At 56.7% G+C, this 110,742-nt stretch carries 126 protein-coding genes, 1 tRNA gene and 1 pseudogene (1 of these 128 only partly in view); 91 read left to right on the top strand and 37 right to left on the bottom strand.

Annotated features, from left to right (window positions below; genetic code table 11):
- From AC13DE_RS11775 to AC13DE_RS11830, 12 genes are all read left to right on the top strand, one after another.
- Positions 1-141: EF-Tu C-terminal domain-related protein (locus AC13DE_RS11775; protein ID WP_483046671.1), on the top strand; the 141-nt coding region annotated here is incomplete at its 5' end.
- Positions 142-454: 313 nt separating this feature from the next.
- Positions 455-772 (top strand): 30S ribosomal protein S10, encoded by a 318-nt coding sequence (gene rpsJ, locus AC13DE_RS11780; protein WP_005849850.1) that lies wholly within the window; start codon positions 455-457, stop codon positions 770-772.
- Between the two features lie 18 nt (positions 773-790).
- Complete coding sequence (rplC, locus tag AC13DE_RS11785) at positions 791-1,675, top strand: 50S ribosomal protein L3 (RefSeq protein ID WP_483047944.1); 885 nt, start codon at positions 791-793, stop codon at positions 1,673-1,675.
- Positions 1,672-2,289 (top strand): 50S ribosomal protein L4, encoded by a 618-nt coding sequence (rplD, locus tag AC13DE_RS11790; protein WP_413851435.1) that lies wholly within the window; start codon positions 1,672-1,674, stop codon positions 2,287-2,289. Before rplC ends, rplD begins: the two co-directional genes overlap by 4 nt.
- Positions 2,286-2,582 (top strand): 50S ribosomal protein L23, encoded by a 297-nt coding sequence (locus tag AC13DE_RS11795; RefSeq protein WP_446313965.1) that lies wholly within the window; start codon positions 2,286-2,288, stop codon positions 2,580-2,582. The genes rplD and AC13DE_RS11795 overlap by 4 nt, the downstream gene beginning before the upstream one ends.
- Positions 2,583-2,852: 270 nt before the next feature.
- Positions 2,853-3,743 carry a DUF1206 domain-containing protein gene (locus AC13DE_RS11800; RefSeq protein WP_483047945.1) on the top strand — a complete coding sequence of 297 codons (891 nt, stop codon included), beginning with the start codon at positions 2,853-2,855 and terminating at the stop codon, positions 3,741-3,743.
- Positions 3,744-4,077: 334 nt separating this feature from the next.
- Positions 4,078-4,920 (top strand): 50S ribosomal protein L2, encoded by an 843-nt coding sequence (gene rplB, locus AC13DE_RS11805; RefSeq protein WP_446298033.1) that lies wholly within the window; start codon positions 4,078-4,080, stop codon positions 4,918-4,920.
- A 3-nt stretch (positions 4,921-4,923) separates the two neighbouring features.
- Entirely contained in the window at positions 4,924-5,202 is a 279-nt protein-coding gene (gene rpsS / locus AC13DE_RS11810; RefSeq protein ID WP_005849833.1) for a 30S ribosomal protein S19, read from the top strand.
- Positions 5,203-5,205: 3 nt separating this feature from the next.
- Positions 5,206-5,586 carry a 50S ribosomal protein L22 gene (gene rplV, locus AC13DE_RS11815; RefSeq protein WP_446298034.1) on the top strand — a complete coding sequence of 127 codons (381 nt, stop codon included), beginning with the start codon at positions 5,206-5,208 and terminating at the stop codon, positions 5,584-5,586.
- Positions 5,586-6,293 (top strand): 30S ribosomal protein S3, encoded by a 708-nt coding sequence (gene rpsC, locus AC13DE_RS11820; protein ID WP_446298035.1) that lies wholly within the window; start codon positions 5,586-5,588, stop codon positions 6,291-6,293. The genes rplV and rpsC overlap by 1 nt, the downstream gene beginning before the upstream one ends.
- Before the next feature lie 14 nt (positions 6,294-6,307).
- Positions 6,308-6,721 (top strand): 50S ribosomal protein L16, encoded by a 414-nt coding sequence (gene rplP / locus AC13DE_RS11825; RefSeq protein WP_446298036.1) that lies wholly within the window; start codon positions 6,308-6,310, stop codon positions 6,719-6,721.
- A gap of 519 nt (positions 6,722-7,240) precedes the next feature.
- The gene (locus tag AC13DE_RS11830; RefSeq protein WP_446313967.1) at positions 7,241-7,453 is read left to right on the top strand and encodes a hypothetical protein; all 213 of its coding nucleotides are present in this window, start codon (positions 7,241-7,243) and stop codon (positions 7,451-7,453) included.
- Here AC13DE_RS11830 and AC13DE_RS11835 read toward each other — a convergent pair.
- On the bottom strand, positions 7,450-8,070 hold the full coding sequence (locus AC13DE_RS11835) for a 2OG-Fe(II) oxygenase family protein (RefSeq protein WP_483047946.1): 621 nt from the start codon (positions 8,068-8,070) through the stop codon (positions 7,450-7,452). The genes AC13DE_RS11830 and AC13DE_RS11835 overlap by 4 nt on opposite strands.
- Before the next feature lie 161 nt (positions 8,071-8,231).
- Between AC13DE_RS11835 and rpmC the strand changes: the two genes are divergently transcribed.
- From rpmC to AC13DE_RS11970, 27 genes are all read left to right on the top strand, one after another.
- Complete coding sequence (gene rpmC, locus AC13DE_RS11840; protein WP_446298039.1) at positions 8,232-8,438, top strand: 50S ribosomal protein L29; 207 nt, start codon at positions 8,232-8,234, stop codon at positions 8,436-8,438.
- Positions 8,439-8,453: 15 nt separating this feature from the next.
- Positions 8,454-8,693: a 30S ribosomal protein S17 gene (gene rpsQ, locus AC13DE_RS11845; protein WP_008224956.1), complete on the top strand. Its 240-nt coding sequence runs from the start codon at positions 8,454-8,456 to the stop codon at positions 8,691-8,693.
- Between the two features lie 154 nt (positions 8,694-8,847).
- The gene (gene rplN, locus AC13DE_RS11850; protein ID WP_007118848.1) at positions 8,848-9,216 is read left to right on the top strand and encodes a 50S ribosomal protein L14; all 369 of its coding nucleotides are present in this window, start codon (positions 8,848-8,850) and stop codon (positions 9,214-9,216) included.
- On the top strand, positions 9,216-9,527 hold the full coding sequence (rplX, locus tag AC13DE_RS11855) for a 50S ribosomal protein L24 (protein ID WP_446298040.1): 312 nt from the start codon (positions 9,216-9,218) through the stop codon (positions 9,525-9,527). The genes rplN and rplX overlap by 1 nt, the downstream gene beginning before the upstream one ends.
- A complete protein-coding gene (gene rplE, locus AC13DE_RS11860) occupies positions 9,520-10,083 on the top strand; it encodes a 50S ribosomal protein L5 (protein ID WP_446298041.1) in 564 nt (187 codons plus the stop codon). The genes rplX and rplE overlap by 8 nt, the downstream gene beginning before the upstream one ends.
- A 19-nt stretch (positions 10,084-10,102) precedes the next feature.
- Positions 10,103-10,408 carry a 30S ribosomal protein S14 gene (gene rpsN / locus AC13DE_RS11865; protein ID WP_005849808.1) on the top strand — a complete coding sequence of 102 codons (306 nt, stop codon included), beginning with the start codon at positions 10,103-10,105 and terminating at the stop codon, positions 10,406-10,408.
- 12 nt (positions 10,409-10,420) lie between these two features.
- Positions 10,421-10,813, top strand: coding sequence for a 30S ribosomal protein S8 (rpsH, locus tag AC13DE_RS11870; RefSeq protein WP_483047947.1), 393 nt, complete (start codon positions 10,421-10,423; stop codon positions 10,811-10,813).
- Between the two features lie 10 nt (positions 10,814-10,823).
- The gene (gene rplF / locus AC13DE_RS11875) at positions 10,824-11,357 is read left to right on the top strand and encodes a 50S ribosomal protein L6 (RefSeq protein WP_446298043.1); all 534 of its coding nucleotides are present in this window, start codon (positions 10,824-10,826) and stop codon (positions 11,355-11,357) included.
- Positions 11,358-11,368: 11 nt separating this feature from the next.
- On the top strand, positions 11,369-11,728 hold the full coding sequence (gene rplR / locus AC13DE_RS11880; RefSeq protein WP_446298044.1) for a 50S ribosomal protein L18: 360 nt from the start codon (positions 11,369-11,371) through the stop codon (positions 11,726-11,728).
- A gap of 116 nt (positions 11,729-11,844) precedes the next feature.
- The gene (gene rpsE / locus AC13DE_RS11885; RefSeq protein ID WP_446298045.1) at positions 11,845-12,426 is read left to right on the top strand and encodes a 30S ribosomal protein S5; all 582 of its coding nucleotides are present in this window, start codon (positions 11,845-11,847) and stop codon (positions 12,424-12,426) included.
- A 2-nt stretch (positions 12,427-12,428) separates the two neighbouring features.
- Complete coding sequence (gene rpmD / locus AC13DE_RS11890; protein ID WP_446298046.1) at positions 12,429-12,617, top strand: 50S ribosomal protein L30; 189 nt, start codon at positions 12,429-12,431, stop codon at positions 12,615-12,617.
- Between the two features lie 568 nt (positions 12,618-13,185).
- Positions 13,186-13,668, top strand: a complete 483-nt coding sequence (gene rplO / locus AC13DE_RS11895) for a 50S ribosomal protein L15 (protein ID WP_446313969.1) — start codon at positions 13,186-13,188, stop codon at positions 13,666-13,668.
- Between the two features lie 120 nt (positions 13,669-13,788).
- Positions 13,789-15,153, top strand: coding sequence for a preprotein translocase subunit SecY (secY, locus tag AC13DE_RS11900; protein ID WP_446298048.1), 1,365 nt, complete (start codon positions 13,789-13,791; stop codon positions 15,151-15,153).
- Positions 15,150-15,803, top strand: coding sequence for an adenylate kinase (locus AC13DE_RS11905; protein ID WP_446298049.1), 654 nt, complete (start codon positions 15,150-15,152; stop codon positions 15,801-15,803). Before secY ends, AC13DE_RS11905 begins: the two co-directional genes overlap by 4 nt.
- 347 nt (positions 15,804-16,150) lie before the next feature.
- The gene (gene rpsM / locus AC13DE_RS11910) at positions 16,151-16,519 is read left to right on the top strand and encodes a 30S ribosomal protein S13 (protein WP_446298050.1); all 369 of its coding nucleotides are present in this window, start codon (positions 16,151-16,153) and stop codon (positions 16,517-16,519) included.
- A 15-nt stretch (positions 16,520-16,534) separates the two neighbouring features.
- Entirely contained in the window at positions 16,535-16,924 is a 390-nt protein-coding gene (gene rpsK, locus AC13DE_RS11915) for a 30S ribosomal protein S11 (RefSeq protein ID WP_446298051.1), read from the top strand.
- Between the two features lie 116 nt (positions 16,925-17,040).
- Positions 17,041-18,057, top strand: a complete 1,017-nt coding sequence (locus tag AC13DE_RS11920) for a DNA-directed RNA polymerase subunit alpha (RefSeq protein WP_446298052.1) — start codon at positions 17,041-17,043, stop codon at positions 18,055-18,057.
- A gap of 134 nt (positions 18,058-18,191) precedes the next feature.
- Positions 18,192-18,611, top strand: a complete 420-nt coding sequence (gene rplQ, locus AC13DE_RS11925) for a 50S ribosomal protein L17 (RefSeq protein ID WP_446298053.1) — start codon at positions 18,192-18,194, stop codon at positions 18,609-18,611.
- Between the two features lie 136 nt (positions 18,612-18,747).
- The gene (locus AC13DE_RS11930; protein ID WP_483047948.1) at positions 18,748-20,118 is read left to right on the top strand and encodes a trypsin-like peptidase domain-containing protein; all 1,371 of its coding nucleotides are present in this window, start codon (positions 18,748-18,750) and stop codon (positions 20,116-20,118) included.
- A gap of 4 nt (positions 20,119-20,122) precedes the next feature.
- Positions 20,123-21,433, top strand: coding sequence for a replication-associated recombination protein A (locus AC13DE_RS11935; protein WP_483047949.1), 1,311 nt, complete (start codon positions 20,123-20,125; stop codon positions 21,431-21,433).
- 31 nt (positions 21,434-21,464) lie between these two features.
- The gene (gene crcB, locus AC13DE_RS11940; RefSeq protein ID WP_446313806.1) at positions 21,465-21,845 is read left to right on the top strand and encodes a fluoride efflux transporter CrcB; all 381 of its coding nucleotides are present in this window, start codon (positions 21,465-21,467) and stop codon (positions 21,843-21,845) included.
- Positions 21,842-22,891, top strand: a complete 1,050-nt coding sequence (locus tag AC13DE_RS11945; RefSeq protein WP_483047950.1) for an RluA family pseudouridine synthase — start codon at positions 21,842-21,844, stop codon at positions 22,889-22,891. Before crcB ends, AC13DE_RS11945 begins: the two co-directional genes overlap by 4 nt.
- Positions 22,888-23,601 (top strand): ATP12 family chaperone protein, encoded by a 714-nt coding sequence (locus AC13DE_RS11950; RefSeq protein WP_483047951.1) that lies wholly within the window; start codon positions 22,888-22,890, stop codon positions 23,599-23,601. Before AC13DE_RS11945 ends, AC13DE_RS11950 begins: the two co-directional genes overlap by 4 nt.
- Positions 23,602-23,785: 184 nt before the next feature.
- Entirely contained in the window at positions 23,786-24,802 is a 1,017-nt protein-coding gene (locus AC13DE_RS11955) for an amino acid ABC transporter substrate-binding protein (protein WP_446298059.1), read from the top strand.
- Between the two features lie 120 nt (positions 24,803-24,922).
- On the top strand, positions 24,923-26,137 hold the full coding sequence (locus tag AC13DE_RS11960; RefSeq protein WP_446298060.1) for an amino acid ABC transporter permease: 1,215 nt from the start codon (positions 24,923-24,925) through the stop codon (positions 26,135-26,137).
- Between the two features lies 1 nt (position 26,138).
- Entirely contained in the window at positions 26,139-27,434 is a 1,296-nt protein-coding gene (locus tag AC13DE_RS11965) for an amino acid ABC transporter permease (protein WP_446298061.1), read from the top strand.
- Between the two features lie 15 nt (positions 27,435-27,449).
- On the top strand, positions 27,450-28,220 hold the full coding sequence (locus AC13DE_RS11970; protein WP_446298062.1) for an amino acid ABC transporter ATP-binding protein: 771 nt from the start codon (positions 27,450-27,452) through the stop codon (positions 28,218-28,220).
- Positions 28,221-28,252: 32 nt separating this feature from the next.
- On the opposite strand, the gene AC13DE_RS11975 is transcribed toward AC13DE_RS11970, so the two are convergent.
- The 11 genes from AC13DE_RS11975 to rpmH all read right to left on the bottom strand — a co-directional run bounded on the left by AC13DE_RS11975 (position 28,253) and on the right by rpmH (position 37,005).
- Positions 28,253-28,756, bottom strand: coding sequence for a SixA phosphatase family protein (locus AC13DE_RS11975; protein WP_483047952.1), 504 nt, complete (start codon positions 28,754-28,756; stop codon positions 28,253-28,255).
- Positions 28,753-29,421: a ferredoxin gene (locus AC13DE_RS11980; protein WP_483047953.1), complete on the bottom strand. Its 669-nt coding sequence runs from the start codon at positions 29,419-29,421 to the stop codon at positions 28,753-28,755. The genes AC13DE_RS11975 and AC13DE_RS11980 overlap by 4 nt, the downstream gene beginning before the upstream one ends.
- Complete coding sequence (gene argB / locus AC13DE_RS11985; protein ID WP_446295473.1) at positions 29,418-30,281, bottom strand: acetylglutamate kinase; 864 nt, start codon at positions 30,279-30,281, stop codon at positions 29,418-29,420. The genes AC13DE_RS11980 and argB overlap by 4 nt, the downstream gene beginning before the upstream one ends.
- A gap of 29 nt (positions 30,282-30,310) precedes the next feature.
- A complete protein-coding gene (yihA, locus tag AC13DE_RS11990; protein WP_483047954.1) occupies positions 30,311-30,961 on the bottom strand; it encodes a ribosome biogenesis GTP-binding protein YihA/YsxC in 651 nt (216 codons plus the stop codon).
- A gap of 3 nt (positions 30,962-30,964) precedes the next feature.
- Positions 30,965-31,705, bottom strand: a complete 741-nt coding sequence (locus AC13DE_RS11995; RefSeq protein ID WP_446295471.1) for an MOSC domain-containing protein — start codon at positions 31,703-31,705, stop codon at positions 30,965-30,967.
- Entirely contained in the window at positions 31,702-33,516 is a 1,815-nt protein-coding gene (yidC, locus tag AC13DE_RS12000; RefSeq protein WP_446313606.1) for a membrane protein insertase YidC, read from the bottom strand. The genes AC13DE_RS11995 and yidC overlap by 4 nt, the downstream gene beginning before the upstream one ends.
- A 115-nt stretch (positions 33,517-33,631) precedes the next feature.
- The gene (locus AC13DE_RS12005; protein ID WP_483048093.1) at positions 33,632-35,170 is read right to left on the bottom strand and encodes an EAL domain-containing protein; all 1,539 of its coding nucleotides are present in this window, start codon (positions 35,168-35,170) and stop codon (positions 33,632-33,634) included.
- Positions 35,171-35,290: 120 nt separating this feature from the next.
- Positions 35,291-36,118, bottom strand: a complete 828-nt coding sequence (gene ttcA, locus AC13DE_RS12010) for a tRNA 2-thiocytidine(32) synthetase TtcA (protein WP_483047955.1) — start codon at positions 36,116-36,118, stop codon at positions 35,291-35,293.
- Between the two features lie 92 nt (positions 36,119-36,210).
- Positions 36,211-36,432: a membrane protein insertion efficiency factor YidD gene (gene yidD / locus AC13DE_RS12015; protein WP_446295466.1), complete on the bottom strand. Its 222-nt coding sequence runs from the start codon at positions 36,430-36,432 to the stop codon at positions 36,211-36,213.
- On the bottom strand, positions 36,429-36,824 hold the full coding sequence (rnpA, locus tag AC13DE_RS12020; RefSeq protein ID WP_446295465.1) for a ribonuclease P protein component: 396 nt from the start codon (positions 36,822-36,824) through the stop codon (positions 36,429-36,431). The genes yidD and rnpA overlap by 4 nt, the downstream gene beginning before the upstream one ends.
- A 46-nt stretch (positions 36,825-36,870) precedes the next feature.
- A complete protein-coding gene (gene rpmH / locus AC13DE_RS12025) occupies positions 36,871-37,005 on the bottom strand; it encodes a 50S ribosomal protein L34 (RefSeq protein ID WP_025063397.1) in 135 nt (44 codons plus the stop codon).
- 302 nt (positions 37,006-37,307) lie between these two features.
- Between rpmH and AC13DE_RS12030 the strand changes: the two genes are divergently transcribed.
- The 4 genes from AC13DE_RS12030 to AC13DE_RS12045 all read left to right on the top strand — a co-directional run bounded on the left by AC13DE_RS12030 (position 37,308) and on the right by AC13DE_RS12045 (position 41,007).
- Entirely contained in the window at positions 37,308-38,042 is a 735-nt protein-coding gene (locus tag AC13DE_RS12030; RefSeq protein ID WP_446313608.1) for a TVP38/TMEM64 family protein, read from the top strand.
- Positions 38,039-39,457 carry a dihydrolipoyl dehydrogenase family protein gene (locus AC13DE_RS12035; protein ID WP_483047956.1) on the top strand — a complete coding sequence of 473 codons (1,419 nt, stop codon included), beginning with the start codon at positions 38,039-38,041 and terminating at the stop codon, positions 39,455-39,457. Before AC13DE_RS12030 ends, AC13DE_RS12035 begins: the two co-directional genes overlap by 4 nt.
- 9 nt (positions 39,458-39,466) lie before the next feature.
- Positions 39,467-40,855, top strand: coding sequence for a sensor histidine kinase (locus AC13DE_RS12040; protein WP_483047957.1), 1,389 nt, complete (start codon positions 39,467-39,469; stop codon positions 40,853-40,855).
- Positions 40,856-40,930: 75 nt separating this feature from the next.
- Positions 40,931-41,007 (top strand) — tRNA-Arg (locus AC13DE_RS12045).
- A 175-nt stretch (positions 41,008-41,182) separates the two neighbouring features.
- On the opposite strand, the gene AC13DE_RS12050 is transcribed toward AC13DE_RS12045, so the two are convergent.
- The 3 genes from AC13DE_RS12050 to AC13DE_RS12060 all read right to left on the bottom strand — a co-directional run bounded on the left by AC13DE_RS12050 (position 41,183) and on the right by AC13DE_RS12060 (position 44,563).
- On the bottom strand, positions 41,183-42,430 hold the full coding sequence (locus AC13DE_RS12050; protein ID WP_483047958.1) for a saccharopine dehydrogenase family protein: 1,248 nt from the start codon (positions 42,428-42,430) through the stop codon (positions 41,183-41,185).
- A 31-nt stretch (positions 42,431-42,461) separates the two neighbouring features.
- On the bottom strand, positions 42,462-43,556 hold the full coding sequence (gene nspC / locus AC13DE_RS12055) for a carboxynorspermidine decarboxylase (RefSeq protein ID WP_483047959.1): 1,095 nt from the start codon (positions 43,554-43,556) through the stop codon (positions 42,462-42,464).
- Positions 43,557-43,696: 140 nt separating this feature from the next.
- Positions 43,697-44,563 (bottom strand): MurR/RpiR family transcriptional regulator, encoded by an 867-nt coding sequence (locus AC13DE_RS12060; protein ID WP_483047960.1) that lies wholly within the window; start codon positions 44,561-44,563, stop codon positions 43,697-43,699.
- Positions 44,564-44,677: 114 nt separating this feature from the next.
- Between AC13DE_RS12060 and AC13DE_RS12065 the strand changes: the two genes are divergently transcribed.
- From AC13DE_RS12065 to AC13DE_RS12095, 7 genes are all read left to right on the top strand, one after another.
- Complete coding sequence (locus AC13DE_RS12065) at positions 44,678-45,433, top strand: N-formylglutamate amidohydrolase (RefSeq protein WP_446313613.1); 756 nt, start codon at positions 44,678-44,680, stop codon at positions 45,431-45,433.
- Positions 45,430-45,951 carry a TRAP transporter small permease subunit gene (locus tag AC13DE_RS12070; protein WP_446295457.1) on the top strand — a complete coding sequence of 174 codons (522 nt, stop codon included), beginning with the start codon at positions 45,430-45,432 and terminating at the stop codon, positions 45,949-45,951. The genes AC13DE_RS12065 and AC13DE_RS12070 overlap by 4 nt, the downstream gene beginning before the upstream one ends.
- Entirely contained in the window at positions 45,941-47,266 is a 1,326-nt protein-coding gene (locus AC13DE_RS12075; protein ID WP_446295456.1) for a TRAP transporter large permease, read from the top strand. The genes AC13DE_RS12070 and AC13DE_RS12075 overlap by 11 nt, the downstream gene beginning before the upstream one ends.
- 68 nt (positions 47,267-47,334) lie before the next feature.
- Positions 47,335-48,372 (top strand): TRAP transporter substrate-binding protein, encoded by a 1,038-nt coding sequence (locus AC13DE_RS12080; protein WP_446295455.1) that lies wholly within the window; start codon positions 47,335-47,337, stop codon positions 48,370-48,372.
- A gap of 73 nt (positions 48,373-48,445) precedes the next feature.
- Complete coding sequence (locus tag AC13DE_RS12085; RefSeq protein ID WP_483047961.1) at positions 48,446-49,807, top strand: glutamine synthetase family protein; 1,362 nt, start codon at positions 48,446-48,448, stop codon at positions 49,805-49,807.
- 3 nt (positions 49,808-49,810) lie between these two features.
- The gene (locus AC13DE_RS12090) at positions 49,811-51,187 is read left to right on the top strand and encodes an aldehyde dehydrogenase family protein (protein WP_483047962.1); all 1,377 of its coding nucleotides are present in this window, start codon (positions 49,811-49,813) and stop codon (positions 51,185-51,187) included.
- 5 nt (positions 51,188-51,192) lie between these two features.
- A complete protein-coding gene (locus tag AC13DE_RS12095) occupies positions 51,193-52,338 on the top strand; it encodes an iron-containing alcohol dehydrogenase (protein ID WP_483047963.1) in 1,146 nt (381 codons plus the stop codon).
- A gap of 150 nt (positions 52,339-52,488) precedes the next feature.
- Here AC13DE_RS12095 and AC13DE_RS12100 read toward each other — a convergent pair whose 3' ends face one another.
- A complete protein-coding gene (locus tag AC13DE_RS12100; protein ID WP_446313455.1) occupies positions 52,489-53,613 on the bottom strand; it encodes a Do family serine endopeptidase in 1,125 nt (374 codons plus the stop codon).
- A gap of 157 nt (positions 53,614-53,770) precedes the next feature.
- Between AC13DE_RS12100 and AC13DE_RS12105 the strand changes: the two genes are divergently transcribed.
- The 6 genes from AC13DE_RS12105 to AC13DE_RS12130 all read left to right on the top strand — a co-directional run bounded on the left by AC13DE_RS12105 (position 53,771) and on the right by AC13DE_RS12130 (position 59,534).
- Positions 53,771-54,442: a winged helix-turn-helix domain-containing protein gene (locus tag AC13DE_RS12105; RefSeq protein ID WP_446297729.1), complete on the top strand. Its 672-nt coding sequence runs from the start codon at positions 53,771-53,773 to the stop codon at positions 54,440-54,442.
- Entirely contained in the window at positions 54,439-55,782 is a 1,344-nt protein-coding gene (locus AC13DE_RS12110; protein ID WP_446313456.1) for a sensor histidine kinase, read from the top strand. The genes AC13DE_RS12105 and AC13DE_RS12110 overlap by 4 nt, the downstream gene beginning before the upstream one ends.
- Positions 55,783-55,912: 130 nt before the next feature.
- Positions 55,913-57,325 carry a cytochrome ubiquinol oxidase subunit I gene (locus AC13DE_RS12115; RefSeq protein WP_483047964.1) on the top strand — a complete coding sequence of 471 codons (1,413 nt, stop codon included), beginning with the start codon at positions 55,913-55,915 and terminating at the stop codon, positions 57,323-57,325.
- 13 nt (positions 57,326-57,338) lie between these two features.
- Positions 57,339-58,346, top strand: coding sequence for a cytochrome d ubiquinol oxidase subunit II (cydB, locus tag AC13DE_RS12120; protein WP_446297725.1), 1,008 nt, complete (start codon positions 57,339-57,341; stop codon positions 58,344-58,346).
- Entirely contained in the window at positions 58,343-58,456 is a 114-nt protein-coding gene (locus tag AC13DE_RS12125; protein WP_446297724.1) for a DUF2474 family protein, read from the top strand. The genes cydB and AC13DE_RS12125 overlap by 4 nt, the downstream gene beginning before the upstream one ends.
- A gap of 115 nt (positions 58,457-58,571) precedes the next feature.
- On the top strand, positions 58,572-59,534 hold the full coding sequence (locus AC13DE_RS12130) for an NADPH:quinone oxidoreductase family protein (RefSeq protein WP_483047965.1): 963 nt from the start codon (positions 58,572-58,574) through the stop codon (positions 59,532-59,534).
- Here the strand turns inward: AC13DE_RS12130 and AC13DE_RS12135 are convergent.
- Positions 59,531-60,511: a DMT family transporter gene (locus tag AC13DE_RS12135; protein WP_483047966.1), complete on the bottom strand. Its 981-nt coding sequence runs from the start codon at positions 60,509-60,511 to the stop codon at positions 59,531-59,533. The genes AC13DE_RS12130 and AC13DE_RS12135 overlap by 4 nt on opposite strands.
- Before the next feature lie 107 nt (positions 60,512-60,618).
- Between AC13DE_RS12135 and AC13DE_RS12140 the strand changes: the two genes are divergently transcribed.
- From AC13DE_RS12140 to AC13DE_RS12185, 10 genes are all read left to right on the top strand, one after another.
- Positions 60,619-61,131, top strand: coding sequence for an SRPBCC family protein (locus AC13DE_RS12140; protein WP_483047967.1), 513 nt, complete (start codon positions 60,619-60,621; stop codon positions 61,129-61,131).
- Positions 61,132-61,198: 67 nt separating this feature from the next.
- Complete coding sequence (locus AC13DE_RS12145) at positions 61,199-62,128, top strand: ABC transporter ATP-binding protein (protein ID WP_446313459.1); 930 nt, start codon at positions 61,199-61,201, stop codon at positions 62,126-62,128.
- Positions 62,125-62,886 carry an ABC transporter permease gene (locus tag AC13DE_RS12150; protein ID WP_446297719.1) on the top strand — a complete coding sequence of 254 codons (762 nt, stop codon included), beginning with the start codon at positions 62,125-62,127 and terminating at the stop codon, positions 62,884-62,886. Before AC13DE_RS12145 ends, AC13DE_RS12150 begins: the two co-directional genes overlap by 4 nt.
- A gap of 52 nt (positions 62,887-62,938) precedes the next feature.
- Positions 62,939-63,736 carry a S49 family peptidase gene (locus AC13DE_RS12155; RefSeq protein WP_446297718.1) on the top strand — a complete coding sequence of 266 codons (798 nt, stop codon included), beginning with the start codon at positions 62,939-62,941 and terminating at the stop codon, positions 63,734-63,736.
- Positions 63,737-63,906: 170 nt separating this feature from the next.
- Positions 63,907-64,863 (top strand): calcium/sodium antiporter, encoded by a 957-nt coding sequence (locus tag AC13DE_RS12160; protein WP_483048094.1) that lies wholly within the window; start codon positions 63,907-63,909, stop codon positions 64,861-64,863.
- Between the two features lie 13 nt (positions 64,864-64,876).
- The gene (locus AC13DE_RS12165) at positions 64,877-65,659 is read left to right on the top strand and encodes an SDR family oxidoreductase (protein WP_483047968.1); all 783 of its coding nucleotides are present in this window, start codon (positions 64,877-64,879) and stop codon (positions 65,657-65,659) included.
- A 273-nt stretch (positions 65,660-65,932) separates the two neighbouring features.
- The gene (gene uvrC, locus AC13DE_RS12170; protein ID WP_483047969.1) at positions 65,933-67,798 is read left to right on the top strand and encodes an excinuclease ABC subunit UvrC; all 1,866 of its coding nucleotides are present in this window, start codon (positions 65,933-65,935) and stop codon (positions 67,796-67,798) included.
- A gap of 121 nt (positions 67,799-67,919) precedes the next feature.
- Positions 67,920-68,585, top strand: a complete 666-nt coding sequence (gene pgsA / locus AC13DE_RS12175; RefSeq protein ID WP_446297715.1) for a CDP-diacylglycerol--glycerol-3-phosphate 3-phosphatidyltransferase — start codon at positions 67,920-67,922, stop codon at positions 68,583-68,585.
- Positions 68,585-68,830, top strand: a complete 246-nt coding sequence (gene moaD / locus AC13DE_RS12180) for a molybdopterin converting factor subunit 1 (RefSeq protein ID WP_446297731.1) — start codon at positions 68,585-68,587, stop codon at positions 68,828-68,830. The genes pgsA and moaD overlap by 1 nt, the downstream gene beginning before the upstream one ends.
- A gap of 1 nt (position 68,831) precedes the next feature.
- Positions 68,832-69,275: a molybdenum cofactor biosynthesis protein MoaE gene (locus AC13DE_RS12185; RefSeq protein ID WP_483047970.1), complete on the top strand. Its 444-nt coding sequence runs from the start codon at positions 68,832-68,834 to the stop codon at positions 69,273-69,275.
- A 1-nt stretch (position 69,276) separates the two neighbouring features.
- On the opposite strand, the gene AC13DE_RS12190 is transcribed toward AC13DE_RS12185, so the two are convergent.
- From AC13DE_RS12190 to ubiA, 3 genes are all read right to left on the bottom strand, one after another.
- The gene (locus tag AC13DE_RS12190; RefSeq protein ID WP_446297712.1) at positions 69,277-69,603 is read right to left on the bottom strand and encodes a hypothetical protein; all 327 of its coding nucleotides are present in this window, start codon (positions 69,601-69,603) and stop codon (positions 69,277-69,279) included.
- Between the two features lies 1 nt (position 69,604).
- Positions 69,605-71,503 carry an OmpA family protein gene (locus AC13DE_RS12195; protein WP_446297711.1) on the bottom strand — a complete coding sequence of 633 codons (1,899 nt, stop codon included), beginning with the start codon at positions 71,501-71,503 and terminating at the stop codon, positions 69,605-69,607.
- Between the two features lie 63 nt (positions 71,504-71,566).
- A complete protein-coding gene (ubiA, locus tag AC13DE_RS12200) occupies positions 71,567-72,541 on the bottom strand; it encodes a 4-hydroxybenzoate octaprenyltransferase (RefSeq protein ID WP_483047971.1) in 975 nt (324 codons plus the stop codon).
- 12 nt (positions 72,542-72,553) lie between these two features.
- Here ubiA and AC13DE_RS12205 point away from each other — a divergent pair, with 12 nt between their 5' ends.
- From AC13DE_RS12205 to AC13DE_RS12215, 3 genes are all read left to right on the top strand, one after another.
- Positions 72,554-73,282 carry a 16S rRNA (uracil(1498)-N(3))-methyltransferase gene (locus AC13DE_RS12205; RefSeq protein WP_483047972.1) on the top strand — a complete coding sequence of 243 codons (729 nt, stop codon included), beginning with the start codon at positions 72,554-72,556 and terminating at the stop codon, positions 73,280-73,282.
- Positions 73,283-73,376: 94 nt separating this feature from the next.
- A complete protein-coding gene (locus AC13DE_RS12210) occupies positions 73,377-73,904 on the top strand; it encodes a hypothetical protein (protein ID WP_483047973.1) in 528 nt (175 codons plus the stop codon).
- Between the two features lie 61 nt (positions 73,905-73,965).
- Positions 73,966-75,336 carry a glutamate--cysteine ligase gene (locus tag AC13DE_RS12215; protein ID WP_446313157.1) on the top strand — a complete coding sequence of 457 codons (1,371 nt, stop codon included), beginning with the start codon at positions 73,966-73,968 and terminating at the stop codon, positions 75,334-75,336.
- A gap of 251 nt (positions 75,337-75,587) precedes the next feature.
- On the opposite strand, the gene plsY is transcribed toward AC13DE_RS12215, so the two are convergent.
- From plsY to AC13DE_RS12245, 6 genes are all read right to left on the bottom strand, one after another.
- A complete protein-coding gene (gene plsY, locus AC13DE_RS12220; protein WP_446297705.1) occupies positions 75,588-76,199 on the bottom strand; it encodes a glycerol-3-phosphate 1-O-acyltransferase PlsY in 612 nt (203 codons plus the stop codon).
- A gap of 2 nt (positions 76,200-76,201) precedes the next feature.
- The gene (pyrC, locus tag AC13DE_RS12225) at positions 76,202-77,482 is read right to left on the bottom strand and encodes a dihydroorotase (RefSeq protein WP_483047974.1); all 1,281 of its coding nucleotides are present in this window, start codon (positions 77,480-77,482) and stop codon (positions 76,202-76,204) included.
- A gap of 139 nt (positions 77,483-77,621) precedes the next feature.
- Positions 77,622-78,158 carry a hypothetical protein gene (locus AC13DE_RS12230; RefSeq protein WP_446297703.1) on the bottom strand — a complete coding sequence of 179 codons (537 nt, stop codon included), beginning with the start codon at positions 78,156-78,158 and terminating at the stop codon, positions 77,622-77,624.
- Positions 78,155-78,670, bottom strand: coding sequence for a hypothetical protein (locus tag AC13DE_RS12235; protein ID WP_446297702.1), 516 nt, complete (start codon positions 78,668-78,670; stop codon positions 78,155-78,157). Before AC13DE_RS12235 ends, AC13DE_RS12230 begins: the two co-directional genes overlap by 4 nt.
- Positions 78,667-79,107 (bottom strand): hypothetical protein, encoded by a 441-nt coding sequence (locus AC13DE_RS12240; RefSeq protein ID WP_483047975.1) that lies wholly within the window; start codon positions 79,105-79,107, stop codon positions 78,667-78,669. Before AC13DE_RS12240 ends, AC13DE_RS12235 begins: the two co-directional genes overlap by 4 nt.
- A complete protein-coding gene (locus AC13DE_RS12245) occupies positions 79,104-80,051 on the bottom strand; it encodes an aspartate carbamoyltransferase catalytic subunit (protein WP_446297700.1) in 948 nt (315 codons plus the stop codon). The genes AC13DE_RS12240 and AC13DE_RS12245 overlap by 4 nt, the downstream gene beginning before the upstream one ends.
- A gap of 155 nt (positions 80,052-80,206) precedes the next feature.
- Between AC13DE_RS12245 and AC13DE_RS12250 the strand changes: the two genes are divergently transcribed.
- The 5 genes from AC13DE_RS12250 (at position 80,207) to AC13DE_RS12270 (ending at position 87,118) form a co-directional block, all read left to right on the top strand.
- Positions 80,207-80,980, top strand: a complete 774-nt coding sequence (locus AC13DE_RS12250) for a uracil-DNA glycosylase (protein WP_483047976.1) — start codon at positions 80,207-80,209, stop codon at positions 80,978-80,980.
- The gene (locus AC13DE_RS12255) at positions 80,973-81,581 is read left to right on the top strand and encodes a LysE family translocator (protein ID WP_483047977.1); all 609 of its coding nucleotides are present in this window, start codon (positions 80,973-80,975) and stop codon (positions 81,579-81,581) included. Before AC13DE_RS12250 ends, AC13DE_RS12255 begins: the two co-directional genes overlap by 8 nt.
- A complete protein-coding gene (gene moaB / locus AC13DE_RS12260) occupies positions 81,578-82,120 on the top strand; it encodes a molybdenum cofactor biosynthesis protein B (RefSeq protein WP_483047978.1) in 543 nt (180 codons plus the stop codon). Before AC13DE_RS12255 ends, moaB begins: the two co-directional genes overlap by 4 nt.
- 123 nt (positions 82,121-82,243) lie before the next feature.
- Positions 82,244-83,713, top strand: coding sequence for an efflux RND transporter periplasmic adaptor subunit (locus tag AC13DE_RS12265; protein WP_483047979.1), 1,470 nt, complete (start codon positions 82,244-82,246; stop codon positions 83,711-83,713).
- A 3-nt stretch (positions 83,714-83,716) separates the two neighbouring features.
- On the top strand, positions 83,717-87,118 hold the full coding sequence (locus tag AC13DE_RS12270) for an efflux RND transporter permease subunit (protein WP_483047980.1): 3,402 nt from the start codon (positions 83,717-83,719) through the stop codon (positions 87,116-87,118).
- On the opposite strand, the gene AC13DE_RS12275 is transcribed toward AC13DE_RS12270, so the two are convergent.
- Positions 87,119-87,916, bottom strand: a complete 798-nt coding sequence (locus AC13DE_RS12275) for a protein-disulfide reductase DsbD domain-containing protein (protein WP_483047981.1) — start codon at positions 87,914-87,916, stop codon at positions 87,119-87,121.
- A 129-nt stretch (positions 87,917-88,045) separates the two neighbouring features.
- Here AC13DE_RS12275 and AC13DE_RS12280 point away from each other — a divergent pair, with 129 nt between their 5' ends.
- Complete coding sequence (locus AC13DE_RS12280; protein WP_446296960.1) at positions 88,046-88,606, top strand: YqgE/AlgH family protein; 561 nt, start codon at positions 88,046-88,048, stop codon at positions 88,604-88,606.
- Here AC13DE_RS12280 and AC13DE_RS12285 read toward each other — a convergent pair whose 3' ends face one another.
- Complete coding sequence (locus tag AC13DE_RS12285; protein WP_483047982.1) at positions 88,607-89,539, bottom strand: L-threonylcarbamoyladenylate synthase; 933 nt, start codon at positions 89,537-89,539, stop codon at positions 88,607-88,609.
- A gap of 153 nt (positions 89,540-89,692) precedes the next feature.
- On the opposite strand from AC13DE_RS12285, the gene AC13DE_RS12290 reads away from it, so the two are divergent.
- From AC13DE_RS12290 to AC13DE_RS12310, 5 genes are all read left to right on the top strand, one after another.
- Positions 89,693-91,408 carry an acyl-CoA dehydrogenase family protein gene (locus AC13DE_RS12290; protein ID WP_483047983.1) on the top strand — a complete coding sequence of 572 codons (1,716 nt, stop codon included), beginning with the start codon at positions 89,693-89,695 and terminating at the stop codon, positions 91,406-91,408.
- Entirely contained in the window at positions 91,408-92,457 is a 1,050-nt protein-coding gene (locus AC13DE_RS12295; protein WP_483048095.1) for an MBL fold metallo-hydrolase, read from the top strand. The genes AC13DE_RS12290 and AC13DE_RS12295 overlap by 1 nt, the downstream gene beginning before the upstream one ends.
- Positions 92,458-92,461: 4 nt before the next feature.
- Positions 92,462-92,947 carry a DUF6173 family protein gene (locus AC13DE_RS12300; protein ID WP_446296957.1) on the top strand — a complete coding sequence of 162 codons (486 nt, stop codon included), beginning with the start codon at positions 92,462-92,464 and terminating at the stop codon, positions 92,945-92,947.
- A 91-nt stretch (positions 92,948-93,038) separates the two neighbouring features.
- A complete protein-coding gene (locus tag AC13DE_RS12305) occupies positions 93,039-93,173 on the top strand; it encodes an aa3-type cytochrome c oxidase subunit IV (RefSeq protein WP_446296956.1) in 135 nt (44 codons plus the stop codon).
- Positions 93,174-93,208: 35 nt separating this feature from the next.
- On the top strand, positions 93,209-93,811 hold the full coding sequence (locus tag AC13DE_RS12310; RefSeq protein WP_446296955.1) for a hypothetical protein: 603 nt from the start codon (positions 93,209-93,211) through the stop codon (positions 93,809-93,811).
- Here the strand turns inward: AC13DE_RS12310 and AC13DE_RS12315 are convergent.
- Together AC13DE_RS12315 and AC13DE_RS12320 are read right to left on the bottom strand one after the other, a co-directional pair.
- Positions 93,800-94,135, bottom strand: a complete 336-nt coding sequence (locus AC13DE_RS12315) for an AzlD domain-containing protein (protein WP_289082920.1) — start codon at positions 94,133-94,135, stop codon at positions 93,800-93,802. The genes AC13DE_RS12310 and AC13DE_RS12315 overlap by 12 nt on opposite strands.
- Entirely contained in the window at positions 94,132-94,863 is a 732-nt protein-coding gene (locus AC13DE_RS12320; RefSeq protein WP_289082921.1) for an AzlC family ABC transporter permease, read from the bottom strand. The genes AC13DE_RS12315 and AC13DE_RS12320 overlap by 4 nt, the downstream gene beginning before the upstream one ends.
- 48 nt (positions 94,864-94,911) lie before the next feature.
- Between AC13DE_RS12320 and AC13DE_RS12325 the strand changes: the two genes are divergently transcribed.
- Genes AC13DE_RS12325 through AC13DE_RS12340 form a run of 4 tightly spaced genes read left to right on the top strand, consistent with a single transcriptional unit; the run spans position 94,912 to position 98,955 of the window.
- On the top strand, positions 94,912-95,799 hold the full coding sequence (locus AC13DE_RS12325; RefSeq protein WP_483047984.1) for a formate dehydrogenase accessory sulfurtransferase FdhD: 888 nt from the start codon (positions 94,912-94,914) through the stop codon (positions 95,797-95,799).
- Entirely contained in the window at positions 95,796-96,398 is a 603-nt protein-coding gene (gene mobA / locus AC13DE_RS12330) for a molybdenum cofactor guanylyltransferase MobA (RefSeq protein WP_483047985.1), read from the top strand. The genes AC13DE_RS12325 and mobA overlap by 4 nt, the downstream gene beginning before the upstream one ends.
- A complete protein-coding gene (gene mobB / locus AC13DE_RS12335; protein WP_483047986.1) occupies positions 96,395-96,886 on the top strand; it encodes a molybdopterin-guanine dinucleotide biosynthesis protein B in 492 nt (163 codons plus the stop codon). Before mobA ends, mobB begins: the two co-directional genes overlap by 4 nt.
- A 20-nt stretch (positions 96,887-96,906) precedes the next feature.
- Entirely contained in the window at positions 96,907-98,955 is a 2,049-nt protein-coding gene (locus AC13DE_RS12340; protein WP_483048096.1) for a molybdopterin-binding protein, read from the top strand.
- 6 nt (positions 98,956-98,961) lie between these two features.
- Here AC13DE_RS12340 and AC13DE_RS12345 read toward each other — a convergent pair whose 3' ends face one another.
- From AC13DE_RS12345 to AC13DE_RS12355, 3 genes and pseudogenes are all read right to left on the bottom strand, one after another.
- The gene (locus AC13DE_RS12345) at positions 98,962-99,999 is read right to left on the bottom strand and encodes a hypothetical protein (protein WP_483047987.1); all 1,038 of its coding nucleotides are present in this window, start codon (positions 99,997-99,999) and stop codon (positions 98,962-98,964) included.
- Positions 100,000-100,014: 15 nt separating this feature from the next.
- On the bottom strand, positions 100,015-100,485 hold the full coding sequence (gene greA / locus AC13DE_RS12350; protein ID WP_446313149.1) for a transcription elongation factor GreA: 471 nt from the start codon (positions 100,483-100,485) through the stop codon (positions 100,015-100,017).
- A gap of 213 nt (positions 100,486-100,698) precedes the next feature.
- Positions 100,699-101,006 (bottom strand): annotated as a pseudogene (locus AC13DE_RS12355) (VOC family protein); the annotation flags it as partial.
- Between the two features lie 87 nt (positions 101,007-101,093).
- Here AC13DE_RS12355 and soxR point away from each other — a divergent pair.
- From soxR to AC13DE_RS12375, 4 genes are all read left to right on the top strand, one after another.
- Positions 101,094-101,546, top strand: a complete 453-nt coding sequence (gene soxR, locus AC13DE_RS12360; protein WP_483047988.1) for a redox-sensitive transcriptional activator SoxR — start codon at positions 101,094-101,096, stop codon at positions 101,544-101,546.
- Positions 101,547-101,701: 155 nt separating this feature from the next.
- Positions 101,702-103,351, top strand: a complete 1,650-nt coding sequence (locus tag AC13DE_RS12365; protein WP_483047989.1) for an electron transfer flavoprotein-ubiquinone oxidoreductase — start codon at positions 101,702-101,704, stop codon at positions 103,349-103,351.
- A 162-nt stretch (positions 103,352-103,513) separates the two neighbouring features.
- Entirely contained in the window at positions 103,514-105,232 is a 1,719-nt protein-coding gene (locus tag AC13DE_RS12370; protein ID WP_483047990.1) for a tetratricopeptide repeat protein, read from the top strand.
- Positions 105,229-106,086, top strand: a complete 858-nt coding sequence (locus AC13DE_RS12375; protein ID WP_483047991.1) for a 4-(cytidine 5'-diphospho)-2-C-methyl-D-erythritol kinase — start codon at positions 105,229-105,231, stop codon at positions 106,084-106,086. The genes AC13DE_RS12370 and AC13DE_RS12375 overlap by 4 nt, the downstream gene beginning before the upstream one ends.
- Here AC13DE_RS12375 and AC13DE_RS12380 read toward each other — a convergent pair.
- Positions 106,079-107,077: a polyprenyl synthetase family protein gene (locus AC13DE_RS12380; RefSeq protein WP_446313144.1), complete on the bottom strand. Its 999-nt coding sequence runs from the start codon at positions 107,075-107,077 to the stop codon at positions 106,079-106,081. The two genes, AC13DE_RS12375 and AC13DE_RS12380, sit on opposite strands and share 8 nt — an antisense overlap.
- Before the next feature lie 59 nt (positions 107,078-107,136).
- Here AC13DE_RS12380 and AC13DE_RS12385 point away from each other — a divergent pair, with 59 nt between their 5' ends.
- The 3 genes from AC13DE_RS12385 to AC13DE_RS12395 all read left to right on the top strand — a co-directional run bounded on the left by AC13DE_RS12385 (position 107,137) and on the right by AC13DE_RS12395 (position 108,389).
- The gene (locus AC13DE_RS12385) at positions 107,137-107,358 is read left to right on the top strand and encodes a putative signal transducing protein (RefSeq protein WP_446296943.1); all 222 of its coding nucleotides are present in this window, start codon (positions 107,137-107,139) and stop codon (positions 107,356-107,358) included.
- 4 nt (positions 107,359-107,362) lie between these two features.
- The gene (locus tag AC13DE_RS12390; protein WP_483048097.1) at positions 107,363-108,112 is read left to right on the top strand and encodes a tRNA1(Val) (adenine(37)-N6)-methyltransferase; all 750 of its coding nucleotides are present in this window, start codon (positions 107,363-107,365) and stop codon (positions 108,110-108,112) included.
- A 112-nt stretch (positions 108,113-108,224) separates the two neighbouring features.
- A complete protein-coding gene (locus tag AC13DE_RS12395; protein WP_446296941.1) occupies positions 108,225-108,389 on the top strand; it encodes a YdcH family protein in 165 nt (54 codons plus the stop codon).
- Here the strand turns inward: AC13DE_RS12395 and yddG are convergent.
- From yddG to AC13DE_RS12410, 3 genes are all read right to left on the bottom strand, one after another.
- Positions 108,386-109,264, bottom strand: coding sequence for an aromatic amino acid exporter YddG (yddG, locus tag AC13DE_RS12400; RefSeq protein WP_446296940.1), 879 nt, complete (start codon positions 109,262-109,264; stop codon positions 108,386-108,388). The genes AC13DE_RS12395 and yddG overlap by 4 nt on opposite strands.
- 255 nt (positions 109,265-109,519) lie before the next feature.
- Positions 109,520-110,242 (bottom strand): acetoacetyl-CoA reductase, encoded by a 723-nt coding sequence (gene phbB, locus AC13DE_RS12405; protein WP_446296939.1) that lies wholly within the window; start codon positions 110,240-110,242, stop codon positions 109,520-109,522.
- Positions 110,243-110,416: 174 nt separating this feature from the next.
- On the bottom strand, positions 110,417-110,742 hold the 3' portion of the coding sequence (locus AC13DE_RS12410; protein WP_446296938.1) for an acetyl-CoA C-acetyltransferase. The gene runs 850 nt beyond the window's last position; 326 of the gene's 1,176 nt are visible here — the last part of the coding sequence; the start codon falls outside the window, past its right edge — the gene reads right to left on this strand; the stop codon is at positions 110,417-110,419.

Raw genomic sequence — 110,742 nt, forward strand, 5'->3', positions numbered from 1 at the left:
GAAATGGTCATGCCAGGCGACAACCTGCAATTCGACGTGGAACTGATCGCTCCAATCGCGATGGAAGACGGTCTGCGCTTTGCGATCCGCGAAGGCGGCCGCACCGTTGGCGCGGGCGTTGTGTCCAAGATCATCGAATAAGCCGCTTCGGTGAGACATCTCACCGCCGGTTGAAGATACGAAAGCCGTCCCCGAGAGGGGGCGGCTTTTCTGGTTATTGGTTTTGATTACGCGAAACGGTTAAGCGCCATTTTGGTGCGTATGCAGTGTTGCGGAAATCAGCCCGGGTTTATGCTTTCCCCCTTGCCATAGCCCGCGACTCCTCCTATAGAGCCCAAGTCTCAGCGGGGCGCGTTTTTACGTGCCCCGTTTGATTTACGACAAAACGCAATGAAGGGCCGTGATGAGGCGTCTCTTCCTCTTCGTTTCACCTCCCAATGAGGGATGATGACATATGGCACAAAGCCAAAACATCCGCATCCGGCTGAAGGCGTTTGATTATCGTGTGTTGGATGCGTCCACACAAGAGATCGTCAACACCGCAAAGCGTACCGGTGCCTCTGTTCGCGGCCCGATTCCGCTGCCGAACAAGATCGAAAAATTCACTGTTCTACGTGGCCCCCACGTTGACAAGAAATCCCGTGACCAGTTCGAAATCCGCACGCACAAGCGTCTGCTGGATATCGTTGATCCGACCCCCCAGACCGTGGATGCGCTGATGAAGCTCGACCTGGCCGCTGGTGTGGACGTCGAGATCAAGCTGCAGTCATAAGCGTAGGAGGGTAATAATATGTTGCGCTCAGGCGTTATTGCAAAAAAGATGGGCATGACCCGTTTGTTCATGGAAGACGGTAAGCAGATTCCTGTGACCGTTCTTCAGCTCGACAAACTTCAGGTTGTGGCTCAGCGTACCATCGAACGGGACGGCTACACAGCGGTTCAGCTCGGCGCGGGTACAGCCAAGGTTAAACGGACATCGGCACCTATGCGTGGTCACTTTGCTGCGGCAAAGGTTGAACCGAAGCGCAAGGTTGCGGAATTCCGCATTGACCCCGAAGCCATGTTGAATGTCGGCGAAGAAATCATCGCCGACCATTACTTTGCTGGTCAGTATGTTGACGTTGCAGGCACCTCCATCGGTAAAGGTTTTGCCGGTGCGATGAAACGCCACAACTTTGGCGGTCTGCGTGCGACACACGGTGTTTCGATCTCGCACCGTTCGCACGGTTCGACAGGTCAGTGTCAGGATCCAGGCAAGGTTTTCAAAGGCAAGAAAATGGCCGGTCACATGGGTGCTGCCCGTGTCACCACTCAGAACCTCGAAGTTGTCAAAACCGACAGCGCACGTGGTTTGATCATGGTCAAAGGTGCCGTACCTGGGTCGAAAGGTGGCTGGGTGACTGTTAAGGACGCGGTGAAGAAGCCGTTCCCAGACAGCGCAATCGTACCTGCCGCTCTGCGCTCCGCCGCCGAAAAAGCTTCCAAAGCCGCTGAAGAAGCCGCCGCCGCAGCAGCGGCAGAGGCCGAAGCAGAAGCCAAGCGTTTGGCTGAAGAGCAAGCCGCAACGGAAGCCGCAGCACTTGCGGAAGCCGAAGCATCCATTGACTCGGACAAAGCCGAAGCTGGTGATCAAAGCGAGACTTTGGACGAGACCAAGAAGGAAGGTGACGAATGAAACTTGATGTCATCAAACTCGACGGCGGCGCAGCCGGTTCGGTAGACCTGGACGAGGCCCTGTTCGGTCTTGAGCCACGCGCCGACATTCTGCACCGTGTCGTCCGCTGGCAGCGTAACAACGCGCAGCAGGGTACGCACAAGGTCAAGACACGGTCCGAGGTCAGCTATTCGACCAAGAAGATCTATCGCCAGAAAGGCACCGGCGGCGCACGCCACGGCGCACGTTCTGCACCGATCTTTCGTTCGGGTGGTATCTACAAGGGTCCAACCCCACGTAGCCACGGCCATGAACTGACCAAGAAGTTCCGCAAACTGGGTCTGCGCCACGCTTTGTCTTCGAAGGCAAAGACCGGCAACCTGGTTATCATCGACGATGTTACATCCGATGGGAAAACCGCAGCACTGGCCAAGCAGGTTAAAAACCTCGGCTGGAAACGCGCTTTGATCATTGACGGCGCGTCTGTGAACGAAAACTTCTTGCAAGCCGCGCGCAACATCGAAGGGCTGGATATCCTGCCAACGATGGGTGCAAACGTCTATGACATCCTCAAGCGTGATACACTTGTTATCACCAAGGCGGGGATCGAAGCACTGGAGGCCCGTTTGAAATGAGCACCAAGCACCAACATTACGATGTGATCCGCAAGCCGATCATCACCGAAAAAGCGACAATGGCGTCTGAACACAACGCCGTCGTTTTCGAAGTCACGATGGCGAGCAACAAGCCCATGATCAAAGAAGCTGTCGAGGCTCTCTTTGGCGTAAAGGTGAAGGCTGTGAACACCTCCATCACCAAGGGCAAGGCAAAGCGTTTCCGTGGCCAGATGGGCCGTCGGAAAGACGTCAAAAAGGCTTATGTCACGCTCGAAGAGGGTAACTCCATCGACGTGAGCACCGGGCTGTAAACCAACCCTGGATCGACCGAATTAGAAGGCCCTTCGCAACATGCGGGGGGCCTTTTTTCGTTTTGGTGTGTCTACGGTAATCAATGCACCGCCCTCGCGTCGCGCACCGGCGCAGACGCGGCCGCGGTTTCATTTACACGAGCTATATCCAAAGTATGGGGAACCATTCATGGCAAAACTGCGTTTGCTAAAAACGAACTTGTGACTTGAGACTGCGGCGTCACCTAGGGGCCCGTTGGTACTGGTCGGCTTTTCCAGATAGGGCGAACGATGACAAAAACCGACCGCAATGCAGCCGCCTCCCGATTCAAACATGCCAAGAACCTTGACGATGTTGATCCGCAGGACTTTGCCTGGGCCGTGCCGATCATGCGGGCGGGATACGCAGGCCGCTCTCTGGTCTATCTGGTTGTTGCCGGCGTGTCGCTTTGGTCCATCTTCAAAGGCGGTGAGGCCGAAGGCACCAAATCGGCCATGCAGTCTTTGGATGGTCCAGTTGGTGTAATAACGATAATCGTAATCGCCGTAGGGCTTTTCGCCTATGCCGTATGGCGCCTGATTGACAGCTTCTGGGATCTGGAGGCTTACGGCACGTCGGCAAAAGGTATCATCGCCCGAATTGGTATGGTGGTCACCGGGGTTGTACACGCGGCGATTGGGGTTATCGCGATCACCGCTTTGGGATATGCTTCCTCCGGATCTCAGGGGCAGAAACTCCTGTCTGATTTCATGCAAAGCACGTTGGGTTCGTGGGTAGTGACTATCGCTGGTCTGCTCACTGTCGCGACGGGAATATACTATTTTTACAAGGCAATATCGCAGAACTACCGTGACCACCTTCAGGCCAACCATTTTACGATGCACTGGAACTTTCTGTTGAGGGCGGGCTTGGCAGCGCAAGGCGCGGCGGTGATGATCATCGGCGGTCTGATCGCGTATTCCGGACTAAGCTCCAATTCGTCGGGGGCCGGGGGCCTTGGTACTGCGTTTGATTGGCTCAAAGACCAGGCATTCGGGAATATCCTGGTAATTTTGCTTTGTATCGGTCTGTTGGGGTTTGCTCTGTTTTGTATGGTGAACGCGTTCTACCGCATTATCCCAAAAGCTGCCGACCCGTCTGTCGAAAGCATGGCATACAAGGTGCGGCAACTGGCGTCATAGGCGTGCAGTGAGACTGCGGCACAGTAGCTTTTGACAGCGCGATAGCGGGCATTCACGGCGGGGTATTGCACGAACGGGCCATGCGCAGCGACTAATGCGGCCTAGCGCCTTGACGCTTGCCTCATCCTCCCCTAAACGACCCCATCGGCATCGCCCCGGATTCGTCCGGGGCTGTGTTGTTTTGCGGTACGGTCGATCATGTCGGCCTGACGCGCGCTGATGGGGCAGACGATAATCCGCCCGTATCAATATAATTTGGGACCTTCGGGGCCCTATAACCATCTCGGCGTCATCACAGCGACGTCGGGGCCAAGCAAAACGGAAGACAGAGAACATGGCACTCAAGTCGTATAAACCGACGACGCCAGGCCAGCGCGGGCTGGTACTGATCGACCGTTCGGAGCTTTGGAAAGGTCGCCCAGTCAAGGCCCTCACAGAGGGTCTTAGCAAATCGGGCGGACGGAACAACACCGGACGGATCACAATGCGTCGCACAGGCGGTGGGGCAAAGCGCCTTTACCGTATCGTCGATTTCAAGCGCAACAAGCTGGACATGTCCGCGGTTGTCGCACGGATCGAATATGACCCTAACCGGACCGCATTCATCGCACTGATCCAGTACGAAGATGGCGAACAGGCGTACATCCTTGCACCGCAGCGTATTGCTGTCGGCGACAAGGTCATTGCTTCGGCCAAGGCCGATATCAAGCCTGGTAACGCTATGCCATTCTCGGGCATGCCTATCGGTACAATCGTTCACAACATCGAAATGAAGCCAGGCAAGGGCGGCCAGATCGCACGCGCCGCCGGTACCTATGCACAGTTCGTAGGCCGTGATGGTGGATACGCTCAGATCCGTTTGTCCTCGGGCGAACTGCGTCTGGTGCGTCAGGAATGTATGGCCACCGTTGGTGCCGTATCGAACCCTGACAACTCCAACCAGAATTACGGTAAAGCGGGCCGCATGCGTCACAAGGGCATCCGCCCTTCGGTACGTGGTGTTGTTATGAACCCGATCGATCACCCACATGGTGGTGGTGAAGGCCGTACATCGGGTGGTCGCCACCCTGTTACGCCTTGGGGCAAGCCGACTAAGGGTGCAAAAACCCGGAACAAGAACAAAGCGTCCAGCAAGCTTATCCTACGCTCGCGCCACGCCAAGAAGAAGGGGCGTTAATAGATGTCTCGTTCAGTATGGAAAGGTCCTTTTGTTGACTCTTATGTCCTCAAGAAGGCCGAAGCCTCCCGCGAAAGCGGTCGTAGCGAAGTGATCAAGATCTGGTCGCGCCGTTCAACGATCCTGCCACAGTTTGTTGGCTTGACGTTCGGTGTGTACAATGGTCACAAGCATATCCCAGTAAACGTCAGCGAAGAAATGATCGGTCAGAAGTTTGGTGAATATTCGCCAACTCGCACCTATTATGGTCACGCAGCCGACAAAAAAGCGAAGCGGAAATAAGCCATGAGCAAGGATAAAAATCCCCGCCGCGTGGCCGACAACGAAGCCCGTGCAAAACTGCGCATGCTTCGCACAAGCCCGCAGAAACTGAACCTCGTCGCCGCAATGATCCGTGGCAAGAAGGTAGAAAAGGCCCTGACGGACCTGACCTTCTCGAAAAAGCGGGTCGCACAGGATGTGAAGAAGTGCCTTCAGTCCGCCATTGCGAACGGCGAAAACAACCACAACCTTGACGTGGATGAACTGGTCGTTGCCGAAGCTTACGTTGGCAAGAACCTGATCATGAAGCGTGGTCGTCCACGTGCGCGTGGCCGTTTCGGCAAGATCATCAAGCCGTTTTCGGAAATCACGATCGTCGTGCGTCAAGTTGAGGAGCAAGCATAATGGGTAATAAAGTTAACCCGATCGGTATGCGTCTTCAGGTCAACCGCACCTGGGACAGCCGCTGGTACGCCGATACGAAGGATTATGGTGATCTTCTTCTCGAAGACCTTGCCATCCGTGCCTTCATCAAGAAAGAATGTGCACAGGCCGGTATCGCCCGTGTGATCATCGAACGCCCACACAAGAAGTGCCGTGTCACGATCCACACAGCACGCCCCGGTGTGATCATTGGTAAAAAAGGTGCAGACATCGAAGGTCTGCGTCAGAAAATCGCCAAGATCACCAAGTCTGACCTGCACCTCAACATCGTTGAAGTTCGCAAGCCAGAACTGGACGCAGCCCTTGTTGGTGAATCCATCGCACAGCAGCTGGAACGCCGGGTCTCTTTCCGTCGCGCCATGAAGCGTGCGGTTCAGAACGCCATGCGTATGGGTGCCCTTGGTATCCGTGTAAACGTTGCTGGCCGTCTGGGTGGTGCAGAAATCGCGCGTACCGAATGGTACCGTGAAGGCCGCGTGCCGCTTCACACTCTGCGTGCCGACATCGATTATGCGCACGTTGAAGCGTCAACTGCTTACGGCATCATCGGGATCAAGACCTGGATCTTCAAAGGCGAGATCATGGAACATGACCCGGCTGCACGTGACCGCAAGGCACAAGAAATGCAAGACGGACCAGCACCACGCGGTGCCGGCGGTCGGCGTTAAAGGGGGAATGAAAGATGCTACAACCAAAGCGTACGAAATTCCGCAAGCAGCACAAAGGCAAGATCAAGGGTCTGGCAAAGGGCGGGTCTGACCTGAACTTTGGTACATTTGGCCTGAAAGCGTTGGAGCCCGAGCGGGTTACAGCACGTCAGATCGAAGCCGCACGTCGTGCCATGACGCGTCACATGAAGCGTCAAGGTCGTGTCTGGATTCGGATTTTCCCGGATCTGCCAGTCACATCGAAGCCTACCGAAGTCCGTATGGGTAAAGGTAAAGGTTCCGTTGATTACTGGGCATGCCGCGTGAAGCCGGGCCGTGTGATGTTCGAAATCGACGGTGTCGGTGAAGACGTTGCGCACGAAGCCCTGCGTCTGGCCGCGATGAAGCTGCCAATCAAAACACGGGTAGTGGTCCGCGAGGACTGGTAACCAACGCTCCGGCCAAAGCCGGAACAGTTGTCACGGAACCGAGATAGTTCAAAGAACTGCCTGTCCCGTCCCCGCGAAAAAGACCCCCCGCTGAGTGATCAGCGGGGGGTTTTCTACTTTTAGACGGAAATAGCAGTCGAAGTTTATGAACGCCAATTTTCAGGGGTTATCTTGAACATGAAAAATTGTGGCTTTCAAAAATAGCACGACAAGCCTTCTCAAACGGCGTGACCTATGGGGTGCGAATAAAGCGTGCGAAGATAGTCCAATGCCCAAAGCGGGTTGTTTGAGACATGCGGGGGCTTTCGATCAAACTAAATGGTCGAGCGTTTTCCTTCTGAAACTGCCATTGCCGTTTCAAAAGTCAGAGTTCTGGACGTCGGCGCGCCGAGGAAGACTTTTTCACTCACCCTTTGATCGGGTCGCGACGAACCGAGCAGGCTGTCGCGCTTACTGGCCAAGGCAGGTCAGTGGGTCTAAGGTGATGGGAAGACCACCCCCCAGACAAAGGTCACCCCCATGAAGCAAGTGCCTAAGCCCACCACCGACCAAGATCTCATTCAACAGTTCCTTAACAAAGGTGGCACCATCAAGAAGGGCAAGACCAAGCCGATGCCGGATGATCTGGGTCTGTCCAACAATCAGTGGGGCAATAAGCTGACCAAAGAGGAAAAGGCCGCGATCAAAGAGCAAGAGGCGGCGCGCAAGGCAACGCCGCCCAAACGGGGTTAACCCCAGGCGTAGTTGAACGACACCGAGATGCGGTCCTCTTCGGCCATGTTCATCGGTACTTCGTGGCGCAGCCAGCTTTCCCACAGCAACACATCCCCGACGACCGGCTTGGCATAGACGAACTGACGCATTTCTTTCGGAGCGTCTTTCAAACGGCCGGGGGCTGCCATCATCATCGGCAGGCGCGGGTCTTCGAACTTGAGCGCACTGGTGCCTTCGGGCATCGCCACATAGGTCGTGCCGGAAATTACCGAATGCGGGTGAATATGCGCGGTGTGGATACCGCCTTCGGGAAGGATGTTTATCCAGATGTCCTCTAGCTTCAACTTTCGACCGTCCAGATCAAATGCCAAGTCCTTGGCAAAGGCTTGGACGTGTTTGTCCAGCGACTTTTTCACCGTCTTGAAGATGGGAAAGCGCCAAGGTAGGTCGGTAAGCGACGCATAGCTTGTATAGCCGGGGAAATCGTTTTGGTCGCACCATTCCTGTCCGGCCTCGTCATCTTCGGCGATGGACAGGCACGCGGCCGAAAGCTCTGACGGATCGACGGGCTTGCCGTGTTCGGACAAGGGCGCGCGGTACAGGCGGGTGACGAAAAGGGAATCTATTTGTGACATGTGGCATCTCTTACAGGAGGCGGGACAGGGTGGCGATAGGTTTTGCGCAAAGGTTACTTGCCATTCGTGTGCTACGGCTATAGAGGAACCTTTCACATGAACTCCACCAGAATCATGGTCACCCATAAGGGGCCTACTGGTGATGTCGAAAGGAACAGGCGATGAACGCCAAGGAACTGCACGACAAGACGCCGGATCAACTCCGCGATGAGCTTGTTAACCTGAAAAAAGAATCCTTCAACCTGCGCTTTCAGCAAGCCACCGGCCAGTTGGAAAACCCTGCGCGTTTGAAGACCGTCAAGCGTGACGTCGCACGTGTTAAAACCGTTCTCAATCAGAAAGCCGCTGCTGCGGCTTCTGCTGAATAATAGGAGCCTGAGAGTATGCCCAAACGTATCCTGACAGGCACCGTGACAAGCGATGCCAACGAGCAAACAGTAACCGTTTCCGTAGAGCGTCGCTTTACACACCCGGTTCTGAAGAAAACCATCCGTAAGTCCAAGAAATACCGGGCGCACGATGAGAACAACACATTCAAGGTGGGCGACAGCGTTCGCATCATCGAATGTGCACCAAAGTCGAAAACCAAGCGTTGGGAAGTACTGCAAGCCGCCGAGGCTTAAGGTACAACTTGGACGCGCCGATACCTCTTTCCCTTGACTCTAGCGGGGAGAGGGGTCAAAGGCACGGACGAGAAGCTGATTATCAGCTGACCAATATAATCGAAACCCTGGGGTACGGGCACGCATCGCCCCCCAGAAGGTCGGGAGAAACCAAATGATCCAGATGCAGACCAACCTGGATGTTGCTGACAACAGCGGCGCGCGCCGTGTTCAGTGCATCAAGGTACTGGGTGGTTCCAAGCGTAAATACGCATCCGTCGGCGACATCATCGTCGTGTCGGTCAAGGAAGCCATCCCTCGCGGTCGTGTGAAAAAGGGTGACGTGCGTAAAGCCGTCGTCGTTCGCACTGCCAAGGAAGTTCGTCGTGATGATGGCACAGCCATCCGTTTCGATCGTAACGCCGCCGTAATCCTGAACAACAACAACGAGCCCGTAGGTACACGTATCTTCGGACCAGTTGTTCGCGAACTGCGCGCCAAAAACTTCATGAAGATTATTTCGCTTGCGCCGGAGGTGCTGTAATGGCTGCTAAACTTCGCAAAGGTGACAAAGTCATCGTGCTTGCTGGCAAGGACAAGGGCAAGACGGGATCGATCTCGTCCGTTGACCCTAAGGCCAACAAAGCAATCGTAGATGGTATCAACATGGCAATCCGCGCCACGCGTCAGTCCCAGACGTCGCAGGGCGGTCGTATTCCCAAGGCGATGCCGATCGACCTGAGCAACCTGTCGCTGGTTGATGCCAACGGCAAAGCAACACGTGTCGGATTCAAGGTTGAGGGCGACAAGAAAGTCCGCTTCGCAAAAACCACGGGGGACGTGATCGATGCTTGATAACGCAACTTACACACCCCGCCTGAAGGGCGTTTACAACGACACGATCCGTGCCGCTCTCAAGGAAGAGTTCAGCTACAAGAACGAAATGCAGATCCCTCGTCTGGACAAAATCGTTCTGAACATCGGCTGTGGTGCTGAAGCTGTCCGTGACAGCAAGAAAGCCAAATCCGCTCAGGAAGATCTGACAACGATTGCTGGTCAAAAGGCCATGACAACCATTGCCAAGAAATCCATTGCTGGTTTCCGCGTCCGCGAAGAAATGCCGTTGGGTGCGAAAGTAACCCTGCGCGGTGACCGGATGTATGAATTCCTGGATCGTCTGATCACGATTGCAATGCCTCGTATCCGCGACTTCCGCGGCATCAACGGCAAGAGCTTCGACGGCCGTGGCAACTATGCCATGGGCTTGAAAGAGCACATCGTGTTCCCGGAAATCGACTTTGATAAAGTGGATGAAACCTGGGGAATGGACATCGTGATCGCCACCACGGCGAAAACCGACGCTGAAGCGAAGGCATTGTTGAAAGCATTCAACATGCCCTTCAACTCATAAGCGCGGGAAGGATTTAGATATGGCTAAGAAATCCATGATCGAGCGCGAAAAGAAGCGCGAAGCACTGGTCAAGAAGTACGCTGCAAAGCGTGCCGCCTTGAAAGAGATCGTAAGCGACGAATCCAAGCCGATGGAAGAGCGTTTCCGCGCTTCCCTGAAGCTGGCAAAGCTGCCTCGCAACTCCAGCGCTGTGCGTCTGCACAACCGCTGCCAGCTGACAGGCCGCCCACACGCTTATTATCGTAAACTGAAAATTTCGCGGATCGCGTTGCGGGATCTTGGCTCAAGCGGCCAAATCCCCGGCATGGTCAAGTCGAGCTGGTAAGGAGCGCATCACATGAACGATCCTATCGCAGATATGCTGACACGCATCCGTAACTCTTCGATGCGCGGTAAATCCACAGTCATGACCCCAGCCTCCAAGCTGCGTGCATGGGTGCTGGATGTGCTTGCGGACGAAGGTTACATCCGTGGCTATGAAAAGGTCACGGGCACCGACGGCCATCCCGCACTCGAAATCAGCCTCAAGTACTACGAGGGCGAACCTGTAATTCGTGAGTTGAAGCGGGTTTCCAAGCCCGGTCGTCGCGTTTACATGGGCGTACATGACATTCCCGTTGTCCGTCAGGGCCTCGGTGTGTCGATTGTCTCCACCCCGAAGGGTGTGATGTCGGATCAGAATGCACGGCACGCCAACGTTGGCGGCGAAGTGCTCTGCACCGTATTCTAAGGAGAGCAAAATGTCTCGTATTGGTAAAAAACCGGTCGACCTGCCAAGCGGTGTTTCAGCATCCGTCAGCGGCCAGACCATCGAAGTCAAAGGCCCGAAGGGAACCCGTTCCTTCAAAGCCACTGATGACGTTACATTGACCGTTGAAGACAACGTGGTCACCATCACACCACGCGGTAAATCCAAGCGCGCGCGTCAGCAGTGGGGCATGAGCCGCACCATGGTGCGTAACCTGGTTACCGGCGTCAGCGACGGTTTCAAGAAAGAGCTTGAGATCCAGGGTGTTGGTTATCGTGCTGCCATGAACGGCAACACTTTGAAACTGAACCTGGGTCTATCGCATGACGTTGACTATGTCCCGCCAGCCGGTGTGACAGTCACAGCACCGAAACAGACCGAGATTGTGGTTGAAGGCATTGACGAACAGCTTGTTGGTCAAGTCGCTGCGAACATTCGCGCTTGGCGTAAACCAGAGCCCTACAAGGGCAAAGGCATCCGCTATAAGGGTGAGTTCATCTTCCGCAAAGAAGGCAAGAAGAAGTAAGGATAGCTCAGATGGCAAACAGCAAAAGACAACTGTTTCTGAAACGCCGCCTGCGCGTTCGGAACAAACTTCGCCGGGTCAACGCAGGGCGTCTTCGCCTTTCCGTTCACCGTTCGAACAAAAACATCAGCGCCCAGCTGATCGACGACGTAAACGGGGTCACTTTGGCTTCTGCTTCGTCGCTCGAAAAAGATCTGGGTGTTGTTGGAAAGAACAACGTCGAAGCAGCGGCTAAAGTCGGGACGGCAATTGCCGATCGCGCGATCAAAGCCGGTGTGACCGAGGCGTACTTTGACCGGGGCGGCTTTCTGTTCCACGGCAAGGTCAAAGCTTTGGCAAACGCAGCCCGCGAAGGCGGCCTGAAGATCTAACTTAGAGCAGGCGGCGCCGATTACGTGCCGCCTCGATGATCCGGGGGCCTTCAGGGGACCCACCAGGATTGACAAAATGACGCGCGCAAGCGCCGAACCCAAAAGGATGATGCCGCATGGCAAGAGATGACAACCGAGGTGGTAACCGCCGCAACCAACGCGACGAAACCCCTGAATTCGCCGACCGCCTAGTCGCGATCAACCGCGTTTCCAAGACCGTTAAGGGTGGTAAGCGCTTTGGCTTCGCCGCACTCGTCGTCGTTGGCGACCAGAAAGGCCGCGTAGGCTTTGGCAAAGGTAAAGCGAAAGAGGTTCCTGAAGCCATTCGCAAAGCCACAGAGCAGGCCAAGCGCCAGATGATCCGCGTTCAGCTGCGCGAAGGCCGGACACTTCACCACGACATGGAAGGCCGCCATGGTGCCGGTAAAGTGGTTATGCGGACAGCGCCAGAAGGTACCGGTATCATCGCCGGTGGTCCAATGCGTGCCGTTTTCGAAATGCTGGGCATCAAGGACGTTGTGTCCAAGTCCATCGGTTCGCAGAACCCATACAACATGATCCGCGCCACAATGGACGGCTTGAAGAAAGAATCTTCCCCACGCGCTGTCGCTCAGCGTCGCGGTAAGAAGGTTGCCGACATCCTGCCAAAGCGTGACGACCATGTTGAATCGTCCGCACAATTGGCTGAGGAGGCGTAATCATGGCCAAGACTATCGTGATCAAGCAGGTTGGTTCGCCAATCCGTCGCCCCGCCAAACAGCGTGCTACGCTGATCGGCTTGGGCCTTAACAAAATGCACCGTGTACGCGAGCTGGAAGACACACCTTCCGTCCGCGGCATGATCCGCTCGATCTCTCACATGGTGGAGATCGTTGAGGAAAAAGGCTAAACGGCCGTTGCCTTAGCACAGGGTTCGATTTTTTGTAATTCGGGCAATTAGATTAAACGCCTCGCAGGAAACTGCGGGGCGTTTTGTTGAGGGAGATGCTTTGACTTCAGTTAACATCGCTTTAACCTATAGGTTGTGTTGCAATATGCATTCACACTTATAAGCAAGGAATGTAGGTGATGAGAATCGCATTTGGCTCTTTTTCTTTCTTTGTTCTGATCAACATGGTTGGCCTTCCCGTGAATGCTGCCTCATCAATGATGATTTCCAATCCCGCCACGAACATTGAACATGGCGGGGGATGTAGAAAATCATCACCCCCCGGCAAGTGCTGCCATGGTGGATCTCAGCCGGTCCACTGTCACTGATACCTCTTTTACAAGCCTGATGACCCGACCGCTTTGGGGGAACGGCGGACCGGTGTGGCTCACGACACCTTCACGGCTTGATTACTTCGCTGGGGATGGCTATACGCCCCCAGTGGCCAGTAATTGCCACAAGAATCATGAAACGCCGCGTTTGACCACTCCCGTCGCTGGGGGTCACATCCGGCAAAAGGAGAAGCGACATGAAACTGCATGAACTGTCTGATAACGAAGGTGCCACCAAGAAGCGCAAGCGCGTTGGCCGTGGTCCGGGTTCCGGCACCGGTAAAATGGGTGGCCGTGGTATCAAAGGTCAGAAATCCCGTTCGGGTGTGGCGATCAACGGCTACGAAGGCGGTCAGATGCCCTTGTACCAGCGTCTGCCCAAGCGTGGCTTTACCAAGCCGAACCGTAAATCCTACGCCGTTGTAAACCTGGGCCTGATCCAGAAATTCATCGACGCGAAAAAGATCGATGGTTCTGCCGCGATTACTGAAGATGCCTTGATTGCATCCGGTCTTGTGCGCCGCAAACTGGACGGTATCCGCGTTCTGGCAAAGGGCGACTTTTCCGCCAAAGTCGACTTGCAGGTTTCCGGCGCATCCAAGTCAGCGATCGAGGCAGTAGAAAAGGCCGGCGGCAAGCTGACTGTTTCTACACCTGTGGCGGCTGACGCAAACGCGTAACCTTAGCCTTTTGGCTTGTGAGCGGGCGACGACCCGCTTACATAGACAATCGAGTTTTCCCAAATGCCGCCCGCCGGAAAACGGCTCGGGCGGCGTTTTTGCAAAGAAAGAGCCTCTACAATGGTATCAGCCGTCGAAAGTATGGCCGCCAACACCAGTTGGTCCGCGTTGGGTAAGGCGACAGACCTGCGCAACCGGATTTTGTTTACACTGGGTTTGTTGATCGTTTATCGCCTTGGCACCTTCATTCCGGTCCCCGGAATTGACGGCACCGCCCTTCGCCAGTTTATGGAAAGTGCAGGGCAGGGCATCGGCGGCATGGTTTCCATGTTCACGGGTGGCGCGTTGGGGCGGATGGGCATTTTCGCCCTTGGTATCATGCCCTACATCTCGGCCTCTATTATCATTCAGCTTATGACCTCGATGGTGCCTTCGCTTGAGCAGCTCAAGAAAGAAGGCGAGCAGGGCCGCAAGAAGATCAACCAATATACGCGTTATGGTACCGTGGCTCTGGCTACGCTACAGGCTTATGGTCTGGCCGTTTCGCTGGAAGCAGGCGATATCGCCGCCGATCCGGGGATGTATTTCCGAATCGCAAGCATGATCACGCTCGTTGGCGGGACCATGTTCCTGATGTGGCTGGGTGAACAGATTACCGCCCGCGGTATCGGCAACGGCATTTCTCTTATCATCTTCGTCGGCATCATCGCGGAAGTTCCGGCCGCAATCGCGCAGTTCTTCTCATCCGGGCGTTCCGGGGCGATCAGCCCCGCTGTGATTGTCGGCGTTCTGGTCATGGTGATCGTGACGATCATGTTCGTGGTCTTCATGGAGCGCGCGCTGCGAAAGATTCACATTCAATACCCACGCCGCCAGGTTGGGCAAAAGATGTACGACGGCGGGTCGTCCCACTTGCCGATCAAGGTCAACCCGGCGGGCGTTATCCCGGCTATTTTCGCCAGCTCTTTGTTGCTCTTGCCGATTACGATCAGCACCTTTTCGGGGAATTCTACCGGTCCGATCATGTCGATCGTGCTTGCCAATTTTGGACCCGGACAACCGTTGTATCTGCTGTTCTTCGTATTGATGATCGTGTTTTTTGCCTATTTCTATACGTTCAACGTCAGCTTCAAGCCTGAAGAAGTGGCCGACAACCTCAAGAACCAGAATGGTTTTGTTCCCGGTATTCGCCCCGGTAAGAAAACCGCTGATTATCTGGAATACGTTGTGAACAGGGTGTTGGTGCTGGGTTCGGCGTATCTGGTAGCAGTGATGCTGTTGCCCGAGATCCTGCGAGGCCAGTTTGCGATCCCGTTCTACTTCGGCGGTACTTCTGTTTTGATCGTGGTTTCGGTCACCATGGACACCATCCAGCAGGTACAAAGTCATTTGCTTGCCCACCAGTATGAAGGTCTGCTGGAAAGATCACAGCTGCGGGGTAAGTCTGGAAAACCACGCAAAAAACGGAGCCCGGTACGTCGATGAACATTATTCTTCTAGGCCCCCCCGGCGCGGGTAAGGGAACTCAGGCGCGTCATTTGGTCGAGACGCGCAACATGGTTCAGCTTTCAACCGGCGATATGCTGCGCGAAGCCAAAGACAGCGGCACCGAGATGGGTAAAATGGTCGCAGACGTCATGGCGCGTGGCGACTTGGTCACCGACGAGATCGTCATCGGCTTGATCCGCGAGAAGCTGGAAGACCAGACCGATCATGGCGGCTTCATTTTTGACGGGTTCCCCCGGACGTTGGCGCAGGCCACTGCGCTGGATGAATTGCTAAAGGCGGCCGGAAAACCGTTGGATCACGTGATTGAACTTGGCGTCAACGACGAGGCGTTGGTCGCGCGCATCGCCGGACGGTCGACATGTGGCAATTGTGGTGAAGTCTATCACGACGTGACCAAGCCTCAGCCTGCAGATGGCAAATGCGTGAAATGTGGGTCGACCGAGTTCAAGCGCCGCGCTGATGACAACGAAGAAAGCCTGCGCAACCGTCTTATGGAATACTATAAGAAGACGTCGCCGTTGCTTGGTTACTATTATGCGCACGAGCTTCTGAGACGGGTGGATGGGCTTGCCGAAATCGACGACGTACAGGGCGATATCGCAGCCATTCTGGATGATCCAAAATAGACAAGGCTGTATTTTGGACATGAAATTGTTAAGACGTGGCCTCGGACAGGCCGCGTCTTTTCCTTAGCCCAAGTGATATGCGGATTATGGCAAATAATGTGCTGGCAGCTTTGGCAGCTTATCCCGGCCGATAAAATGCCGCAGGATAGACGGGTGTGGGTTGACGCTTCGGCGAAATACTCATAACCAGCCGTATCTCATTTGAGAATCGAATTGCAAAGGGTCACGATCAAGCCCGCGCATGAACACCTGATCAGCTGTAGCCCGATGGTATTAACGCCTCGGGCTTCACGTTGTGAAAAAAGGGTCTGGAGCAACGGACCCGCAACGAAAAAGGAAGATAACACGTGGCACGTATTGCCGGCGTAAACATCCCGACTGCAAAGCGGGTTCCAATCGCCCTCACTTATATCACCGGTATCGGCAATTCTTCGGCAGAGACGATCTGCGAAGCTGTCGGAATCGATTCCTCCCGTCGTATCAACGAACTTTCGGACGCCGAGATCCTGAAGATCCGCGAGTATATCGACGAGAATTTCACCGTAGAAGGTGATCTGCGTCGTGACACGCAGATGAACATCAAGCGTCTGATGGACCTTGGGTGCTACCGTGGCCTGCGCCACCGTCGTAACCTGCCGGTTCGTGGTCAGCGTACCCACACCAACGCTCGCACCCGCAAAGGCCCCGCTAAGGCCATTGCCGGCAAGAAGAAGTAAGGGAGGGTCTGACCAATGGCACGCGAAAAGACAAAGACGAAGCGTAAGGTTTCCAAGAACATCGCCGCAGGCGTTGCGCACGTTAACTCGAGCTTCAACAACACGAAGATCCTGATCTCTGACGTTCAGGGCAATGCAATCGCATGGTCTTCGGCTGGCACGATGGGTTTCAAAGGGTCGCGTAAATCGACACCTTATGCTGCTCAGATGGCTGCGGAAGATGTGGGCCGCAAAGCACAAGACCACGGCGTGAAAACGCTCGAGGTCGAAGTGCAGGGTCCCGGTTCAGGCCGTGAAAGCGCATTGCGCGCGTTGGCTGCTGCTGGGTTCAACATCACGTCGATCCGTGACGTGACGCCCATGGCCCACAACGGTGTTCGCCCTCCTAAGCGCCGCCGCGTCTAAGGAAATAGGTTATCGGTGGGGTCGCGTGTCAGCGCGCGGCCCCATACTGCTTTTTTGAAACCTCGGGAGTCTTTCGCCATTTGGACATGGGGCGCAGGACAGGAATGGAGGGACGTATGATCCACAAAAATTGGGCTGAATTGATCAAACCACAGCAACTGGACGTAAAACCGGGCAACGATCCGGCACGCCAGGCGACAGTGATTGCTGAACCGCTTGAGCGGGGCTTTGGTTTGACAATGGGCAACGCGCTGCGCCGCGTACTGATGTCGTCGCTTCAGGGTGCCGCCATCACTTCCGTGCAAATTGACAACGTTTTGCACGAATTTTCAAGCGTTTCGGGCGTCCGCGAAGACGTTACCGACATTGTCCTGAACCTCAAGGGTGTTTCCCTGCGCATGGAAGTTGAAGGGCCCAAGCGCCTGTCGATTTCGGCGAAGGGCCCGGGCGTTGTGACGGCAGGGGATATTTCTGAAAGCGCCGGTATCGAGATACTGAACCGCGATCACGTGATTTGTCACCTCGACGATAATGCCGACGTGTATATGGAGCTGACCGTAAACACTGGCAAAGGTTATGTCGCCGCAGACAAGAACAAGCCAGAGGATGCGCCTATTGGTTTGATCCCGATCGACGCGATCTATTCGCCGGTCAAAAAGGTTTCTTATGATGTGCAGCCTACCCGTGAGGGCCAGGTGCTGGATTATGATAAGCTGACCATGAAGATCGACACCGACGGGTCGATCACGCCGGAAGATGCAGTCGCCTTTGCGGCCCGCATCCTGCAAGATCAGTTGGGTATCTTCGTTAACTTTGACGAGCCTGAATCCGCGTCCCGTCAGGATGATGACGACGGTCTGGAATTCAACCCGCTGCTGCTCAAGAAAGTCGACGAGCTCGAGCTTTCGGTGCGTTCCGCAAATTGCCTCAAGAACGACAACATCGTTTATATCGGCGATCTGATCCAGAAGACCGAAGCCGAGATGCTGCGCACGCCGAACTTTGGTCGCAAGTCCTTGAACGAGATCAAGGAAGTGCTGTCGGGAATGGGACTGCACCTTGGCATGGACGTCGAGGACTGGCCACCCGACAACATCGAAGACCTTGCCAAGAAGTTCGAGGATTCGTTCTAAGCAATCGTGCGGTGGGGTGAAAACCCCACCCTGCGCAAGACTGGGCCACGGGGGCCCCAAGGAGAGTTGGCGCTACGCACGCCAGCCGGACAAAGTAAAACCGCCCGTAGAGGGCATTAAGTTGGAGTAAAAAAATGCGTCACGCACGTGGTTACCGCCGCCTAAACCGTACACACGAACACCGCAAGGCGTTGTTCTCGAACATGGCGGGCTCGCTCATTGAACATGAGCAGATCAAAACAACCTTGCCCAAGGCAAAAGAATTGAAGCCGATCATCGAAAAGATGATCACATTGGCGAAACGCGGCGACCTGCACGCCCGCCGTCAGGCCGCTTCCAAGCTGAAACAAGACCAGTATGTTGCTAAATTGTTCGACATTCTGGGCCCACGGTACAAAGACCGCCAGGGTGGCTATGTCCGTGTTCTGAAAGCGGGCTTCCGTTATGGTGACATGGCCCCCATGGCCATCATTGAATTCGTCGACCGTGATCGGGACGCGAAAGGCGCAAATGACAAGGCGCGCGTTGCGGCCTATGAAGTTGCCGACGACTGAAGCAACGGACCTTGATTGATTTATAAAAAGCCCCTGCATTGGCAGGGGCTTTTTGCTTTTATGCCTTCGGCGAGGATTTTTTACCATTTGGAATATGGGTGTTGCGTTGACGATAAGGGCTGCTCATATCTAGGGCATGAAACATATTCTATTCGCCCTGTCCTTGATCGCGCTGCCAGCCTATGCAGAGACCGTGCCCGGTTCGGTGGCGCAAATGCAGTTGAGTTTTGCGCCTTTGGTGCGACAGGCCGCCCCGGCCGTCGTCAACATTTATGCCCGTTCGATCGTGCAAGACAGGCGTACTCCGTTTCAATCTGACCCGTTCTTCGAACGGTTTTTTCGCAACCCCAACGCAGACCGCCCGCAAGTTCAGAATTCGCTTGGTTCGGGGGTGATCTTGTCGGGTGACGGGATGGTGGTCTCCAACTATCATGTGGTGGGCGTTTCGACAGATATCCGTGTGGTGCTGTCGGACCGGCGGGAATTTTCCGCACATGTTGTCTTGAGTGATGCCGAGAGCGATCTGGCGATATTGAAGATCGACGATGTCGAGGGACTGTCGTTTTTGCCCTTGCGTGACAGCGATGAGGTGGAGGTCGGGGAGTTGGCCCTGGCGATCGGCAATCCTTTCGGTGTCGGACAGACGGTAAGCAGCGGAATTGTGTCCGGGCTGGCCCGATCAGGCGGGATGAATGGCGACGGTCAGGGGTATTTCATTCAGACGGATGCACCAATCAACCCGGGAAATTCGGGTGGGGCACTGATTGACATGCAAGGAGCGCTGATGGGGATCAACACCTCGATCCTGACCAGATCAGGTGGGTCCAATGGGATCGGATTTGCAATTCCCGCCAACTTGATTTCTGCGTTCCTGGAGCAGGCGCGGGCAGGTGCCGACCGGTTCGTGCGCCCCTGGGCCGGGATGAGCGGACAGCCCGTCGGTGCCGATATGGCCGCCCCATTGGGGTTGGACCGGCCCGGCGGGATCATCGTTTCGGGGATGCATCGGGCCAGCCCTTTTGCGGCCGCAGGTCTGGCTGTGGGCGACGTCATTACCGCGGTGAATGGTAAGGAAGTGCACACGCCGGCGGAAATGATATACCGGATGAGCGTTACCGGCCTTGGCCGTGAGGCGGTGGTGACGCGGTTGCGAGACGGTGTTTCCGCCCAGCTAAGCGTGGCGTTGATTGCGGCACCTGAGCAGCCAGCCCGTGAAGCGTTGGTTCTGGACGACCGCAGTTTATTACCCGGATTGGCGCTGGCGCGCATTAATCCGGCCGTATTGCAGGAATTGGGACTGCCGTTGGAAGTGGAGGGCGTAGCGATCACGGACAATGGCCCGTTCGGAATGCGGATCGGTTTGCAGCGCGGGGATGTGATTTTGGTCGTGAACGGGAGCGAGGTGCAGTCCCCTTCGGACGTCCGCGAGCATTTGACAAGAGCCCATCAGGTTTCGATGATCGTTCAGCGCGGGGTGCAGCGCCTGTCTTTCCAGTTCAGGCCCTGATCGGATGGCCGATTTATTCGACGCTGACGCTGCTGCGTTGCCAAAGGCCGGGTTTCGCCCTCTCGCCGATCGGTTGCGCCCCAGGGCATTGAGTGAGGTGATAGGTCAGGGCCAGATTTTGGGACCTGATGGGCCATTGACCGTGATGTTGGCATCAGGGTCGCTTGGGTCGTTGATATTCTGGGGGCCGCCCGGCGTCGGAAAAACGACCATCGCACGGTTGTTGGCCGATGAGACTGATCTGCACTTCGTTCAGATCAGCGCAATTTTCAGCGGCGTCCCTGAACTGCGCAAAGTCTTTGAAGCGGCCAAGATACGGCACCGGAACGGGCAGGGGACTTTGCTGTTCGTCGACGAGATCCATCGGTTTAACAAGGCGCAGCAGGACGGTTTTTTGCCTCATATGGAAGATGGCACGATACTGCTGGTTGGTGCCACGACCGAAAACCCGTCGTTTGAACTGAATGCGGCCTTGTTGAGCCGGTCACAGGTTTTGGTCTTGGAACGCTTGCCGCTTTCGGATCTTGAACGCTTGGCGCAACGGGCCGAGCAAGAACTGGACCGCCCCTTGCCGCTGGATGGTGCGGCCCGCGCAAGCCTGCTTGAAATGGCGGACGGGGATGGCCGGGCGTTGTTGAACCTGATCGAACAGGTTGCCGCGTGGAAGCTGGACACACCGCTTGACGGAAAGTCACTTGCTGCAAGGTTGATGCGCAGGGCAGCGCAATATGACAAGGGCGGCGACGCGCATTACAACTTGATCTCAGCATTGCATAAATCGGTTCGAGGGTCGGACCCTGACGCGGCGCTGTATTGGCTGGCGCGAATGCTGGAAGGCGGTGAAGACCCGCGCTATCTGATGCGCCGCATCACGCGTATGGCGGTAGAAGACATCGGACTTGCGGATCCGCAAGCTCAAGTGATCTGTCTGCAATCGTGGGAAACCTACGAAAGGCTTGGGTCCCCCGAGGGTGAGCTTGCGCTTGCCCAGGCGTTGACGTATCTGGCGCTCGCACCGAAATCGAATGCGACCTATGTGGCGTATAAGACGGCGCGAAAAGCCGCCAAGCATACCGGGTCGGCACCGCCCCCCAAACATATTCTGAACGCACCAACCAAGATGATGCAGGAACAAGGGTACGGTGCCGGTTATGCTTATGATCATGACGCCGAGGATGGGTTTTCAGGTCAGAACTATTTTCCCGACGGGATGGAGAGACCCCGATACTATCAACCGGTTGAACGCGGATTCGAGCGCGATCTGAAAAAACGACTGGAATATTTCGAAAAGCTTCGAGCGGCCCGTAAAACTTGACATTTCCTGCGCGACGCGTGAGAGACCGCACATGATTTCAACCCTGTCTCTTGTTGCAGCGGGGGGCGCGTTGGGCGCGTCCTTGCGCTATCTGTCCGGTGTCGCGATAACGCGCGTCTTCGGATTTCTGGAGTTTCCGGTCGCGGTGCTCGCGGTGAATATCCTTGGATCATTCATCATGGGGCTGTTTGTGGTAACAGCGGCGCACAAGGGACTGGCCCATCTCAATCCGTTTGTCGCAACCGGAATCTTGGGTGGGTTCACGACGTTTTCGTCGTTTTCACTGGAAACAGTGACATTGATAGAGCGCGGCCAAATCTGGTCCGCTGGGATATATGTGGCACTGTCCGTTGGATTGTCGGTGCTGGGATTGATGCTGGGCCTGTTAGTGGCCAGAGGGGTATTTGCATGAGCCGGGTTCAACATTTGGTCGTCGAAGAGGGCGATGGAGAACAGCGGCTGGACCGGTGGTTCAAGCGCAAGTTTCCACTTATCGGACAAGGGCTTATCGAAAAGATGTGCCGCAAGGGCGATCTTCGGGTCGATGGCGGGCGGGTCAAGGCTTCGACGCGTTTAGAGGTGGGGCAAACGATTAGAATTCCTCCGTTACCCGACGCCGAGGCACCGCCGCCGCCCAAACGCACACGCATTTCCGACGCAGATGCCAAGTTCATCCGCGAGTGCGTGATCTACCGCGACGACCATATCATCGCGTTGAACAAACCGCCCGGTTTGCCGGTTCAAGGCGGGTCGGGGCAATCGGACCGTCACGTTGACGCCTTGGCCGATGCGTTGATGTTCGACCTGGACGAAAAACCCCGGCTTGTGCATCGTCTGGACAAGGACACTTCAGGTGTTCTGATCATGGCTCGAACCCGCGCGATAGCCGCTGATCTGACCGCGTCGTTCCGGCACCGTCAGACGCGTAAGATCTATTGGGCCGCAGTCGCCGGGGTGCCACACCCCAGGAACGGTACAATCAAGTTCGGCCTGGTCAAGGCCTTTGGTCACGGAGCACGCGGCGAAGGCGAAAAAATGTACTGCGTTCACCCCAGAGACATGGAAACCACCGAGGGCGCGAAACGGGCCACGACGGATTACGCGACCTTGGCCCAAGCGGGTAAACGCACCTGTTGGATGGCTCTGATCCCGGTGACCGGGCGCACCCACCAGTTGCGGGCTCACATGGCTGAAATCGGCCATCCGATCGTGGGCGACGGTAAATATGGTGGTTCAGGGCAGGAAAACATGGGCGATGGCTGGGGCGCGCAACTGGGGGGCGACATCTCGAAAAAGCTGCACTTGCACGCCCGATCCCTGACGCTGGAACACCCGGTGACCAAGGCGCGTCTGAACCTTACCGCGCCGCTGCCCGATCACATGCTGCGCACATGGGATACCTTTCAATGGGTACCATCAGATGTGCCCGCCGACCCGTTCGAGGAGGATTGGGCGTGAGCGAGTGGAAGGCAAAGAGGTTTTGGACCGAAGCCAAGGTCGTGGAAGCGGATGGCGGTTTCGCCGTAGAGCTTGACGGAAGACCGATCAAGACGCCGGCCAAGCGTCCGTTGGTTGTGCCGACGCACGAAATGGCCACGGTTATCGCGACTGAATGGCAGGCGCAGGAAGGGGTGATCAACCCCGCGACGATGCCATGCACAAAGACGGCAAATGCAGCCATCGACAAGGTGGCGATACAACATGCCGAGGTTGCCGATATGCTGGCAGCCTACGGAGATTGCGATTTGCTTTGTTACCGGGCGGATGCGCCACAAGAGCTTGTAGAGCGACAACGCGTCCACTGGGATCCGTATCTGGATTGGGCGACAGCCGAGTTGGACGCCCGGTTGCAGCCGCGCACCGGCGTTATCCATGTTCCTCAGGCCGCCGGGGCCGTCGAAAAACTGACGGCGCGCACCCATGCGCTGAATGATTTCCAACTGGCGGCTTTCCACGATCTGGTAAGTCTGTCCGGGTCATTGGTGTTGGGATTTGCGGCTGCTTACGATGCGCGCCCGATGGAATCGGTATGGGACGCCTCTCGATTGGACGAGATATGGCAGGCCGAGCAGTGGGGACTGGATGATGATGCAGAAGCCCTGAGCGCAGTGAAAAAGGCTAGCTTTCTTCACGCTAAGTTCATGTTTGACCTGAGCACGCCCAAATAAATTTCTAAGCATACGCCAACCCGAGAATTACGAGCGTTTTTTGGGCAGTTTGACTTGACCTTCGAGCTTAAATCCGCCCAAACTCCGTTCCACTGACGGGGATAACCCCATCAAAACATCTCCGACCCAAAAGGTGTCGGGTGAACCGCCCAAAAACGTGGCGGAAAATCAGGAAGAGGTAACAATGAACAAATCCGTATTTTTTGGTGCGCTAACAGTTGCTGGCCTAGCAGCCGGCGCAGCGGCCGCATCGACGCTTGACGATGTCAAAGCGCGTGGCAAGCTAAACTGTGGCGTAACAACTGGCCTGGTGGGCTTTGCCGCACCCAACGCCAATGGTGAATGGGAAGGTTTCGACGTCGCAGTATGCCGCGCTGTCGCCGCCGCTATCTTTGCTGATCCCAATGCTGTCGAATTCATCCCTACAACAGGTAAAACACGCTTTACCGCGTTGGCCTCTGGCGAAATCGACTTTCTTGCGCGCAACACCACCTGGACGTTCTCCCGTGACGTCGATCTGAAGTTCGATTTCATCGGTGTGAACTACTACGATGGTCAAGGCTTCATGGTGCCAAAGGCATTGGGCGTTTCGTCGGCCAAGGACCTGGACGGTGCGACCGTCTGCATTCAGACCGGTACCACCACAGAGCTTAACCTCGCCGATTTCTTCCGCGCGAACAACATCTCGTATGAGCCGGTACCAATCGAGACAAACGCAGAAGGTCAGCAGCAGTACCTTGCAGGTGCGTGTGACACATACACCACCGACGCGTCCGGTCTTGCCGCTACGCGCGCGACATTTGAAACTCCTGGTGATCACATCATTTTGCCGGAAATCATTTCCAAAGAGCCTTTGGGCCCGTTGGTTCGTCACGGCGACAACGACTGGGGTGATTTGACCCGTTGGGTTCTTTACGCGCTGATCGCAGCAGAAGAGCTGGGCGTGACATCGGCAAACGTAGAAGAGATGGCAACAAACACAACCAACCCAGAGGTTGCCCGTCTGTTGGGTGCCGAAGGTACGTTGGGCGAGATGCTGGGTCTCGACGCTGCCTGGGCAAAGAATGCCATCGCTTCGCAGGGTAACTATGGCGAAATCTTTGCCAAGAACATCGGCGAAGAAACCCCGATCGGTCTGGCACGCGGCCTGAACGCTCAGTGGACAGATGGCGGCCTGATGTACGCGCCTCCTTTCCGTTAAATCAATTCAAAAGGCGCGGAGTATCTCCGCGCCTTTTATTCTTACCGCGACAAATAAAATAACCGGACAAGCGACGCCGATTGTCGCGCTCTGACAGGTCCGGAACACAGGGATAATCAGATGACGACAATGTCCGACCCTCAACAGGGTTCGTTCCGGCTGTCGATGTTGCTAAACGACACCCGCTATAGATCCTATACATTCCAGTTTATCGCGCTGATGCTTTTGATCGCGCTGATGGCTTTCTTGGGCATTAACCTGGTGCGTAACCTTGCAGAGGCTGGGTTGAATATTTCGTACAGTTTTCTGTACGTACCTGCCGGATATGACATCAACCAGACGCTGATCGACTACAACAGCCAATCCACAAACCTGCGGGCCGCTGTTGTCGGAATTCTCAACACGCTCTTGGTCGCCTTCCTCGCATGCGTCACCGCAACTATCCTGGGGGTCATCGCCGGGGTGGCACGTCTGTCTAACAACTGGCTCGTTTCCAAAATGATGTCGGTTTACGTCGAAATTTTCCGCAATATACCGGTGCTGATCTGGATCTTGATGATCTACACGCTGATGACCGCCGTATTGCCGGCACCGAATGCATTCCGAGGTGACAACGCGACGTCGAGCATGTTGTTCGATGCATTTGCATTCACTAACCGTGGCATCTATGTCCCCGCACCTGTCTGGGGTCCCGGGTCGATGATCGTTGTCGCGACCTTCGTGTTATCCATCGTTGCCGCTGTCGCTTACCGCAAATACGCGGTCAGTCTGCTGTTTCGCACCGGCAAACTGCTTCCGACCGGCTGGCCGACGCTGGCTATCCTGCTGGTTCCGACCCTCCTGGTTTTCTTCGTGATGGGCAGCCCCATCGGGTTGGATTACCCTGCGCTGAAAGGCTTCAACTTCCGGGGTGGTCTGCAAATCGGGGCCCCGCTGATCGCGCTTTGGCTCGCCCTGTCCGTGTATACAGGTGCCTTCATCGCAGAGAACGTGCGTGCAGGTATTCAGGCTGTTTCAAAAGGTCAGACCGAAGCGGCGGCATCGCTGGGTTTGCGGCCCAAACGCATCATGAATCTGGTGGTACTGCCGCAGGCATTGCGAGTCATTATTCCGCCGCTCATTTCGCAATATCTCAACATCACCAAAAACTCATCGCTCGCCATCGCGGTCGGGTACGCCGATATCACGGCGACGCTGGGGGGGATCACATTGAACCAGACAGGCCGAGCCATTGAATGCGTGCTCTTGCTTATGCTGTTTTATCTCACGATCTCGTTGTCGATTTCTGCGATCATGAACGTTTACAATAACGCTGTCAGCTTGAAGGAACGGTAAGATGTCCGATACACACGCCGCCTCCGTACCCTATGTCAGAGAAACCATGCTGCCGCAGGTCGAGCCGCCGTCGACGGCAACGGGGCCCGTCAAGTGGGTCCACCAAAGTCTGTTCTCTTCGATCCCCTATACCATTCTGACGCTTGTTGCGCTGTATGTGATATTCGTCATTTTGTCCGGTCTCCTGCCTTGGTTGCTGGGTGGGGTCTGGAACACCGGCAATATCCGGGAATGTCGCGAGGTACTGGACGGTGCCCAGGGTGGCTGTTTCTCGGTTCTGACCGAACGCTGGAACCAGCTGCTGTTCGGGATCGCCTATCCTCAGGATGGGTACTGGCGCCCGACATTGGCATTCATTTTGCTGTTTGTCGCGGCGGCACCGGTGCTGTTTGGAGCGGTCCCGCGCCAGTTGTTGATTGTCACGGTGCTTTATCCCTTCTTGGCGTTCTGGCTGATCTGGGGCGGGTCGCTGTTGGTACCACTGGCGGCATTGTTCAGTTTTGCGATTGGCTATGTCGTCTACAGCAGGTTGGTAAAGTCCAGCTTCGCGGGTGGCCTGTTCGCCGGTATTGTCGTGGGTGTCGTGGTTTGGTTCGTCGCCGGGTTCATCACATCCAATCTAACCAATGTTCTGGCATTGGAAGAAGTCGCCTCGCGGAATATGGGGGGCTTCATGCTCAACATGATTTTGGGCGTCATCTGCGTTTCGCTTTCATTACCCCTTGGCATCGTGCTGGCCCTGGGGCGGCAATCGAACCTTCCGATCATCAGGTTGATCTGCGTTGTTTTCATTGAATTCATCCGTGGGGTGCCTTTGATTACCTTGCTGTTCGTCGCAAACGTAGTCTTGGCGTACTTCCTGCCGCCCGGTACGAACTTTGACCTCATCTTGCGTGTGATCATCATGATCACCATGTTCGCCTCGGCCTATATTGCCGAAGTGATACGCGGCGGGTTGGCAGCGTTGCCTCGTGGCCAATATGAAGCAGCAGACAGCCTTGGCCTTGATTACGCTCAGGCCATGCGGTTGATCATCCTGCCTCAGGCATTGAAAATATCGATCCCGGGCATCGTCAACGTCGCCGTGGGTCTGTTCAAGGATACCACGCTGGTGTCGATCATTTCGATGTTTGATCTGGTCGGGATGATCCGCGGGCCGATCCTCGCGTCTACCGACTGGAACGGCGTTTACTGGGAGCTATGGGGCTTTGCCGCCTTGCTGTTCTTTGTCGTCTGCTATGGCATCTCGCAATATTCACAATGGCTGGAACGTCAACTCCAGACCGACCACCATTAACGAAAGGCTGTAATCATGGCTGAACTATCCCAAGCACTGAACGTCTCGAACGAGGTCGCGATCAGCATTGAGAACATGAACAAGTGGTATGGTACATTCCACGTGTTGCGCGACATCGACTTGACGGTGTATCGCGGTGAACGGATCGTCATTGCAGGGCCTTCGGGGTCGGGTAAATCGACGCTGATCCGCTGCATCAATGCGTTGGAAGAACATCAGAAGGGGCGCATCGAAGTCGATGGCACCGTGTTGTCTTCGGACGTCAAGAACATCGACAAAATTCGATCAGAGGTCGGGATGTGTTTTCAACACTTCAACCTGTTCCCGCATCTGACGATCCTGGAAAACTGTACCTTGGCTCCGATCTGGGTCCGCAAAATTCCCAAAAGAGAAGCCGAAGAAACCGCGATGCATTTCCTGGAAAAGGTGAAAATCCCGGATCAGGCCAACAAGTATCCCGGCCAACTTTCGGGTGGACAACAGCAGCGCGTGGCGATCGCACGCAGTCTGTGCATGCGGCCGCGTATCATGCTGTTTGACGAACCTACGTCGGCTCTTGACCCTGAAATGATCAAAGAGGTTCTGGATACGATGGTGGAGCTTGCCGAAGAAGGCATGACGATGTTGTGCGTGACACATGAAATGGGTTTTGCCCGTCAGGTGGCAAACCGCGTTATCTTTATGGACGAGGGCCAGATTGTTGAGCAAAACGAGCCGGAAGAGTTCTTCAACAATCCACAAAGCCCAAGAACGAAACTGTTCCTGAGCCAAATTCTGGGTCATTAAGATCATCAGGGCGGGGCACCCCCCCGTCCTTTTCATTCGTACTGGGGCAATTCACGTGGCACGATAAACTCTGTCATCTGACCCAAGCCCAACGCGACGGTTTCCCACGTTGATATGTTGAACGTCGCCACCATCGTCGCGCCCGTAGGATAGTGGCATAGGTCGCTTGAACCTGCCGCCGGCGTCAGTATCGCTGAGGCAAGCACACCGATGCCGGGGTTGTGTGCGACTATCAATATGGTATCACCCTTGGCCGCACGCAGCGCGGTCAACAAGGTCTCGGCACTGGCGAGGTACAGGTTACGGTGAAATGTTACGCTGGTGTATGGCGGCAGATCCAGCAGATCGAGCGTTTGTCGGGCCCGCGTGGCGGTAGAACACAAGGCGGCATCGGGTATCAATGACCTTTGGGCCAGCCAGTGTCCCAAAGACACCGCATTTTGGCGTCCACGTTCGTTCAGAACCCGGTCATGGTCGGATGTGCCCGCACTGGACCAATCAGATTTGGCGTGCCGCATCAGGATAAGGCGCTTCATGGTCCGGTCCTCAAAAACTCGCTCATGTGATAGGCGGAGTGTGCTGGGCGGCGGCCAGCGTTCAAGCTGGCAGGGCATGCCCGCCGCACTGCGCACCCTTGCGTAAGGCAACCGTGCCCGTCACTAGAGCGTACATGAGCACGGCAAGCGTCGTCACTGTATTCGTGGTCGCCCATGGCGTCTACGGGACAGGCCGCAAGGCAGGGCTTCGTCGCGCATGAGATGCAGGGGGATGGAACAGCGGCTGGCAGGTCGATCCTGTGGGGCAGGGAAAGCGCACCCCGAAACGAGACAAAGAGACCATGGTCGTGGCTGACCAGTAGCCTGACGGGCGATATGTGGATATTCTGCGTACGTAATGCCCATTGGTAAAACGGTAGATAGGGGGCGTTACCAAACGGGTACAGGGCCCGAGCGCCGGCGATGGTCGCCAGATCGCCGACGACGCGGATCGACCAACGGTCCACCGGGTCCGGACGACCATCAAGATATTCATCAGAACGCAGGAAACGAGCCCAGAAATGACGTTCGTCCGGCCCCACCATCAACAGGGTTCGACATTCTTCCAATCCGACCTCATCCTTATCAGGATGAAATCCGCCCAACAAAGTCAGGCTTCTTTGGGATGCTGCGGATTGCAGATCATCGTAGCTGATGCAGGTCATTGGGCCCGGATGATACTGCCCGCGCCATGTTCGGTGAAAAGCTCCAGCAGGCAGGCATTGGGGGCGCGCCCGTCCAGAATAACGGCGGCACGTACGCCTCCGTCGATCGCGTCCAGCGCTGTCTGGGTCTTGGGTATCATGCCGCCGGCAATGGTTCCATTTGCCACCATCTCGCGAATCTGAGCCGCGGTCAGCTCGGTCAATACCTCGCCTTCGGCGTTCTTCACCCCCGCTACATCGGTCAGCAGCAGCAGCCGGTCGGCCTTTAGTGCGGCGGCAATGGCACCGGCTGCCGTGTCCCCGTTGATGTTGAAAGTTTCGCCGTTCCGACCCATGCCAAGAGGCGCGATCACCGGGATGATGCCCTTGTCTGCAAGATCGCGCAGCAATCTGGGGTTCACCTCGGTAGGTGCACCGACAAGGCCAAGTTCAGGGTCTTCTTGGTCGCAGATGATCAGCCCGCTATCCTTGCCCGAAACACCCACACAGCGCCCGCCCTGCGCGGTGATGGCTTGGACTATGCGTGCGTTGACCAAGCCGGAAAGAACCATCTCGACCACTTCCATGGTGGCCTGATCGGTCACGCGTTTGCCATTTACAAACTCAGACTGGATGTTCAATCGCTTGAGCATGTCGTTGATCATCGGCCCGCCGCCGTGAACGATGACGGGGTTCACACCGACCTGGCGCATCAAGGCGACATCGCGGGCAAATTCTTCCATCGCGTCATCGCTGCCCATCGCATGACCACCAAGCTTGATCACAACCGTGGCGTCAGCGTAGCGCTGTAAATAAGGTAAAGCCTGGCTTAACGTACGGGCGGTGGCGATCCAGTCGCGGTTCATGTCTTGTTTTCTCATTCTTTGCCTCGGTGAAACGCTGAAGAAGTCTATTCCAGCGTGGCGATAATGGCACGGAGCGTGGGAATGCCCCAGCCCTTTTCCGACGATGTCACCACAATTTCGGGGAAGGCTGCCGGATGCTTGGCTAACGCTGTGCGCACTTGGTCAAGAACCCTGGATCGTTCCACCTCTTTTACCTTGTCCGATTTGGTCAGCACGCATTGAAACGTCACGGCCGAACTGTCCAACAGTGCCATGATTTCATCGTCGACTTTCTTGACCCCATGGCGCGCGTCAATCAACACAAATGCGCGGCGGAGCGTTTGGCGGCCCGACAGATATTGTTTCAGCAATTTTTGCCATTTTTCGACAACCGGCAGCGGCGCATTTGCGTATCCATAGCCCGGCAGATCGACCAGGTAATGATCACCTCCCGCGGTGAAGTAGTTGATTTCCTGGGTGCGGCCGGGGGTGTTTGAGGCACGGGCCAGCGCCTTCATCCCGGTCAATGCGTTGATCAACGTCGATTTTCCGACGTTCGAGCGTCCGGCAAAGCAGACCTCCATACGGTCGGCAGGGGGCAGGCCATCCATTGCGACGACACCTTTGACGAATTCGGTGTCGCCAGCGAAAAGCATACGACCCTTTTCAGCGGTTGCTTTGTCAGGCTCTTCGGCGATGCTGAATTGAATTTGCATTGTTTACAGTACCTCTACAGGATCATTGATTGCCACGGGCCCCGACTGAATAACTTCGGCGTATACACCGAAATCCTGATGCTCCCATGTATTCAATATCTTGAGCGTATCAATGTCACGTTTTCCCGTCTTGGGGCTGGCCATGGTCGCACGGCATCGGACGATCCGTTCCCTGACCCGCAGCACAGCTCCACCAATCGCCACGTCTTTACCCAGCCAATCGAATTCGGCCCACGGGTGTTCGGCGTCAAACCAGATATTGCCGCGCCATCTTTGCACTGACAGCGAAGCGCCGGCTTTCGCTGACACATCCCGGTGCGAGGCCATGTTGCACAGGCTTACTGACGGGTAGGGGGTGTCGGTAAAGCCGCGCCCCTCAAGCCTTAATATCCGCGCGGGGAGCGCCCGATTTTCCGGAACCAGCGGGCGCACCCATTCAAGAAAAGCATCCTGGTCCCTGTCCGGGTTGAACGCGAGCGTCGGACGTTCGGGGTGGGACAGGGTCAATACCTGCGCTGTGTCATCCCAGCGGGCGTTGATGGCCATCAAGGCAGGTGCCTTGGACCCAATGCTAAAGTTGGCGCATGCCACCCATTTTGACCCGTCCGCTTTTGAACGGTCGTGGGCAACTGCCCAAACACGATCCCACGGCACGGGTTGCCCGGCCGTGAGAAAAACTTCCCCCAGCTCCTCGCGCCCGTGACTTTTGAGCGGGTGGCGAAATAGCTGGGTTACCGAGGTCATTTCTTAGGGTCGGATTTCCGGCCAAACCTTAGCCCGCCTTTAATGTTGCCCAAGACGTCGGGCTTATAGCCCTGGCTGCGCATGATCAGGTATTGCTGGGTGAAGGTGATCGTGTTGTTGGCGATCCAGTACACCACCAGACCCGACGCGAAACCACCGAGCATGAACATGAACACCCAAGGCATCCACGCAAAAATCATCTGCTGGGTAGGATCGGCGGGGGCGGGGTTAAGCTTTTGCTGCAAGAACATCGAGATGCCCAGCAACAAAGGCAGAATGCCGATGAATACCAGTGCCAGCACCGTTCCCGGCTCGGGTGCCGCCCAAGGCAACAGGCCATACAGGTTATAAAGTGAGGTAGGATCGGGTGCGCTCAAATCCTGGAACGGACCAAAGAATGGTGCGTGTCGCAGTTCGAGCGTGACAAAGATCACCTTGTAAAGAGAGAAGAAAATCGGAATTTGCATCAGGATCGGCAGGCAGCCAGCGGCGGGGTTAACTTTTTCTCGCTTGTAAAGCTCCATCATGTTGCGTTGCAGCTTCTGACGGTCATCGCCTGCATCTTTCTTGAGCTGCTCCATCTGGGGCTGAAGCTCTTTCATCTTGGCCATGGACACATAGGATTTATACGCCAAGGGGAACAGCAACGCCTTGATCAGCAGGGTCAATCCGATGATCGCGATGCCCATGTTACCGATAAGGATATTCAAATGATGCAGTACCCAGAAGATCGGTTTTGTCAGGAAAAAGAACCAGCCCCAATCGATGGAATCGATAAACTTGTAGACGCCCTTAGCCTCGTATTCACGCAAAGTTTCCCACTCTTTGGCACCGGCAAACAACTGGGTTGACACCGTTGCGGTTTCGCCTGTCGCCACAGTCTGCGTAGGAAGTACAGCTTCTGTTTGATAGATGTCTGTCTTGGGCAAAAATTTGACAGTCAGGCGCGTAGGCTGGGCGGGATCTGGAATGAGATTGGTCATGAAGTAATGACCGGTAAAGCCTATCCAGCCGTTGGTGACGCCTTCAATGCGTTCAGAGGGGACACCGTTCACCGCGTCCAGATCCGGAATTTTGTCCCATTTGGTTTCTATCAACTCGCCATTGTTCATGGCGACCATCCCCTCGTGAAGGATAAAGAAATTCTGGGCATCCGATGGCACACCATGACGGGCAATGATGCCATAGGGGGCCAGGGATATAGAAGTGTCGGCGGTATTTGTGACGGACTGATCTATCTTGAACATGAAGTTTTCATCGACCGAAATAGTCCGCGTGTATAACTGGCCGGCGTTGTTATCCCACGTCAGAGTAACCGGGCTACCTACAGAAAGGCGTTCGCCTTGCGCCAATGTCCACAATGTATTCGGCCCGGGCACCTGTTCGGGCGCAATTCCCGAACCGGCGGCCCAACCGTAGAGCGCGTAATAGGCGTCATCGGTGCCGGCAGGTGCCAGGAGTGTTACATTCGGCGCGGCTTTTTCAATAGTGGTGCGGTAATCCCTTAGGATCAGGTCATCAATTCGCCCACCGAGCAGAGAGATTGAACCGGAAAGCCGGGCGGTTTCGACGGGTACGCGCGGTGCCTGATCAAGCGCCGCAGTCTGCGTTTCCGCGGGTTCGGCACTTGTGGCAGGCGCGGCCGTGCCCGAAGGCGCGACCACGTCGGGCGCGGGTGCTTGAACGGTGGTGGCAACAGGTGGTTCGGCTATGGTGTCGGTTTCTGGTGGTGGAAAGAGGACAAACCAGCCTAGAATCACTATGAAGCTTAGAACCGTAGCGAAAATAAGATTCTTGTTTTGATCGTCCATGGGGCCGTCACCTGATGTCTGTGATATCAGCGTGGGTTCAACAGAGTGCAGCACCAAAGGTCAAGCAGATTCGGTCCGATCAGCCTGCGCCGAAGACAACGTGAGCATGATGAAGCTACCGAATTCCTCCTACCAGCTTTGGCACGTGCTGAATTTTTGCGGTGTTTTGTGGTATCCATTGCAGCGTTTGTTCAAAGGGCATCGCACTCGCAATTCCGAATCCTTGCACATGGTCGCACCCCAGTTGCGCCAGAGTGGTATGTTCTCCCACAGTTTCCACACCTTCTGCCAGAGTTTCGACCCCAAAGTGTTCCGCCATGGCGAGGATCGCATTTATAACCTGTTTTTGTTTTGAACACCTGTCGGCTCTTGCGACAAAAGAACGGTCTATTTTAATGCGGGTCACGCCAAATTGATGGATCGCCCCGATCGAAGCTTGGCCAGTTCCAAAATCATCAAGATCAATTCTGCACCCGAGCTGCTCTAACTGATGAATGTTTTTTGTGATAATGTCGTCATCGACGTTTGACACGACCGTTTCCAGAATCTCAATGACCAGGCGGTCAGGGTTCAGGTCAAAGTGATCCAATTCCCATTTGATTTTTTCGATGAGCGCGGGGTTGCTTAGCTCGGGTCCCGAAAAATTCACCGCTATAGCCGGGACGTCGAAACCGGCGTTGTCCCAGGCCTTCAGCGCCGCAAAACCACCGCGCATCATTGTCTCTGCCAGCTGTTCGAAAAGATCAGCTTGGTCCACCAAGGGAAGGAAATCCGACGGGAGAATAATGCCCTTGGTCGGGTGTACCCAACGCGCGAGCGCCTCAAACCCGCTTATTTCCCCGGTGTGTGTCGAGATTTGAGGCTGAAACCAGGGTTGAATCTGGCCGGACCGAAGAGCCTGTCGGATTTCCTCACGTCGGTCTGGCGAACTGGGAGGCACGGCAGGCGGCTTGACAGGCAGCCGTTCGATCGCGGAGGGCCCTTGTTCGCGAGCCTTGGCAAGTGCGGATACTGAACGTTCAAGCCACGCAGCGGCCGTGACTTCTGCGGCAGAGGAAATGAGGCAAAATCCGATGGAGACAGAAATTGGCACCCGTTCGCCGTCAATGTGAATGGTCTCTTGAAGAGTTTGCTGAAATCGATCTGCCATATCTCTGCATAGAACAGTGTTCAGATAACGTACCGGGGCTATACAAACTGCGAATTGCGCGTCGTTGCGCTGGCAAACCAAATCGATATCGCGCACAGAGGCGAGCAGCCGCTCACCGATGCTTTTGACCGTCTTTTGCATCGTACTGCGACCGTACTGGTCACAGAGGTCTTGAAAGTTGTCAATTTCAACGCAAAAGAGTGAAGACTTCAGGTCCTTGCTTGCGACGTGCGATATCACCTGTTCAATACCTTCCTCGAAGATATCATAGCCACGCATGACAGGTTCCGGATCAGGTGCTGTCAAAAGCCGATGAACAGAGCGCCTTAAATGACTTTGGTACAAATACAGCGCCGGAATGATTGAGAACAGCACCAACGTTACCCCCTTGAGGCCAAACCAAATCATCGCAAGACCCAAGGCAGGGATAAACGCCAACGCGGGCGGGCTGGTCACCCAATGAACAACCTGTCGGCGCCCTTGCAAGAGCTTGGTTTCGATCATTGACACCACGGAAAATCCCCCTTTGACTCCATCAGTCGGGTCACGGGGGCATTGTTAAACGGTGCCGGGTGTCGGAGATATTAATCGCGGCGATGCAAGCGCCTTTGAATACCGAAAAGTCTAGGTGTTTCTCAGTAGACCAGCGAAATCGAACAGCTTTGGGTCAAGCAAATGTGAGGGCCGAGCATTCATCAAGGCCCGAAACATGACTTGGCGCCGGCCGGGGCTATTGGCTTCCCACCCATCAAGGATGGCTTTGACCTGCTGTCGTTGTAACCCCTCTTGAGAGCCACATAAGTCACAAGGAATTATGGGATAATTCATCGCATTGGAGAATCTCTCGCAGTCGGCTTCGGCGACATGAGCAAGAGGGCGATACAGGAAAAGATCACCTTCCTCGTTGACCAGTTTCGGGGGCATCGTCGCCAGGCGCCCACCGTGGAAAAGATTCATGAAAAATGTTTCCAGAATATCGTCGCGATGATGCCCGAGAACAACGGCAGTGCACGATTCCTCGCGGGCGATCCGGTACAGGTGCCCACGGCGCAACCGGCTGCATAAGGCGCAAAACGTGCGACCGGCGGGAATTTTATCCATCACGATCGAATATGTGTCCTGATATTCGATTCGATGTTTTACCCCCATCTTTTCAAGAAAGGCGGGCAGCACCGTAGCAGGGAAATTCGGCTGACCCTGATCAAGGTTGCAGGCAAGAAGTTCGACAGGCAGCAAGCCACGCCATTTAAGCTCGTGGAGAATCGCTAGCAGAGTATAACTGTCCTTGCCTCCCGACAGACAAATCAGCCATTTGCCGCCCGGTTCGATCATCCCGTATTGTTCAATGGCTTCGCGGGTTTGCCGCACCAGCCGCTTGCGAAGCTTGCGGAATTCGGTGCTTTGGGGGGCACCGTGAAACAGGGGATGGATGTCATCTGGTTGATCAAGCATGAAGCTGGATTAGTCGAACCGCCCCGAGCGATCAAGCACAGGTTTCAGTGGCGTCATATCTGCATCCCGAGGTTAATGCAGATACCTTGAATTTAGCGAGGCACATCGTCGATGCCACTGCCGCCCCAAGGGTGACACCGTGCAATGCGACGAAGTGCCAACCACCCGCCCTTTAGGCCGCCGTGACGCTGCAACGCTTCAAGTGCATAAGCGCTGCAAGTGGGGTGATATCTGCAATTATGTCCCACCCACGGGCTGAAAAACAAACGGTACCCTTTGACCGGAACGGCAAGGATCCGCGCGAACAGCGTCATCGGACCTTGCCATGCAGAATGCCAAGCGCCTTTGAAAAATCGCGTTGCAGTTGGTCAAACGGCAGGTTTGCTGTCGCGTCTTTACGGCCGACAAGCACATAGTCCATGCCAACCAGCCCGGATTGGGGCAAAGCGAGGCGGGCGATTTCGCGCAACCGCCTTTTGGCGCGGTTGCGGGCAACCGCATTGCCGACTTTTTTGGAGCAGGTATAGCCTATTCTTATGCCTTCGGCCTCATTCTCGGCGCGCTGACGCATCTGTAGAATAAAGCCCGGCATTGCGACACGCGGCGCACCGGTTGCCCTTTGAAAGTCAGGTCTGTTTTTAAGGGTCTGCACGCGCACAGAAACCGCCGGGGGCTTATCCCCGTGGTTGGCGTTTGTGCCATCCATAGGTGCCTCCGACGGTGTCATATCTACCAACAACGAATGTCGCGAATTACGCGCTCAGTTCCTTACGGCCTTGTGCGCGGCGAGCGTTGATAATTTTGCGGCCCGCTTTTGTTGCCATGCGTGCACGAAAACCGTGACGCCGCTTGCGTACCAGGTTTGAAGGTTGAAAGGTGCGTTTCATCGCTCCGACTCCACTTAATATTTTAGTTGGCACCGGATTCGGCGCATCACTGTCAATTCAAGCCCTGCCTCTAAAGCTGCAATGCGCCCAAGTCAAACCCTAGGGGCTGGATTTTTACAGCTCTGCAATAAATTTCGCGTAATCCGAACGGAATGTTTCAATAATGCAAGAATGGCCGCGCCCTGCGGGATGTAAACCGCCTTTTTTATCAAGCAGATGTGAGGCCCCTATCTGCATCGGCATAAATAGCCCATTTATACGCTGACGGATAACATACCTCTATGTAAAGGCGACCAGCAGATATGGCATCAGGGACTAACCATAAACCCACTTGGTTTCGGTATTTGCCGATCATCGCCATCTTTATGGTAACTGTCGTGGGGTTCTTCACGGTGGGTGACTATCTGAATTTTGATACATTGCGTGACAACCACAAGGTTCTGATCGGATTCCGCGACGAGAATTTTCGCATTACCGTTATCGGTTTCATGACAATTTATATACTCATTGTCGGGTTTTCGCTGCCCGGTGCTACTCTCGCCACGATTACGGGCGGGTTCCTGTTCGGGACCCCTTGGGGGGTATTGATCAATGTTACGGGTGCAACCTTAGGCGCGGTGATGATCTTTCTTGCCGTGCGCATGGGCTTTGGCGAAAAACTGAAAGCCCGTATGGATGCCTCCGAGGGCAAGATACGCAGCATCAAGAACGGTATCGATGAAAACGAATGGTCGATGTTGTTTTTCCTGCGACTGGTTCCCGCTGTGCCCTTCTTCGTCGCCAACCTGATTCCTGCTTTGTTGGGGGTTTCTCTGCTCCGTTTCGTGGTGTCGACGTTTCTGGGGATTATCCCAGGTTCATTCGTCTTTACGTCGGTGGGCGCGGGGCTTGGCCTTGTGTTCGCGCGTGGCGAAACTCCGGACCTGGATATCATTTTCGAACCGCACATCCTTTTGCCGATCCTGGGCTTGTGCATCCTTTCGTTACTTCCGGTTTTGCTCAAGGCGATGACCGGTAAAAAGGAACTGTTGAAATGAACCGCATTAAAACCGACGTCCTTGTTATTGGGGCAGGGTCCGGGGGCTTGTCTGTTGCTGCGGGTGCGTCGCAAATGGGCGCTGATGTCGTGCTGCTGGAAGGCCACAAAATGGGTGGCGACTGTTTGAATTATGGTTGCGTCCCTTCAAAAGCGTTAATCATGTCTGGCAAGGCTGCACATGCTCAGCGGCACTCGGCGCAATACGGCGTGACCAACGCCCGGGGCGAGGTGGACTACGCCGCAGCCAAGGATTTCGTGTCTGACGTGATCGCGCAGATTGCGCCGGTCGATAGTCAAGAACGGTTCGAAGGGTTCGGCGTCAAGGTTATCCGGGCCTACGGGCGATTCATTTCGAATAACGAAGTCCAGGCAGGTGACACGGTGATAAAGGCACGCCGGATCGTGATCGCCACAGGGTCATCCCCGTTGATTCCGCCTATCCAGGGATTGGACAAAACCCCGTACGAAACCAATGAAACCCTGTTCGACCTGCGCGACAAGCCCGAACATCTGCTGATTATCGGTGGTGGGCCCGTGGGTATGGAGATGGCGCAAGCACATGTGCGCATGGGCTGCAAGGTAACGGTGATCGAGGGCGACAAGGCGCTGTCGAAGGACGACCCCGAACTGGCTGGCATTGCGCTGCAATCCTACAAGGATGAAGGCGTTGAAATTGCCGAAGGTGCATTGGCCGAGCAGATCAGCGGCACAGCGGGCGCTATTGAAGTTCGCGTCAAGGATGGCCGGGTATTCAAGGGTTCGCACCTACTGGTGGCTGTCGGGCGCTCCGCCAATATAGCCAATCTGGACCTGGAGAAAGCCGGCGTGGAAACCGAGAGGAATGGCATCAAGGTTGACGCGTCATTACGGACGCGTAACCGCAAGGTCTATGCTATCGGCGATGTCGCGGGGGGGCTTCAATTCACGCATGTGGCTGGGTACCACGCAGGTGTTGTGATCCGTGCGTTGATGTTTGCGATTCCGTCCAAGGCAAAAACGTCCCATATCCCTTGGGCGACCTATACCGACCCTGAACTGTCCCAAGTCGGACTGACTGAAGCACAAGCACGCAAAACCCATGGCGACAAGGTGGAGGTCGTGCGGTTTCAGTATAATCATAACGATCGCGCCATTGCAGAACGCAAAACCAAAGGTCTGATAAAGGTTATGGTGGTCAAGGGTCGACCGGTTGGGGCAGGCATTGTAGGGTATCAGGCAGGTGAATTAATCAACCTGTGGGCATTGGCGCTGGCAAATAACATGAAAATGAGCCAGATTGCGGGAATGGTTGCTCCGTACCCCACAATAGGCGAAATTAACAAGCGTGCGGCGGGCGCTTACTTCAGCCCGCGTTTGTTCGAGAGCGATCTCGTGAAATCCGTGGTTCGGGCTGTGCAGCGTTTCATTCCCTAGAGCAGCAAGATGTTCAGATCTCTTTCAGGCAGGCTACTCATCCTGACCACCATCTTTGTGATGTTGGCCGAGATATTGATTTTTGTGCCATCTATCGCCCGGTTCCGGGTGGAATACATGATGAACCGGCTTGAGCGGGCGCAAATCGCGTCACTGACCTTGCTTGCCAGCGAAATGATCGACCCGGCGCTTGAGGCTGAACTGTTGCGAACCGCGGAAGTCTTCAACGTTGTGTTGCGGCGCGACGAGATGCGACAATTGGTTTTGTCGTCGCCGATGCCGCAAGCGATCAAGGCAACGTATGATATTCGAGATGCATCTGCGATGATGTTGATACGCGATGCCTTTATTCAACTGGCCGACACCGATGATGGTGTCATCCGCGTGATCGGGGCCCCCGTGCAGGATGCGGGATTGTTGATTGAAATCACGATGGAAACCTCGGCGTTGCGCATGGCAATGATAGATTACGGCATTCGCATTCTGGCCCTTTCGGCGGCAATATCACTGATTACGGCATTCTTGTTGTTTCTGACGATGCGGGCGTTTTTGCTCAAGCCGATCAAATCGGTGGTCGGGCACATGCAAAACTATGCTCTGGCCCCCGAAGACGCCCGTCGGATTATCGCTCCCTCAGCCGGAGTTACCGAAATACGCGAGGCCGAAGAAGCATTGATGCGACTGGAAACCGAACTGACGCAGGCTTTGCGACAAAAGGAACGGCTTGCCCAACTGGGTCAGGCTGTCAGCAAGGTCAGCCATGATTTGCGCAATATCCTGACGTCCGCACAGCTATTCACAGACCGGATCGAGATGTCCGAGGACCCGACGGTCAAGCGAATGGCCCCCAAATTGGTGAGTTCGATTACCCGCGCCGTCCATCTATGCGAATCCACGTTGGCGTTTGGCCGCGCAGAGGAACCAAGCCCGACGCTGACGGTGGTTGCGTTGGACCAAATCATCGCCGATGTGATTGACGGTGAAAGGTTGGCGGTGGAAGGGGTGGACATCAGGTTTGATGTGCAAATTCCCAAAGGTCTGATGGTTCGCGCTGACCCGGAGCAGCTTTACCGGGTTCTGGCCAACCTGGTGCGCAATGCGCGGCAGGCGATTGTTGCGGCGGGAAGACCGGGCAAAATCACTGTGACCGCGATCTCTGACGACATCGCGTGGACGATCAAAGTCTGCGACGACGGCCCAGGTTTGCCGCCCAAGGCGCGCGAACATCTGTTCACGGCGTTCCGAGGCGGCGCGCGAAAGGGCGGCTCAGGATTGGGGCTGGCCATTGCTGCCGAACTGGTGCGCGGTCACGGAGGCAAGCTTGAACTAGGTACCACAGGCCCGTCTGGCACCATTTTCACAGTTACCTTACCCAAAGGCGACGGGACGTATTCATAAGAAATGCGGAAATTGCATTTGTTGTTAAAGAAGGGGTTGCAAACCCTCTCGCCCAGAACTAAACCCCGCCCTAACGGACCGATAGCTCAGCTGGATAGAGTACCTGACTACGAATCAGGGGGTCGGGGGTTCGAATCCTCCTCGGTCCGCCACTTCACATACATCAGATATGATACTTGGAAATGATCGTGAACTTCCGCCCCGTAGGGATGGATAAGTCGCCGGTTGTTTGCACGGCTGGCCTGTGCGCAGTGTCGCGGTGCGGACGGCGGAGATCGGCGCGCCTGACAGTGTCAGGCCCTGGATCTTCCGCCTTCCGATTGCGGGTCAGCTGATAGATTGATCCCACGTCATGTCAGTATCTCTGATTTTCACCCGTGTCGGCAGGCCGATGGTGTCAAGCAGGGCGAACAATGGCTTCGGGTCCAGCTCTTCGACGTTTAGCATGGTGCCCAGATCATAGGTGCCGTTGGCGATCAGCATGGCCATAGCGACCGGCGGTACGCCTGCGGTATAGGATATGCCCTGACTTCCGACTTCACGGTAAGCCTCTGCGTGGTCAGAGATGTTATAGACAAATACCTCGGTTTCCTGTCCTTCCTTGATACCTTTGACGAGGTCACCGATGCAGGTTTTGCCGGTATAGTTCGGGGCAAGAGTCGAAGGGTCGGGCAGCACGGCCTTGACCACTTTCAACGGTTCGACTTCCAAGCCTTCCGCGGTTGTGACCGGCTGCTCGGAGAGCAGTCCCAGATTTTGCAGCACCGTGAAAACATTGATATAGTGGTCGCCAAAGCCCATCCAGAACCGGACATCGGCCTGCGGATAATTGGCGGCCAGCGAATGCACCTCGTCATGCCCGGACATATAGGCGGTTTGCTTGCCAACGACGGGCAGGTCCCATTCCCGACCTACTTCAAACATCGCGTTCTCTTGCCATGCGCCTTGCTGCCAGCTGTATACCGTGCCGGTAAACTCGCGAAAGTTGATCTCTGGATCGAAGTTGGTTGAGAAATACTTGCCGTGGTCACCAGCATTGATGTCGACGATATCAATCGACTTTACCTCGTCCATAAACTCGTCAATGGCAAAGCGTGCAAAAGCGTTCACCATACCCGGATCAAAGCCTGCCCCGAGAATAGCGGTGACACCTGCCGCGGCGCAATCCTCGCGGCGTTTCCATTCGTAATTGCCATACCAAGGCGGCGTTTCGCAAATTTTCGCCGGGTCCTCGTGAATGGCAGTGTCGATATACGATGCACCCGTGCGGATACAGGCCTCGAGCACGGTCATATTCACGAACGGGGAGCCCACGTTGATCACGATTTGCACGCCGAGCTTTCTGATAAGCGCCTCGACGGCATCACTGTCCATAGCGTCGAGCTGATGCGCCTCAAATACGCCGCTCTGCTTCATCGCGCCCTTCGCATGCACGCTGGCGATAATGCTATCGCACTTGGAAACCGTGCGGCTGGCGATATGCAAATCACCCAGTACATCATTGTTTTGCGCCGTCTTATGCGCCACGACCTGAGCGACGCCACCGGCACCGATGATGAGAACATTGCGTTTCATTTGTTCAAAAGACCTCGTTTATTTGGGGAATTTAGGAGAGCGCGGATTTGAAATCTTCGTAATCGAAGTCGCGCACCATTGCGACCGTACCATCCAGTTCACGCACGGCGATCCCGGGCATTTTCACGCCGTTGAACCAGTTTTTCTTGACCATGGTATACCCTGCGGCGTCTTGAAAAGAAATCCGGTCGCCAGCCTTTAGCGGTGCATCAAAGCGGAACTCTCCGAAAATATCACCTGCAAGGCACGATTTCCCGCATATCATCCACTGGTGATCACCCCTGTCAGGGTAAACTTTGGCTGGCTCGCGATAGATCAACAGATCCAGCATGTGTGCCTCGATCGAACTGTCCACTATCGCCAGATTTTTGCCGTTGTGCAGCGTGTCCAGAACGGTGACTTCAAGCGTTGCCGCGCCTGTGATGGCGGCTTCGCCGGGCTCAAGATAGACCTGGACGTCAAATGTTTCAGCAAAGCGCTTCAGGCGCGTGGCCAAGCGGTCCAACGGGTAGTCCGGACCGGTGAAGTGAATACCGCCGCCCAGGCTGATCCAGCTCATCCGGTGGATTATGTCGCCAAACCGATTTTCGATCAGCGTCAGCATCTCGGAGAACCTGTCGAAATCATCGTTTTCACAGTTATTGTGAAACATCAGCCCGCTGATGCGGTCCGCTATGGTCGCGATCTCGGCCGGGTCATGTTCGCCCAGTCGGCTGAACGGACGGGCCGGGTCAGCGAGGTCAAATTCCGATGTCGACACCCCGGGGTTTACACGTAGGCCGCGCACATGGTTTTGCGCGGCGGTCTCGAATCTGTTGAGTTGGCTGATGGAGTTGAAAATGATCTTGTCACTGTTCGCCAAAACCTCTGCAATCTCCTCATCGTCATATGCCACTGAATATGCATGGGTTTCGCCGCCGAATTTCTCGTAGCCCAGCTTGACCTCATACAGCGACGAAGACGTCGAGCCATCCATATACTGCGCCATGAAGTCAAAGACCGTCCATGTCGCAAAGCATTTCAACGCCAGCAACGACTTGGCCCCCGACGTATCGCGTAGCCAGGCGATCTTTTCCATATTGGTCTGAAGGCGCGATTTATCGATAAGATAATACGGAGTTTTCACGGCAAAATCCTTTCGAGGAACACCACATGCAAATGCCGGTCCCGATTAGGGGATGTCACGCCGCAACGCAAACCATCAATCAACACTGGTGCCAGTCAGACAGATAGCCCCGGTTGTCCTATATCAAGTCGATGTTTGCGCTAGTTGGTTCGAAAGATCCGGGATTCGCCGATCATCTGTTCAAGTGTGGCGATGCGCTCGGCACTTTGATCCGAGCTTCGCGACTGAACCTCAGCCACCAACGCTTCGATCAGAAAATTGATCGCGAGGGTGGAATCCCAGCTCGAGGGTACTTCGACTGTGGCTCGAAAGCAGTGTTGCGCGTATTTCTCGATCGGAGAACCCCAGGCGTCGGTGAACAAAACGATGTTCGCACCCTGCTTGAGAGCGAGGTCGGCCAGTTTTTCCAGTTCTTTCTCGTACCGCCTGATATCAAAAACAATCAGCACAGCACCCGCGTCCATATCCAGCAGTGATTGCGGCCAGACGCTTGGCGATGAATCAAGCAGCGTGACCTGAGGCCGGATGATCTGTAAATGGTTGAAGAAATAATGCGCGTTTGACCGCGTTATCCTGCCCCCCAACAAATACAGCCGCCGCGTCGGATCAGACAAAAGCCCTGCAACCTGATCAAACTCGGCAAGGTCCAGTCGCTCCAGGGTGCGGTTGATGTTACTCGAGACCGCTTCAATGAAGCGTGAAACGATATGGTCACTACCGCCCACCGGCTTGCTGGCGTCCAACTTGGCCAAAGGTTGCTTCATCCGGGCTGCGATTTCGTCCCGGATAGCGTCCTGCAAGCTGGAAAATCCGTCGAAGCCCAGCTTGCGTGCCAGGCGGATGATTGTGGGGGATGACACATCGGCGAATTCGGCAAGGCGGTTAATGGATTGCAACCCCGTAAGAAGCTGTTCGTCCAGAAGAACAGCGGACACCTTGCGCTCAGCCGCCGTAAGTTCGGCCTGCTTTTCCTTTAACAAATCGCGAACCAATGTCTTTTTATGCAAGGATTGTTCCTTTTAGTACAGAAGGTCGCGCTTTGAAGTGAATATTACATAAATAATCTTGACAGGCTAGAAAATTCTGTAGTGATTGGTGTAGAGCAAGATGACAGGAGCCCCGTGATACATCGTGATTGGACATCGGCGCAGGTTGTGAACCCCAGGGGGCAGGGGGCTTGGTCATTGGTATGCGAACATGCGTCACGTCAGATACCTACCGATCTCTACGGGCTTGGCTTATCAGAGGCGGCCCGCCTGTCTCATGCTGCTTGGGACATCGGTGCGCTTGATGTGGCGCAGGCGATGTCCAAGATATTGGATGCCCCGTTGGTTGCGGGGGGTATTTCCCGCCTTGTGTACGACTGCAACCGTCCTCTGACTGCAGCAGACAGTATTCCGGTGCGCAGTGAAGTATATGATATTCCCGGCAACGCTGGTTTGACCGATACCCAGAAAAGCGAGCGTTACGATCTGGTTCACACGCCGTTTCACGATGCGATAGAACAGGTTCTTGACGGGCAGAATTCCCCTGTTTTGGTTACAATCCATAGTTTCACGCCCGTATACAACGGTGTGAAACGTGACGTCGAACTGGGTTTTCTATACCACCGAAACCCAGTCGCAGCACAGCGTGTTCTGGAGGTTGAACAGGCCAAAGGGCGTTTCCGGGTGGCACTGAACGAACCCTATGCAGCAAGCGACGGAGTGACCTATACCTTGGCAAAACACGGTGAGGCGCGGGGGTTGCATGCAATCATGCTGGAAATTCGCAACGACCTGATCGACACGCCGGTCAAAGCTCAGGAAATGGCGTGGCATTTGTGCCAGACCCTGACCCAGGCATTTTCCGCCCCCCAGAAAGAGGCCGCCGTATGAACGCGATGCGCAGATATATCGCCATAGTGGACAAGTTCAATTACGGGTTGGGCCGCATCATGATGTACGGCATCTTCGTCTTGATGGGCATACTGCTCTGGTCCTCATACAACAAAACTTTTGCATCCCCCCAGCTTTGGACGCTGGAGATGGCGCAGTTCGTGATGGTGGGCTACTACATTCTTGGTGGTCCCTATGCGATGCAGATGGGTGCCAACGTGCGCATGGATCTGTTTTATGCTGAGCTAACGCCGCGCAAAAAGGCCTGGACGGACTGTATCACCGTCGTGTTCTTGCTAGTCTATCTTGTGATCCTGCTGTGGGGTGGGATCGAATCCACGATGTATTCCTTCAAATACGGCGGCGAACGAAGTCCGACTGCATGGCGCCCTTATATGTGGCCGGTCAAAGTGACCATGTGCATCGGAATTTCTCTGATGTTGCTGCAAGCTGTCTCTGAACTGTTCAAGGACATCCTTTTCCTCAAATCCGGTGAGGACACCCGCGATGCCCTATGAATTGATCGCTGTCTTGATGTTTTCGACGATGATGCTGATGCTACTGACGGGCCAGCGGGTGTTCGGCGCCATCGGCTTTGTCGCCGTAATCGCCGCGCTGTTGTTATGGGGGGATCGCGGCGGCTATGACATCGGGTTCTCTGCCGCGATCAAGCTGATGCGCTGGTATCCGCTGCTGACCCTGCCGATGTTCATCTTCATGGGATACGTGTTGTCGGAAAGTAAGATCGCTGATGATCTCTATAAGATGTTCCATGTCTGGATGGGGGGCTTGCGGGGCGGTCTGGCCATCGGGACAATAGGGCTGATGGTGCTGATCTCGGCGATGAACGGCCTGTCGGTGGCGGGCATGGCAATCGGTGCGACGATCGCGCTGCCCGAGCTGTTGAAGCGCAACTATGACAAGCTGATGGTGACCGGTGTGATTCAGGCGGGGTCAAGTTTGGGCATCCTCGTGCCGCCTTCGGTTGTGCTTGTGCTTTATGCGATGATCGCGCGCCAACCGGTGGGGCAATTGTGGTTGGCGGGGGCCATACCCGGGTTGATGATGGCCGCGATGTTCATCATCTACATTGCAATACGGTGCCGCATAAATCCCGAACTAGGGCCGGTATTGTCACCTGAAGAAAGAGATGTCGGCTGGCCCGAAAAGCTGCGCCTGTTGCGCGCGGGGCTGCTGCCTGTGGTGATCTTTGCCGTGATGATGGTACCCTTTGTGAATGGTTGGACATCGCTTGTCGAAAGCTCCGCCATTGGTGCCATCGCGGCCTTTCTCGCTGCCGTGCTCAAGGGGCGTATGACCCGGGCGGTGTTTGAAACTTCCGTGCGCCAGACCCTGGCGATCACTTGCATGTTCATGTGGATCATCCTTGCAGCGCTGGCCTTTGGTGCGGTGTTCGACGGGCTTGGGGCGGTCAAGGCCATCGAAAACCTGTTCACCGAAAAGTGGGGTCTGAACCCGTGGGTGATCCTGATCCTGATGCAGCTGTCTTTCCTGGTTATGGGTACATTTTTGGACGACACGGCGATGCTGGTCATCGTGGCCCCGCTTTACGTGCCGCTGGTAGGGGCGCTCGGGTTCGATCTGGTGTGGTATGGTGTGCTTTATACGATCACATGTCAGATCGCCTATATGACGCCGCCGTTCGGCTATAACCTGTTTCTGATGCGCGCAATGGCCCCACCCGAGATCACGATTCGTGATATCTATCGGTCAATCGTTCCTTTTGTGGGGGTAATGGTGCTGGCCCTGGCAGTCGTCATGATCTTTCCTCAGATCGCGCTTTGGCTGCCAAATTACGTATACGGAAAGTAAATTATCAACAACCAGGCGGCCGGATCAACCGGCCCCATTCACCCGAAACCCGACAAGGAGTATTTGAGATGACCACCAGACGTAAGTTTTTAAAAGGGGCCGCAATCGCTGGTCCGGCAACCCTTGCCGCACCGTCGATCCTGCACGCGCAAGAACCGATCCGTTGGCGCTTTCAGACCTATGCAGGTTCCGCGCTGGGCGAAGAGGTGACAAAACCCGCGATCGACGCGATCAACGCTGCTGCCCAGGGTGAGCTTGAGATCGAGCTGTTTTATGCTGACCAGATCGTCCCCACGGGCGAGCTTTTCCAAGCACTTCAACGCGGCACCATCGACGGCGTGCATTCGGATGATGACTCCATGGCGTCGCCCACGCCTGTCCGGTCCTTCGGCGGATATTTCCCGCTGGCGACGAAACACGCGCTCGACGTGCCGGTGCTGTTCAACCAATACGGTCTGGCCGACATCTGGCGCGAGGAATACGCCAAGGTTGGCGTGCATTGGCTGTCTGCGGCGGGGCAGGATCCGTGCAACTTCAACACCGTCAAGCCGATCAAATCGCTGGCCGATATGGATGGGCTCAAGCTTTATACCTTCCCGACGGCGGGTCGCTTCCTGTCGCAATTCGGCGTCGTGCCGGTCAACATCCCCTATGAAGACGCCGAAGTCGCGGTGCAGACGGGCGAGTTGGACGGTATGGCGTGGTCGGGCATCACCGAAGACTACACCGTGGGCTGGGCCGATGTAACCAACTACTTCTGTACCAACAACATCTCGGGGGCGTGGATCGGGTCGTTCTTCGTCAACGCCGAGAAATGGGCAGAGCTGCCGGATCACCTCAAGCAGATCGTGAACTCCGCGGTCGAGGCCAGCCACACCTATCGCAACCAGTGGTATTGGGGCGGCGAGGCGCGTCTGCGCGCGTCCGGTGAAAAGCTGGAGCTGACATCCGTACCGCAAGACGAATGGAAAGTGGTCGAGGAAGCGGCGGTGAAGTTCTGGGACGAAATGGCCGAAGAAGGCGAAACCGCCGCCAAGATCGTGCAGATTTTCCGCGACTATAACAACGTCATCTCGAAAGCGGGCCCGCCCTATACTTTCGGCTGATCCGGCTTTGACATCATGACCATCGGGGCGGCGCATCTGTGCCGCCCCCTCACATCAAAAGGGACGTTTGCAGATGGGCAACCTTACTTTCGACACGCTCAAGGACCTGGCCGCCAAAGGCGAGGTGGACACGGTGCTCGTGGCACTGGTGGACATGCAGGGCCGCCTGATGGGCAAGCGTTTTCACGTCACGAATTTCATCGATCATTCCCATGCGGAGACGCATTGCTGCAACTATTTGCTGGCAACCGATCTGGTGATGTCCACGCCCGAGGGCTTTGCCTCGACCAGCTGGGAAACCGGCTATGGCGACTATGTGCTGCGGCCTGATCTGTCGACCATGCGCCATGTGCCGTGGCTGGATAAAACCGTGCTGGTGCTTGGCGATGTGCTGGATCACCACACCCACGAACCTGTCTCCCATTCGCCGCGCGCCATGCTGAAAAAGCAGATCGCCCGTCTGGATGCGCTTGGCTTTGATGCGATGATGGCGACCGAGCTTGAGTTCTTTCTGTTCGAGGGCGACTATCGCACCTTGCAGAAAGAGAAATACGCCAACCTCGTGCCCCTGAACGGCCACAACGAAGACTACTGCCTGTTCCAGACCACGAAAGAGGAAAGCTTCCTTCAGCCGCTGCGCAACCATCTCGTGGGGGCGGGGATTCCGGTCGAATGCACCAAGGGTGAGGCCGAGGTCGGCCAGCAAGAGCTTAACATCCGCTATGCCGATGCGCTGGCCTGTGCCGATCACCACACCATTTCGAAACAAGCGGTGAAAGAGATCGCCTATCAGCAGGGATTCTCGGCCTCCTTCCTGCCCAAGTGGTCGGCGGATAAGGTGGGGTCGTCCAGCCATGTGCATATGTCGCTGTGGAAAGACGGCACGCCCGCGTTCTATGACAAGGACGCCAAGCTGGGCATGTCGCAGATGATGCAGCATTTCATGGCGGGTCTGATCGCCTATGCCCCTGATATCACTTATTTCTTCGCGCCCTATATCAACAGCTACAAACGCTTTGCCAAAGGCACCTTTGCGCCTACGAAAACCGTCTGGTCTGTCGATAACCGCACCGCGGGCTTCCGGCTGTGTGGCGATGGCACCAAGGGTATTCGCGTTGAATGTCGCATCGGCGGGTCTGACCTGAACCCCTATCTGGCGCAGGCTGTGCTGCTTGCGGCAGGGCTGAAGGGGATCGAGGAAAAGCTGCCTTTGCAAGAGCCGGCGATGGGCGATGTCTACGAAGACGCCAACGTCACCGAAATCCCCCGCACCCTGCGTGCCGCGACCCAAACGCTGCGCAACTCTGCCATGCTGCGCGAGGCCCTTGGCGACGACGTGGTTGACCACTACACCCGCGCAGCCGAATGGGAGCAGGAGGAGTACGACAAGGTCGTGACCGACTGGGAAATCAACCGCGGATTTGAGCGAGCATAAACCATGACAAACACTTTGAAATGTATCTCACCGATTGACGGATCGGTTTACCTTGAACGCCCGGTCCTGTCGCTGGAGGCGGCGCGCGATGTCTGCGCCCGTGCCAAGGCAGCACAAGGCGCATGGGCCGCGCGCCCCTTGGCGGAACGTGTCCAACTGGTGCGCGATGCCATTGCCGAGGTGGGCAAAACGACCGATCGTATGGCGCAGGAACTGGCGCATCAGATGGGCCGTCCGGTGCGTTATGGCGGCGAGTTTGGCGGCTTTGCCGAGCGCGGCAACTATATGGCAGACATCGCCGAAAAGGCGCTGGCCCCGACGATTGTCGAAGACAGCGACAAGGCCACCCGCAAGATCACCCGCGAGGCGCGCGGCGTTGTACTGGTCGTGGCCCCGTGGAACTACCCCTATATGACGGCGATCAACACGGTCGCGCCAGCGCTGATCGCGGGGAATACCGTGGTGCTGAAGCACGCCACCCAAACCCTGCAAGTGGGTGAACGTCTGGCCGAAGCTTTCCACGCCGCAGGTATCCCCGATGATGTCTTCCAGAACGTCTTTCTTGATCACGACACCACCTCGGCGCTGATCGCTGAACGGCAGTTCGGTTTCGTGAACTTCACCGGATCGGTCGGGGGCGGCAAGGCGATGGAGATTGCGGCCGCAGGCACCTTTACCCCCGTCGCGACCGAACTGGGGGGCAAAGACCCCGGCTATGTGCGCGCCGACGCGGATGTCGACGCCGCTGTTGACGGGCTGATGGATGGGGCGATGTTCAACGCGGGGCAGTGCTGCTGCGGGATCGAACGGATTTATGTGCACGAAAGCCTGTATGATGCCTTTGTCGAAAAGGCCGTGGCTAGGGTCAATGCGCTCAAGCTTGGCAACCCGCTTGAGGCGGATACCGATATCGGCCCCATGGCGAACGTCCGTTTCGCCGCCGAGGTCCGCGCCCAGATATCCGAGGCCGTCGCCGCCGGTGCCACCGCGCTGATCGATACCTTTGAGGCGGATGACGGCGGCGCGTATCTCACGCCGCAGATCCTGACCAACGTCACCCACGACATGCGCGTGATGCGCGACGAAAGCTTTGGCCCCGTCGTGGGCATCATGCCCGTCAAAGACGACGCGGAAGCAATTGCGCTGATGAACGACTGCCAGTTCGGCCTGACCGCCGCGATCTTTACCAAGGATGCCGATGCCGCCGATGCCATCGGCGCGCAGCTGGAAACCGGTACCGTGTTCATGAATCGCTGCGATTACCTTGATCCGGCCCTGTGCTGGACCGGCTGCAAGGACACAGGGCAGGGAGCGGGCCTGTCCGAGCTTGGCTATCAGGCGCTGACGCGCCCCAAATCTTACCACCTGAAAAAGGCTTGATCCTTATGGCACTGCAAAACAACTGGTCCTACCCCACCGCCATCCGCTTTGGCGCGGGCCGTATTTCTGAAATCGGAGAGGCCTGCGTGGCCACGGGGATGAAAAACCCCTTGCTGGTGACGGACAAGGGCCTTGCCTCGATGGAGATCACGACCCGCACGCTGGACCTGCTGGACGGCGCAGGCTTTGGCCGCGCGATGTTCTCGGAAGTGGACGCGAACCCGACTGAACTGAACCTTGAGGCGGGGCTGAAGGTCTACCGCGAGGGCGGGCATGATGGTGTGATCGCCTTTGGCGGCGGCTCGGGTCTGGATCTGGGCAAGATGGTCGCCTTCATGGCGGGACAGTCGCGGCCTGTTTGGGATTACGAGGATGTCGGCGATTGGTGGACCCGTGCCGACGCGGACGCTATTGCGCCGATCATTGCTGTGCCCACCACTGCGGGTACAGGTTCGGAAGTGGGCCGCGCATCCGTCCTGACAAATTCACAGACCCACGTCAAAAAGATCATTTTTCACCCCAAGGTTCTGCCGACGGTCGTGATCTGCGATCCTGAACTGACGGTGGGGATGCCCAAACATATTACCGCGGGCACTGGCCTTGATGCCTTTGCCCATTGCGTCGAGGCGTTTAGCAGCCCGCATTATCATCCCATGTCGCAGGGTATCGCGCTGGAGGGTATGCGACTGGTCATTGATTACCTGCCCCGCGCTTACGCAGACGGCAACGATATCGAAGCGCGCGCGCAGATGATGTCAGCGGCGGCGATGGGGGCGACGGCGTTTCAGAAAGGTCTGGGCGCGATTCACGCGATGAGCCATCCGATCGGCGCTGTTTTCAACACCCACCACGGCACCACCAACGCCGTGTGCATGCCAGCTGTGCTGGACTTGAACGAAAGCGTGATCCGCGAACGGTTCGACCGGGCTGCGGGATACTTGGGAATTGACGGCGGCTATGATGGGTTCCGCAGCTTTGTGCAGGAATTCAACGACAGCTTCGCGATACCGCGCAAACTGTCTGAAATGGGCGTAACCGCAGACCGAATAGATGACATGGTCGCCATGGCATTGGAGGATCCGTCATGCGGTGGCAACCCTGTGACCTTGACCACGGAAAACCTGCGCAAGCTCTTTGAAGCCACGGTTTGATACACGTTTGAGACCAGGCATGTCCCGGTAGACTCCCCGTCACCGGGACATGCGGGCCGCACCGCGTATCGGCGGGCTAACCCTGGCGAAACTGGGGGGGCGCCAGGGTTTGATCCAGTCGGGTCGAGGGTAAGCCCGCTGGAAGGGGCGTTAAGCGTCTTTGGCTGCCAAGGTGCCGATTGTGACAGCGCGGGTGACTTCCTTGCCTTTATGCAAGACAACCACATCCGCTTTGGCATCCGGTTTTGTTTCGGCAACGGCACGGGTCAGGTCACGCAATTCGGTGATATCGGTGCCGTCAAAGGACAAGATGATGTCACCTTGCTCAAGACCAGCCTTCTTGGCGGGGCTATCGTCGCCAACGGCTTCGATTACCGCACCTTTAGGTGTACCATACCCAAGGACCTGCGCGACTTCATCGGTCATCGGACGAATTTGAACGCCAAGCCAGCCGCGGGTGATTGTGCCGTCATCGGCCAGATCCGCAACGATCTTTTGCACCAGATCAGACGGCACCGAGAACCCGATCCCTACCGAGCCGCCACCTGGCGACAAGATCGCTGTGTTCACACCAATCACTTCGCCGGCATTGTTGAACAGCGGACCGCCCGAGTTACCGCGGTTGATCGCTGCATCGGTCTGAATGAAGTCGTCATAAGGGCCGGAATTGATGTTGCGCGACTTGGCCGAAATGATGCCGGTTGTCACGGTGCCGCCAAGACCAAAGGGGTTGCCCATCGCGACAACTTCGTCACCGACGCGCATGGCGTCAGACGAGCCAAATTTTACAGTGGGCAAATCTACGTCGGCTTCGATCTTGAGCAGCGCAATGTCGGTCATGCGGTCACTGCCCACGACGGTGGCATCAAACGTGCGCCCGTCCGAGAGCTTTACCTTTACACTGTCTGCGCCTTCGACGACGTGGTTATTGGTGACGATCTGGCCATCCTTGGAGATGATGAAACCTGACCCCAGGCCTTGAACCGGCTGCGGCTGGGCCTGGCTCTGGGGCATCATCTGCTCAAAGCGCTTGCGTAATTCTTCCGGCATGCCTTGGGGCATATCCAACTGAGGTGCGGCTTGGGTCGTGGTTCCCGATACTTCGATGAAAACGACGGACGGTGAAATGGTTTCGACCAGATCGGCATAGCCGCCCGCAGGTATGGCCAGCGCCGTGGTCGGAGCCAATGTTGCGACTGAAGTCGACGCCAGAGCCGCGGCCAAAACAAATGGTGCCACGCGACTGGGAGTTTTTAATTTGATAAGAGATGTCATGCTTGTTTCCTTACATCTTCGCTGATGACACCCAAATGGCAGGTCATTGTTACACTGCGTTTCAACGGCGTATACAAATCTGTAAACTTGCGCGGCACCGCTGTTCAGCAGCCCTATATCGGGTATTCCGAGGGCAAATCGTATTGGAACCGACGAAATGAAGCTGCTTGTAGTCGAAGACGACGCCACCACCGCCACCTATATCACGCGAGGACTGCGCGAAGAGGGGCACACTGTCGATATGGTATCCGAAGGGCGCGAAGGCCTGATTCTTGCTGCATCGGGCAGCTATGACGTGCTTATCGTTGACAGGATGTTGCCGGAGGTAGATGGGCTGACCCTCGTGAAAACGCTTCGGGGCACAGGCAACACCACACCGGTTTTATTTCTCACCGCCATGGGCAGCGTCGAAGACCGTATCAGTGGACTTAACGCTGGCGGCGACGACTATCTGGTAAAGCCGTTCGCGTTTGGCGAACTTTCGGCGCGGGTCGCGGCGCTTTCTCGGCGTCCTCAGGCGCTGGAGCAGGAGACAGTCCTGCGCGCAGCCGACCTTGAAATGCACCTGATTACGCGCAAGGTGATGCGGGCCGGGCAGGTGATCGACTTGCTTCCACGTGAATTCGCCTTGCTCGAACACTTGCTGCGGCGCAAGGGGCGGGTCCAGACCCGCACCATGTTGCTTGAGGCAGTGTGGGACATCAGTTTTGATCCAATGACCAACGTTGTGGAAACGCACGTTAGCCGCTTGCGCGCCAAGGTGGATAAACCCTTTGATCGCGAATTGATTCAGACCGTGCGTGGTGCGGGTTACAGGATCGACGGATGAAGGCACGGCTCGCTCAGCTATGGCGGTCCATGCCGGTGCGGCTTGCGCTGCTGTTGGTTTTGTTGTTTTCGACAGTCAGCTTGCTGAGCCTGGCTGCCAGCTATGCGGTGACCCAGAATTCTTTCGAAGCCGCCATACGCGCCGACCTTGAACAGGACATCGCCGGATTTCGCGCCGCGCCGAACGCGGGTGCCGTTGCGTTGCTGGTTGATGCCGAGTCGCGCGACACAGATCCCAGTCGGATCGTATTAAGTTACATATCCCCCAATGGGCGGCTTTTCGGGAACGGGGCGATTGCACGGGATGACGAGGGTTACCACATCGTTTCATTGACCCAAGACCGAGCCGAGTATGATGGTGCCTATCTCGCTCTTACCATTCCGCTGTATGGGGGCCAGCTGACCGTCGCGCGCAGCCGCGCCCAGATCGAGGCGCTTGGCACTGTGTTTCTGAACATTTTGCTGATCAGTCTGCTACCCACGGTGTTGATCGCGTTGTCAGGCGGGCTGTATCTGGCCCGGCGAAGCAAGCGACACGTAGAAGTGATAGGCCACACGTTGGATGACCTGACCGACGGGGACCTGGCTGCCCGGGTGTCGGTGTCGCCTAATTGGGCTGATGACATGATCCGTATCGGTAACAAGGTGAACCAGATGGCTGGCGCACAAGAGGCACAGATGCAAATGGTGCGGCAGGTATCTTCAGATATCGCGCACGATCTCAAAACTCCGATCCAGAGGGTGGCGGTGCATCTGGATGACTTGGCCCGTCTGGTCCCCCCCGAGACCGAAGGCGGCATACTGCTGGAAAAGGCCCAGGACGAGGTAACAGGGATCGCATCGGTTTTTCAGTCGCTATTGCAAATCGCTTCGGTGGAATCAGGGTCGCCGAAATCACATTTTCAACCCGTTGATCTTAACCAGTTGTGTCTGACCTTCAGTGAAGTTTATGAACCTGCGGCAACGGCCAGCAACCACTCTTTGATTGCCGAGGTGCCGCCTGAGCCTATAAAGGTGAAGGGGGATAAAAACCTGTTGGGACAGGTGATTGCCAACCTGGTGGAAAACGCTTTGCGGCACACCCCTGAAGGAAGCCGGATTTCGCTGTCGCTTAAGACGCAGGACGAACATGCGGTGATCGAGGTGGCTGATAACGGTGCCGGAATACCCGAGGCGGAGCGTGAAAAAGTGCTGCGACGTCTTTACCGGCTGGATGCAAGCCGGAATACACCCGGGAACGGACTGGGTCTAAGCCTGGTGGAAGGGGTGGTGAAACTGCACGGTGGCACCTTGCAGTTGTTGGACAACGCACCCGGCCTGAAAGTCAGAATCGTCATCTAAGCCCTGATTGGCTGCGGCGATTTGAATATGTGACATATTTGAGTGTGTGACTTATTGGCGTTGAACGCTACCATGGGGTTCATCGATCGGATGAAACTCTAGCGTCCGGCAGTAAATAAGAGGTTTTGATATGCTCGATGGGTTTTCGGCCGAGACTCTGGCGCGAGTTCAATTCGCTTTCACGATGTCTTTTCATATCATTTTTCCAGCGTTTTCGATCGGGTTGGCCAGTTTTCTCGCGGTCACCAATGCGCTTTGGTTATGGACCAAAGACGAAACCTATCAGGTGCTGTTCAACTATTGGAAAAAGATATTCGCCGTGGCCTTCGGCATGGGGGTCGTTTCGGGAATTGTGATGTCTTACCAATTCGGGACAAACTGGTCGGTGTTCTCGGACAAGGCGGGGCCGGTCGTTGGTCCCCTTATGGCTTACGAAGTGCTTTCCGCCTTCTTTCTCGAGGCAGGGTTCCTGGGGATTATGCTGTTCGGCCTGAAACGTGTCGGACCGGGCTTGCACATGTTCGCGACGGCGATGGTTGCATTCGGGACTTTGCTGTCCGCGACATGGATCCTTTCCGTTAACAGCTGGATGCAGACACCCGCAGGATATGGCATGAACGACGTTGGCCAGTATATTCCTCTGGATTGGTGGAAGATCATTCTCAATCCTTCGTTCCCTTATCGGCTTGTCCACATGGTATTGGCGGCTTTCCTGACGACTGCGCTGGTGGTCGGCGGGGTCGGTGCCTGGCACCTGTTGAAGGACCATACCGGCCCGGCGTCCCGCCGTATGTTTTCGATGGCGATGTGGATGCTGTTGCTGGTGACACCGCTTCAGATCGCAGCGGGGGACTTTCACGGTCTCAACACTCTCGAGCATCAGCCGGTAAAGGTGATGGCGATGGAGGGTCATTTTGAAAGTCATCCCGATGGTGCCCCTCTGATCTTGTTCGGCATTCCGAACCAAGCTGAAAAGCGTATGGATTATTCTGTCGAAGTCCCGAAGCTTTCTTCGCTGATCCTGAAGCACGACCTGAATGCACCGCTGGCGGGGCTTGATACCGTGGCAGATGAAAACGAACCACCGGTGGCGATCGTGTTCTTTTCGTTTCGCGTGATGGTCGGGCTGGGCTTTGCCATGCTGGGCCTGGGCTTGTGGGGCGGCATCGCGCGCTGGCGCGGCAAGCTGTATCAAGCGCCGATGTTGCATCGGTTATCGGTGATCATGGGGCCGGCAGGCTTTGTTGCAGTGTTGGCCGGCTGGATCACCACCGAAGTCGGTCGGCAACCGTTCACGATCTACGGTCTCTTGCGGACATCCGACAGCCTAGCCCCGGTCAGCGCCCCGGCTGTGGGTGCATCTTTGATTTCATTTATCATCATCTACTTTTTCGTTTTTGGTGCCGGAATCTTTTATATCATGAAGCTGATGAGCAAGCGGCCCAGAGTTGGATCGGTCGGCGAGCTTACCGATGCGCCGACCCGTGCTGCCACGGCCAAGCCGATCATTAATGGCTCGTCTACGCCGAGCACCACAGCCTGATAGGATAGATCATATGTTTGGACTTGAGCTTTCTTTTATTTGGGCGGGAATCATCGCCCTTTCCGTGTTGATTTACGTTATCCTGGATGGGTTCGACCTTGGCGTTGGGTTGCTGTTCCCTTTGTCTAAAGACGAAAGCGAACGCGACGTGATGATGAACTCCGTGGCACCGATTTGGGACGGAAACGAAACCTGGCTGGTCTTGGGCGGCGGGGGGCTGCTTGCGGTTTTCCCGCTGGCTTATGCGACGGTGCTGCCTGCGCTGTATATGCCGATTATCCTGATGTTGCTTGGGCTTATCTTTCGCGGCGTGGCGTTTGAATATCGGTGGCGAACCACGCGCTGGAAGCCGCTTTGGGATGTCTCGTTCTTCGGCGGATCATTGGTTGCCGCGATGTGTCAGGGCATTGCCTTGGGTGCCTTGGTGCAGGGTATCCATATCGAGAATCGCACCTATGCAGGTGGCTGGTGGGACTGGCTAACCCCGTTTACGATCCTGACCGGAGCAGCCCTGACAGTCGGATACGCGATGCTGGGGGCGACCTGGCTCAACATGAAGCTACAAGGCCGCATTCAGGCCCATATGCGGCGCCTCGCGTGGCCTTTCGCCGTGGCCACGGTGGTGTTCATGGGGGTGTTCAGCCTGTGGTCCCCGTTTCAGAATGTCGAATACTTTAATCGCTGGTTCGCATTCCCGACAGCAATCTTCAGCTTCCTGGTGCCTGCACTGGTCGCGGCCGCGGTATTCGGGCTTTTCCAGGGACTACGCCGGCACTGGGACATCATTCCGTTCCTGTGCGCCGAGGCGTTGTTCGTTCTGGGGTTCATCGGCATCGGTATCAGTTTTTACCCATTTATCGTACCGTCATCCCTGACAATCGCGGAAGCGGCGGCACCCGACAGCAGTCTCATGTTCACGCTCGTCGGGACCCTTGTGCTATTGCCGATGATCCTGATTTACACAGCGTATACCTATTGGGTATTCCGTGGCAAAATTGACCCCGAGGATGGATATCATTGAAGCTGCAAAAGTGGATATCCCGTAGCGGGTGGTTCGTGCTGATCTGGGTACTGAGCGTGCTCGCGTTAAGCGTTGTTGCCTATGCGATCCGGCTTGCCATCGTCCCTTGATCGGCGTTGTGAAACGCGGCCTGCCGCAAGGTAATTCGGTGCTCTGCCTTGACTGCGATGCTGACCCTTGGTGCTTTGTGACCTACCCGCGCGATTAAGTCTTAAGGAGCCGCAGATGCGTGCAATGCAAGTTACAGCCTATGATCAACCGTTGGCGCTGCGTGATCTTGACCGCCCCGCCCCAAAAGCAGGTGAGGTACAGGTCAAGATTGCGACCTGTGGTCTGAACTTCGGCGATTTGCTTTTGATCAAAGGTACCTATCAGCAAAAGCCGGATTTGCCCTTTACCCTCGGGATGGAATTGGCGGGTACGATCACGGGCCTTGGCCACGGGGTGCAGGGCTTCCGTATCGGTCAGCGTATCGCTGCATATACCGGGTTGGGTGGGTTGGCAGAATATGCAGCCGTTCCGGCTGACATTTGCGTGCCGATCCCGGACCAGATGACCAACGAAGATGCGGCGGCTTTCTTGATTGCTTATGGAACCAGCCATGTGGCCCTGCACCACCGGGCACGAATGCAGCCGAAAGAACGGTTGTTGGTGCTGGGTGCCTCTGGGGGCGTCGGCCTGACGGCAGTCGAGTTGGGCAAACTGATGGGGGCCGAAGTGATTGCCTGTGCCCGTGGCAAGGCAAAGCTGGATATCTGTCGCGATGCCGGTGCCGATCATTTGATCGATTCCGATACGGATGACATCCGCGACGTCGTCAAATCGCTGGGCGGGGCTGACGTCGTATATGATCCCGTCGGTGGCGCGCAGTTCAACGCAGCCATGCGGGCATGTAACCCCGAAGCGCGCATCTTGCCACTTGGCTTTGCCTCAGGGGAAGTACCGCAAATTCCCGCGAATATCATCATGGTCAAGAATTTGAACGTGTTAGGGGTATTTTGGGGCGGCTATAAGACAACAAATCCCATGGTATTGACCGATAGCTTCAAGGTACTGATTGACTGGTATCGCGCAGGTAAGTTGAAACCGCACGTGAGCAATGTGCTTGAATTGGAGCAGGCGAACGCCGCACTTGACCTGTTGCGCACCCGCCAGGCCACGGGCAAGGTGATCGTGCGGGTGGCTTAGGCCCGCCGTCCCATCGGGGAGGTTATCCGCTGTTTTGCTTTCTGTCGTTCGCGAAGGAATACAAACAATCCCGATGACAGGATCAGGCCGATGCCTAGCCAGATCTCCCACATCGGGATATCCCCGAAGATCACGACGCCCCAGAATACCGCCATGGGCAGGCCGACGTATTCAAAAGGGGCGACGGTGGCGACATCGGCGATCCTGTAGGCCTGGCTCAGGCAATAGCCGATGGCGGCGACGTTCAACCCAAGGGCAAGGAAAACCCATACATCGTCGCTTTGCGGCCAGACCCAGGCCCGGAGCAAGAACTTTGTCGATGCGGCGCTGTCGGTGGTAACAAACCGCCCGTCACCGGTAGCGACAAAAAAACCCAAAGAGACAATGATGAAAACGCACTGAAGATAGACTGACAAGGCCGATGCCTTGCTGCGCATCCCCAGTTTCCGGGTCATCAGTTGGTTCAGCGCGTAGGTCAGTGCAGAAACGACGGGCAATAACAGCACGAGGCGCGACGCCTGAAGCGACTGCGCGTCGGCCCATGGGCGTTGCATGATGATCACCCCGATAAACCCGACTGCAACGGCTCCAAGTCGCATCACTCCGACTTTTTCACCTAAGACGGGAATTGACAGCAACGTGATGAACAACGGTGCGACGAAAAATATAGCCGTCGCATCAGCCAAGGGTATCGCGGCAAGCGCAAGAAAGAAGGTCATATTGGCAATCACAACCATAAGACCGCGCAACAGATGCCATCCCGGTTGCGAGGTTTTCAAAATGTGCCAACCGCCTTCAAGTTGCACCAGAACAAGACCTGCCAAAAGGCCAATGGATGAACGTGCAAAAATAATCTCATGCAAGGGATAGCCATCCGACAATTGCTTGATCAGCATGTCATTAATCGAAATGGCAAACACGCCAGCAAGAACGAAGGCAATGGCTGCGCCGGGCTTGTTGTGTGCAGTTGCATTCATGCCAGAGACCTATCACCTATGGATGATCTGTCCAGCGCGTTTCACCTTGGCCTGCAATAAGGAACTGCGTTAGGTTAGCCCAAATAATACCCTGAGGAGGATACGCCATGCAGATGTCAGACACCCGCCAGATCAACGCCAGCCCCGCTGAAGTCTATGCGGCATTACTCGACCCCGATATGCTGATCAAATGCGTCCCCGGCGCGACCGAGGTGACTGGGTCCCCTGAAGACGGGTTTGAAGCGACGGTTGTTCAGAAGGTCGGGCCGGTCAAGGCGACTTTTAAAGGCCAGGTCACGATGACGGATATGATTCCGGACCAGTCGATCAAGATCAGCGGCGAAGGCAAGGGCGGCGCGGCAGGTTTCGCCAAAGGTGAGGCTGACGTGAAACTTGTCGCGAAAGACGGGGGTACCGAATTGTCGTATGATGTTGAAGCAAAGGTCGGGGGCAAGCTGGCTCAGCTGGGCAGCCGCATCATCGACGGCTTCGCGAAAAAGATGGCGGACCAGTTTTTCAGCAACCTGCAGCAAACCCTGGAAGGACCAGCGGACGGCGAAGCCGACACTGGCGAAGAGCCCGCCGAAAAAAAGGGGTGGTTCGGGCGATCAAAAACCTGAAATGCTTCACCTCTGTTAAATCAGCCCCAATAGGTCTAGTTTCCGGCCAAACCAGCCGGAGACACCTATGCCTGATATCGTAGAGATCACTAACCTGCGCAAAGCCTATGCAGGAGGCTTCGAAGCGCTCAAGGGCGTCAACCTAAAGATAGAGCAGGGTGAAATCCTGGCATTGCTTGGGCCCAATGGGGCCGGAAAGACAACGCTCATATCGACGATATGTGGCATTACCACGGCAACTGAAGGGACGGTCACCGTGGGTGGCCACGACACGGTTACGGACTATCGCCAGGCGCGGTCCATGGTTGGGTTGGTGCCGCAGGAAATAAACCTTGAACCGTTCGAAAGAGTGGTCAATACCGTCGCGTTTTCGCGAGGACTGTTCGGTAAACCCACAAACGATGCGGCGATAGAAAAAATCCTTCGGCAGCTTTCGCTTTGGGACAAGAAAAACAACCAGATCCGAGAGCTTTCCGGCGGCATGAAACGTCGCGTGTTGATCGCAAAGGCACTGGCCCACGAGCCTCGGGTGTTGTTTCTTGATGAACCTACGGCAGGCGTAGATGTCGAGCTGCGGCGCGACATGTGGGAGATCGTGGCCGGCCTCAAGGCTGATGGGGTGACGATCATTTTGACCACCCACTACATCGAAGAGGCCGAAGCCATCGCCGACCGTATCGGAATCATCGCAGAAGGGGAGCTGCTGCTGGTCGAGGATAAGGATAAGCTCATGACGCGCATGGGGAAAAAGCAATTAGTTGTGCAGCTCACCAAGCCGATTGATGCGCTGCCGACGTCGTTGGTCTCTGACAGTCTAGCGCTCTCTGACGACGGTGCCGCTTTGATCTATACCTATGACACCCGCGCCGAACGGACCGGGATCACGAAACTTTTGGCGGATGTTTCCGATGCGGGTTTGATCCTAGCGGATATCGAGACCAAGCAAAGCAGCCTCGAGGATATTTTTGTGGGGCTGATAAAGGAGGGTGCAGCATGAACTGGATCGCCGTTAAGTCGATATATACCTTTGAGATGGCGCGTTTCTTTCGGACGATTACCCAAAGCCTTATATCGCCTGTTTTATCCACGTCGCTGTATTTCGTGGTGTTCGGTGCGGCAATCGGTAGCCGCATCCAAGAGGTGGAAGGCATCAGCTACGGTGCCTTCATCGTTCCCGGCTTGATCATGCTCAGCGTGATCACGCAGGCGATATCAAACGCGTCCTTCGGCATCTACTTTCCCAAGTTCATCGGTACCGTGTTCGAGCTTCTTTCCGCCCCGGTAAATTTTTTCGAGATCGTGTTGGGCTATGTGGGGGCCGCAGCCACCAAGGCTATGTTTATCGGGCTTATCATTCTCATCACATCCTTTTTCTTCGTGGATATTACGATACTGCACCCGGTGTGGATGATCGTTTTCCTAGTATTAACCTGCATAAGTTTTGCGTTGATGGGCTTTATCATCGGCATATGGGCAGGTAGTTTCGAACAGTTGCAACTGGTGCCGTTGCTGATTGTCACTCCCTTGGTATTTCTTGGTGGGTCGTTCTATTCGATTTCCATGTTACCGCCGGCATGGCAGGTGGTTTCGCACTTCAACCCGGTGGTGTATCTGATATCCGGATTTCGTTGGGCGTTTTTCGGGTCTGCCGATGTGCCCATCGTGACCAGCCTGTTTGCGATAGCAGGTTTCACGTTGCTTGGTCTGGCCGTCATATGGTGGATTTTTCGCACCGGCTGGCGGATTAGACAATAAGTATTGCTTGCCTGCCTTGTTTGCTCATCGGGCGCACTCTACATGGGAAGGTATGAGAAAATTCCTCCCCTTCCTTCCGTCCCGCCCGACCGTTTCGGTTGTACGTCTCTCCGGTGTCATCGGGGGGCGTGCCCGCGGCGGGTTGAACGACAGTGGCATAGGCCCCGCGATCGACAAGGCGTTTCGGCGCGGCAACCCGTCTGCGGTCGTTCTTGAAATCAGCTCTCCGGGGGGCAGCCCCGTTCAGTCTTCGCTAATTGGTGCGCGCATACGTGGGTTGGCCGATGAAAAGAACATCCCGGTCATCGCCTTTGTCGAAGATGTTGCAGCATCCGGTGGCTATTGGCTGGCCGCTGCGGCGGATGAGATTTACGCAGACCCAAATTCGGTCGTCGGGTCGATTGGCGTCATTGCGGCATCGTTTGGCGCAAGCGAACTGATCAATCGCCACGGGATAGAACGGCGCGTATATACCGCCGGGCAGTCGAAATCCATGATGGACCCGTTTCGCCCGGAAAAGGCCGAAGATGTCGACAGGTTGAAGTCCTTGTTGAACGATATCCATGCCAATTTTATCAATCATGTCAAAGAACGCAGGGGCAGCAAGCTGGCGTCCGACGTCGATCTGTTTACCGGCGAAGTATGGTTGGCCGAACGCGCGACGGATCTCGGATTGATCGACGGTATCGGTCATTTGCGACCGTTCATGAAGGACCGCTTCGGCGACAAGGTCAAGATCAACCGCTATGGTGCGAAGCGGGGTCTGCTTTCGCGGTTTGGCGCGCAGATTGTCGGTGATGCTGTCGCCAGTATCGAAGACCGTGCCCTCTACGCTCAGTTCGGTCTGTAGCACATGGTTTTCAAGATCGTATTATTGTTTCTGGTCGCCATGGGTACGCTTGCATGGTTCGGCAAAATGCACTGGCTCGGCGGTACAAAGCTGCGGCAGGCAAAATGTAATAGTTGTGGACGCTACCGTATTGGCAAAGGCCCATGCGGTTGTGGGGGTAAAAGTTGATGATTATGCCATGGGTACTGAGTGTTTTGGGCTTGCTGATACTGCTTTTGGCAGGCGATGCGCTGGTTAAAGGTGCAGTAAACCTTTCGTTGCGTTTGGGCGTGCCGGCACTCGTTGTCAGTTTGACCATTGTTGCGTTTGGAACATCGGCACCTGAATTGCTGGTGTCCGTCAAGGCGATCATCGACAACGCGCCAGGGATCGCGTTGGGAAACGTGGTGGGATCGAACACCGCCAATATCCTCTTGGTGCTTGGGGTGCCGGCTTTGTTGGCAACGATGCATAGCTCGGAATGCAATACGCGCAAAACGTTCAACATGATGATAGCTGCATCAGTGCTGTTTATCGTGCTGGCGTTCAGGGGCGTATTTGATGTCTGGTCGGGTCTCATCCTGTTGTCCGGGCTGTCTTATGTACTGTACGACGCCTATCGCGATGCCAAGGAACATCGTGCGCGTAATTCCGAAGCGTTGCCTGATGATACGGAAGATCTTGAGGGAGCGGACCCCAGCATGCCGGGCTGGCGCATCGGATTCTTTCTGGTGCTTGGGCTGGTCGGCTTACCATTGGGGGCAAGTCTGCTGGTCGACAATGCGTCGATCATCGCGCGTGCATACGGCGTAAGTGACACTGTCATCGGGCTCACCCTGGTGGCGATCGGCACTTCGTTGCCGGAATTGGCAACGACAGTGATGGCCGCGTTGCGCCGCCAGGCCGACGTTGCACTGGGCAATGTCATCGGATCAAACATCTTCAACTTGCTTGGTATTATCGGCATCGCGACGCTGATCGGGCCGATAGAGGTCGATCCAGAGTTCCTTCGCTTCGATCTGTGGGTGATGCTAGGCGTATCGTTACTGCTTTTCCCCTTCGTGTATCTCGGGTGGGACATAACGCGTCGCTGGGGCGTGGTGCTGTGCGCGGTTTACGCTGCCTATCTGGCTGCTATCCTGGTTTAGAAAGGGTGCAACAATGACGCAGCATGCGCTGGTAACAGGTGGCGGGGCCCGTTTGGGGCGGGCTATGGCGTTGTACCTGGGTGATCGTGGTTTCGATGTCGCCGTGCATTACAACACTTCGTCAGACGGCGCACACGAGGTAGTCGGCGCGCTGAAGGCCCGGGGCAGGCGCGCTGTCGCCGTGCAGGCTGACCTTCTGGACGAGGCCGCGACCCAAGACTTGTTCGGGCGTGCGGTAGACGCTTTGGGAGGCGCGGTCACCTGTCTCGTCAACAACGCCTCGGTGTTTGAATATGACAATATCACCACTGCTACGGCAAATAGCTGGGACCGCCACATGGGCAGCAATCTTCGGGCCCCGTTTGTGCTGACGCAAGCTATGGCAGCACAGGGGCTTGAACCCGATACTGATGAACAGGGCGAACCTGTCGCAACCGGTTTGGTTGTAAATATGCTGGACCAGCGGGTGCAGAAACTGACACCCGAATTCATGACCTATACGATCGCCAAGATGGGGCTATGGGCGATGACCAGAACCACAGCGCAGGCGCTTGCCCCTGCCATCCGGGTCAATGCGATCGGGCCGGGCCCGACGTTGAAAGGAGCGAGACAGTCAGAAGAACATTTCGACGGGCAGCGATCCCGGGTTCCTCTGGGGCGCGGGGCAAACCCCGATGATATCACTGCGGCACTGGGTTATTTTCTGGACGCAAAATCGGTCACCGGCCAGCTTTTATGTACTGACGGCGGTCAACATCTGACATGGAAAACAAGGGATATCCAAGGTGTTGAGTAACCCGGATTGAAAAGTTTTGCACGTCGGGATAAGCGTTAACAAATTCGTTACAAATTGCCTTGTGTTTTCAGTAACTTGTGAGGGGTTGATAATTGTTCTCTTTTATTTCAACGTCTTGTGCAACTGCCTAAAAAATAGGCGATGCGCAGAAGCCCTCCGAAAATATAGGGAAACTCGTGTTCACGGAAAGTTATACGCAGGATTATCCACAGTATCCGTGGGTATGTTTACCCTTGCTCCCTGTCACTACCTATTGCAGAGCCGAGAGAATCAATGACGAATCCAAGCACCCCGATGAAAACCGGATTTGACGTTATCCAATCGTATCTCAAGACCCTCGACGGGTCTCCCGGCGTATACCGAATGCTCGATTCTGAAAGCCGGGTGCTGTACGTGGGCAAGGCACGGAACCTGCGCGCACGGGTCAGCAATTATGCCCGCCCGTCGGGGCATTCGGGACGTATAGCGCGGATGATCTCGAACACCGCTTCGATGATGTTTTTGACCACAAAAACTGAAACCGAAGCGCTGCTGCTAGAGCAAAACCTCATCAAGCAACTCAAGCCAAAGTTCAACGTGCTTTTGCGCGATGATAAAAGCTTTCCCAACATCTTGGTCACTACAGGACACGACTATCCCCAGATCAAGAAGCATCGTGGTGCCAAGAAGGAACAGGGAAATTACTATGGTCCTTTCGCCAGTGCAGGAGCGGTAAACCGGACGCTGAATCAGTTGCAGCGGGTATTTCTGCTAAGAGACTGTTCTGACGCCATGTTTGAAAGTCGCACTCGCCCGTGTCTGCAACACCAGATCAAGCGATGTTCAGCCCCTTGCGTCGGCAAGATCAGCCCCGAAGACTACGGTAAGACCGTGCAGGATGCTCAAAAATTCCTGAATGGCAAATCAACGGATATACAAAGCCGGCTCGCGTCTGACATGGCGCTGGCCTCGGAGAACATGGAGTTCGAGCGCGCTGCGGCGCTGCGTGACCGCATCAAGGCGCTGACGCAGGTGCAGACGGCTCAGGGGATCAACCCGCAAACTGTGTCCGAAGCAGATATCATAGCACTTCATATGGATCAGGGCCAAGCCTGCGTTCAGGTGTTCTTTATCCGTGCGAACCAAAACTGGGGCAACCATGATTACTATCCACGGGTCGGGCCCGACGTGGATGCGGCTGAGGTTTTGGAGGCTTTCATCGGCCAGTTTTACGACACACGGGAACCGCCTCGGCAGCTCATTCTATCCAATGAGATCGAAAGCCCGGATTTGATGACGGAGGCGCTTTCGGGTAAACTTGGCCGTAAAGTTGAACTGATCGTGCCGCAACGCGGCGAAAAGGCCGAGCTTGTGGAGAGCGCATTGAGAAATGCGCGAGAGTCGTTGGCAAGAAAATTGGCGGAAACGGCCAGTCAGTCCAATTTGCTGAAAGGCATAGCGCAGGCGTTTGATCTTGAGGCACCGCCGCAGCGTATCGAAGTCTACGATAACTCGCATATTCAGGGCACCAACGCAGTCGGAGCGATGATTGTCGCGGGCCCCGAGGGAATGATGAAGAACCAATATCGCAAATTCAATATCCGGGGCGATGATCTTACCCCAGGGGATGATTTCGGGATGATGAAAGAGGTTTTGATGCGGCGGTTCAAGCGTCTGTTGAAAGAAGACCCCGATCGCAAGCTCGGCATGTGGCCCGATTTGCTTTTGATCGACGGCGGGGCCGGGCAGGTCAGTGCGGTCGCTTCGATCATGAAGGAATATGGTGTTGAAGATATTCCGATGGTCGGCGTCGCGAAAGGCGTTGATCGCGATGCCGGCAAGGAGGAGTTTTACCGGGTGAACCAACGACCGATGGCGTTGCGTCATAACGACCCGGTTTTGTATTTCATTCAAAGACTGCGCGACGAAGCCCATCGTTTCGCCATCGGTACGCATCGCGCAAAGCGCGCCAAAGCCATTGGGGCCACGCCTCTGGATGACGTAGCCGGTGTGGGCGCGGCAAGAAAACGCGCTTTGCTGGCTCACTTTGGATCGGCGAAAGCAGTTTCGCGCGCCAACCTGAGCGATCTGAAAGCCGTTCAAGGTGTTTCCGGCGCTTTGGCGGAACGTATTTATGCGTTTTTCCACGAGCGTAGTTGAAAGGACCGCGATCTCCAGCGCATAACGTTGTTACGGGACGCTCCGCGAGGAGTTTATTTTGCAAAATGAAGAGGATGTGTTGGCACTTTCCCCTTTAGGTTTGGCGCTGTAGGGTGGTGTTATGAAGTGGAACATTCCGAATATCCTGACGCTCCTGCGTCTGATCGCAGCGCCTGGTGTGGCCGTCATGTTCTTGTATTTTACCCGGCCTTACGCTGACGCTCTGGCCATGGTTTTGTTTATCGCCGCGGCGGTGACGGATTGGTTTGACGGATATCTTGCGAGGGCGTGGGGCCAGGAAACCAAACTGGGTGCGATGCTGGATCCCATTGCCGACAAAGCGATGGTTGTGATCGCCCTTATGGTGATTGTCGCATTCTCGAGCTGGTCTCCGTGGCTTGTTCTGCCCGCCACGGTCATTTTGTTCCGCGAGGTGTTTGTGTCTGGCTTGCGCGAATATCTGGGTGATGTTTCGGGCACATTGAAGGTGACCAGGTTGGCGAAATGGAAAACCACAACGCAAATGGTGGCTATCGCCGTATTGTTCGGGCAGGGGTTATTCGAACATTATTTCGGTATGTCGATTTTCGGCATGGACGCAGCCATGGTCAGCGCAATCCTGAACGGTGAAGAAACCGACGTGTTAGGGTTAAGCTGGAAGTTCCACGGTATGGTGCTGGCCGGCCAGGTCGGACTGACATTGCTGTGGATCGCAGCGGCACTTACTGCAATCACAGGCTATGATTATTTGCGCAAGGCCTTGCCTCATTTGGTGGAGACGCGATGATGGACATATTGTATTTTGCCTGGGTGCGGGAACGCATCGGCGTGCCACGCGAGCGGATAGAGACTTCGGCGAAGACGGTGTCCGATCTGGTTGCCGAACTGTGCGGACGTGAAGAAAGATACCAGGTGGCGTTTTCGGACCTCAGCAGCCTGCGTGTCGCTGTGGATCAGGAGCTTTCCGACTTTGACGCGTCGTTGGCCGGGGCGCGCGAGGTTGCGTTCTTTCCGCCTATGACGGGGGGCTGAGATGTACGTATCTGTTCAGGACCAACCTTTCGATCTGGGCACGGTGTCGGCGGAATTTGCCTCAGGCCACACCAACACCGGCGCGATTGTTACCTTTACCGGGCTTGTCCGGGGAGGAGCCGATGATCGGCTCGAGGCCATGGAAATCGAACATTACCCGGGTATGACGGAGGCTGCATTGAATGCGATGGCCGAGAACGCGATCAGCCGTTTCTCTTTGGGTGATGCCTTGATCATTCATCGCTACGGGAGGCTGGTGCCCGGAGAGATGATTATGATGGTGGCCACGGCGGCACGCCACCGCAAGGACGCTTTTGACGCGGCCGAGTTCCTGATGGACTATCTTAAATCGCGTGCACCATTCTGGAAAAGAGAAATTTCGGACAGCGGTGCGTCGTGGGTCGCATCAAAGGATGAAGATGAGGACGCGTTGAGCCGCTGGTAGCCTATCTGACTTTATGGGCGTCGATATAGGCACGCATTTCCTCGGCTTCGTGGCGAGCATCGCGCAGGCCATCCATCGCAGCGCGCAGTTCTGCTTCTGTCTGGCTTAGTTGATTGGTCAATTCGGCCTCGCGTTGCTGAAGATAGGTAATCGCCTGATCACGGGTTTCTTCAGCCTCGTGCAGTTCCTGGCTCATCCTGTCAAGCTGGGCGACATCATCCGCCGCGACGCGGGTGAACCGATGTAAAAGCCAGTTCGCAAACCAGCCCAGACAGAATGCGACGAATAGGATAATCGCTGTTGCGATGACAAATTCGGTTCTGCTCATATCAATTGCCTTCTTGGGTCGGTTCAGATGAGCCGTCTATATCGCTGGTTTCCGTGGCGTTTTCCAGACCTGTTTCATTATCCTGCGCGGAGAGTTCAGGGCGGATCAGCTTGAATTCGATCCGGCGGTTTGCTTCGCGGCCTTCTTCGGTGTCATTTGCGGCCACGGGTGATTCTTCGCCGAAACCTTTTGCGATGAACGAGCCGGTAAGCACACGGCGGGCGCGCAGTTCGTTCAGGACGGATTCAGCACGCGACTGGCTGAGAGCGAGGTTCATCTCTTCACGGCCCTGACTGTCGGTATAGCCTTGAATTTCAAGAGCGACGTCGCCGCAGGTCTTGAGAAGTTCCGCAATGCTGTCCATAGTTCCAAGCGCTGAGGCATCGATGGTGGCACTGCCAGGTTCGAAGTTGATCTTTCCCGCCGCGACGATGTCACCTATCTGGCTTTCGCATTCTTCGGGGGTGGGCAGCCCCAGCACGGGGTCGAGCTTTTCCTGATAAACCACCGCGATGTCGTAATCCTGACCTTCGCCCAACTTTCCAGCCAGCAACGTGGCTATTTGAGAACCCGCATCGGGGTTGCCTGTATTGCCGCTTACACTGACGTTGTCAGGCGTCACGATTACCGTCCCATTGGATAGTTTCGACAGCGCATCAAGCGCCGACAGAACCCGCGTGGGCCAATCTGCGGGCAAATTCTCGACGACCCGGGCCGCAGTGTAGACGTTCTTAGACCCGAAGCTGGCTTTGGCATAGCTATCCGCCAGGTTGCGCAACGCGTCGTCGCTGAGACGCCCGCGCAGCTGCACCTGACCTTCAGGAGAGAGCGTGGCGACAAATTCGGGCGGGCCGGCGTTGGGGTCGACTTCCTTGGGCAGGCGGGAATCCAGAACAAATACGTCGGGCAAAGAGGTTTCAAGTTCACCCACGACGCGATCAAACAGCGCCTGGTCCGTACCTTCGGCGGCAACCAGGCTGATATCAGCATCGGCAAAGGTAACGGAGCCACCGCCAATTTTCGCCAATGCCGCGATGGCTTTGTCTACCGCTTCGGCCCAACGGGGGCTTGGTACACCAAGGCCAACGGTACAGCGCAGCGGTTCTGTGGCACCGGCGGCTTTTGCGGCGTTGAGAATTCTGAGGCTGGCTTTGTCGGTGTCGGCGCTACAGGCATCGAACCCGCCAGTTCCGTCACGAATTTGGAACCGCAGGGTAAACGGCGTTATGACAGGGCGGGGTGCCGCGATGTCGAGCGTCACATTCAGGCCCGGAGGCGCGGAACGGGTCAACAGTGTTTCCAACCGTGCCTTTGCTTCCGGACTATCGGAAATCGCCGTGATTGAAACACGTCCGGCTGAGGCGGATATTTTGGCTCTGGGGAGTTTCTCGATGGCGGATATGGCGAAAGCAAAGGCGTCTTCCCAACCGTCCGGGGATGGATAATTGGCGGATTCCAGCAGATCGGCAACATTTTCGGGGCCCACCAGTGCGTTGAAGCGCGCGTTGGCAGCATCACGGTCGGTGGTGGTGGGAATCAGACCAATGATCGAGACGCCCGAGTCGTTGCGCAGAATTTCGGCCGAAAATTTGGGCGCGGCGATGGCTGCCTGAGCGACGACCTCCATTTGGTCGATGATCCGCGCGGCGTCGACGACCGAACCGGCAGCGGTCAGGGCATTGAACCGCATGACTTCGTTTGGGGCGGTGCCCGACAAGGTTACCTTGAGCCCGTCGGCTTCGACCTCGGCCCAGGGCATGGCTTTGTCATCCAAAACATTGCGTACGCCGATTTCGGAGCTTTCCTCGATTAAGGTGACCGAAAAGTTCGCCGCAACGAGAGATGCGCCGGCCGCGAAGAAAAAGGTAAAGGCAATGATTAGAAGTGCAGATAGACGCATAAGCTCGTTTCTGAAGCCGTTGATATCGTGACCGTTGATACGTGCAGCAGCGCAGGTGCGCAATCACACCAATAGCGCGATTGCAAAAAACGCAAGCGGGATCATGCCGGTATCGCGATTGGATCGAAACAGTTGCAGGAGCTTTTTGTTATTGTTGATATCGAGACCCCGTAGTTGCCAGGCCATATGCCACCCCATCCCCCAGGGTCCACCCAGTGCCAGAACCATAGCCAGGAACGAAGCTTGATCCCGCAAGGCGAAGATCACCGCCAGGCCCATCAACCCGACGGTTGCCATCAGGAAACGTCGCAACCACTGCGAGGTGCTTTCTCCGAACAGACGGGCAGTAGATTTCACGCCGATCAACGCATCGTCCTCGGCATCTTGGTGCGCGTAGATGGTGTCGTAAAACAGGGTCCAGCCGATCCCGGCAAAATATAGCACCACCGCCGGAGCCCCGAGCGACCCCGTGTGCGCTGTCCAGGCCAACAGGGCCCCCCAATTGAATGCGATGCCCAAAAAGAGCTGCGGCCACCAGGTGAAACGCTTGGCGAAGGGGTAAACGGCGACGGGCAAGAGTGCCAGAACACCAAGCGAAATTGCCGCATGATTGAAGCTTAGCAATATAAACAACGAGATCAGGGCCTGTGCGACCATCCAGATGGCAGCGCCGGTAACGCTGACCTGGCCCGAAGGAATCGGTCGCGACCGTGTGCGCGCGACCTGGGCGTCGATATCGCGGTCGGTGATATCGTTCCAGGTACAGCCCGCCCCCCGCATCAGCCACGCTCCCAGGCCGCACCCGATGAAGATCCACAGGTCGAACCAGCTTGCTTGCTGGTCATACAGCATGGCCAGTGCAAGTCCCCACCAAGACGGAAGCAGGAGCAGCCAGGTTCCTATCGGTCGGTCGGCGCGGCTGAGCCTTAGATAGGGCCTCAGGAATGAGGGAGCGTAAAGGTCCACCCAATTGTCAACGCGGGCGTCCGCAACACGCATGGTATCATTGGCATCTGGTGCAGGGGGGTGGTCTTGCATATATCTGTGCCTATGAACGCAAAAATCAGACTTTATGTAGAACATTCGCTGGGGCAGGAGCAATCCGTTCCTTTGGAAAAGGCGCAGGCTCACTATCTTTTTGGGGTGATGCGGTTGGGTGTCGGGGCGTCGGTGCTGCTGTTCAATGGTACAGACGGCGAATGGCGTGCAGACGTCGTTGAAGCCGGCAAGCGTGGCGGCGTCTTGGTTTGTGGCGAGCAGACCAAACCCGTGCAGATGCCGCCGGATCTTTGGCTGATCTTCGCACCGATCAAGAAGGCGCGGACCGACTTCATCGTTGAAAAGGCAACCGAAATGGGAGCACGCCGGATCATGCCGGTCCAGACCGAGTTCACCAATTCCGGTCGGGTTCAGCGGGACCGTTTGCAGGCCCATGCCGTTGAAGCGGCTGAACAGTGTGGCGGGACTTTCGTACCAGAGGTGGCCGAGATGCAGCGGCTGGACCGCCTTCTGGATCGGTGGGATGCGCAGAGGTCCTTGATGTTCTGCGACGAGGCGCTGGTTGGGCAAGACGGTTCGCCGGAACGTGCGACAGCAACAACCGGGGGCTGGGGGATCCTGATCGGCCCAGAGGGGGGATTTTCTGAGCGCGAGAGAGAACGCTTGCGCAGACAGGAATACACCCGATCGGTGACGTTGGGACCACGGATATTGCGCGCGGATACGGCAGCGGTGGCGGCAATGACGGTTTGGCAGCAGGCGTTGGGGGACTGGGCGTGAACCAAACACCTGTCGGCGATGTCGCAATGGTGGGGGTTTCACACCCCCACGCCCCCGTGGAGTTTTCCGGGCAAAATGAAAGTAGGGCGCATTGATGAGTTTCTTGAGACCCGAAGCGGAAGAAGCGTTGTGGCGGTGGCGCGAGGTGTTGATCGGATTGGCGGTTGCGCTGGTCGGGCTGTGGTTCGTGCTGGGGCCGGGGTTGTTGCTTGCCGTTCCCGGCTATGTGCTGATGGTTGGGGGAGCGGCATTTATCTGGATCGGTGTGCAGAGGGGCCGGTTTCGCAAAACCGGCCTGGGCGCGGGTGCCGTGCAGGTTGTCGAGGGGCAGATCAGCTATTTCGGTCCCTTGACAGGTGGGGTGGTGGCATTGCGCGAGATAGAGCGCCTGAGCCTCGAGCGTGGTAACTATCCTGCCCATTGGAAATTGGAACAACCGGGGCAGCAGCCTGTCATGATTCCCGTGAATGCCGCAGGAGCCGACGCGTTGTTCGACGCGTTTGCCGCGCTTCCCGGGCTTCGGACCGAACGGATGTTGGCCGAGCTGAGCGATGACAAGACTCTATCGGTGGTGATTTGGGAACGTAAGCCTCTGCGACCGAGAACTGCCCTGTTGCATTGACACCCCCCAAAAATCGCACCATCCCTTAGGTCACGCAAATTTACATCGGAGCCTCCCCCATATGTCTATTCCTCAATCCGGCGGCGGCCCGATCGAAAACCACCAGCAGCTGGCGCAGTATCTGGCCGATGGTTGCAAGCCCGTGCAGGATTGGCGCATTGGCACTGAACATGAGAAGTTCGGGTACAACAAGGAAACCTTGCTGCCTTTGCCTTATGAGGGTGATTGTTCGATCCGAGCCATGCTGGAAGGATTACGCGATCGCCACGGCTGGTCGCCGGTTGAGGAAAACGGCAAGCTGATCGGGTTGGTAAAGGACGGGGCAAACGTGTCGTTGGAGCCAGGCGGACAGTTGGAACTGTCGGGGGCCCCCGTCGAGACCATTCACGAGACCTGCGACGAGGTGAACGCGCATCTGGTGGAAGTGCGAGATGTGGCGGACAGGATCGGAGCGGGATTCATCGGTCTGGGTGCGGCACCCGAGTGGTCACATCAGCAAATGGATTTGATGCCCAAGGGGCGTTATAAGCTGATGAATGACTATATGACCAAGGTCGGCACCATGGGACAGACCATGATGCGCCGCACCTGTACAGTACAGGTGAATCTCGATTTCGGTTCCGAGGCAGACATGGTGAAAAAGCTGCGGGTCGCCTTGGCTTTGCAGCCGGTAGCGACTGCGCTTTTCGCGAATTCGCCTTTTTTCGAGGGCAAACCCAATGGTCATAAATCCTGGCGTAGCCGCGTGTGGCGCGATCTGGATGACGCGCGTACCGGCATGTTGCCGTGGGTGTTCGAAGATGGAATGGGGTTCGAGCGTTGGGTGGACTATGCGCTGGATGTCCCAATGTATTTTGTCTATCGCGACGGTGTCTATATCAACGCGTTGGGGCAGTCGTTCCGTGATTTCCTGGATGGCAAGTTACCAGCGCTGCCGGGCGAAATCCCGACGCTGAGCGATTGGGCAGATCATCTGACCACGGCATTTCCCGAGGCGCGGATCAAGAAATTCATCGAAATGCGGGGGGCCGACGGCGGCCCGTGGCGACGCCTATGTGCCTTGCCCGCGTTCTGGGTGGGGTTGATGTATGACCAGCAGGCGTTGGACGGTGCGTGGGATATGGTCAAGCATTGGGACGCCGAAACGCGTGAGGCTTTGCGGGTGGCTGCGTCGGTTGACGGATTGCAAGCCCAGGTGGGTACCATAAAAATGCATGATATCGCACGAGAAGCGGTCGGGTTGTCCGAGCTTGGCTTGAAGGCGCGTGCCCGTACCGGTGCCGGCGGCCTGGTCCCGGACGAGACCCATTTTCTGAATGCACTGAAGGAAAGCATCGAGACCGGCAAGGTCCCCGCCGACGAGCTGCTGGACGATTATCACGGTAAATGGAACGGCAATCTGAGCCGGATCTACGCAGACTATTCCTATTGACGATTATTCCGGAATGGTGCCATCGCGGATTAAGGTCGTCGGCCGCCTCTGAACCGTTGCAGGGGTGGTCGAACTGTAAACAATCGCGACGGGTCGCGCCGAGTTCCCGTTATATCTGGCGTACACAGAAGCGTACGTGCCTTAGGTTATTTTATTCGCGACCCGCCTAGACGCTTCTTACCGGTTGAGCTTTGCCAGATTCGAGTTTGACCGGTCGGAACGGTATCTCACCCTGTTGGTCACGAGCTGATCTAGATTTTCTTTGCGCCAATTTTCGGCTCCTGGCCGGCGCGGATACGTTGAATGTTGCCGCGATGCCGCCAAAACACCAGAAGGGTAAGCAGAATGCCCAGGATCAACACGTCGCTATAGCCCAGCAATACCATGAAAAAAGTTGACGAGGCTGCCGCAGCTAGCCCCCCCATGGACGAAATTCGTGTGGCAAATGTGGCGACCAGCCAAATCAGTGCGCTGGCTATGCCGACAGGCCATGCCAACGCAAGAAGCACGCCTAGAAAGGTCGCGACTGCCTTGCCCCCCCTGAAGCCTAGCCAGACAGGATAGCAGTGACCCAACAAGGCGGCGAGCGCAGCGATCTGTGCGGCATCTTCGCCAGCAAAAAATCGGGCAAGCAAAACGGCCACCGCGCCCTTGCCACCATCCAGCAACACGGTCAGTGCGGCGGCTTTCTTGTTTCCGGTACGCAAAACATTCGTCGCCCCGATGTTACCCGAACCGATGGTGCGTAGATCGCCCAGATGCATGACGCGAGCCAATACCATGCCAAACGCAATAGAGCCGATCAGGTAACCCATTACTGCCCAAAGCGATAGGACGGCGAAAGAGGAATCGAAGATGGGCATGGTTAGGACGCCTTGTAGATACACGTGCCGGAAACATAGGTTTCCAGGACCTTACCCTGCATCCTTGAACCATCATAGGGTGTGTTTCGCGATTTTGACCTGAGTGTCTCGCGGTCCATGACAAAGGGTGCGTCGCTGTCGAACAACACCAGATCCGCAGGTGCGCCTGTTGACAGACGCCCACCGGGCAGGCCCAGACGTTGGGCGGGGTTAAACGAAAGCGCGCGCCACAGGGTTGCGATATCCATCATTTCTGAATGAACCAACCGTAGCGCCGCGGGTAATAACGTTTCCAAGCCAACCGCCCCCGATGCGGCTTCTTCGAACGGAAGTCTCTTTGATTCTTCGTCTTGGGGCGTATGCATCGAACAAATGATGTCGATCAGTCCGGATGCGACGGCTTCCACCACGGCAATACGGTCCTCTTCATCACGCAGCGGCGGCTTGAGCTTGAAAAAGGTCCGGTAATCCGCCACGTCAAGAGCGTTCAGCGTCAGGTGGTGGATGCCGACACCCGCGGTGATGTCCAAGCCGTTTTTCTTGGCGCGGGCAAGGGCGGGCAAAGCGCGCGCGGTCGTAATCTGGTCGGCGTGATAGCGGGCACCGGTCATCTCGACCAAGGCGATATCGCGGTCCAGCCCCATGCGTTCGGCCATCGGGGACACGGCGGGCAGGCCGCGCAACGACGCGAACTTGCCCGAGGTCGCGGCGGCTCCTTGGCTCAGCACCGGTTCCTGAGGGTGTGCGATGACCAGTGCGCCCAGACTGCTGGCATAGGTAAGGGCACGCGAGAATACCTTGGTGTCGGTGGTCACGCGGTCGCAGTCGGTAAATGCGACGGCACCCGCGTCCATAAGGAAGCTGATTTCGGTCATTTCACGACCTTCACGGCCCTTGGTAAGTGCTGCCATGGGAACGACGTTGACAGGAGCAGCCTCGTTCGCGCGACGGGTGACAAATTCAAGCACCTCGGGGCTGTCAATGGCCGGCGTCGTATCGGGTCGAGTGACCATCGTGGTGACCCCACCAGCGGCTGCGGCAAGACCCGCAGACCGAAAGCTTTCTTTGTGCCTTTCGCCCGGTTCACATACCTTGACACCAAGATCCACGATGCCGGGCGCCAGATATTTTCCACGGCAGTCGATACTATCCGCATCGCCGGGGATAGGCGCACCATCCGGCAAAACAGCCGCGATCCGTGTTCCCTCAACCTGCAAGGTGCCACGGGTCACGGTTCCGGCTTCGGGGTCGATGATCTGCGCGTTGGTAAAATACAGCGTCATTGCGGGTCTTTCATACTGGTTGAAACGGCATCACTTGGTCATGCGCCGACCCAAACCATCATCGCAGCGACACCAAAAGCAACCAGCAATGCAATCATCGCGATACGCCCCGACATTTTGGGATCCGGTTTGGGTTCTTTCACATCAGCCACCACAGGATGAGGCCAAGCACGACAAGAACTGCCAACGCTATAAGCGCCCCGCTCGCACGGTCGCGTGGGGGCGTCCGCGGGTTCACGTTCGGTATGCCGGTGTAGGGCTGTGCGGCGTCTGCTGTCAGGGGGATAGCGCTTATGGCGGGTTGCTCTTCGTCATATGTGCCGATGAGGGTAAGATCGGGGCCTATTTCAAGTATTGTTTCCCGGCCTTCGAAAGCCGAGGAAAACAGTAGCAGCACATACCCGTCGAGCGCGCCAAGGCGACTGCGGTCTTGTGCGAGTTGATCGTCGCTTACGGCGTAGCCCTCTGTCAAATAAGCGGTCAGGCCGACGCCGGCCAGATCGGTAACGGGAAATAGCTCGGCGCTACCGGAGGGAACGGAGGTTCCCAACAGGTCGGTGATGACCGTTTCCTTGTCAGCATCACGCACCGCGCGCGAAACGGCGTCAATGGAGCGGTTTACCGCGAAAAGCCTGACCTTGCCGGTTTCCGCGTTCTGGATTCGTATGGTTGTCATTTATCTGCACCTTCATAGCTGGTTGCCATCAATGCACTTAAACTGTTGCTGTCTTCGATATATTCAAATCCCAAATGCGCAACGAGCGCCGCTTTGTCCATGCTTTCCTGCCTGATAAAAAAAACGGAGGGCGGGCTTGTGGGCCTTATGTCGGGCTTGGTTTCCGCACTGCGCGAGAAGGCCTTGACGCGAGTCTGATCCTTTTCCAGCTTGAAAAACAAAGCCCGATGCGTGGTGAGCGCATAGCGGGTACGGGTAAGTCCGGACCATTTGTTCAAACCGCGTACCAGCGAAATCACCACCAGAGCGATGATCACCGCAAGGATCACCGATTGTGACACCGGCAGATCGCTATAGGTAAGAAGCAAGCCCCCCGCGACCACCGTTCCCGCGGCACCGACGAACGGGCCGATCAATTGGAAGTTTCGTATCGACACCCGCGGTTTGGGGCGTCCTGTCCACAGCAGACGTTCGCCGGGGTCAAGCTGGTCAGCCCAGAACCGATCGGTCATTGTGCGGCCTCAATCGCTTGGGCGATCCGCGCCTTGGTCTTGCGGACGTTCGGAACCAGAGGCAAGGTTATGCTTTGATGGGTCGGCAAGCGCAAGACGATCGACCAAAGCGATAGCTTGCCGATGGCCTCGATATCGGTCAGCGCAAGCTGCAATGGCTCGATCGAGTTGGGTTCGTCAATATAAAGAGCCCGGTTTGTCAGGCACCAAACGGTTTTTCTGTTGGCATACCAAATCTGGAATTCCTCGAATATCCACATGTAAAACAGTGCAGAGAGTACCGAAGCCAGCGCCCAGACCGTTACGGGGAAATAGGGCAGGGCTGGTGCCCACGCCAGCATTGTGAGCAGCATCAGGGTCAGGGATCGCCAAAAGAAGGCCCTTGGCGATATGCGCCATCGCAGCAGCTCTTGCTCATCCGAGGGGGGGAGGGTCACGGTGCCTCCGCCCGACTGTCAGCCAAATTACGCGCCAAAAGGTCCATGGCCGCCATGCGCACCGCCACGCCCATCTCGACCTGATCCTGTATGACGCTGCGGTTGATATCATCCGCCAGAGTACCGTCGATTTCGACACCGCGGTTCATCGGTCCGGGATGCATGACAATGGCATCAGGTGCGGCGTGGGACAGTTTTTGGGCATCAAGACCAAATCTATGATAATATTCACGTTCGCTGGGGATAAAACCGCCATCCATGCGTTCTTTTTGCAATCGCAACATCATCACGACATCGACGTCGCGCAGCCCCTTTTCCATATCGTCAAACACCTCGACACCGAATTCGCCGATTTGCGAGGGCATCAGCGTCGGGGGGGCGATCAATCGGATGCGGTTTTCCATCTTGCCCAAAAGCAAGATATTGGACCGTGCCACCCGGCTGTGGGCGATGTCGCCGCAAATCGCGATGGACAGTCGGTGCAGGCGCCCTTTGGCGCGGCGAATGGTAAGGGCGTCGAGCAAGGCTTGGGTGGGGTGTTCGTGACGGCCGTCGCCGGCGTTCAGCACGGCGCAATTGACCTTTTGGGCGAGCAGATCAACGGCACCCGATTGCGGGTGACGTACCACCAGAAGATCGGGGTGCATCGCGTTCAGCGTCATCGCCGTGTCGATCAGGGTTTCGCCCTTTTTGATCGAAGACGCCTGCATCGCCATATTCATCACATCCGCGCCCAACCGCTTGCCCGCGATTTCAAAGCTGGCCTGGGTTCTGGTCGAGTTTTCGAAGAACATATTGATCTGGGTCAGGCCTTTCAAAGCGTCGCTGTGTTTGTAAGGCTGACGGTTCAGATCGGCGTAGGTATCGGCCAGATCAAGCAATGTGACGATGTCGTCTTGGGATAGTTGTTCGATACCCAGAAGATGGCGATGTGCGAAACCCATAACGGTGAACCCCAAGTTAGTTGAGGCGTTATAGGCGGCGGCGACCACGTGGGCAAGCAGTCGGGCCGGAGTACCTTGTCGAAGGGGCGGAATGGATTTAAGGCCATTTGGAAGTTGGGATGTATATTGCCAGCGCCAGTGCGTAAGTTGGAGCCATGGAATCAGTGGACTATCATCAGGCGGTTGCGCTTTTGCGCTGGCAGATTGAACTGGGCGCGACTGAGGCGATCAGTGATGTGCCAGTTAATCGGTACGAGGTTCCCGCGTCCCTTGAAAAACCCAAGTCAGCTGCAGCCCAGAGTACACCGGGCGGCTCTGACAGGGGGGGAAGCGATGCGGTGGCTGAAGCTTCTCGGATCGCGGCAGCGGCGCAGACCCTGGAGGCGCTGCAGGAGGCAATATCAACCTTTGAGCATTGCGAGTTGAAGCGCGGTGCACGCAGGATGGTCTTTGCGGACGGGACGCCGGGCGCACGCCTGATGATCGTCGGTGAGGCTCCTGGTCGCGATGAAGATCGCGAGGGTAGGCCGTTTGCGGGTCAGGCCGGGCAGCTGCTGGACAAGATGCTGGCGGCGATCAATATGGGACGCGATCATCCGGAAGCCCCGGTTTACCTTGCCACTGTCCTGCCGTGGCGCCCGCCACAGGATCGCGACCCAAGACCTGAGGAGATTGCAATGATGAAGCCGTTCCTGATGCGCCACATCGCGCTGGCCAAGCCCGAGGTTCTGGTTCTTGCGGGTAATGGCGCGCTGCAGGTCCTGCTGGGCAAGCGGGGTATCGCCCGGCTGCGAGGGCAATGGACAAAAGCCGATGGGATCCCTGCTTTGCCGATGTTTCACCCGGCGTATCTGTTGCGCAGTCCGGAGTTCAAGCGGGAAACTTGGGTGGATCTGCTGACGCTGAAGGCGAGGCTTGCACATGGTTGACCCGCTCACGATCCTGGCATTTGTGCCCGCGGCGCTTGCGCTTAATCTGACGCCGGGGGCCGATATGATGTTTTGCTTGGGTCAGGGTATGCGCTTTGGCCCCAAGGCGGCGATCGCGGCCAGCGCAGGCATATCGTTGGGTGGCATGGTGCATGTTACACTGGCAGGATTGGGGTTGGGGGCAGTGGTATCGGCGCTGCCATGGGCCTTTGACGTGATCCGCTGGATCGGTGTTACATATTTGTTGTGGCTCGCGGTTCAGACTTGGCGCAGCGATGCGACCGCCCAAACGGCAAAGGTTGCGCCAAAATCGGCGTTCCGCAGTGGGTTGATCGTAAATTTGACGAACCCCAAGGTCATTTTGTTTGTCTTGGCGTTCGTTCCGCAGTTCGTGGTGCCCGAGGCCGGGCCGGTTTTGATGCAGTTTATGGTGCTGGGTTTGGTGTTGTCGTTGGGCGGGTTCTTGATCAACGCCCTGGTCGGTGTGTTCGCCAGCGGTCTGGGGCGCAGGTTGACCCGTGGCGGACGGGCCCTGCGCTGGATCAGCAGTGGTATTTTCGTGGCCCTGGCCGCGCGGTTGGCAGTATTGGAGCGCACATGAGCAGGATCGATGACAGTCTTGAATTTATCCCGGTGCGGATCGCCGTTCTGACTGTATCGGACACGCGCGGTCTGGCCGATGACAGGTCAGGGGACGTGTTAGTCGGACGGATTGCAGACGGTGGGCATACCCTGGTTCAACGTGCGATTATTCAGGATGAAAGGCACCAAATTGCCGATCAGTTGCGAGTCTGGTGTGCGGACCCCGGCATAGATGTGGTGATCAGCACCGGCGGCACTGGTCTGACCGGGCGGGATGTGACGGTCGAGGCCCACCGCGACGTATATGAGAAAGAGATCGACGCGTTCGGAACGATCTTTACCATCGTTTCGATGCAAAAAATCGGGACGTCCGCCGTGCAAAGCCGCGCAACCGCGGGAGTGGCGCAGGGCACCTATCTGTTCGCTTTGCCCGGGTCGCCCGGTGCGTGCAAAGATGCGTGGGATGAAATTCTGGTCAAGCAGCTTGATTTTCGGCATCGGCCCTGCAACTTCGTTGAAATCATGCCCCGGTTGGACGAACACCAGCGCCGGAAATAAATATCTGATTTGATGCGTTATCGCCGCCGGAAGTCGATGATGTATGCGTATTAAAACTGTGGCAAGGTGGTGCGGCACAGAGTACCGGGCGTGGTTTCACCGGACGAGCGGGATTGGAAAAACATGCGATTTCTCAGGCAAAGCATGATCGGCCTGTTTTTGGCCGCCACTGCGATGGGGCTGTTGTTCTTTGCGGCTGACAAGATCGGCGGCGCGCTGCAAAAGCGTTTGGCCGACGCCCCCGAGGTTCGCACCCCCCGAGAACGGGTGTTTTCGGTCAATGTGGTGCAGGCAAGGGCAGGAACCGAAACGCCCGTGTTGGAAAGCTTTGGCGCGGTGCAGAGCCGCCGTCGGCTGGAACTGCGCGCAGCCGTAGGGGGGCGGGTGACCGAACTTGCTCCGGGGTTCGAAGTAGGGGGCATAGTGACCGCGGGGCAGGTGTTGGTCCGCCTCGACCGTGCCGATGCCCTTGCGACGGTGGCCCGGGCGAAAAGCGCCGTGCATGATGCCGAAGCCGAAGGGCGTGATGCCGCGCGGGCGCTGGAACTGGCGCGTGATGAGCAGACAGCGGCTGAGGAACAGGCCGCCCTTCGGACGCGTGCGTTCGAGCGTCAAAGCGACCTGGCTGACAGGGGTGTTGGGACCGCAACTGCGACGGAAACTGCTGAATTGGCCGCTTCCGGCGCACGTCAGGCGGTGTTGGCGCGGCGGCAGATAGTCACGCAATCCGAAGCGCGGGTCGAACAGGCGGTAAGCTTGGTATCAAATGCCAAGATCGCGCTGGATGAGGCGCAAAGGCGACTGGACGAGACCATCATCACCGCGCCGTTTGACGGAGCGCTGAGCGACACCAGCGTGGTCGAAGGGCGGCTGGTCTCTGCAAACGAACGGCTGGCTGAGCTTATCGACCCTGATAACCTGGAGGTGTCATTTCGTGTGTCGACCGCACAGTACGCACGGTTGATCGATGAACACGGGGCTTTGATCAAGGCACCGATAGCTGCGACGCTGGATGTGGCGGGCATTGACCTTGAGGCCGAAGGCCAGATCACCCGCGCCGGGGCAGCGGCAGGGGAAGGTGCCAGCGGGCGGTTGATATTCGCCTCTCTCACTCATGCGGCTGGTTTCAAACCCGGAGATTTTGTGACAGTTCGCGTCCGCGAACCTGCGCTAGACGATGTTATCCGTCTGTCAAGCTCGGCACTGGATGCGCAGGGTCGCGTGCTGGTTCTGGATGCGCAGAACCGGCTTGAGGCGCTAACCGTAGAGGTTTTGCGCCGTGTCGGTGACGAAGTTCTGGTGCGCGGCGAGATCGAGGGGCGTGATGTGGTTGAAGCGCAGTCGCCGTTGCTGGGTGCCGGAATTGCGGTCAAACCGTTGCGGTCGGGGGCCGATCCTGAGCAGGCCAACGGTGCCGGCACCGGTGCAAGCATGATAGCGCTGACCGAAGAACGGCGTGCCAAACTGGTCGCCTTCGTCGAGGCCAACGACCGCATGCCTCAGGAAGCGAAAGCGCGGGTATTGGCGAAGCTGGCGGAACCCGAGGTGCCTGCAAAGATGATTGAGCGGATCGAGAGCCGGATGGGAGGCTAGGCCATGACACGCCCCATTTCACAGACTACAGGCGGGCTGTTATCGTATTTCACACGGCACAAGACTGCGGCCAATTTATTGCTGGTGGTGTTGCTCGTGTGCGGTGTCGCTGCTGCGCCCAATATGCGGGCGCAATTTTTTCCGGACGTTGTGATCGACACGGTGTCGGTTGTCACAGCATGGGACGGTGCAGGTGCCGAAGACGTCGACAGTGCCATTGTGCAGGTGCTTGAACCGGTCTTGCTGACTGTAGAAGGGGTAGAAGGGTCGGTCGCGGCATCGCGCGAGGGACGCGCGACCATTACGCTTGATTTTGAACCCGATTGGGATATGGCCCGGGCCGCGGCGGATGTCCAAACAGCCGTGGACGCTGTGACCACGTTACCAGAAGATGCCGAAGATCCGGTCGTGCGGCGTGGTGTTTGGCGTGACCGCGTAACGGACGTGGTCCTTACGGGGCCGATCAGCGCCGAACAATTGGGGCGCTTCGCGGACGAACTGGTCACGCGGTTGTTTGCCGCTGGCGTTACGCGCAGCACGATCCAGGGCATCGCGGCACCGGAAACTTTGATCGAGGTGCCTTCAACCAAGCTGATCAGCTATGACATCACCATGGCCGAAATCGCCGCAGTCATCGCAGCCGAGGTCGACGCCAGCCCTGCTGGCGATGTGACAGGGGCCAACGCAAGGGTCCGGACCGGCACAGCCAAGAGAAGCGCCGCAGCGCTGGCAGGGGTCGTGTTGCGCACCAACTCTGACGGGTCGTCATTGACCGTGGGCGATGTGGCTCGTGTCATCGAAAAGAGTACCGACCGAGAAGTCGGATTCTTTGTTGGCGACAATCCTGCGATTTCCGTGCGAATCGACCGGTCCGACGGCGGCGATGCGATCGGGATTCAGCACAGCGTTGAACGCGTTGTCGCTGACATGGTTGTGATGCTGCCCAAAGGGGTGCGTATCGACCTTATCCGCACGCGCGCCGAGGCGATCACAGGCCGGCTGGATCTGTTGATAGATAACGGGTTAATGGGGTTGGCGCTGGTCGTCGGGCTGCTGTTTCTGTTCCTGAACGCGCGAACCGCCTTTTGGGTGGCGGCGGGCATTCCGGTTTCGATGGCCGCTGCGATTGCGTTGATGTACGCAGGGGGCATAACGATCAACATGATCTCGCTTTTTGGTCTGATCATCACATTGGGCATCGTCGTAGATGATGCGATCGTTGTCGGTGAACATGCCGATTATCGCCACAAGGAACTCGGCGAGCCGCCTATGCTTGCAGCGGAAAACGCGGCCCGACGCATGGCGATGCCGGTATTTGCAGCAACCTTGACCACGATCATCGCCTTTTTCGGGTTGTTGGCCGTAGGTGGACGGTTCGGCAGCTTGATCGGCGATATCCCCTTGACGGTGATCGCCGTATTGGCCGCGTCTTTGGTAGAATGTTTTCTTGTGCTGCCCAACCACATGGCGCACGCGATGGCAGTCGGGGCAAAACAACGCTGGTATGATTGGCCAAGCCGCATTGTTAATCGAGGTTTCCTGTGGGCCCGGGAAAAGCTGTTCCGGCCTTTCATGGCGGGGGTCATATGGGCGCGCTACGTTGTTCTGGCCGGGCTCGTCGCTGTGCTTGCGTCCCAAATTGCCTTGTTCATTCAGGGCGACGTGCAGTGGCGGTTTTTCAACGCCCCCGAACGCGGGTCGGTCACCGGCAATTTCGCCATGGTCGAAGGCGCCACCCGCGCAGATACGCTGGCGATGATGCGCGAGATGCAGCGCGCCACCGAAGCGTTGGGGGCTGAATATGCCGAACGCTATGGTAGAAACCCGATTGATTATGTGATCGCCCAGGTCGGAGCGAACGCAGGCTACGGACTTGAGGGCGCGGACAGCAAGGACGAAGATTTGCTGGGAGGTATTTCGATCGAATTGATCGATGCCGATTTGCGCCCCTATTCCAGCTTTGCCTTTGTGGGCGAATTGCAAGATGCCGTCGTGAACCATCCGTTGGCTGAAACCGTCAGCTTTCGGGGATGGCGGTCGGGCCCTGGGGGCGATGCTCTGGACGTGCAGTTCTATGGCGCAGATACGACTGCGCTCAAGGCGGCATCGCAAGATCTGCAAAACGCTCTGCGGCAGTATCCCGAAGTAAGCGCGGTACAGGACAATCTGGCCTACGACAAGGAAGAGCTTATCCTGGATCTGACACCACAGGGGCAAGCCTTGGGGTTTACCATCGATACTCTGGGCCGTGTGTTACGCAGCCGGCTTGGCGGGATCGAAGCGGCGACGTACCCCGATGGGCCGCGTTCTGCCACGATCCGGGTCGAGCTGCCACAAGGCGAGCTGACTGCGGATTTTCTGGACAGGACCCAAATGCGCACGCCCGCCGGCCAATACGTGCCCCTGGCAGACATCGTGAGCGTTGAGCGGCGAACAGGCTTTAGCACGGTGCGGCGCGAAAATGGTATCCGGCTGATCTCAGTAACCGGCGATATTTCAGAGGACGACCCTGCGCGCGCGGCAGAGATCACCAAGGCGATGCAGGAAGAAATCCTGCCGCGGATTGCGTCCGAGCGCCAGGTGGAATTCCGTATCGGGGGGCTAAGCGAGCAAGAGGACACATTCCTGTCGGATGCGCTGACGGGGCTGACGTTGGTGCTCACCGGTATCTATCTGGTGCTGGCATGGGTCTTTAGCAGTTGGGTCAGACCGATGGTGGTCATGGCGGTGATACCATTCGGGCTGGTCGGTACCATTTATGGCCATGCGATATGGGACGTGCCGCTCAGTATGTTCACGGTTGTAGGGCTGCTGGGAATGACCGGGATTATCATAAACGATTCCATCGTGTTGGTCGGTACTATAGACGAATATGGCGCAACGCGCGGGTTGTTCCCGTCGATCATAGACGGCGCGTCCGACCGGCTGCGTCCGGTCATGCTGACCACGATGACCACAGTGCTGGGCATGGCACCCCTGCTGTATGAGCAAAGCCAGCAGGCCCAGTTCCTGAAGCCCACTGTCATTACGCTTGTCTACGGTTTGGGTTTCGGGATGTTTCTTGTGCTGCTTGTCGTGCCCGCGCTGATCGCGGCGCAGCACGATATCCAGCGGCAAATCCGCGCTATGCGACGCGGTGTCCGGTCGCGGGCACGGGGGCTAAAGCTTGGCTTGATCGCGCTTTGGGGGCTGATGTTGGCGTGGGCCGCAGTCACGTTGGGATGGGTCGCGCTGAACGGGTCGTTGTATGCGGGGCTGGTTGCGGCAACACCCCAACTGGCTCGGATGACCCCGTTGAACGCTGCGCTGCTGGTATTTATTGCGGGTGCCGCCGTCATCGCCTTGGGGGGCTATCTGGCCGGGATCATCGCCTACAGCCTCTCGCGACGCAAGAAACCGAGCTGATCAATCTGACGTGCAACCACGGATGTCGACGGCCTGGTTGCTGCCCAAAACAGTGATCCGAATTTGCGAACGGTCCAGGGCCACTGTTTCGTCTTTGACATGGGCGATATCCGCCCGGGCCCGCAGAACCCCGCCGTCACGACTGGTATCGGTTTCGCTTACCCAAAGATCGGATTGCCCCGGCTCGATAACAACGAACTCCTGCCCGCCGGTATCGGGCAGGGTGATGGCCGCGACCAGTTCGAAACTGCCGTCCCTTAGGCCGAGATTGCAGGTGGCCTTGTCCACCTGGGCCTCTTGGGCCGAATAAGGGCGTTGTGCAAGTGCAGCGGCGATTTCCGGATCCGGCCGGGTGGTGTCAGTGTCGATAACGGCGTTTAAATCAAGCGAGGCCGGCACACAGATGTCGCTGCACACGCCCAAGCTGACAGAAGCGGCCACGGTCACCGGAACGTCCTTTTCGACGACGTCAATCCGCAGTGGTAAAATCACCTGGTTTTTGTAGCCGATGGTCGTCAGGTTCTTTTCGCGAAATACAGTCGGCGCAGGCCACTCGATGGCGACATCGGCAAGGTTCTCGGATTTGGTCCAGTTAAAGTCCGGGGGGATCCCCAGATCGCCGGGTGCGCGCCAATATGTTTTCCACCCCGGCTCGAGCGTCAGTCGGATCGCGGCGACGCGGTTGCCATCAGGTAACACCCAGCCAGGGAGTATTTCACCCTGGATGACTTCGAATGCGGCGGCGGAAACGGGCGCGACGAGCAAACCGGCGAGCAAACTGAGTATTTTTTTGTTCATGAGCCTTTCATGCGTTAATCGCGGGAACCTGCCAAATCACGATTGCATTACGAAACATTGCAGTGGTGGGGCTTGAAAGCGGTGTGGTGCCGCGCCATGCTTACGATAAGGTACAATAAGGGACTGATGATGAAGCTGGATCTGACAGGGCAACTGCTTGTGGCGATGCCTGGCATGGGCGACTTGCGGTTTGATCATTCGGTGATTTTCATCTGCACCCATAACGCCGACGGCGCGATGGGCTTGATCGTCAACAAACCCGCGCTTAATCTGAAGTTGGGTGACGTGCTGGACCGTGTCAGTGATGTGAACCTCGACGATACATCGGGCCTGGGCGTCCATCTGGGAGGCCCGGTAGAGACCGAGCGCGGATTTGTTCTACACAGTGCGGAATACAGATCTGTGATGCAGACACTTGATATCGCGGAAGGGTTTGCCATGACGGCCACCCTAGATATTCTTGAAGATATCGCCCGTGGCAAGGGGCCCGAACGGGCACTGCTGGCGTTGGGCTATGCCGGATGGGGTGCAAGGCAGTTGGAAGCCGAGATCGCTCAAAACGGGTGGTTAACATGTGACGCCAGCGCCAAGATCGTATTCGACCTTGATGACGCATCAAAATGGGCCGCCGCCCTAAAGTCGCTGGGAATAGACCCGCTGGTTCTAAGTGCGACACCCGGAAGGGCGTAGTTACCGAGGTGCCGCAGCGCGACGTAACCGGTCGTTGATCGCACGGCCCAGTCCGTGGTCGGGTATGGGCGCCACGGCGATGGGTTTGCGCAAGGCATCCAGTTCATGAAGCCGGTCAAAAAGGCAGGCGGCGGCTTCGGTCAGGTTGCCGGTGGTTGATAGGCTGATGTCGCCCGCTATGTCTGCGAAGCCTAGCATAACTTCGTCCGGTTCGGCCTTGGTGGCGTTCAACCGAACAGAAGCATGTGGTGCGTAATGGGATGCGAGTTGCCCCGGGGCGATGATGTCGGCCCCGTTGGCGCTGTCCAGGGCGCTGCCAAGCCTTGCTTCGATGTCCTCAACCGAAACTCCACCAGCCCGCAGCAAAAGCGGGTGGCGGGCCGTCAGGCCGATGATGGTACTTTCCAACCCCACGGCACATGGGCCGTCATCAACGATTGCATCAATCCGACCGTCAAGCCCGTTGCGTACATGGGCTGCGGTTGTGGCGCTGATCTTGCCGGATGGATTGGCCGATGGTGCCGCGACGGGGCCACCAAATCTCTCCAAGATCGCGCGTGCAGTAGGATGCGCCGGTACCCGTATTGCAACGCTGTCCAACCCCGCAGTCACCAGGGACGATAAGCCGTGATGTGAAGTGAGGGGTAAAACCAGTGTCAGAGGGCCGGGCCAGAATCCGTCTGCAAGGTTCTGCGCTAGGTCAGACCAACGCGCGTAACGTCTGGCCTGTGCGACGTCGGCCACATGGATGATCAGGGGGTTGAAACTCGGTCTTCCCTTGGCTTCATAGATCCGGGCGACCGCGGCGCTGTTGCGCGCGTCGGCCCCCAGGCCATATACGGTTTCAGTAGGCAAGGCGACCAACCCGCCTTGCTGCAAAAGCAGCGCGGCACGGGCGTTGCCTGCCGGGTCTGGACACAAAATTTCGGTCATCGGATTCTCTGTCGCGCCTATGACGCCGCGTTTTGGGTTGCGGTGCGGAACCTTGAGGGACATTCTCGCCCGTAACAGCCCACGCCTTTGGGTGGGCTTATCAGGTCGCCGTTCGGTTTGCCAAGCAGCCGAACGCGCAAACGGAGGAAAACTATGCCATATCGTGCCCCTGTCGGTGATTTTGCCTTTTTGTTTGATCATGTCGTCGGACTGAATGCCGTGCGTGAAACCCAGCGGTTCGAAGATGCAACCAGTGATGTCACGCAAGCGATTCTCGAAGAAGCCGGCAAATTGTGTAACGACGTGTTGGCACCTTTGCAGCGTGCGGGCGATCAGCATCCCGCCAAACTTGAAAACGGCGTGGTGCGGACATCGCCGGGCTTTGCGCAAGGCTATGCCGCCGTTGCCGAAGGCGGATGGATCGGGATCAGCGCCGACCCGGAATTTGGCGGCATGGGTCTGCCGATGACCCTGACCACTGCGGTCAACGAAATGATGAGCGGTGCCTGCCTGTCGCTGCAACTGGCCCCGCTGATGAGCCAGGGCCAGATCGAAGCGCTGGAGCATCACGCCAGCGCTGCCATCAAGGAACTGTACCTGCCCAAATTGATCAGCGGCGAATGGACCGGGACGATGAACCTTACCGAACCGCAGGCCGGATCGGACGTGGGGGCGCTTTCGACCAAGGCGAAACCCAACGGCGATGGCACCTATGCGATATCCGGACAGAAGATTTACATTACCTGGGGCGACAATGATTTTGCAGACAATATTTGCCACCTGGTGTTGGCGCGGCTGCCGGATGCACCTGCCGGAACCAAAGGGATAAGCCTCTTCCTGGTCCCGAAGTATCTGCCCAAGGATGACGGTACGCTGGGCGCAAGCAACAGCCTGAAGGTCGTCAGCCTGGAGCACAAGCTGGGCATTCATGGCTCACCCACCTGCGTCATGCAATACGACGATGCAACGGGTTGGCTGGTCGGGGCCGAACAGGGTGGCATGGCGGCGATGTTCACCATGATGAACAACGCGCGGCTTGGTGTCGGCGGGCAGGGCATCGGCGTTGCCGAAGCTGCTTATCAACACGCGCTATCCTATGCGATGGAACGCAAGCAGGGGAAAACGGCGCGGCCCGATGGCACCGGTACAATCGTGGATCATGCTGACGTGCGACGCATGTTGATGACGATGAAAGCCGAAACATTTGCCGCGCGGGCAATCGGGTTAAGCTGCGCGATGGCCATCGACATGGCAAGCGCTACGGGTCAAGCAGAATGGAAGGCACGCGCGGCATTTCTTACACCGATCGCCAAGGCGTTCGGTACCGATACGGGAATGGCTGTCGCCGAAATGGGGGTGCAGGTGCATGGCGGCATGGGTTTCATTGAAGAAACCGGTGCTGCTCAGTTCAGCCGCGATGTACGGGTAACGGCGATTTATGAGGGGACCAACGGCATTCAGGCCATGGACCTTGTGGCACGCAAGATGATGGACGGCGGCGAGGCCGCGAACCGGTTGCTGGACGAGATCGAAGCAAACGCCGAAGCCGCCCGTGAGGTATTCCCGAATATGGCGGATGCGGTTTGGCAGGCCTCTGAAACGCTGCGCGAGGCGACGGATTGGCTGACCGAGCAGACCAACATGGACACGCGGTTTGCCGGTGCCGTGCCTTACCTGCGCGCCTTCGCCAGAGTTCTGGGTGCACATCTCCATCTCAAGGCGGCGTTGGCGGACAAGGGTGGCGCACGGGAAAAGCTGGCCCGGTTCTATATCCTGCGGCTGTTGCCTGAGCACGTTGGTTTGTTGTCGCATGCGCAAGCCGGCGAAGCCGATCTGTTCGCCCTTTCCCCAGATGAATTGGCCGCATGATGGCTGATACAGCACTTACAGGGCTTCGCTATCCATGGGAAACACCCCCTGCCGCCGGCGAAGCGATCGAAGTGGCCCCAGGGGTGTTGTGGTTTCGGTTGCCGCTGCCGATGAAGCTCGACCACGTCAATGTGTATGCTTTTGACGAAGGGGATAGCTGGACCGTTATCGACACAGGTTTCTCGTCAAAGAAAACCAAGGCAATCTGGACTGACCTGATCGCAGGCCCGTTGCGGGGAAAACCTGTGTCACGCGTGATCGTGACCCATCACCACCCGGACCATATCGGGCTGGCGGGATGGTTCCAGACCGCACACGGGGCCGAGCTGGTCACCACCCGTACCGCCTGGCTGACCGCGCGCATGCTTATCCTTGATCCGCAAGAGGTGCCCCCCGCTGAAACCCTGGCGTTCTACCGGCTGTCCGGCATGGATTCCGATCTGTATCGGAAACGCGCGTCAGAGCGGCCATTCAACTTTGCCGATATCGTTGATCCGCTGCCCCTGGGATTCACACGGGTCAAGCAAGATGACAGAATTACCATCGGCGGCCGGGAGTTCGAGGTCCACATCGGAAACGGTCATGCCCCCGAGCACGCCACCTTCTGGAGCATGGACGACAATCTGGTGATTGCCGGTGATCAGATTTTGTCGTCAATCAGCCCGAATGTTGGGGTGTATGCGACCGAACCCATGGCCGATCCAATAGGGGAATGGATCGAAGCCTGCGAACGGCTGGCGCTGCTGGGCCGCGATGATCATCTGGTTCTGGGCGGGCATAAACTTCCCTTCACAGGGCTTCCGCCACGCATGCGCCAGTTGATCGACAATCATCACAGTGCCTTGAAACGGCTGCTTGTGGCCATCCACACGCCTAAATCTGCTTCGGAATGTTTTTCCACCTTGTTCAAGCGCAACATTGGAGAAGGCGAATATGGGCTGGCACTGGTTGAAGCGGTGGCCCACCTGAGCCATCTATATCAGACCGGCCTCGCCACGAGAAGTTTACGCGAAACAGACGGGGCTTGGGTGTATCAAGCAAAGGCGTAGGGAGATGGATAACGAGATCAAAACCGCCGCAGAAGCCTATGAGGCGGACATGTTGCCGCGTTTGCACGAAGTTCACGCCGACCCTGATAAGCGAAAGGCGTCGGAGCAAAAAGTGCCCAGAGGCATGACCGACAAGCCCGCGGTGCAAAAGTCGCCAGCGCAATGGGCATACGAACGGGTCGTGCTATACCTGAAAAACTTTGAAGAACAGCTTGATAGCGATCACGAGGTAGCCATGGGATTCGCGGGAAACGACGCCGGTGTCCTGCGGATCGAGGGCATGGGATATTTCGACCCCGACATGGTGACGTTCTATGGTGCCGACAGCGATGATACGCGAATGCAGCTGATTCAGCACGTGAGCCAGTTGAACGTTGTGCTGCGTGCGCTTCCCAAGGCCGCGGATTCAGCACCTGCAAAACGGATCGGTTTTCGTCTTGTGGAGGAACTGGAGGCAGAAGGGCTGGCGGCGCGGGATAAAAACACCTGAGATTTGGGTCTCATGAGAACGTGACACGGCCCTGTGAATGCAGTATCCACCTGATCAAATCACACGGATGCCAAAATAAAGGATTACGCATATGGCCAAGCATGAACACGGTTCGATGGATATCACGACCCAGGAAAAGACATTTGACCGCTTTATGAACTATGTCAAATGGACCACCATCGCAATCATTGCCATACTTGTTTTCATGGCGATCTTCGCGCGGTGATATCGGCAAAGTTCAGGTTATAGGAAGTAACGATTATGCGAATGTGGTTGGCGCTTGCCGTTGTTGGCGCGCTCGCAGCTTGTGCAAATGACACAGGCATCGACAACACGCCAGCCGAAGTCGCTGCCGCAGCTTATGTCGCCCCCGGACCCAAATCCATATCGCTGATCACAGTCGTGAACAACCGTTCGGGCAGCGGCGGGCATTCTGCGCTTGTGATTAACGGGTCGCAGCAGGTTATCTTTGACCCTGCCGGATCGTTTCGTGACCCTCGCGTTATCGAAAGAGGTGACGTCTTGTACGGTATGTCGCCCAAGTGGATCTCTGCCTATAAATCGGCCCATGCACGCAGCACGTATCATATCGTCACACAGCAAATTCCGGTGACCGAGGCGCAAGCCGAACAGGCCCTTAATCTGGCGATGGCCAACGGCGCGGTTTCGGGCGCGTTCTGCTCGAACGCAACATCATCATTGCTGTCCAAGGTGTCGGGATTTGAACAGATCAAGACAACGTTCTTCCCGGTAGCTCTGCAACAGCAGTTTGCGACGTTGCCGGGCGTGACGACGACCAAGTATTACGAAGACGATGAAGGTGGCATTACGGACGGGGTTCAGGCAGCGATGTTAACCCAATAACCATAGTAACGTATAAAGCGTGATTGCCCCGCTGATGATGGCGAGCAGCACGTTTTTCGTCATAACACCGATCGCCAGTGCCGCTGCCGCTGCTGAAATGCGCGGCAGATCCGGCTGTCCGTTGGTAGCCGCCGGCCAGATGACCTGAGGGGCAACCAGTGCGGGAAGAATCGCCACAGCCGTATAGCGCAGGTGCCGCAGCAGCCATTCAGGCATTTCGCGGTCGCCTACCAGCCCGGTAAACACGAAGCGCAGCCCGAAACTGCCTATGCCAAGCCCGAGGATCACGATCCAAAGCGTTGTTCTGTCTATATTTTCGATCATGCCGTACCCTCGCTTTGTTTCGCGGCCCGCCTGTCCAGCCACAGTTCGGCACGGGCTCCGGCCAACATCCCCGCCAGCCCCGCAATGATAAGACCCATCGAATAGGGGACCCCTGCCGTCAATAGCCCCGCTCCTGTTGCGACAACAGCGGCGATCACGTGCGCGGGCGTACGGAACATTGGTGCAATCATCGCCAGAAACGTAATAGGCAGCGCGAAATCAAGTGCCCAGCTTTGTGGAATTTGCGCCCCAAGCAGTGCCCCTATCAGTGTGAACAGATACCACATCGGAACCACCGGGGTCACGCAACCGAAGAAATACGCCATGCGCTGCGGGATCGTCATCTGGGGTTCTTTTTCGTACTGCGCCATTGCGCAGACATAGGATTGATCAACGGTCATGTACGCGGCCAGTGCCCGCTGCCACAAAGGGGCCGCGCCGATATAGGGTGTCAACGACGCCGAATACATCGCCATGCGCAGATTTACCGCCAATGCCGACGCAAGGACGATAGCTGTGGGGGCGTGTTCTTGCATGAGTTGCAACGCGGTGAACTGGGCCGCCCCAGCAATGACCACCACGGAAAAGGCCAGGGTTTCAAAGACGCTTAACCCCGCTTCGGTCGCAAGAATGCCGAAAAGTGATGAAAACGGGATGATCACTAGAACAAACGGCGCTGCGTCTTTAAGACCTTTGCGAAAGGCAGATTTGGTGGTGGTGATGGCCATGCGTTGCCCCTAGATTGCTGGCACATGCTTAACTGCGGCCCGGGGAGGATGCAATTGTCCGTCAAAACTGATACCGATGCGTATTTGATCGCACCACAGCCGGGGTTGGCGCGGCTGACCCGATCTGTGGTAGGGCGCGATCATACCGGGGCTGACACCACCATCAGTGTTGTAGAGGAACGCCCGCTGACGATTTTTCTGAACTCTCAGGAAATCGTTACGGCCATGACCATTGGCGATTATCCGGAATATCTTGCGTTGGGTTTTTTGCGAAATCAGGGCATGTTGCGTGATGGCGAAGACATCACAAGCGTCGACTATGACGAAGACCTTGAGGTTGTCGTAGTCCGCACGGCGCGCAAGACCAACTACGAAGAGAAGATGCGCAAGAAAACCCGGACGTCGGGTTGCGCTGTCGGTACCGTCTTTGGTGACATGATGGAAGGGTTGGAGAACGTGACTCTGCCCCAGACACCGGTGCGTACATCGTGGCTGTACAGCCTCAGCGCGCAGATCAACCGGACGCCCAGCCTGTACCTCGAAGCCGGAGCGATCCACGGCACGGTCCTGTGTCAAGGCAGCAGGCCGCTGGTCTATATGGAGGACGTCGGACGTCACAATGCGGTCGACAAGATTGCGGGGTGGATGTTGTCTGAATCCGCGAATGCCGACGACAAAATCTTGTACACCACGGGGCGACTGACATCCGAGATGGTGATCAAAACCGCGATGATGGGTATTCCGGTGCTGGCTTCACGGTCGGGGTTTACCGCATGGGGCGTCGAAATTGCCCAACAGGTCGGGTTGACGTTGATTGGCCGGATGAAAGGCAAGCGGTTTATCTGCCTTGCCGGAGAAGACCGTTTGATCCGCGATGCCGACCCCGACAGTGTGCGGGATGAGCCCAAGCGTTCCGGGCGAAAGGGAAGCGAATGAAGCAACCTTTCGGAGTGATACTCGCCGGTGGGCAGGCCACGCGGATGGGCGGGGGTGACAAGGGGCTGCTAAAGCTTGGAGAGCAAAGCATTTTGACGCATGTCATCGAGCGGCTGTCACCGCAAGTGGCCGGGATGGCGCTGAACGCGAATGGCGATGCGGATCGTTTCGCAGGTCTCGGGCTGCCGGTGCTTCCCGACAGTATCGAGGGGTTTGCAGGTCCGCTTGCCGGGGTGCTGGCCGGGCTGGATTGGGCTGCTGCCCAGGGTGGGGAAACGATCGTCACGGCGGCCGCCGACACCCCGTTTTTTCCCGGTGATCTGGTGCCGAGGCTCTTGCTTGCCGGCGAAGGCATGAAAAATCCGCTGGTATTGGCTGCCACGCCAGATGCCGCGCGCGGCAGGGCGCGCCACCCCACATTCGGGTTGTGGCCTGTCGCGTTGCGAGACGACTTGCGAAGTGCCCTGGAGGGTGGTTTGCGTAAAGTGGTGATGTGGACAGAACAGCACGCGGGGCGCGAGGCGCTTTTCCCGCATGCAGATGCATTTTTTAATATCAATACCCCCGACGACCTGACCCGGGCAGAGGATATGTTATGAGGCTTTACGGTATTGTCGGTTGGAAAAACGCCGGGAAAACCGGCTTGATGGAGCGGTTGGTGACTGAAATTACCGGGCGCGGTTTTTCTGTATCCACGGTCAAGCATGCCCATCACAGCTTTGATGTAGACCACCCGGGAAAGGACAGCCATCGCCACCGTGTCGCCGGTGCCCGAGAGGTGCTGCTGGCGTCGCGGAACCGTTTCGCGCTCATGCATGAGCTGCACGGCGAAGATGAACCGACTCTCGAAATGTTGCTGGCAAAGCTTTCGCCGGTCGATCTGGTGCTGATCGAAGGATACAAACGCGACACCCATGCCAAAGTCGAAGCGCACCGTGCAGTGACCGGCAATCCATTGATCGCCCCCGACGATGCGTCGATCAGGGCCGTAGCCAGTGATACGCCTTTGACGTTGGACAAGCCGGTATTCGACCTTAACAATACCAAAGAGATCGCTGATTTCATTCTGGCCGAGGTCGGGTTGTGACGGCATTTGAAACCATCGCAATGGTTGATTGGTCCGGCGGCAATGATACCGGCACCAATCCACGCGAAGACGCGATTTGGGTGGCGGTATCACGGCTTGGTCAACTGGAGACTCCGGTTTATCTGCGCAACAGGGTCGAGGCGGAAAAATGGCTTGCCGGGCTTATCGATGCGGAAATGCAGGCAAGCCGCAGGGTATTGATCGGCTTTGACTTTCCCTTCGGTTACCCCAAGGGGTTTGCCGCTGCGCTGACCGGGCAGGCGGACCCGTTCGCGGTTTGGGAATGGTTTGAACGGCAGATCCAAGATACACCCACGCTTAACAATCGTTTCGATCTTGCAGGGCAGATTAACCAGGCTTTGGGGCAGGGCCAGGGGCCGTTCTGGTCCAACGGTTTACGCAAGCGAGACATCGCCGGGCTGCCGCGGACGAAAGCGGGGTATGTGAACCCGTTTCCGGATCGCCGCGCTGCTGAGCTCCGCGCCAAGGGGAGCTTTACCTGCTGGCAGATGGCGGGTGCCGGTGCGGTCGGGTCGCAAGTGTTTACGGGGCTACCCGTCTTGTCCAGGCTGCGTAACCGATTTGCGGGGAGGGTCGCCGTCTGGCCGTTCGAAGCGCTGGACAAGCCCGTTGCATTTGTCGAAATCTGGCCTTCCCTGACAGTTACGCCCGCGCCCGAAAACATGATCAAGGATGCCTGGCAGGTTCAAGAGACCGTGCGACAGGTTGCGGCGCTTGATGCGGATGTGCTCGCGCGGATTTTGGATGTGACCGCCCCCGAAGAGGGTTGGATATTCGGACTGGGGTTTGAAACGCTTTTGCAGGGCACGCGCCCGTTGCGCAACGACTGTTTCGCCTTGCCCCCCGGTGTCCACTGGACCCCGGTAGACGAGGCACTGGCCAACCTGAAGCAACGCTTGAGACCGGTCACCACGACCGAACAAGTGTCTGTGGATACCGCTTTGGGCCGCATCGCAGCTCAGGATGTGATGGCAAACCGCGCCAACCCGCCGCTGCCCAATACTGCGGTCGATGGCTATGGCTTTGCCGGGGGGCGGGGCGAAGGTGACCACGAACTGCCGTTGATGCAGGGACGCGCCGCCGCCGGTGATGCGCCGGGTAAAGTGCCCGAAGGCCGGGCGATACGTGTCCTGACGGGGGCAGCATTGCCGGCAGGCGTCGATACCGTGATCTTGCAGGAAGACGTGAAGATTGTCGCGGGTACCGTCCGGTTTCACGGCGCGATCAAGCAGGGCGCGAACACCCGGAAGGCGGGCGAAGACGTACAAAAGGGCGACCGGATCGTTTCGGCGGGCCGCAGGCTTGTCCCGGCTGACCTGGCGTTGCTGGCGGCCACTGGTACGGCGTCGATTGTTGTGCGCAAACCGTTGCGAGTGGGCGTCATTTCGACGGGGGATGAGATCGTTCAGCCCGATCATGCCGCCGCCGATGGTCAGATATACGATGCCAATCGCCCGATGTTGATGGGGTTGATCGCTCAGTTTGGATATACGGTGGTCGACCTTGGACATGTTGGCGACAACAGAGCCGCGCTGCGGGCGCGGTTGGATGCGGCGGGCGGCACCGTCGACGCGATCCTGACCAGCGGTGGTGCCTCAGCGGGCGACGAAGACCACGTATCCGCCCTGTTGTCCGAAGCAGGGGCGTTGTCGCTGTGGCGCATCGCGGTCAAGCCCGGTCGACCACTCGCCTTGGGGATGTGGCAAGGTACGCCGGTGTTTGGTTTGCCGGGAAACCCGGTGGCCGCGATGGTCTGCACGCTGGTATTCGCCCGGCCCGCCTTGGGCCTGATGGCTGGCGAAGACTGGAAGGAACCACAGGGCTTTGACGTACCGGCGGCCTTTGCCAAACGTAAAAAGCCGGGACGCCGCGAGTTTTTGCGCGCCCGCATTCGCGATGGCCGGGCGGAGGTTTTTGCATCCGAAGGCTCGGGACGCATCAGCGGGTTGAGCTGGGCCGAAGGATTGGTCGAGCTGCCCGATGAGGCCATTGACGTCAAAGAGGGCGACTTGGTCCGCTATATCCCCTATGGATCATTCAGCGGCTAGAGACTTTCAGTCGAAGGTTCCGGCCACCCGCCCCAACAGCATAAAGGCCCGTACAGTGCGCGTGTCGGCCAATGCCGAAATCTCGGCGTCCGAGGCTTCTTTTTCAAAAGCGGAAAAGGCGCGGTCGAAGCGACGCAGAAAATGGTGGCCTGCATCGCGAAAGATCGGATCCTGCTTCATCCGGGCATTGGTCAGGGCCAATGAAGACCGGTCGCGGATACCGCCAAGCGCGGCTATTGTGCGCCCGCGTGCGCCTTGGGCAAATTCACGCCAGACTTCCGGGCGGGCACGATCAGGTATCAAATCGTCCATATAAATCCCGTCCTGGCTGAGCAGTGTCAGGATATCCTGAGCCGCCTGAACCAGCTGCGACGCATTACGATCCTTGAGCGCTTTGCGCAGGGCGGCAAAGCCTTCTTCGTCTTCGGCCGTTTCGGGAAAGTTCAGGGCGCGGATGAAATCATCGTGCGACAGCGGTTGGCTCAAATCGCTCGCTTGCGTCCCTAGCGCCAGCGTAGGCTGGTCCTCGGTGACGGGGGCCTTCGCCGCTATCGCCGGGCGCGCCGCCGCGTCACGACGGGTTTGGAACATCGCCAAGGTGCTTTCCGTCTTGCGCGCGGCGGCTGCAATCTCGTCAAGCTTGCGCGAGACCGACGAGTCGCCATCAATCGACTGCCCCTGTTGCTGAGCGATATACGCATGACGGATCGCGTCGATGGCGGCTTGCAAGCGTCTGCTTTCCTCGCGCATCACGCGGCTGGCACGTGCCGCTGTGGCTGCGACCCAGATCATGCCTACGGGCAGAAACACCACCAGCATCGTCATCAGAAAACGCAGCCCGCCATCGCTAGTGTCGGCAGGTGCGGCGGGGGGCTGCATAAGAAAAAAGATCGCAGAGGCAAGCAGCCATACGGCGCTTAGGGCAATTGCGACGATTTCGATACTTGAAATGGCGTTGTGTTCTGGCCGTGTATAGACCCCAAACGGCGTGGATCGCGCCGGTTGGCGCGGTGCCTGATTTTGGGCGGGAGGGGTATCGGTCATGACAAAAATTCCAGCCTAGACGAAAAGGACCTTGAGAACCTCATAAGACTTTTCACCCCCTGGCGTACGGACAGTAACACTATCGCCTTCTTCCTTCCCGATTAATGCGCGGGCAATAGGTGACTTGATGTTCAGCAGGCCTTTTTCAATATTGGCTTCGTATTCACCAACGATCTGATAGGTCTTTTCGTTGTCTGTCTCTTCGTCGACCAAGGTCACCGTCGCCCCGAACTTGATAGAGCCGGACATCTTTGTCGGGTCGATCACTTCGGCCAAAGATATGGCACCTTCCAACTCTTTGACGCGGCCCTCGATGAATGACTGCTTTTCCTTGGCTGAATGATATTCAGCATTCTCGGAAAGGTCGCCGTGCTCGCGTGCTTCGGCGATGGCCTGAATGATCGCCGGACGTTCCACCGACTTCAAATGCTTCAGTTCTGCTTCCAAAGCGGTATGACCTGCTCGGGTCATCGGGATTTTTTCCATGGGTGCGTCCACGCAATGAGGGTCACAGCCCCGGACCCGAGTCCGAAGGTGTAACCGATTTGAATTGACCTTTAACTGACCTAAACTGAACGACGATTGCAAGAGCGAAGTCGGCGGGTCTGCGGCAATCCGCGTTCAGGCATCGTATTGAACAAGCTCATACTCGATGCCATCGTGATCATGAAAGTAAAACCTGCGGCCGGGATTGTAATCGGCATGGTTTTTTGGCGTAAACCCTTGAGCTTTTACAACAACTTCGGCCGCTTCCAGGTCATTGACCACGATACCGATGTGGTTGAGCCCGCCGGTCGTATGATAGCTGCTTACCCCGGATTTAGCCCCTTCAGGCGGCGTAAACAGCGCGACGTACTGTGTATCATTGCCGATATGCACGGTGTGTCCCCCGCGGCGATAGCCGGCCCTTGCCAGCGGACACGCCAGCCAAAGACCCTGGTCATCCATGCGGCAGTGGCTTCGGGGTCGGATACGGTGAAATTTGCGTGTTCTAGCTGTGCAGACATTGTCGGTCTCCTGTTTATGCTACGTTGACCCTGAGGTTTGTAATTTCTAAACCTAACTTTAGGTCAAGAAAAATTTTGAGGTGATACATGGCGCTGAATGAGGGCCTGTCGATCGGTGCATTGGCGCGGCGCACGGGGTTGGCTGTTTCGGCGATCCGCTATTACGAGGCGCAGGGGCTGATCAAGCCTTGGCGTAATGGGGGTAGGCAGCGGCGGTTCAACCGCGCCGATCTGCGACGGTTGAGCTTTGTGATGATTGCGCAGCAATTCGGCTACACGCTCCCGCAGATCAGACAAGAGCTCGACCTTCTGCCGGACGGGCGCACGCCGACCAAGGGCGATTGGACGAGGATCAGCAAATCTTTTCGCGCAACGTTGGACCAGCGTATCGAAATGTTGACGCGGTTGCGCGATGATCTTGACGGTTGCATTGGCTGCGGCTGCCTGAGCCTGAAAGCCTGCGCGTTGTATAACCCACATGACAAGGCCGGCGAAAAGGGGCAGGGCCCGCGGTACCTTATGGGCGACCCGCGCAGCTAAGCAATTTTGCATGGCGAAACATTATTGCTGCATCCGCGACATTTAGGATGCAAACTGTCGCAACGACCCAATTTTACGCCGTGTCGTGATTGCAAAGCCAATCGCGCTAGTTTAGCCAAATCCAAACCCGTTTTCTGCCCGAAGAGGAGCCCCGAATGGCCGAAGTTGAACGCGAAACAATGGAATATGACGTCGTAATCGTCGGTGCGGGCCCTGCCGGGCTGTCCGCCGCGATCCGTCTAAAGCAATTGGATGCCGACTGTAATGTGGTCGTGCTGGAAAAAGGGTCTGAAGTCGGGGCGCATATTTTGTCCGGCGCGGTGCTGGACCCGATTGGCCTGGACGCGCTGATGCCTGACTGGCGGGACAAAGGCGCACCGGTCAAGGTGAAGGTCAAGGAAGACAACTTCTATATGCTCGGCGAGGCAGGCAAGATACGGGTTCCGAACTTCCCGATGCCGCCCCTGATGAGCAACCACGGCAACTATATCGTGTCGATGGCCAACGTTTGCCGATGGATGGCAGAACAGGCCGAAGAGCTGGGGGTGGAGATTTTCCCTGGGATGGCCTGCTCCGAACTGGTTTACGGGGAAAACGGTGAAATCAAGGGCGTTGTTGCAGGTGAGTTCGGTATCAGCCCGGACGGCATCAAGGGTGACAGCTATGAACCCGGTATGGAATTGCACGGCAAGTATGTTTTCCTGTCTGAAGGGGTGCGCGGTAGCCTGTCCAAGCAGGTGATTGCGAAATATGAACTGGATGTGGGGAAAGAACCGCAGAAATACGGTCTTGGCATGAAGGAAATCTGGGAAATCGACCCGGCCAAGCATAAAGAGGGTACCGTAACCCACACCATGGGCTGGCCTTTGAACAGCAACGCCGGGGGTGGATCGTTCATTTACCACATCGAAAACAATCAGGTCTATGTCGGGTTCGTCGTCCATCTGGGATATAAAAATCCTCACGTATTCCCGTATATGGAATTCCAGCGCTTCAAGCATCACCCGATGGTCGCGGAACTGCTGAAGGGCGGCAAACGCGTGGCCTATGGCGCACGGGCAATCACCGAAGGTGGTTTCCAATCCATGCCCAAAATGGTCGCTCCGGGTGTGGCACTGCTGGGATGTTCGGTAGGGATGGTCAACGTACCCCGGATCAAGGGTAACCATAACGCCATGCTTTCCGGCAAGGCAGCCGCAGAAGCCGCACATGAGGCCATCAAGTCTGGCCGCAGTGGCGACGAGCTGACCAGCTATGAGGCTGAGGTTCGGGATGGAAAAATTGGCAAGGACCTGGAAAAGGTTCGCAACGTCAAACCGTTATGGAGCAAATACGGGCTTATGACGTCACTTGTCGTGGGTGGTTTTGACATGTGGACAAACACTTTCGGCTTTTCGCTGATGGGTACGCTAAAGCATGGCAAGACCGATGCCGAAGCGACCGAAAAAGCCAATAAGCACAAAAAGATCGACTATCCTAAGCCTGATGGAAAGCTGAGCTTTGACCGTCTGACCAACGTGGCGTTTTCGTTTACCAACCATGACGAAAACCAGCCTGCGCATCTCAAGCTCAAGGATCCATCGGTACCTGTCAGGGTAAACCTGCCGGAATACGCCGGACCATCAGCGCGATATTGCCCTGCCGGGGTCTACGAATTCGTGGAGGAAGCGGGAAAGGACCCGCGCTTTGTGATCAACTTCCAGAACTGCGTGCATTGCAAAACCTGTGATATCAAGGATCCCACGCAAAACATCGTCTGGACCACCCCGCAGGGTGGGGATGGACCGAATTACCCCAACATGTAAGAGAACTTGCAAACAAGAAGTTAAAAAAGGCGTGTCACGGCACGCCTTTTTCGCGACCTTTCGCCGATTGCGGATATAGAATCGGCGCAGTCAGATAGGTACCATTGCGCTCGGCATCGAAACTGATAGCTTTATGACCAAAGCAAAATGAGGCGAGCCACAATGTTCCGTAAACACCGTTCCTTCGTAAGTGCTCTCGCTCTGAGCTTGAGCATGGCTGTCCCTGTTGCGGCAGATTCCGTATCGGGGGCGTACTTGGCCGGACGTTACGCGTCGATGCGAAGCGATTTTGCCGAGGCCGCGCGATATTACGGAGAAGCATTGGCCAAAGAGCCAAATAATGTCGAATTCCAGGAAAGCACGGTTCTGGCTTATCTCTCCTTGGGCGACATAGACAAAGCTTTGCCCCTGGCGCGGGTCATCACCAGCGGGGAACAGTCCAGTCAGGTGGCATATCTGGTGACGACGGCAGGCATGGCGCAAGCCGAAGACTACCAAGGTCTGTTGGATCAAAACGCCGACACCGGGGGCATCGGCCCTTGGGTGGACGGATTGATCAAGGCTTGGGCATATGTCGGCATCGGGGACATGACCGCCGCGATCGAAAAATTCGATGAGCTGAGCACCGAGGCGGGGATGCAAGGGTTTGTCTTGTATCACAAGGCGCTGGCGCTCGCTTCGGTCGGTGATTTCGAGGGTGCCGATGCCATATTCGGATCAAATATGGCGGGGTCGGCGGGACAAACCCGACGAGGCGTCATTGCACGGGTCGAAATACTGGGTCAACTTGGCCGCAAGGATCAGGCGCTGTCATTGCTGGCTGCCAGTTTCGGCGATAGCATGGACCCCGAACTTGAGACGTTGATGAACGCCCTGAAGGGGGATGAGCCGGTAAGTTTCGGGCAGGTTCCCGATGCAAAAGCCGGTATTGCTGAAGTGTTCTTTACCTTTGCTTCGGTTCTGCGCAATGAATCGGCAGGCGATCACTATGTCTTGCTGTATTCCCGAATTGCACGGTATCTGCGGCCCGATCACATTGACGATTTGCTTTTGACAGCCGATTTGCTGGAAAATATCGGCCAGTACGATTTGGCGATGCAGGAATTGCAGGCTGTGCCTGCCGACAATCCGGCTTACCATGCGGCAGAACTGGGGCGTGCCGCCATTTTGCGACGCTCAGATAAGCCCGAACAGGCTATCGAAGTCCTCAAGCAACTTACCCGAAGCTATGGAGAACTGCCTTCGGTTCACTCTGCGTTGGGCGATGCTCTGCGGGCACAAGATGATTTTACTGGCGCGATAAAGGCTTATGGTCGCGCCCTTGAACTTACCCCGAAGACCAATCCCCAGCGATGGGTATTGCTTTACGCACGCGGTATCGCCGAAGAACGCAGCGGTGACGGCAAAGCCGCCGAAAGTGATTTCAGAGCAGCGTTGGAAATCAACCCCGATCAGCCTCAGGTCTTGAACTTCCTGGGATATTCGTTGGTTGAGCAAGGGCGCAACCTGGACGAGGCATTGAACATGATTGAGCGTGCAGTCGCCGGAAGCCCAAACTCAGGCTATATCGTGGATTCGCTCGGGTGGGTGTTGTACCGGTTAGGGCGCTATGACGAAGCCGTAGCGCAGATGGAACGGGCGGCGGAACTGGTGGCGGTAGACGCCGTGGTCAACGATCACTTGGGCGATGTATACTGGGCGGTCGGCCGCAAGCGCGAAGCTGAATTTCAGTGGCGCCGGGCACTGTCATTTGTTGACCCCCAGGATAACGACAGCGAGGCTGACCCTAAACGGATCCGACGCAAGCTGGAGGTTGGACTGGATGCCGTGCTGGCGGAAGAGGGGGCGTCACCGTTGATCAAGGTATCCGTCAGTAAATGAAATCCAACGGTGCCGCGTTAGGTCTGGCCGCGTCGCAGCCAGCTTGGGCTAAAGTCAACCTGACGCTCCATGTGACCGGACAACGCCCTGACGGCTATCATCTGTTGGATAGTCTCGTCGTACGGGCCGAAGTCGGCGATATGCTGAATGTCGCACCATCAGAGCAGCTAGAGCTTTATATCGACGGGCCCTTTGCAGATGGTGCGCCGCTTGATGATCGAAATCTGGTCATTCGTGCCGCGCGCCTGCTGGACGGTGGCAAAGGCCGGGGCGCGCGTCTGCACTTGACCAAGGGATTACCTGCCGCTGCTGGAATTGGGGGCGGTTCCGCCGATGCCGCCGCGGCACTGCAAACCCTGTCAGTCCACTGGGGGGTGCCAGTTCCACAGGATGTGTCCCGATTGGGTGCGGATGTTCCGGTCTGTTTGCACAGCTTGCCCCAAAGGATGCGCGGTGTAGGGGAGGATCTATCACCCGCAGGTCCGTTGCCGCAGTGCTGGCTGGTATTGGTCAATCCAAACGTGTCAGTTTCGACGCCCGAGATTTTCGCTGGATTAGAGAGCCGAGCCAACCCGCCGATGCCCCAGGTGTTGCCGGTCTTTGAATCTACCGCTGCTTTCGCCGCATGGCTGGGGACGCAACGCAACGACCTTGAACCGGCCGCCATCCAAGCAGTGCCCGAAATCCCCATATGTTTGCGCACGTTGCAGGACGCGCTGCTTGCACGGATGTCCGGTTCAGGGGCAACGTGCTTTGGCTTGTACGAAACCGATGCGTCAGCCCGTCACGCAGCCGCGCGAATCGAGAAAAACCATCCCGGGTGGTGGGTTGCCGCGGCGCCCGTGATCAGTTGATCCGGGAAACCACGTAATCGGCCAGATCACAGAGCATCTCGCGTAGCTCATGATCAGGCAGCGCGCCAAGCGCGCCTTTTGCCAATTCGGCCCACTCCAGCGCCTGCGCCTTGGTGTCACGCAGTGCCCCGTGTTTGTGGAGCAGGGTCAACGCGTGTTCCAGATCACCGTTATCTTGATGACCTTTTTCGATCGTGCGGACCCAAAATTCGCGTTCATCGGCGTCTGCCTTGGCGACCGCTTTTATCAACGGCAACGTCAGCTTGCGTTCACGAAAGTCATCGCCGATGTTTTTGCCTATCGTTTGGCTATCACCTTGAAAATCCAACAAATCATCGACAATTTGGAACGCGATGCCAAGAGCGTCGCCGTAGTCGTACAAAGCGCGTTCTTGTTCGGCAGAGGCCCCGGCGATCACGCCCCCAACTTGGGTCGCTGCTGAGAACAGGGCCGCTGTCTTGCCACGAACAACCTTGAGGTAGATGTCTTCGTCGGTACCAAGATTTTGTGCCGCGGTCAGCTGCAATACTTCGCCTTCGGCGATCGTCGCAGAGGCGTTGGCCAGAATTGCCAGTACCTTTATGTTGTTGGTTTCAGTCATCAACTGAAAACTGCGCGCAAACAGGTAATCGCCCACTAACACCGAAGACTTGTTATCCCACAAAAGATTCGCCGTTGGGCGGCCTCTTCGCTGCGCGCTTTCATCAACCACGTCATCATGCAAAAGCGTGGCGGTGTGGATGAACTCTACGGTGGCAGCAAGGTGGATGTGATACCGCCCCTGATATCCGCACAGATGAGCAGTAGCCAACGTGAGCATGGGGCGCAGACGCTTGCCTCCCGCCTCGATCAGATGGGCCGTGACTTCGGGGATTCGGGGCGCGTGTTCCGACGCCATGCGATGCCGGATCAGTTCGTTTACGGCCGTTAAATCATCTTTAAGATAAGTGGCCATGCGGTCATGCGGTTTTCTTGTTTTCTCGTTCGTCATCTACATGACCTTAATTAGAAGGCTCGACAATCCAACCGGATTGCCCTTACATCTCTGTTATGAAGGAACTTTTACGCACGACCGATCCGACGATCATTGCCTTTGCCAGCGCCCTTCTTCAGGGCGAGGATATAGACTGCTTTGCACTGGACGTAAACATGAGCGTGCTTGAAGGTGGCATCGGTATTTTTCCCCGCCGACTGATGGTTCACGACGATGATCACAGTGCTGCGGCGGAAATTTTGCGCGATAATGATATTCCCAGTGGCCTGCCCGAATAGTTACGTGCATCAATTTGCCCCGGACGATTTGACACATGACGCATTCTTGGGCGGCAAGCTGTACTTATGGCAGCCGCGAAAAGGGTATCGCGCGGGTGTCGACCCGGTTTTATTGGCCGCAACTGTGCCGGCATCGCCGGGCCAGCGGGTGCTTGAGCTGGGATGCGGGGTTGGTGCGGCATCGCTTTGCCTTGGTACGCGGATCGCGGGCCTGCACCTGACAGGGGTTGAGCTTCAACCAGCCTACGCAGACCTTGCGCGCCGCAATAGCCCGGAATTTGAAGTGGTCGTCGCGGATTTGGCTGATATGCCACTCGCTTTGCGAGAACGGCAGTTTGACCATGTGTTGGCCAACCCGCCCTATTTCGATCGGGACGCATCAGTGGCCGCGAAAAACCGGGGCCGCGAGACTGCATTGGGTGAACAGACCCCGCTTGAGACATGGGTAAAGATGGCCGCGCGGCGACTTGCGCCCAAGGGGCAGGCGCATTTCATACATCGGGCCGAACGTTTGCCCGATCTGATCCGTGCCTTGCCAAAGGACATGGGGAGCATCGAAGTACTGCCCATCGCGCCGCGGGTTGGCCGCTTGGCCGAACTTGTCATCTTGCGGGCCCGCAAAAGTGGCCGGGCGGCATTCCGGTTGAATCCGCCGCTTGTGATGCATCAGGGCCCGGTACATGTTTCTGACGGAGACAGTTTTGTCTCGAAAGTGCGGGCAGTGTTGCGTGACGGGGCCGCACTGGAGTTTTAAGCATTAACTGGCCGATCGCTCAATTTGTCGAAACATATGCTGCGGTGCCGCGTGACAGGCAAAATATTTCGTGCTTCACTGATCCTACGCAACACATCAGAAGGAGAGATATATGGCTTTTGACGCACATCTGGATGCTCTGAAACGCAAGCATTCGGCGATGAGCGACGCTGTAGAGAAAGCGCAGCGATCACCTGGAATTGACGACCTTAAAGTTGCGAATATGAAAAAAGAAAAACTTCGCCTTAAAGAAGAAATTACCCGACTCTCAACCTAGAAATTTTCATTTTTGTTAAGGTAACTGGCGCGCGCTGCACAAAGAGCGCCGCCAGTGATCAGGAATGCCGCCCAGAATAAAGTTGGGGTTGCTGGTGTTACCCCTGACACCACCAAAATAAGTGTCGATAGTAACGGGGCCAGATACGAACTGGTACCAAGAAGCTGGATGTCCCCGCGCTTAACCCCGATATCCCAAATATAAAAAGCCAGCCCGACGGGGCCGAGACCCAATCCAACGACGCTTGCCCACCCCAGACTTGTCGATGGAAGGACAGTTTCTTCAAATGCGAAATGCAGAGGAAGAGAAAGCGCGGCTGTCCCCAAACAGAAAACGACAACGCTGGCCGTCGGTGCAAAGCCCACCCGCCGCGAAAATAAGGAATAACTTGACCAGGTGAGAGCGCCTGCCAGTGCCAGCGCATAGCCTGGCAGGTATGCCGTCTGGATACTTGCCGTGCCATTTCCGATGATTAACGCTGCCCCGGAAAACCCTAGAAACGCGCCAATCAGGTGACCCTTGCGCAGCCGTTCTTGCGGCAAAAAGCCAGAGAATACGACGATAAGAAGCGGCCAGAGGTATGCGATCAATCCCGCTTCGGCAGCGGGTGCAAGACGCAGGGCTGAAAAATAAAGCGCATGATAGCCGAACAGCCCCAGCGTCCCAAAGGCATATACCGCCAAGGGCACTTGACGCAGGGCGCTTAGCTTGCCGGTCATCGCGCACCAGACCAACCCTAATAACCCGCCGATGGCAAAGCTGAGCGAAGTAAGCAAAAACGGTGGGGTAGGTGCGGTTTTCACCGTAAACAGCGCAAGTAGGGACCACAAGATGACTGCGCCGAAACCGATTAAAGTCGCTTGCGTTTGCGTCATGGCTTCACCTCTTTGGAATAGGCTTTGAACCTGTGACCGATGCAATTCCGAGCGTTGTGATGCCCGACCTTCACCATATGAGCAAGAGTATACTAACCTAGCAGGGGCAAAGCCGTGCGGCAGCCAATGCCTTTGGGAATAGATGAAGGGGTCGCGATCATGATCGGAAGAAGTTGGCGCAGCGATCATGAGCCGTTCATGCGACCAAGGCCAACGCTGACAAGCGCCGGCCTTGGTTGAAACAATCCGGGAAGCTTATACTAAATGCTGTGCGCCATTTGCGGTGATGGTGGAGCCGTTGATAAACCCTGCCTCGTCATTCACCAGAAAGACCACCGCGCGTGCGATCTCTTCAGGCTCACCAAGGCGACCGGTTGGAATCTGTGAAATGATTGACTCGCGTACTTTTTCAGGAACGGCCATCACCATATCCGTCGCGATGTAGCCGGGGCATATTGCGTTCGCTGTGATGTTGGAGCGCGCGCCCTCCTGGGCCAATGACTTGACTATTCCCAGATCACCAGCCTTGGTTGCGGCATAGTTAACCTGAGCAAATTGCCCTTTTTGCCCGTTGATTGAACTGATGACGACAATACGACCAAACTTTCGTTCGCGCATTCCCGGCCATATTGGATGGATCGTGTTGAAAACTCCGGTAAGGTTCGTACCAATGACTTCGTTCCACTGATCGGGTGTCATCTTGTGAAAAGGTGCATCCCTGGTAATGCCTGCATTGGCAACGACAACGTCGATGGGCCCAAGTTCGGCTTCGACCTTTTCAACCCCCGATTTGGATGCTTCGTAATCTGCAACATTCCATTTGTATGTCTTGATTCCTGTATTTTCCGTGAACTGCGCGGCGGCGTCATCATTGCCTGCATAGGTGGCAGCCACGGTGTATCCAGAGTCTTTTAATGCTGTTGAAATGGCGGCACCGATACCCCGGCTCCCCCCTGTCACAAGTGCGACACGCGACATATCATTCTCCCTTTCAGCAACGTTGTTTCGTTGCTAGTTATCAATTCGCAATTTTATTACGTATACAATCAGTAAGCATCGCGCGGTATGGTTGCAACAGTTAGGTAGACCGCTGGATAATATTTTTTATTATTGGCGGGAGCGTTCGGAACACCCCCGCCAAAATTAAACACGTCAGGGACGCTCAAGGCACATGGCGACGCCCATACCTCCGCCAATACACAGCGTTGCTAGACCCTTTTTAGCACCCCTGCGCTGCATTTCAAAAAGGAGGGTGTTAAGAATACGCGCACCCGAAGCCCCGATAGGGTGGCCAATTGCGATGGCTCCACCGTTGACGTTTACAATGGCAGGGTCCCAGCCCATTTCCTTGTTCACTGCGCATGCCTGGGCCGCGAATGCTTCGTTCGCTTCGACAAGGTCAAGATCTTCGGGTTTCCAGCCAGCTTTCTCGAGCGCTTTGCGCGACGCATAGATCGGACCGGCCCCCATAATGGTCG

The sequence above is a fragment of the Sulfitobacter sp. L-8 genome (assembly GCF_056859255.1).

Bases quoted from the DNA above. Each gene is read 5' to 3' on its own strand.
- rpsJ (WP_005849850.1), top strand. From the start codon at position 455: ATGGCACAAAGCCAAAACATCCGCATCCGGCTGAAGGCGTTTGATTAT.
- rplC (WP_483047944.1), top strand. From the start codon at position 791: ATGTTGCGCTCAGGCGTTATTGCAAAAAAGATGGGCATGACCCGTTTG.
- rplD (WP_413851435.1), top strand. From the start codon at position 1,672: ATGAAACTTGATGTCATCAAACTCGACGGCGGCGCAGCCGGTTCGGTA.
- AC13DE_RS11795 (WP_446313965.1), top strand. From the start codon at position 2,286: ATGAGCACCAAGCACCAACATTACGATGTGATCCGCAAGCCGATCATC.
- AC13DE_RS11800 (WP_483047945.1), top strand. From the start codon at position 2,853: ATGACAAAAACCGACCGCAATGCAGCCGCCTCCCGATTCAAACATGCC.
- rplB (WP_446298033.1), top strand. From the start codon at position 4,078: ATGGCACTCAAGTCGTATAAACCGACGACGCCAGGCCAGCGCGGGCTG.
- rpsS (WP_005849833.1), top strand. From the start codon at position 4,924: ATGTCTCGTTCAGTATGGAAAGGTCCTTTTGTTGACTCTTATGTCCTC.
- rplV (WP_446298034.1), top strand. From the start codon at position 5,206: ATGAGCAAGGATAAAAATCCCCGCCGCGTGGCCGACAACGAAGCCCGT.
- rpsC (WP_446298035.1), top strand. From the start codon at position 5,586: ATGGGTAATAAAGTTAACCCGATCGGTATGCGTCTTCAGGTCAACCGC.
- rplP (WP_446298036.1), top strand. From the start codon at position 6,308: ATGCTACAACCAAAGCGTACGAAATTCCGCAAGCAGCACAAAGGCAAG.
- AC13DE_RS11830 (WP_446313967.1), top strand. From the start codon at position 7,241: ATGAAGCAAGTGCCTAAGCCCACCACCGACCAAGATCTCATTCAACAG.
- AC13DE_RS11835 (WP_483047946.1), bottom strand. From the start codon at position 8,070: ATGTCACAAATAGATTCCCTTTTCGTCACCCGCCTGTACCGCGCGCCC.
- rpmC (WP_446298039.1), top strand. From the start codon at position 8,232: ATGAACGCCAAGGAACTGCACGACAAGACGCCGGATCAACTCCGCGAT.
- rpsQ (WP_008224956.1), top strand. From the start codon at position 8,454: ATGCCCAAACGTATCCTGACAGGCACCGTGACAAGCGATGCCAACGAG.
- rplN (WP_007118848.1), top strand. From the start codon at position 8,848: ATGATCCAGATGCAGACCAACCTGGATGTTGCTGACAACAGCGGCGCG.
- rplX (WP_446298040.1), top strand. From the start codon at position 9,216: ATGGCTGCTAAACTTCGCAAAGGTGACAAAGTCATCGTGCTTGCTGGC.
- rplE (WP_446298041.1), top strand. From the start codon at position 9,520: ATGCTTGATAACGCAACTTACACACCCCGCCTGAAGGGCGTTTACAAC.
- rpsN (WP_005849808.1), top strand. From the start codon at position 10,103: ATGGCTAAGAAATCCATGATCGAGCGCGAAAAGAAGCGCGAAGCACTG.
- rpsH (WP_483047947.1), top strand. From the start codon at position 10,421: ATGAACGATCCTATCGCAGATATGCTGACACGCATCCGTAACTCTTCG.
- rplF (WP_446298043.1), top strand. From the start codon at position 10,824: ATGTCTCGTATTGGTAAAAAACCGGTCGACCTGCCAAGCGGTGTTTCA.
- rplR (WP_446298044.1), top strand. From the start codon at position 11,369: ATGGCAAACAGCAAAAGACAACTGTTTCTGAAACGCCGCCTGCGCGTT.
- rpsE (WP_446298045.1), top strand. From the start codon at position 11,845: ATGGCAAGAGATGACAACCGAGGTGGTAACCGCCGCAACCAACGCGAC.
- rpmD (WP_446298046.1), top strand. From the start codon at position 12,429: ATGGCCAAGACTATCGTGATCAAGCAGGTTGGTTCGCCAATCCGTCGC.
- rplO (WP_446313969.1), top strand. From the start codon at position 13,186: ATGAAACTGCATGAACTGTCTGATAACGAAGGTGCCACCAAGAAGCGC.
- secY (WP_446298048.1), top strand. From the start codon at position 13,789: ATGGTATCAGCCGTCGAAAGTATGGCCGCCAACACCAGTTGGTCCGCG.
- AC13DE_RS11905 (WP_446298049.1), top strand. From the start codon at position 15,150: ATGAACATTATTCTTCTAGGCCCCCCCGGCGCGGGTAAGGGAACTCAG.
- rpsK (WP_446298051.1), top strand. From the start codon at position 16,535: ATGGCACGCGAAAAGACAAAGACGAAGCGTAAGGTTTCCAAGAACATC.
- AC13DE_RS11920 (WP_446298052.1), top strand. From the start codon at position 17,041: ATGATCCACAAAAATTGGGCTGAATTGATCAAACCACAGCAACTGGAC.
- rplQ (WP_446298053.1), top strand. From the start codon at position 18,192: ATGCGTCACGCACGTGGTTACCGCCGCCTAAACCGTACACACGAACAC.
- AC13DE_RS11930 (WP_483047948.1), top strand. From the start codon at position 18,748: ATGAAACATATTCTATTCGCCCTGTCCTTGATCGCGCTGCCAGCCTAT.
- AC13DE_RS11935 (WP_483047949.1), top strand. From the start codon at position 20,123: ATGGCCGATTTATTCGACGCTGACGCTGCTGCGTTGCCAAAGGCCGGG.
- crcB (WP_446313806.1), top strand. From the start codon at position 21,465: ATGATTTCAACCCTGTCTCTTGTTGCAGCGGGGGGCGCGTTGGGCGCG.
- AC13DE_RS11945 (WP_483047950.1), top strand. From the start codon at position 21,842: ATGAGCCGGGTTCAACATTTGGTCGTCGAAGAGGGCGATGGAGAACAG.
- AC13DE_RS11955 (WP_446298059.1), top strand. From the start codon at position 23,786: ATGAACAAATCCGTATTTTTTGGTGCGCTAACAGTTGCTGGCCTAGCA.
- AC13DE_RS11960 (WP_446298060.1), top strand. From the start codon at position 24,923: ATGACGACAATGTCCGACCCTCAACAGGGTTCGTTCCGGCTGTCGATG.
- AC13DE_RS11965 (WP_446298061.1), top strand. From the start codon at position 26,139: ATGTCCGATACACACGCCGCCTCCGTACCCTATGTCAGAGAAACCATG.
- AC13DE_RS11970 (WP_446298062.1), top strand. From the start codon at position 27,450: ATGGCTGAACTATCCCAAGCACTGAACGTCTCGAACGAGGTCGCGATC.
- AC13DE_RS11975 (WP_483047952.1), bottom strand. From the start codon at position 28,756: ATGAAGCGCCTTATCCTGATGCGGCACGCCAAATCTGATTGGTCCAGT.
- AC13DE_RS11980 (WP_483047953.1), bottom strand. From the start codon at position 29,421: ATGACCTGCATCAGCTACGATGATCTGCAATCCGCAGCATCCCAAAGA.
- argB (WP_446295473.1), bottom strand. From the start codon at position 30,281: ATGAGAAAACAAGACATGAACCGCGACTGGATCGCCACCGCCCGTACG.
- yihA (WP_483047954.1), bottom strand. From the start codon at position 30,961: ATGCAAATTCAATTCAGCATCGCCGAAGAGCCTGACAAAGCAACCGCT.
- AC13DE_RS11995 (WP_446295471.1), bottom strand. From the start codon at position 31,705: ATGACCTCGGTAACCCAGCTATTTCGCCACCCGCTCAAAAGTCACGGG.
- yidC (WP_446313606.1), bottom strand. From the start codon at position 33,516: ATGGACGATCAAAACAAGAATCTTATTTTCGCTACGGTTCTAAGCTTC.
- AC13DE_RS12005 (WP_483048093.1), bottom strand. From the start codon at position 35,170: ATGATCGAAACCAAGCTCTTGCAAGGGCGCCGACAGGTTGTTCATTGG.
- ttcA (WP_483047955.1), bottom strand. From the start codon at position 36,118: ATGCTTGATCAACCAGATGACATCCATCCCCTGTTTCACGGTGCCCCC.
- yidD (WP_446295466.1), bottom strand. From the start codon at position 36,432: ATGACGCTGTTCGCGCGGATCCTTGCCGTTCCGGTCAAAGGGTACCGT.
- rnpA (WP_446295465.1), bottom strand. From the start codon at position 36,824: ATGGATGGCACAAACGCCAACCACGGGGATAAGCCCCCGGCGGTTTCT.
- rpmH (WP_025063397.1), bottom strand. From the start codon at position 37,005: ATGAAACGCACCTTTCAACCTTCAAACCTGGTACGCAAGCGGCGTCAC.
- AC13DE_RS12030 (WP_446313608.1), top strand. From the start codon at position 37,308: ATGGCATCAGGGACTAACCATAAACCCACTTGGTTTCGGTATTTGCCG.
- AC13DE_RS12035 (WP_483047956.1), top strand. From the start codon at position 38,039: ATGAACCGCATTAAAACCGACGTCCTTGTTATTGGGGCAGGGTCCGGG.
- AC13DE_RS12040 (WP_483047957.1), top strand. From the start codon at position 39,467: ATGTTCAGATCTCTTTCAGGCAGGCTACTCATCCTGACCACCATCTTT.
- AC13DE_RS12050 (WP_483047958.1), bottom strand. From the start codon at position 42,430: ATGAAACGCAATGTTCTCATCATCGGTGCCGGTGGCGTCGCTCAGGTC.
- AC13DE_RS12070 (WP_446295457.1), top strand. From the start codon at position 45,430: ATGAACGCGATGCGCAGATATATCGCCATAGTGGACAAGTTCAATTAC.
- AC13DE_RS12075 (WP_446295456.1), top strand. From the start codon at position 45,941: ATGCCCTATGAATTGATCGCTGTCTTGATGTTTTCGACGATGATGCTG.
- AC13DE_RS12080 (WP_446295455.1), top strand. From the start codon at position 47,335: ATGACCACCAGACGTAAGTTTTTAAAAGGGGCCGCAATCGCTGGTCCG.
- AC13DE_RS12085 (WP_483047961.1), top strand. From the start codon at position 48,446: ATGGGCAACCTTACTTTCGACACGCTCAAGGACCTGGCCGCCAAAGGC.
- AC13DE_RS12090 (WP_483047962.1), top strand. From the start codon at position 49,811: ATGACAAACACTTTGAAATGTATCTCACCGATTGACGGATCGGTTTAC.
- AC13DE_RS12095 (WP_483047963.1), top strand. From the start codon at position 51,193: ATGGCACTGCAAAACAACTGGTCCTACCCCACCGCCATCCGCTTTGGC.
- AC13DE_RS12100 (WP_446313455.1), bottom strand. From the start codon at position 53,613: ATGACATCTCTTATCAAATTAAAAACTCCCAGTCGCGTGGCACCATTT.
- AC13DE_RS12105 (WP_446297729.1), top strand. From the start codon at position 53,771: ATGAAGCTGCTTGTAGTCGAAGACGACGCCACCACCGCCACCTATATC.
- AC13DE_RS12110 (WP_446313456.1), top strand. From the start codon at position 54,439: ATGAAGGCACGGCTCGCTCAGCTATGGCGGTCCATGCCGGTGCGGCTT.
- AC13DE_RS12115 (WP_483047964.1), top strand. From the start codon at position 55,913: ATGCTCGATGGGTTTTCGGCCGAGACTCTGGCGCGAGTTCAATTCGCT.
- cydB (WP_446297725.1), top strand. From the start codon at position 57,339: ATGTTTGGACTTGAGCTTTCTTTTATTTGGGCGGGAATCATCGCCCTT.
- AC13DE_RS12130 (WP_483047965.1), top strand. From the start codon at position 58,572: ATGCGTGCAATGCAAGTTACAGCCTATGATCAACCGTTGGCGCTGCGT.
- AC13DE_RS12135 (WP_483047966.1), bottom strand. From the start codon at position 60,511: ATGAATGCAACTGCACACAACAAGCCCGGCGCAGCCATTGCCTTCGTT.
- AC13DE_RS12140 (WP_483047967.1), top strand. From the start codon at position 60,619: ATGCAGATGTCAGACACCCGCCAGATCAACGCCAGCCCCGCTGAAGTC.
- AC13DE_RS12145 (WP_446313459.1), top strand. From the start codon at position 61,199: ATGCCTGATATCGTAGAGATCACTAACCTGCGCAAAGCCTATGCAGGA.
- AC13DE_RS12150 (WP_446297719.1), top strand. From the start codon at position 62,125: ATGAACTGGATCGCCGTTAAGTCGATATATACCTTTGAGATGGCGCGT.
- AC13DE_RS12155 (WP_446297718.1), top strand. From the start codon at position 62,939: ATGAGAAAATTCCTCCCCTTCCTTCCGTCCCGCCCGACCGTTTCGGTT.
- AC13DE_RS12165 (WP_483047968.1), top strand. From the start codon at position 64,877: ATGACGCAGCATGCGCTGGTAACAGGTGGCGGGGCCCGTTTGGGGCGG.
- uvrC (WP_483047969.1), top strand. From the start codon at position 65,933: ATGACGAATCCAAGCACCCCGATGAAAACCGGATTTGACGTTATCCAA.
- pgsA (WP_446297715.1), top strand. From the start codon at position 67,920: ATGAAGTGGAACATTCCGAATATCCTGACGCTCCTGCGTCTGATCGCA.
- moaD (WP_446297731.1), top strand. From the start codon at position 68,585: ATGGACATATTGTATTTTGCCTGGGTGCGGGAACGCATCGGCGTGCCA.
- AC13DE_RS12185 (WP_483047970.1), top strand. From the start codon at position 68,832: ATGTACGTATCTGTTCAGGACCAACCTTTCGATCTGGGCACGGTGTCG.
- AC13DE_RS12190 (WP_446297712.1), bottom strand. From the start codon at position 69,603: ATGAGCAGAACCGAATTTGTCATCGCAACAGCGATTATCCTATTCGTC.
- AC13DE_RS12195 (WP_446297711.1), bottom strand. From the start codon at position 71,503: ATGCGTCTATCTGCACTTCTAATCATTGCCTTTACCTTTTTCTTCGCG.
- ubiA (WP_483047971.1), bottom strand. From the start codon at position 72,541: ATGCAAGACCACCCCCCTGCACCAGATGCCAATGATACCATGCGTGTT.
- AC13DE_RS12205 (WP_483047972.1), top strand. From the start codon at position 72,554: ATGAACGCAAAAATCAGACTTTATGTAGAACATTCGCTGGGGCAGGAG.
- AC13DE_RS12210 (WP_483047973.1), top strand. From the start codon at position 73,377: ATGAGTTTCTTGAGACCCGAAGCGGAAGAAGCGTTGTGGCGGTGGCGC.
- AC13DE_RS12215 (WP_446313157.1), top strand. From the start codon at position 73,966: ATGTCTATTCCTCAATCCGGCGGCGGCCCGATCGAAAACCACCAGCAG.
- plsY (WP_446297705.1), bottom strand. From the start codon at position 76,199: ATGCCCATCTTCGATTCCTCTTTCGCCGTCCTATCGCTTTGGGCAGTA.
- pyrC (WP_483047974.1), bottom strand. From the start codon at position 77,482: ATGACGCTGTATTTTACCAACGCGCAGATCATCGACCCCGAAGCCGGA.
- AC13DE_RS12230 (WP_446297703.1), bottom strand. From the start codon at position 78,158: ATGACAACCATACGAATCCAGAACGCGGAAACCGGCAAGGTCAGGCTT.
- AC13DE_RS12235 (WP_446297702.1), bottom strand. From the start codon at position 78,670: ATGACCGATCGGTTCTGGGCTGACCAGCTTGACCCCGGCGAACGTCTG.
- AC13DE_RS12245 (WP_446297700.1), bottom strand. From the start codon at position 80,051: ATGGGTTTCGCACATCGCCATCTTCTGGGTATCGAACAACTATCCCAA.
- AC13DE_RS12250 (WP_483047976.1), top strand. From the start codon at position 80,207: ATGGAATCAGTGGACTATCATCAGGCGGTTGCGCTTTTGCGCTGGCAG.
- AC13DE_RS12255 (WP_483047977.1), top strand. From the start codon at position 80,973: ATGGTTGACCCGCTCACGATCCTGGCATTTGTGCCCGCGGCGCTTGCG.
- moaB (WP_483047978.1), top strand. From the start codon at position 81,578: ATGAGCAGGATCGATGACAGTCTTGAATTTATCCCGGTGCGGATCGCC.
- AC13DE_RS12265 (WP_483047979.1), top strand. From the start codon at position 82,244: ATGCGATTTCTCAGGCAAAGCATGATCGGCCTGTTTTTGGCCGCCACT.
- AC13DE_RS12270 (WP_483047980.1), top strand. From the start codon at position 83,717: ATGACACGCCCCATTTCACAGACTACAGGCGGGCTGTTATCGTATTTC.
- AC13DE_RS12275 (WP_483047981.1), bottom strand. From the start codon at position 87,916: ATGAACAAAAAAATACTCAGTTTGCTCGCCGGTTTGCTCGTCGCGCCC.
- AC13DE_RS12280 (WP_446296960.1), top strand. From the start codon at position 88,046: ATGAAGCTGGATCTGACAGGGCAACTGCTTGTGGCGATGCCTGGCATG.
- AC13DE_RS12285 (WP_483047982.1), bottom strand. From the start codon at position 89,539: ATGACCGAAATTTTGTGTCCAGACCCGGCAGGCAACGCCCGTGCCGCG.
- AC13DE_RS12290 (WP_483047983.1), top strand. From the start codon at position 89,693: ATGCCATATCGTGCCCCTGTCGGTGATTTTGCCTTTTTGTTTGATCAT.
- AC13DE_RS12295 (WP_483048095.1), top strand. From the start codon at position 91,408: ATGGCTGATACAGCACTTACAGGGCTTCGCTATCCATGGGAAACACCC.
- AC13DE_RS12300 (WP_446296957.1), top strand. From the start codon at position 92,462: ATGGATAACGAGATCAAAACCGCCGCAGAAGCCTATGAGGCGGACATG.
- AC13DE_RS12305 (WP_446296956.1), top strand. From the start codon at position 93,039: ATGGCCAAGCATGAACACGGTTCGATGGATATCACGACCCAGGAAAAG.
- AC13DE_RS12310 (WP_446296955.1), top strand. From the start codon at position 93,209: ATGCGAATGTGGTTGGCGCTTGCCGTTGTTGGCGCGCTCGCAGCTTGT.
- AC13DE_RS12315 (WP_289082920.1), bottom strand. From the start codon at position 94,135: ATGATCGAAAATATAGACAGAACAACGCTTTGGATCGTGATCCTCGGG.
- AC13DE_RS12320 (WP_289082921.1), bottom strand. From the start codon at position 94,863: ATGGCCATCACCACCACCAAATCTGCCTTTCGCAAAGGTCTTAAAGAC.
- AC13DE_RS12325 (WP_483047984.1), top strand. From the start codon at position 94,912: ATGCAATTGTCCGTCAAAACTGATACCGATGCGTATTTGATCGCACCA.
- mobA (WP_483047985.1), top strand. From the start codon at position 95,796: ATGAAGCAACCTTTCGGAGTGATACTCGCCGGTGGGCAGGCCACGCGG.
- mobB (WP_483047986.1), top strand. From the start codon at position 96,395: ATGAGGCTTTACGGTATTGTCGGTTGGAAAAACGCCGGGAAAACCGGC.
- AC13DE_RS12340 (WP_483048096.1), top strand. From the start codon at position 96,907: ATGGTTGATTGGTCCGGCGGCAATGATACCGGCACCAATCCACGCGAA.
- AC13DE_RS12345 (WP_483047987.1), bottom strand. From the start codon at position 99,999: ATGACCGATACCCCTCCCGCCCAAAATCAGGCACCGCGCCAACCGGCG.
- greA (WP_446313149.1), bottom strand. From the start codon at position 100,485: ATGGAAAAAATCCCGATGACCCGAGCAGGTCATACCGCTTTGGAAGCA.
- soxR (WP_483047988.1), top strand. From the start codon at position 101,094: ATGGCGCTGAATGAGGGCCTGTCGATCGGTGCATTGGCGCGGCGCACG.
- AC13DE_RS12365 (WP_483047989.1), top strand. From the start codon at position 101,702: ATGGCCGAAGTTGAACGCGAAACAATGGAATATGACGTCGTAATCGTC.
- AC13DE_RS12370 (WP_483047990.1), top strand. From the start codon at position 103,514: ATGTTCCGTAAACACCGTTCCTTCGTAAGTGCTCTCGCTCTGAGCTTG.
- AC13DE_RS12375 (WP_483047991.1), top strand. From the start codon at position 105,229: ATGAAATCCAACGGTGCCGCGTTAGGTCTGGCCGCGTCGCAGCCAGCT.
- AC13DE_RS12380 (WP_446313144.1), bottom strand. From the start codon at position 107,077: ATGACGAACGAGAAAACAAGAAAACCGCATGACCGCATGGCCACTTAT.
- AC13DE_RS12385 (WP_446296943.1), top strand. From the start codon at position 107,137: ATGAAGGAACTTTTACGCACGACCGATCCGACGATCATTGCCTTTGCC.
- AC13DE_RS12395 (WP_446296941.1), top strand. From the start codon at position 108,225: ATGGCTTTTGACGCACATCTGGATGCTCTGAAACGCAAGCATTCGGCG.
- yddG (WP_446296940.1), bottom strand. From the start codon at position 109,264: ATGACGCAAACGCAAGCGACTTTAATCGGTTTCGGCGCAGTCATCTTG.
- phbB (WP_446296939.1), bottom strand. From the start codon at position 110,242: ATGTCGCGTGTCGCACTTGTGACAGGGGGGAGCCGGGGTATCGGTGCC.